This is a genomic window from Xanthomonas nasturtii (assembly GCF_001660815.1).
Classification (GTDB): Bacteria; Pseudomonadota; Gammaproteobacteria; order Xanthomonadales; family Xanthomonadaceae; genus Xanthomonas; species Xanthomonas nasturtii.
This window is the reverse complement of the sequence record NZ_LYMI01000002.1, coordinates 1-115,343: the sequence shown is the minus strand read 5'-3', so window position 1 is coordinate 115,343 and position 115,343 is coordinate 1. Positions and strand designations below refer to the sequence as shown.

97 protein-coding genes, 1 tRNA gene, 1 other RNA gene and 3 pseudogenes are annotated in these 115,343 nt (G+C 64.5%); 33 read left to right on the top strand and 69 right to left on the bottom strand.

The window, feature by feature from the left end; translation table 11 throughout:
• Positions 1 to 276 precede the first annotated feature (276 nt).
• Positions 277 to 1,305, bottom strand: a complete 1,029-nt coding sequence (locus tag A7D16_RS01290) for a hypothetical protein (protein ID WP_153043102.1) — start codon at positions 1,303 to 1,305, stop codon at positions 277 to 279.
• Positions 1,306 to 1,703: 398 nt separating this feature from the next.
• Between A7D16_RS01290 and A7D16_RS21010 the strand changes: the two genes are divergently transcribed.
• A complete protein-coding gene (locus tag A7D16_RS21010; protein WP_082925684.1) occupies positions 1,704 to 2,033 on the top strand; it encodes a helix-turn-helix domain-containing protein in 330 nt (109 codons plus the stop codon).
• A 154-nt stretch (positions 2,034 to 2,187) separates the two neighbouring features.
• Here A7D16_RS21010 and A7D16_RS01285 read toward each other — a convergent pair whose 3' ends face one another.
• From A7D16_RS01285 to A7D16_RS01265, 5 genes are all read right to left on the bottom strand, one after another.
• A complete protein-coding gene (locus A7D16_RS01285) occupies positions 2,188 to 2,643 on the bottom strand; it encodes a JAB domain-containing protein (protein ID WP_239686922.1) in 456 nt (151 codons plus the stop codon).
• Positions 2,640 to 3,596, bottom strand: a complete 957-nt coding sequence (locus A7D16_RS01280; protein ID WP_064629086.1) for a DUF932 domain-containing protein — start codon at positions 3,594 to 3,596, stop codon at positions 2,640 to 2,642. Before A7D16_RS01280 ends, A7D16_RS01285 begins: the two co-directional genes overlap by 4 nt.
• Positions 3,597 to 3,997: 401 nt before the next feature.
• Complete coding sequence (locus A7D16_RS01275) at positions 3,998 to 4,648, bottom strand: hypothetical protein (RefSeq protein WP_064629084.1); 651 nt, start codon at positions 4,646 to 4,648, stop codon at positions 3,998 to 4,000.
• 39 nt (positions 4,649 to 4,687) lie between these two features.
• Positions 4,688 to 8,671: a hypothetical protein gene (locus A7D16_RS01270; RefSeq protein ID WP_064629083.1), complete on the bottom strand. Its 3,984-nt coding sequence runs from the start codon at positions 8,669 to 8,671 to the stop codon at positions 4,688 to 4,690.
• A 36-nt stretch (positions 8,672 to 8,707) separates the two neighbouring features.
• Positions 8,708 to 9,349, bottom strand: coding sequence for a DUF1629 domain-containing protein (locus A7D16_RS01265; protein ID WP_064629081.1), 642 nt, complete (start codon positions 9,347 to 9,349; stop codon positions 8,708 to 8,710).
• A gap of 626 nt (positions 9,350 to 9,975) precedes the next feature.
• Here A7D16_RS01265 and A7D16_RS21005 point away from each other — a divergent pair.
• Together A7D16_RS21005 and A7D16_RS01260 are read left to right on the top strand one after the other, a co-directional pair.
• Positions 9,976 to 10,251 carry a helix-turn-helix transcriptional regulator gene (locus A7D16_RS21005; protein ID WP_161945001.1) on the top strand — a complete coding sequence of 92 codons (276 nt, stop codon included), beginning with the start codon at positions 9,976 to 9,978 and terminating at the stop codon, positions 10,249 to 10,251.
• 273 nt (positions 10,252 to 10,524) lie between these two features.
• On the top strand, positions 10,525 to 11,388 hold the full coding sequence (locus tag A7D16_RS01260) for a YagK/YfjJ domain-containing protein (RefSeq protein WP_064629079.1): 864 nt from the start codon (positions 10,525 to 10,527) through the stop codon (positions 11,386 to 11,388).
• Between the two features lie 175 nt (positions 11,389 to 11,563).
• On the opposite strand, the gene A7D16_RS01255 is transcribed toward A7D16_RS01260, so the two are convergent.
• The 5 genes from A7D16_RS01255 to birA all read right to left on the bottom strand — a co-directional run bounded on the left by A7D16_RS01255 (position 11,564) and on the right by birA (position 15,365).
• Entirely contained in the window at positions 11,564 to 12,340 is a 777-nt protein-coding gene (locus A7D16_RS01255) for a hypothetical protein (RefSeq protein WP_153043101.1), read from the bottom strand.
• An 87-nt stretch (positions 12,341 to 12,427) separates the two neighbouring features.
• Positions 12,428 to 12,503 (bottom strand) — tRNA-Thr (locus A7D16_RS01250).
• A gap of 32 nt (positions 12,504 to 12,535) precedes the next feature.
• Positions 12,536 to 13,390, bottom strand: coding sequence for an SPOR domain-containing protein (locus tag A7D16_RS01245; RefSeq protein ID WP_064629075.1), 855 nt, complete (start codon positions 13,388 to 13,390; stop codon positions 12,536 to 12,538).
• A gap of 233 nt (positions 13,391 to 13,623) precedes the next feature.
• Entirely contained in the window at positions 13,624 to 14,352 is a 729-nt protein-coding gene (locus tag A7D16_RS01240; RefSeq protein WP_064629073.1) for a type III pantothenate kinase, read from the bottom strand.
• A complete protein-coding gene (gene birA, locus A7D16_RS01235; protein WP_064629146.1) occupies positions 14,349 to 15,365 on the bottom strand; it encodes a bifunctional biotin--[acetyl-CoA-carboxylase] ligase/biotin operon repressor BirA in 1,017 nt (338 codons plus the stop codon). Before birA ends, A7D16_RS01240 begins: the two co-directional genes overlap by 4 nt.
• A gap of 299 nt (positions 15,366 to 15,664) precedes the next feature.
• On the opposite strand from birA, the gene A7D16_RS01230 reads away from it, so the two are divergent.
• Both A7D16_RS01230 and A7D16_RS01225 read left to right on the top strand, forming a co-directional pair.
• Positions 15,665 to 15,976: a hypothetical protein gene (locus A7D16_RS01230; protein WP_064629071.1), complete on the top strand. Its 312-nt coding sequence runs from the start codon at positions 15,665 to 15,667 to the stop codon at positions 15,974 to 15,976.
• A gap of 8 nt (positions 15,977 to 15,984) precedes the next feature.
• Positions 15,985 to 16,740, top strand: coding sequence for a M90 family metallopeptidase (locus A7D16_RS01225; RefSeq protein ID WP_064629069.1), 756 nt, complete (start codon positions 15,985 to 15,987; stop codon positions 16,738 to 16,740).
• 143 nt (positions 16,741 to 16,883) lie between these two features.
• Here A7D16_RS01225 and A7D16_RS01220 read toward each other — a convergent pair whose 3' ends face one another.
• The 6 genes from A7D16_RS01220 to dusA all read right to left on the bottom strand — a co-directional run bounded on the left by A7D16_RS01220 (position 16,884) and on the right by dusA (position 23,764).
• Positions 16,884 to 18,068: a DUF1501 domain-containing protein gene (locus tag A7D16_RS01220; protein ID WP_064629066.1), complete on the bottom strand. Its 1,185-nt coding sequence runs from the start codon at positions 18,066 to 18,068 to the stop codon at positions 16,884 to 16,886.
• Positions 18,069 to 18,207: 139 nt separating this feature from the next.
• Positions 18,208 to 19,797 carry a DUF1800 domain-containing protein gene (locus tag A7D16_RS01215; RefSeq protein WP_064629144.1) on the bottom strand — a complete coding sequence of 530 codons (1,590 nt, stop codon included), beginning with the start codon at positions 19,795 to 19,797 and terminating at the stop codon, positions 18,208 to 18,210.
• Between the two features lie 120 nt (positions 19,798 to 19,917).
• Positions 19,918 to 21,288, bottom strand: a complete 1,371-nt coding sequence (locus A7D16_RS01210; RefSeq protein WP_181920419.1) for an ATP-binding protein — start codon at positions 21,286 to 21,288, stop codon at positions 19,918 to 19,920.
• A gap of 75 nt (positions 21,289 to 21,363) precedes the next feature.
• On the bottom strand, positions 21,364 to 22,047 hold the full coding sequence (locus A7D16_RS01205) for a response regulator transcription factor (RefSeq protein ID WP_002808458.1): 684 nt from the start codon (positions 22,045 to 22,047) through the stop codon (positions 21,364 to 21,366).
• A 71-nt stretch (positions 22,048 to 22,118) separates the two neighbouring features.
• Positions 22,119 to 22,421 (bottom strand): hypothetical protein, encoded by a 303-nt coding sequence (locus A7D16_RS01200; RefSeq protein WP_064629062.1) that lies wholly within the window; start codon positions 22,419 to 22,421, stop codon positions 22,119 to 22,121.
• 338 nt (positions 22,422 to 22,759) lie between these two features.
• Entirely contained in the window at positions 22,760 to 23,764 is a 1,005-nt protein-coding gene (dusA, locus tag A7D16_RS01195; protein ID WP_064629142.1) for a tRNA dihydrouridine(20/20a) synthase DusA, read from the bottom strand.
• 92 nt (positions 23,765 to 23,856) lie between these two features.
• Here dusA and A7D16_RS01190 point away from each other — a divergent pair, with 92 nt between their 5' ends.
• A complete protein-coding gene (locus A7D16_RS01190; protein ID WP_239686921.1) occupies positions 23,857 to 24,195 on the top strand; it encodes an NIPSNAP family protein in 339 nt (112 codons plus the stop codon).
• A 26-nt stretch (positions 24,196 to 24,221) separates the two neighbouring features.
• Here the strand turns inward: A7D16_RS01190 and A7D16_RS01185 are convergent, their stop codons facing one another.
• The 7 genes from A7D16_RS01185 to aroE form a co-directional block, all read right to left on the bottom strand.
• Entirely contained in the window at positions 24,222 to 24,446 is a 225-nt protein-coding gene (locus A7D16_RS01185; protein ID WP_064629058.1) for a hypothetical protein, read from the bottom strand.
• 730 nt (positions 24,447 to 25,176) lie between these two features.
• Positions 25,177 to 25,752, bottom strand: coding sequence for an ankyrin repeat domain-containing protein (locus A7D16_RS01180; protein WP_064629055.1), 576 nt, complete (start codon positions 25,750 to 25,752; stop codon positions 25,177 to 25,179).
• Positions 25,753 to 25,811: 59 nt separating this feature from the next.
• Complete coding sequence (gene katB, locus A7D16_RS01175) at positions 25,812 to 27,317, bottom strand: catalase KatB (RefSeq protein WP_193395422.1); 1,506 nt, start codon at positions 27,315 to 27,317, stop codon at positions 25,812 to 25,814.
• Between the two features lie 547 nt (positions 27,318 to 27,864).
• The gene (gene dinG, locus A7D16_RS01165) at positions 27,865 to 30,000 is read right to left on the bottom strand and encodes an ATP-dependent DNA helicase DinG (RefSeq protein ID WP_064629049.1); all 2,136 of its coding nucleotides are present in this window, start codon (positions 29,998 to 30,000) and stop codon (positions 27,865 to 27,867) included.
• A gap of 250 nt (positions 30,001 to 30,250) precedes the next feature.
• A complete protein-coding gene (locus A7D16_RS01160) occupies positions 30,251 to 30,466 on the bottom strand; it encodes a hypothetical protein (protein WP_239686924.1) in 216 nt (71 codons plus the stop codon).
• 14 nt (positions 30,467 to 30,480) lie between these two features.
• Positions 30,481 to 30,855 carry a hypothetical protein gene (locus tag A7D16_RS01155; protein ID WP_064629047.1) on the bottom strand — a complete coding sequence of 125 codons (375 nt, stop codon included), beginning with the start codon at positions 30,853 to 30,855 and terminating at the stop codon, positions 30,481 to 30,483.
• Positions 30,845 to 31,696, bottom strand: a complete 852-nt coding sequence (gene aroE, locus A7D16_RS01150) for a shikimate dehydrogenase (RefSeq protein WP_064629045.1) — start codon at positions 31,694 to 31,696, stop codon at positions 30,845 to 30,847. The genes A7D16_RS01155 and aroE overlap by 11 nt, the downstream gene beginning before the upstream one ends.
• Positions 31,697 to 31,749: 53 nt before the next feature.
• On the opposite strand from aroE, the gene A7D16_RS01145 reads away from it, so the two are divergent.
• Positions 31,750 to 32,631, top strand: a complete 882-nt coding sequence (locus tag A7D16_RS01145) for a TolB-like translocation protein (RefSeq protein WP_064629042.1) — start codon at positions 31,750 to 31,752, stop codon at positions 32,629 to 32,631.
• 556 nt (positions 32,632 to 33,187) lie between these two features.
• On the opposite strand, the gene A7D16_RS01140 is transcribed toward A7D16_RS01145, so the two are convergent.
• From A7D16_RS01140 to A7D16_RS01130, 3 genes are all read right to left on the bottom strand, one after another.
• On the bottom strand, positions 33,188 to 35,722 hold the full coding sequence (locus A7D16_RS01140) for a PepSY domain-containing protein (protein ID WP_064629040.1): 2,535 nt from the start codon (positions 35,720 to 35,722) through the stop codon (positions 33,188 to 33,190).
• Between the two features lie 371 nt (positions 35,723 to 36,093).
• Entirely contained in the window at positions 36,094 to 37,083 is a 990-nt protein-coding gene (gene hemB / locus A7D16_RS01135; protein ID WP_064629038.1) for a porphobilinogen synthase, read from the bottom strand.
• An 87-nt stretch (positions 37,084 to 37,170) separates the two neighbouring features.
• Entirely contained in the window at positions 37,171 to 37,413 is a 243-nt protein-coding gene (locus A7D16_RS01130; RefSeq protein ID WP_005989387.1) for a hypothetical protein, read from the bottom strand.
• 248 nt (positions 37,414 to 37,661) lie between these two features.
• Here A7D16_RS01130 and A7D16_RS01125 point away from each other — a divergent pair, with 248 nt between their 5' ends.
• The gene (locus tag A7D16_RS01125; RefSeq protein WP_064629036.1) at positions 37,662 to 38,111 is read left to right on the top strand and encodes a hypothetical protein; all 450 of its coding nucleotides are present in this window, start codon (positions 37,662 to 37,664) and stop codon (positions 38,109 to 38,111) included.
• Positions 38,112 to 38,410: 299 nt separating this feature from the next.
• The gene (locus A7D16_RS20985; protein WP_239686920.1) at positions 38,411 to 38,776 is read left to right on the top strand and encodes a hypothetical protein; all 366 of its coding nucleotides are present in this window, start codon (positions 38,411 to 38,413) and stop codon (positions 38,774 to 38,776) included.
• 267 nt (positions 38,777 to 39,043) lie between these two features.
• Here A7D16_RS20985 and A7D16_RS01120 read toward each other — a convergent pair whose 3' ends face one another.
• The 3 genes from A7D16_RS01120 to A7D16_RS01110 all read right to left on the bottom strand — a co-directional run bounded on the left by A7D16_RS01120 (position 39,044) and on the right by A7D16_RS01110 (position 44,617).
• Entirely contained in the window at positions 39,044 to 40,834 is a 1,791-nt protein-coding gene (locus A7D16_RS01120) for a DUF885 domain-containing protein (RefSeq protein WP_064629034.1), read from the bottom strand.
• Positions 40,835 to 41,133: 299 nt separating this feature from the next.
• A complete protein-coding gene (locus A7D16_RS01115) occupies positions 41,134 to 43,371 on the bottom strand; it encodes a S9 family peptidase (protein ID WP_064629032.1) in 2,238 nt (745 codons plus the stop codon).
• Positions 43,372 to 43,927: 556 nt separating this feature from the next.
• A complete protein-coding gene (locus A7D16_RS01110; RefSeq protein ID WP_064629029.1) occupies positions 43,928 to 44,617 on the bottom strand; it encodes a glutathione binding-like protein in 690 nt (229 codons plus the stop codon).
• Between the two features lie 462 nt (positions 44,618 to 45,079).
• On the opposite strand from A7D16_RS01110, the gene A7D16_RS01105 reads away from it, so the two are divergent.
• The 5 genes from A7D16_RS01105 to A7D16_RS01085 all read left to right on the top strand — a co-directional run bounded on the left by A7D16_RS01105 (position 45,080) and on the right by A7D16_RS01085 (position 52,722).
• On the top strand, positions 45,080 to 48,094 hold the full coding sequence (locus A7D16_RS01105; RefSeq protein ID WP_064629138.1) for a TonB-dependent receptor: 3,015 nt from the start codon (positions 45,080 to 45,082) through the stop codon (positions 48,092 to 48,094).
• 197 nt (positions 48,095 to 48,291) lie between these two features.
• Entirely contained in the window at positions 48,292 to 48,993 is a 702-nt protein-coding gene (locus A7D16_RS01100) for a SapC family protein (RefSeq protein ID WP_064629027.1), read from the top strand.
• The gene (locus tag A7D16_RS01095; RefSeq protein ID WP_064629026.1) at positions 48,983 to 49,996 is read left to right on the top strand and encodes a cupin-like domain-containing protein; all 1,014 of its coding nucleotides are present in this window, start codon (positions 48,983 to 48,985) and stop codon (positions 49,994 to 49,996) included. Before A7D16_RS01100 ends, A7D16_RS01095 begins: the two co-directional genes overlap by 11 nt.
• 10 nt (positions 49,997 to 50,006) lie before the next feature.
• Entirely contained in the window at positions 50,007 to 51,572 is a 1,566-nt protein-coding gene (locus A7D16_RS01090; protein ID WP_064629024.1) for a tryptophan halogenase family protein, read from the top strand.
• A 139-nt stretch (positions 51,573 to 51,711) separates the two neighbouring features.
• Positions 51,712 to 52,722 (top strand): energy transducer TonB, encoded by a 1,011-nt coding sequence (locus tag A7D16_RS01085; protein WP_064629022.1) that lies wholly within the window; start codon positions 51,712 to 51,714, stop codon positions 52,720 to 52,722.
• Between the two features lie 179 nt (positions 52,723 to 52,901).
• Here A7D16_RS01085 and A7D16_RS01080 read toward each other — a convergent pair whose 3' ends face one another.
• The 7 genes from A7D16_RS01080 to A7D16_RS01045 all read right to left on the bottom strand — a co-directional run bounded on the left by A7D16_RS01080 (position 52,902) and on the right by A7D16_RS01045 (position 59,117).
• A complete protein-coding gene (locus A7D16_RS01080; RefSeq protein WP_204377164.1) occupies positions 52,902 to 54,074 on the bottom strand; it encodes an FAD-dependent monooxygenase in 1,173 nt (390 codons plus the stop codon).
• A gap of 92 nt (positions 54,075 to 54,166) precedes the next feature.
• Positions 54,167 to 55,360: an ABC transporter permease gene (locus tag A7D16_RS01075; RefSeq protein ID WP_064629020.1), complete on the bottom strand. Its 1,194-nt coding sequence runs from the start codon at positions 55,358 to 55,360 to the stop codon at positions 54,167 to 54,169.
• Positions 55,357 to 56,103: an ABC transporter ATP-binding protein gene (locus tag A7D16_RS01070; RefSeq protein ID WP_064629018.1), complete on the bottom strand. Its 747-nt coding sequence runs from the start codon at positions 56,101 to 56,103 to the stop codon at positions 55,357 to 55,359. Before A7D16_RS01070 ends, A7D16_RS01075 begins: the two co-directional genes overlap by 4 nt.
• 31 nt (positions 56,104 to 56,134) lie before the next feature.
• On the bottom strand, positions 56,135 to 57,736 hold the full coding sequence (locus tag A7D16_RS01065) for an alpha/beta fold hydrolase (RefSeq protein ID WP_064629015.1): 1,602 nt from the start codon (positions 57,734 to 57,736) through the stop codon (positions 56,135 to 56,137).
• 272 nt (positions 57,737 to 58,008) lie between these two features.
• The gene (locus A7D16_RS01055; protein ID WP_064629013.1) at positions 58,009 to 58,209 is read right to left on the bottom strand and encodes a helix-turn-helix transcriptional regulator; all 201 of its coding nucleotides are present in this window, start codon (positions 58,207 to 58,209) and stop codon (positions 58,009 to 58,011) included.
• Entirely contained in the window at positions 58,206 to 58,793 is a 588-nt protein-coding gene (locus A7D16_RS01050; protein WP_064629012.1) for a hypothetical protein, read from the bottom strand. Before A7D16_RS01050 ends, A7D16_RS01055 begins: the two co-directional genes overlap by 4 nt.
• Positions 58,794 to 59,042: 249 nt before the next feature.
• Positions 59,043 to 59,117: non-coding RNA, sX9 sRNA (locus A7D16_RS01045), on the bottom strand.
• A 156-nt stretch (positions 59,118 to 59,273) separates the two neighbouring features.
• Here A7D16_RS01045 and A7D16_RS01040 point away from each other — a divergent pair.
• Positions 59,274 to 60,128, top strand: a pseudogene (locus A7D16_RS01040) (GH39 family glycosyl hydrolase); the annotation flags it as partial.
• 257 nt (positions 60,129 to 60,385) lie between these two features.
• On the opposite strand, the gene A7D16_RS01035 reads toward A7D16_RS01040, so the two are convergent.
• Positions 60,386 to 60,658, bottom strand: a complete 273-nt coding sequence (locus A7D16_RS01035) for a metal/formaldehyde-sensitive transcriptional repressor (protein ID WP_064629010.1) — start codon at positions 60,656 to 60,658, stop codon at positions 60,386 to 60,388.
• Positions 60,659 to 60,723: 65 nt separating this feature from the next.
• Between A7D16_RS01035 and dmeF the strand changes: the two genes are divergently transcribed.
• Entirely contained in the window at positions 60,724 to 61,740 is a 1,017-nt protein-coding gene (gene dmeF / locus A7D16_RS01030; protein WP_064629008.1) for a CDF family Co(II)/Ni(II) efflux transporter DmeF, read from the top strand.
• An 84-nt stretch (positions 61,741 to 61,824) separates the two neighbouring features.
• Here the strand turns inward: dmeF and A7D16_RS01025 are convergent, their stop codons facing one another.
• Positions 61,825 to 62,652: a ferredoxin--NADP reductase gene (locus A7D16_RS01025; RefSeq protein WP_082925681.1), complete on the bottom strand. Its 828-nt coding sequence runs from the start codon at positions 62,650 to 62,652 to the stop codon at positions 61,825 to 61,827.
• Between the two features lie 35 nt (positions 62,653 to 62,687).
• Between A7D16_RS01025 and A7D16_RS01020 the strand changes: the two genes are divergently transcribed.
• The 5 genes from A7D16_RS01020 to A7D16_RS01000 all read left to right on the top strand — a co-directional run bounded on the left by A7D16_RS01020 (position 62,688) and on the right by A7D16_RS01000 (position 67,339).
• Positions 62,688 to 63,683: an ABC transporter ATP-binding protein gene (locus tag A7D16_RS01020; protein ID WP_064629004.1), complete on the top strand. Its 996-nt coding sequence runs from the start codon at positions 62,688 to 62,690 to the stop codon at positions 63,681 to 63,683.
• Positions 63,680 to 64,492 (top strand): ABC transporter permease, encoded by an 813-nt coding sequence (locus tag A7D16_RS01015; RefSeq protein WP_193395421.1) that lies wholly within the window; start codon positions 63,680 to 63,682, stop codon positions 64,490 to 64,492. Before A7D16_RS01020 ends, A7D16_RS01015 begins: the two co-directional genes overlap by 4 nt.
• Positions 64,456 to 65,244, top strand: coding sequence for a DUF3800 domain-containing protein (locus tag A7D16_RS01010; RefSeq protein WP_064629000.1), 789 nt, complete (start codon positions 64,456 to 64,458; stop codon positions 65,242 to 65,244). Before A7D16_RS01015 ends, A7D16_RS01010 begins: the two co-directional genes overlap by 37 nt.
• Before the next feature lie 118 nt (positions 65,245 to 65,362).
• Positions 65,363 to 66,301: a 2-dehydropantoate 2-reductase gene (panE, locus tag A7D16_RS01005; RefSeq protein WP_064628998.1), complete on the top strand. Its 939-nt coding sequence runs from the start codon at positions 65,363 to 65,365 to the stop codon at positions 66,299 to 66,301.
• A 522-nt stretch (positions 66,302 to 66,823) separates the two neighbouring features.
• A complete protein-coding gene (locus A7D16_RS01000) occupies positions 66,824 to 67,339 on the top strand; it encodes a hypothetical protein (RefSeq protein ID WP_064628997.1) in 516 nt (171 codons plus the stop codon).
• 21 nt (positions 67,340 to 67,360) lie between these two features.
• Here A7D16_RS01000 and A7D16_RS00995 read toward each other — a convergent pair.
• From A7D16_RS00995 to mgtE, 12 genes and pseudogenes are all read right to left on the bottom strand, one after another.
• A pseudogene (locus tag A7D16_RS00995) lies at positions 67,361 to 67,764 on the bottom strand (acyl-CoA thioesterase).
• 38 nt (positions 67,765 to 67,802) lie between these two features.
• Positions 67,803 to 68,255: a hypothetical protein gene (locus A7D16_RS00990; RefSeq protein WP_064628995.1), complete on the bottom strand. Its 453-nt coding sequence runs from the start codon at positions 68,253 to 68,255 to the stop codon at positions 67,803 to 67,805.
• A gap of 28 nt (positions 68,256 to 68,283) precedes the next feature.
• Complete coding sequence (locus A7D16_RS00985) at positions 68,284 to 68,610, bottom strand: thioredoxin family protein (RefSeq protein ID WP_064628992.1); 327 nt, start codon at positions 68,608 to 68,610, stop codon at positions 68,284 to 68,286.
• Positions 68,582 to 69,064 carry a flavodoxin gene (locus A7D16_RS00980; protein ID WP_064628990.1) on the bottom strand — a complete coding sequence of 161 codons (483 nt, stop codon included), beginning with the start codon at positions 69,062 to 69,064 and terminating at the stop codon, positions 68,582 to 68,584. The genes A7D16_RS00985 and A7D16_RS00980 overlap by 29 nt, the downstream gene beginning before the upstream one ends.
• Positions 69,065 to 69,290: 226 nt before the next feature.
• Entirely contained in the window at positions 69,291 to 69,761 is a 471-nt protein-coding gene (locus A7D16_RS20980; protein WP_082925680.1) for a hypothetical protein, read from the bottom strand.
• Positions 69,761 to 70,459, bottom strand: a complete 699-nt coding sequence (locus A7D16_RS00975; protein ID WP_064628988.1) for a DUF3800 domain-containing protein — start codon at positions 70,457 to 70,459, stop codon at positions 69,761 to 69,763. Before A7D16_RS00975 ends, A7D16_RS20980 begins: the two co-directional genes overlap by 1 nt.
• A 41-nt stretch (positions 70,460 to 70,500) precedes the next feature.
• Positions 70,501 to 71,544 (bottom strand): ribonucleotide-diphosphate reductase subunit beta, encoded by a 1,044-nt coding sequence (locus A7D16_RS00970; RefSeq protein ID WP_064628986.1) that lies wholly within the window; start codon positions 71,542 to 71,544, stop codon positions 70,501 to 70,503.
• 179 nt (positions 71,545 to 71,723) lie between these two features.
• Positions 71,724 to 74,222, bottom strand: coding sequence for a ribonucleoside-diphosphate reductase subunit alpha (locus A7D16_RS00965; RefSeq protein ID WP_064628984.1), 2,499 nt, complete (start codon positions 74,220 to 74,222; stop codon positions 71,724 to 71,726).
• A 1,234-nt stretch (positions 74,223 to 75,456) separates the two neighbouring features.
• Complete coding sequence (locus A7D16_RS00960) at positions 75,457 to 76,497, bottom strand: DUF475 domain-containing protein (protein ID WP_064628982.1); 1,041 nt, start codon at positions 76,495 to 76,497, stop codon at positions 75,457 to 75,459.
• A gap of 105 nt (positions 76,498 to 76,602) precedes the next feature.
• Positions 76,603 to 79,311, bottom strand: coding sequence for a bifunctional acetate--CoA ligase family protein/GNAT family N-acetyltransferase (locus A7D16_RS00955; RefSeq protein WP_064628981.1), 2,709 nt, complete (start codon positions 79,309 to 79,311; stop codon positions 76,603 to 76,605).
• Between the two features lie 287 nt (positions 79,312 to 79,598).
• Positions 79,599 to 80,213 (bottom strand): hypothetical protein, encoded by a 615-nt coding sequence (locus A7D16_RS00950; RefSeq protein WP_064628979.1) that lies wholly within the window; start codon positions 80,211 to 80,213, stop codon positions 79,599 to 79,601.
• Positions 80,214 to 80,284: 71 nt separating this feature from the next.
• Entirely contained in the window at positions 80,285 to 81,652 is a 1,368-nt protein-coding gene (gene mgtE, locus A7D16_RS00945; RefSeq protein WP_064628977.1) for a magnesium transporter, read from the bottom strand.
• A 546-nt stretch (positions 81,653 to 82,198) separates the two neighbouring features.
• Between mgtE and A7D16_RS00940 the strand changes: the two genes are divergently transcribed.
• Positions 82,199 to 84,010 carry a monovalent cation:proton antiporter-2 (CPA2) family protein gene (locus A7D16_RS00940; protein WP_064628975.1) on the top strand — a complete coding sequence of 604 codons (1,812 nt, stop codon included), beginning with the start codon at positions 82,199 to 82,201 and terminating at the stop codon, positions 84,008 to 84,010.
• Between the two features lie 69 nt (positions 84,011 to 84,079).
• Here A7D16_RS00940 and zwf read toward each other — a convergent pair whose 3' ends face one another.
• The 5 genes from zwf to A7D16_RS00915 form a co-directional block, all read right to left on the bottom strand.
• On the bottom strand, positions 84,080 to 85,927 hold the full coding sequence (gene zwf, locus A7D16_RS00935; RefSeq protein ID WP_064628973.1) for a glucose-6-phosphate dehydrogenase: 1,848 nt from the start codon (positions 85,925 to 85,927) through the stop codon (positions 84,080 to 84,082).
• Positions 85,924 to 87,723, bottom strand: a complete 1,800-nt coding sequence (locus A7D16_RS00930) for a glycoside hydrolase family 15 protein (protein ID WP_064628971.1) — start codon at positions 87,721 to 87,723, stop codon at positions 85,924 to 85,926. Before A7D16_RS00930 ends, zwf begins: the two co-directional genes overlap by 4 nt.
• Positions 87,724 to 87,786: 63 nt before the next feature.
• Positions 87,787 to 88,116: a low molecular weight protein tyrosine phosphatase family protein gene (locus A7D16_RS00925; RefSeq protein WP_082925678.1), complete on the bottom strand. Its 330-nt coding sequence runs from the start codon at positions 88,114 to 88,116 to the stop codon at positions 87,787 to 87,789.
• A gap of 26 nt (positions 88,117 to 88,142) precedes the next feature.
• Complete coding sequence (locus A7D16_RS00920; protein WP_064628969.1) at positions 88,143 to 91,463, bottom strand: ankyrin repeat domain-containing protein; 3,321 nt, start codon at positions 91,461 to 91,463, stop codon at positions 88,143 to 88,145.
• Positions 91,456 to 91,716: a YcgL domain-containing protein gene (locus A7D16_RS00915; RefSeq protein ID WP_064628967.1), complete on the bottom strand. Its 261-nt coding sequence runs from the start codon at positions 91,714 to 91,716 to the stop codon at positions 91,456 to 91,458. Before A7D16_RS00915 ends, A7D16_RS00920 begins: the two co-directional genes overlap by 8 nt.
• Positions 91,717 to 91,935: 219 nt before the next feature.
• On the opposite strand from A7D16_RS00915, the gene A7D16_RS00910 reads away from it, so the two are divergent.
• The 4 genes from A7D16_RS00910 to A7D16_RS00895 are packed head-to-tail and all read left to right on the top strand — an operon-like array spanning position 91,936 to position 96,345.
• Positions 91,936 to 93,135 (top strand): beta-ketoacyl-[acyl-carrier-protein] synthase family protein, encoded by a 1,200-nt coding sequence (locus A7D16_RS00910; protein WP_064629132.1) that lies wholly within the window; start codon positions 91,936 to 91,938, stop codon positions 93,133 to 93,135.
• On the top strand, positions 93,135 to 93,908 hold the full coding sequence (locus tag A7D16_RS00905; RefSeq protein ID WP_064628965.1) for a beta-ketoacyl synthase chain length factor: 774 nt from the start codon (positions 93,135 to 93,137) through the stop codon (positions 93,906 to 93,908). Before A7D16_RS00910 ends, A7D16_RS00905 begins: the two co-directional genes overlap by 1 nt.
• A complete protein-coding gene (locus A7D16_RS00900; RefSeq protein ID WP_064628963.1) occupies positions 93,905 to 94,726 on the top strand; it encodes a glycosyltransferase family 2 protein in 822 nt (273 codons plus the stop codon). Before A7D16_RS00905 ends, A7D16_RS00900 begins: the two co-directional genes overlap by 4 nt.
• The gene (locus tag A7D16_RS00895) at positions 94,723 to 96,345 is read left to right on the top strand and encodes an NAD(P)/FAD-dependent oxidoreductase (protein WP_064628961.1); all 1,623 of its coding nucleotides are present in this window, start codon (positions 94,723 to 94,725) and stop codon (positions 96,343 to 96,345) included. The genes A7D16_RS00900 and A7D16_RS00895 overlap by 4 nt, the downstream gene beginning before the upstream one ends.
• A gap of 760 nt (positions 96,346 to 97,105) precedes the next feature.
• Here A7D16_RS00895 and fabG read toward each other — a convergent pair.
• The 10 genes from fabG to xanC all read right to left on the bottom strand — a co-directional run bounded on the left by fabG (position 97,106) and on the right by xanC (position 104,794).
• Positions 97,106 to 97,843, bottom strand: a complete 738-nt coding sequence (gene fabG / locus A7D16_RS00890) for a 3-oxoacyl-ACP reductase FabG (protein WP_064628959.1) — start codon at positions 97,841 to 97,843, stop codon at positions 97,106 to 97,108.
• A gap of 167 nt (positions 97,844 to 98,010) precedes the next feature.
• Entirely contained in the window at positions 98,011 to 98,451 is a 441-nt protein-coding gene (locus A7D16_RS00885; protein WP_064628957.1) for a hotdog family protein, read from the bottom strand.
• A complete protein-coding gene (locus A7D16_RS00880; protein WP_064628955.1) occupies positions 98,438 to 100,804 on the bottom strand; it encodes an MMPL family transporter in 2,367 nt (788 codons plus the stop codon). Before A7D16_RS00880 ends, A7D16_RS00885 begins: the two co-directional genes overlap by 14 nt.
• Complete coding sequence (locus tag A7D16_RS00875; RefSeq protein WP_064628953.1) at positions 100,794 to 101,024, bottom strand: hypothetical protein; 231 nt, start codon at positions 101,022 to 101,024, stop codon at positions 100,794 to 100,796. The genes A7D16_RS00880 and A7D16_RS00875 overlap by 11 nt, the downstream gene beginning before the upstream one ends.
• Positions 101,025 to 101,159: 135 nt before the next feature.
• Positions 101,160 to 101,807 carry a LolA-related protein gene (locus A7D16_RS00870; RefSeq protein ID WP_064629131.1) on the bottom strand — a complete coding sequence of 216 codons (648 nt, stop codon included), beginning with the start codon at positions 101,805 to 101,807 and terminating at the stop codon, positions 101,160 to 101,162.
• The gene (locus A7D16_RS00865; RefSeq protein WP_064628951.1) at positions 101,731 to 102,705 is read right to left on the bottom strand and encodes an LpxL/LpxP family acyltransferase; all 975 of its coding nucleotides are present in this window, start codon (positions 102,703 to 102,705) and stop codon (positions 101,731 to 101,733) included. The genes A7D16_RS00870 and A7D16_RS00865 overlap by 77 nt, the downstream gene beginning before the upstream one ends.
• The gene (locus tag A7D16_RS00860; protein WP_239686919.1) at positions 102,702 to 102,929 is read right to left on the bottom strand and encodes a hypothetical protein; all 228 of its coding nucleotides are present in this window, start codon (positions 102,927 to 102,929) and stop codon (positions 102,702 to 102,704) included. Before A7D16_RS00860 ends, A7D16_RS00865 begins: the two co-directional genes overlap by 4 nt.
• 71 nt (positions 102,930 to 103,000) lie before the next feature.
• On the bottom strand, positions 103,001 to 103,750 hold the full coding sequence (locus tag A7D16_RS00855; protein WP_064628947.1) for a lysophospholipid acyltransferase family protein: 750 nt from the start codon (positions 103,748 to 103,750) through the stop codon (positions 103,001 to 103,003).
• A 53-nt stretch (positions 103,751 to 103,803) separates the two neighbouring features.
• Entirely contained in the window at positions 103,804 to 104,487 is a 684-nt protein-coding gene (locus A7D16_RS00850) for a COG4648 family protein (RefSeq protein ID WP_082925677.1), read from the bottom strand.
• Positions 104,488 to 104,524: 37 nt separating this feature from the next.
• Positions 104,525 to 104,794: a xanthomonadin biosynthesis acyl carrier protein XanC gene (xanC, locus tag A7D16_RS00845; RefSeq protein ID WP_011260626.1), complete on the bottom strand. Its 270-nt coding sequence runs from the start codon at positions 104,792 to 104,794 to the stop codon at positions 104,525 to 104,527.
• A gap of 304 nt (positions 104,795 to 105,098) precedes the next feature.
• On the opposite strand from xanC, the gene A7D16_RS00840 reads away from it, so the two are divergent.
• Together A7D16_RS00840 and A7D16_RS00835 are read left to right on the top strand one after the other, a co-directional pair.
• Positions 105,099 to 106,448 (top strand): NAD(P)/FAD-dependent oxidoreductase, encoded by a 1,350-nt coding sequence (locus A7D16_RS00840; protein ID WP_064628943.1) that lies wholly within the window; start codon positions 105,099 to 105,101, stop codon positions 106,446 to 106,448.
• Positions 106,445 to 107,452, top strand: a complete 1,008-nt coding sequence (locus A7D16_RS00835; RefSeq protein ID WP_064628941.1) for a chorismate transformation enzyme, FkbO/Hyg5 family — start codon at positions 106,445 to 106,447, stop codon at positions 107,450 to 107,452. Before A7D16_RS00840 ends, A7D16_RS00835 begins: the two co-directional genes overlap by 4 nt.
• Position 107,453: 1 nt before the next feature.
• On the opposite strand, the gene A7D16_RS22780 is transcribed toward A7D16_RS00835, so the two are convergent.
• The 3 genes from A7D16_RS22780 to A7D16_RS00830 form a co-directional block, all read right to left on the bottom strand.
• Complete coding sequence (locus A7D16_RS22780; protein ID WP_153043100.1) at positions 107,454 to 107,885, bottom strand: hypothetical protein; 432 nt, start codon at positions 107,883 to 107,885, stop codon at positions 107,454 to 107,456.
• Between the two features lie 118 nt (positions 107,886 to 108,003).
• Positions 108,004 to 108,465 carry a hypothetical protein gene (locus A7D16_RS22775; RefSeq protein WP_153043099.1) on the bottom strand — a complete coding sequence of 154 codons (462 nt, stop codon included), beginning with the start codon at positions 108,463 to 108,465 and terminating at the stop codon, positions 108,004 to 108,006.
• Positions 108,466 to 108,500: 35 nt separating this feature from the next.
• Positions 108,501 to 109,844, bottom strand: coding sequence for an AMP-binding protein (locus A7D16_RS00830; protein WP_193395419.1), 1,344 nt, complete (start codon positions 109,842 to 109,844; stop codon positions 108,501 to 108,503).
• Here A7D16_RS00830 and A7D16_RS22770 point away from each other — a divergent pair.
• The 5 genes and pseudogenes from A7D16_RS22770 to A7D16_RS22265 form a co-directional block, all read left to right on the top strand.
• Positions 109,843 to 110,352, top strand: coding sequence for a hypothetical protein (locus tag A7D16_RS22770; protein WP_153043098.1), 510 nt, complete (start codon positions 109,843 to 109,845; stop codon positions 110,350 to 110,352). The two genes, A7D16_RS00830 and A7D16_RS22770, sit on opposite strands and share 2 nt — an antisense overlap.
• A gap of 81 nt (positions 110,353 to 110,433) precedes the next feature.
• A complete protein-coding gene (locus A7D16_RS00825; protein ID WP_064628937.1) occupies positions 110,434 to 112,794 on the top strand; it encodes a S9 family peptidase in 2,361 nt (786 codons plus the stop codon).
• A 556-nt stretch (positions 112,795 to 113,350) separates the two neighbouring features.
• Positions 113,351 to 114,067, top strand: coding sequence for a hypothetical protein (locus A7D16_RS00820; RefSeq protein WP_064628935.1), 717 nt, complete (start codon positions 113,351 to 113,353; stop codon positions 114,065 to 114,067).
• Entirely contained in the window at positions 114,064 to 114,624 is a 561-nt protein-coding gene (locus tag A7D16_RS00815) for a hypothetical protein (RefSeq protein WP_064628933.1), read from the top strand. The genes A7D16_RS00820 and A7D16_RS00815 overlap by 4 nt, the downstream gene beginning before the upstream one ends.
• Before the next feature lie 582 nt (positions 114,625 to 115,206).
• Positions 115,207 to 115,343 (top strand): annotated as a pseudogene (locus A7D16_RS22265) (IS5/IS1182 family transposase); the annotation flags it as partial.

Below are 115,343 nucleotides of genomic sequence, written 5' to 3'. Positions count from 1 at the left end.
TCGCTGACACCTGCTGTAACTGAACGGGCTAGTCTGGGACCAGCCCGATTAGATTGTACGGGCATTTTGGCGCCTGCTCAAAGTAACGCATCCGCCAGACACCTCTGCACCGTTTCCGGTTGTCGTTGTTGAGTTAGCCCAGCAAGACGCCGGGTCACTTACATGTAGCAAGGGCTTGCGGGATTCAGTGAAAGCCCGACTCTTTGTCTATGTGGTCTAACTCTGTGTCGAGTCGGGCTATCTGCTCGCGTTGGACTTAAAGCTTCTTTTCTTCGGTTATCCCCCCCCTGCGTCTTGCAGCTTCAATTTATCGCGCTTGTCTGCCTCCTGCTGAATCAGACCTTGGTTAAGGATGGCCCAAGCAGCAACCTCAGATTTATTCCAGTTATACAGATCGACAGCATTGTCCATATTTCCATTCGAGTCGGCGCAGCGTTTGAAGTCAATACCAAATGCTGCCCGATCAATGTTGTCCCGCGTGTACGCGGCTTGCTCTACAGAAAGCTTCGCTAGCGCTGCTTCGGTGGCGATATTGACCGTGTTATTAACCGCCTCGGCAATCTCACTACTGGGTTCTGACGTCAGGCGAAGCATGTCCGCGCACGAAGATGCATGACCGGCTCCCACTTCTGATTTAAGTCGCTCACTTAGAGCTAAGGACTCTCTAATCATTTCTTTTTCGGCTTGAAGGCGTGCTTGCTCTCGTTGCTCCTGTTCTTTCTTTTGCAGTTCCCAGCTTACCGACTCGATATGCTTCAAAACCCGCGAGCTCGGGTCAGCTGAGCAGCGTTCGGTCAGGGCATCCTGGAAGATTAGGATGCGTGGATCGTTAGGATCGACCGTGGTGTCAAACTTGCCCTCCCGGGCGATGATGATCGCCATGACAGTTTTAATCGCGATCCGCCCCTCATTGAATGCCATGCAAATCCCATAGCGCGCGGAATCCTTGTTCTCCTGAAAGGACTGGTCAAGCGACTCTCGAAATGCACTCGCCATGGACGTGTCGGCATCATTGACGCATTGCTGGTAAATTTTCTGATGGATATCACCCACCAACGCTGAGTCCCTGAGGACAGAGTTTTGGAAGTAGGCCTCAATCTCTGTGTCGTTTCCATATTCCCTGGCGGCTGCATTTAGAGGCATCTTCCAGATGTTGCCGTAGGTGGCAGCGTCGTTCATTACGCGTGCTTCAATAAGAGCTTCGCATGTTAAATTCTCATCTAGTCTAATTTTTGGTGCTCCTCCGCGATCACAACCAAAAAGCACCACGCATGCCGCCAAAACGGCAATAGTTTTAAATCTCATAAATTCCTTACGGTTTGAAAAGCGGGTGAGAGGTCTGACTTCATCAAGTCAAATTTCTGAGAGGAAATTGGCCGAAATGGCCGTTACGTCTGTAATAGCGGGGTTTGTGATGCTTCAGCCGTCTGAATTCCAAGTTTGGTAGCGCCTTCCCGTCCTCGCCAGTGTTGAGACCCTATAGAACTATCTGAAGCACCTGCTACGAAGAGACTGCCACTCGGTGACGCGGTGGCATTGCCGTCAAGTCACAACGCCTGCTCAGCAGGTGCCATTTGACTAGGTCGTCCGGGGTTCCAGAACTGTCAAAGTATTGTATTTCCGAACACATCTAGTCAAGCACTGCCGCACGACAAAGGTGCGGATTCACCATACTTTTGGTGTCCTCTACGGGGGCATCGGCAATGAACAGTTTTGGTGATCGGCTCCGCAAGTACAGAACTGCAGCCGGCCTGACCCAAGAGCAGCTTGGCTTTAGCGTCGGAGTCACTAAGTCTTCCGTGTCAGCTTGGGAAAACAACCGTGAAACTCCGAGTTTCCGCACTCTGGCTGATCTCAGCCAAGCGTTGAATCAGTCCCTAGACTCACTTGTGCTAGACGGGGAAGCGGCTTTGTCGGATATGGGAAAATCAAGCCTGCATGCGGCGACGAAAGAAGAAGAAGCCCTGCTTATTCGTTTTCGCAAGCTTTCCGGCAAGAAGCGAGAAGCTATTCTTGAAATGCTTAAGCCTTAGCTGATAACACTCAAAACAAGATCGGCAGCCACGTCTTGACTTTGAAGACGTCAACTGAAGCTTGACAGCCCGGCAGAAAATAGCTCCACCAGTTATCGCCAGCTCGGGGTCTAAAGCATGCCCCGGTTAGCCATGGACAGCGCCGCTCGATTGGTCAACACGAAATGGTCGAGCAGCCTACATCCACTAATGCCAGGGCTTCCCCAAGCCGCTTTGTCACAGCCTGATCAGCCGCCGATGGCTCTGGATCGCCACTTGGATGGTTGTGGGCTACCAAAACTGCCGACGCATTCAGCGACAGAGCGCGCTGGACCACGACGCGCGGATGCACCATGGACTGATCGACTGAGCCAGAGAACAGCCTCTCTGCCTGGATTAGCCGGTGCCGGACATCCAGGAAGGCAACCTCAAAGTGCTCCCGTGGCTCGTCTGCCAGCCGAAGCCGGAAGAATTTGCCACAGGCGTCAGTGCTGCTCATCAGTTGGTCCCGCTCAGCCGCACGCCGCTCGATGATCTTGAGCGCGCGGGTGATTGTCCGGTTCTCCCGAACCCTTGCTGCAGCGATGGCGCCAATCCCAGACCCTTCCAGGAGTTGCGGTAGCGCCATCATGGGGTCAGCTCCAGAACCTCTTCCCAAGCACGTCGCTTGATTGCTGCCCCCAACCCGAACCAGGCGGCGTCCCGGCGGTTGTCATCACTATGCGCACGCCGATGATGGTCGACGAACTCGGTGAGACTGTTGAGCACACCCCATGCAGTCCCGCGACTGGAGGACAGGGTTGACCCACGCCCACCACCCTCGTATAGCGCGCGCACCCTTGCCACTGCCTGCTCATTGACAACCGCCGAGCCCGGCGTCGAGCCTCCATACACCAACACACGACGCAGCAGTCCCTCTACAGAATCCGGAGGAACGGGCACATCGCACAATACCTTCATCCGATCCACGAAGCCGTCCCACCCGCCAACGACGATGCCGAGTTGCCGCTTGATAGCGTCGGGCTGGAACTGACTGCGATGTGGCACCTTGATGGCCCCAGCACTCTGATCCACAGCGATCTGCAGCGTGTTATTGCATACCACGCGAACAGACGTGAATTGCGCTGTCGTTGCCAGCGTCCCGTCGCACGCTGTTGCTAGCAGCAGGTATCCATCGACTCTATCGCGCTCTTTCAATGCGGTGCTCTGTCCGGTCCTGGCCAAGGCCCAGAACTTCTTTCCGCCACGCAGGACGCCGGCGGTTTCAAGTTCGAACCCGTGAAGTGCTGTCAGATCGCGGTAGAACTCCAGGATCTCGCCAGGCTGTACAACCTGGAAGCGCTTGGACACCACCGCCAGCGGCGCCTGAGTGTCCGATCGATAGAGCACCTTCTGCTCAGGAAAGGTGCCGGTACCATCTGAGCCGCGGCCTTGCGTGGTGTAACGCACCTCCGATTCTTTTATCTCCCATTCCATACCAGCCTGGCGCCTCCAGACTTCGATGGGTTGGTGCTTGCCCAGCTCGTTACCCAGGCCATGCCAAGGTGTCTGGCCCTTGTATGCAATCGATTCAACAAGATGCACGTGTCTCTCCTAAATGCGGCGGCATAAACGCACAAGGCCCGGACGATGCCGGGCCTTGTGCGGTGCCAATGGATGATGGATCAGTCGTTACGGAAAAACTTCGGCTGGACGGGCTCGAAAGAGCAGCGCGCGGCAGCTGCCAAGATGGAAGCCGCCACGATCAAAACGCAATACAGGAACTCAGACTTATCCCTCATCAGATCACCAGATCAATGGACGGATCGGCACGGACCGTCCCCACGCAAGGCCAGACACGTCCTGGCTCTCAGGTAGGTATTAAGGGTTTGAGATGTATTCGCTTCGAGGAATTGCATCGAGCAGCTTGATGTTCTCGGCGAGAGGCAAGCCCGTGCGCCCTCAACTTGACAGGATGAAGCACTTCATTTTGGCATCTTCAAGCTTTACCGCGTTGCCGGGGCAGTTCGTAAGTTGATAGCACGGTATTGCTTCTGGTCACCGTAACGCGTTCCGTTTCTCTCGAAGGTTGCACAGAGCCGCCCTTCCCCACAAGGAGCTAGGTCCGCTCGGGCGACGCGCTCCCAGTAGTCGACAGAGGCCCGCAGCTGCGCCAGTTCGCTCCGCTTCTCGCCGATGATGCTCATCGAGTAGACCACCGCACCCAGGCCAAGGGTGCCCGCTACAAGCATGGTGATTGATGCCATGCCCATGCGGCGCGTGAGTCTGGTCTCCAGCGAATGTTGCGCTTGCGTATAGCGCTGGGTCGCCTTCTGAAGCGTCTTGTCAGCGTTGACCATCTCGTCGCTGAATTTCTTGACTGCCGGCTCCAAGGTTTGCGCCAGCGCCTGGTGGGTCAGCTGAGTCAACCGCGGGAGTGCGTTTTCCAGTACTCGATTGACTTTGACATCGGCGCTGCTAGCGGCGCTTTGGAGCAGCCGGAGTTGCTCGGCGACCACATCGCGCAGCCGTTGCTCTCGCTGTTGCATGGATGCCACCAGCGTTGTCAGCACTTTGACCGTCTCCTGCAATGATGCGTTCGACGCGTTCAACGTCGCCGTCAGTTCCGCCATTGCGGCGGCGTCTTGCCTGTCCATGAGGTCTCCTAACGCGTCTGGTCACAGAAGCGATTTTGACTAACCGCCGCCCCCACCACCACCGCCTCCACCGTCTCCACCTCCACCGCCGTCCCCTTGGGGACCGCTCTGCATCGGCCCCTTGGCGAACTCCGGCAGCGTCAGCACCATCACCGGCCCACGGCTGGTGTTGACCTCCGCTGAGACATCCATCCCTAGTGCCTGGCGTGTGGCGGCGAGCTCCTGGGCCTCCTGCTGAGCCTGCGCCTCCAGGAAATCGTTGCCCTTCTTCAACAGCGCCTGCGTCGCTGCACTATTGGCGACACGATCTAGAGCCTGCTCAATCGCCAGCTCGTTCTTGCTGTCGAGCGCGTAGAGCACCTCGTCCACATCCGGGTCGCCGGTGATGGATTTTCGCTGAGTCTGCGACGAATCGGTTGGCGCATCCCCTACCCCTGGACCGGCGAAGTGCTGAGCCATAGCTGGAAAGTCATCGGTTTGCTCGGCAGCTTCACTGGGAGAGCGGTGGCCTTGTTCGTGCGCATTGAATGCATCCATGCTTCCGCTCTCCCGGTCCCGCGCGCCGTCGCGAACGAAAGGATAAGGTTCTCCGCGCTCGCGATACTCCTTCCATTCCTGGTGGAAGCGTTCGTCTTCCCGATCCGCCAGCTCAATCTCCCGTTGCAGCTGGCGTAGCGAGCGCATGGTTTCTTCGAGGAACAGAGCACCACCCGGGTCTGCGGCGCTACGATCCTGCGCCGGTGTCGATTGGGTGCGTTGGTTTTCTGCGTCAGAAGACCCGACCGGCACGCGAGTGTCGGCACTGCTTGCCAATGACTGCTCACGCGCTTGCGCGAAGTGTTCTGGGGGCAGCACCGGCGCACCATGATCAGCGAGCAAGGCGTTTGAAGGACGGGGCTGTTCGGTCTCGGCTTCTCGCTCAGGCGTGGCAGACGGTGTGGAAGGCGATGCAATCAACGGTTCTGCTGTCTCAGGAACTGTTGTGGCCATGGGCCGAACCGGCTCTGCCTCCTGCTCACGCGCCACGTCTTGCTGGCGGATCGGCGCTTGCTCCATCTCCGCCGGCTGCGTTTGCACATGGCGATACAGCGCCGGGGACACCGCATCGGTCTGCACGCTTTGCACGGGTTGGTCGCCGGATCCACGGCCCCCAGAGGGAGACACTTGGAGGTGCGCAGTATCGCGACTCTCCAACGCCTGCCTTTCCAGTGCGCTTGCTCCTTCTTGTGCTTGCGGCTGCGCGTCGCCTGGATCAGGTGCCCGCGTCCGTGGGTCAAGCGTAGTGTGAGCCGCGCGTTCGCCTACCTGTTGGTTATGCGTCTCTAGCTGCTGGTAGACGTCTGTCTGCTGCAACTCGGGCCGCGGCGTTTGTTGAACCGGCGCCGCATCCGTAGCGTGCAGCTGAGCGTCCGGTTGCTGCGAGGCTTCTTGGCGTTGGTCTTGTTGCTGCGCTTGCCGAGCCTGACCTTCCTGGGCCTCAACCTGCCTGGTTTCTTGAGCCTGCCGGTCTTGTTGCTCCCGCTGCTGATTGTCAGCTTGGCGTTCCTGCGCCTGCCGTTGCTGGGCATCCCTCTCCCCACGCTCCTGCAGCTCGCGTTGCTGGCTGGTCTGCGCTTGGCGCTCCTGCACCTGGCGCTCTTCTAGCTCACGCTGCTGCTCTGCTTGGCGTTGACCTTCCAACACCGCGTGCGCCTGGACTGCCTGCTCGCTCTGCGCCCGATCTTCGCGCCCAGGCTGTGGTTGCTGAAGGTGCTCGCGCACCTGCGCGGCGTGCTGCTCTTGCGCAACACGGTCTTGCTGTTCGCGTTCTTGCCGCGCCTGCGCCGCGACGGAAGCCTGCATGCGTGCCTGCATATCCAGCACTTGCTGCGGATTGGACGATTCGGAGGTCGAGGTGTCCGCCTCTCCGGTCGCTTCGGGCGCACGAGCAAAGGTTGCCGACTCTTGTCGATTACCTCGCGCCTCACCCAACGCCTGCCGGATGTCCTCGCTGCTGGTCACGGCCACCACGCGAGTCACCCCATCGTTGCCGCGCTGGAGGTGCGCAATGGGGCTGTCGTAGCCGTATTGCCCTGACTCATTGCGCTGCAACTGCTGCATGGTCGGCCCGGTGATGCCGTTGGCATCCATGGTCCGCTGCGAAGCCAGCGTCACGGCCTGCTGAGTATCTGGGTTGACGTTCAAATCAACGCCTGCCGCCCGGTAACGGTGCAGCAACTCGTTGTGCTCAATCTGCGCCGCCGTGGGAGCGGGAAGCGCCTGGATCGCTGCCAGGGCTTCTTGTGACCGTTCCAGCGAGGGCTGGCGCATCTGGTTGGTGAGTTCCAGCTCCACCGCCAGGTTGCCACTGGCGACGCCATCCCTGCCGGCCCACTGTCCTAATTCGGTGCGCTGGTAAAGCCGAGCGTCCGAACCGAGCACCGCGCCGGGCTTGGCCTGGGCGGCTTGAACGGCCGCCGGCACTTCCACTCCGTAGGCCTGAGCACGCTGCGCGGCATGGTTTTCCAAGTAGGCGACGGCGATGGCTTCGCGCCCCGTGGCGATGTTGCTTTCGATGCGACCTAGCGCTTCTTGGTTGAGCTGTTGCGTGCGTTCCGGGGAGGCGGTTTGGTGTTCGTAGCTGCCCCGGTCGTTGGCACCTGACACGGAGGTTTTGACTTCGCGTTCCCATGCTTGGCTTTCGGGATTGCGCCGCCAGTTTTGGTTGTCCAACCCCACTTGGTCGCTTGCTTGAGCCGGAAGGTTGAACGGATCCTGGGGCGGCGGCGCTTTGCCCAGCGCCAGTTCCACCGCTTTCGCATTGGCCAGCGCACCCAGCTCCTGCGACTTTTCGTAGCTGGCGACCACGGGCTGCTCGCCTGACGTGCGGCGGCGATCCTGGGCGAGATCGATAGCCGCTTCGCGCTGCCAGTTGCGCCCGTTGAACTGCCACTCCACGCCGGCCTTGTCGGTCTGGTGGTAGATGGCGCGGTTGTCCAGCAGATCGGCGCCTTTGTCGAACGCCTTGCTCATCAACAGCGCATCGCCCACCACTAGGGCAGCAGGCACGAAACCGCTGCCACCAATCGCAGCGGCAGTGGACGCGCCACCGGCCCAGCCGCCCGCATTGCGGGCAATGGCATGCTGAACTTCCGATTGCGCGGCAGTAGCATTGCCCTGTTCCAGTAGCTCCGCCGAACGGCGAGCTGTTAACACCGCATCCGCGCCGGTCGCCAACAAACCTCCCGAGCGCACCAAAGTGCTCGCCGACGCATTGCCAAGCAGCACTTCCATGGACGCGGCACCGCGCTGGCCTCGGGGCACGCGCAGGTTCTGTGCGGCTTCCTCACCGAGAACCTGCTCGACCTTGAGGATGCCCTGCTCAGACAACGCCACGCGCCCGTCTTGATGGGCATTGGAAAGGGCGAGGGATAGCCCGCTGCGTTGAAGTTCAGTGTTCCCGCCTCGAGTTAGCGGGGTGTTGTTGACCTGTATCTGGTTGAGTGCGACGACGATGCGCGACTCGGAGTTCGTGACAGCACCCCAGCCGTGGTCAACGCCACTGAAGCCTTTCAGGTTCTGTAGCTGCTGGGCGTGGGCTTGACTGTAGGACGAAACGTTATGAAAGAAATCTCGAACTTTCTGCGAGGTCTGTGCAGCCGTTTGGCCGATTGGCGTATTGGTATTCAAGTCGCCATTGATCAAACCAACCTTGACCGTATCACGCAGGTGCTCAACTTTTTGGACCACGCGATCAAGCGCGGCGGCATCGCCAGACAAGGCGGACCGGTAGTCGCGGGTCTTCTCAATCTGGTCAAGGTTCCGAAGCATTCCTCTCTGGTATTCAGCAAGAGGGCCGCCGCTGTGCGGCGTGATGCCCATGGCTTGTGCAAGCCTGGGGTCAGCCGGCAGAAAGAGACGGTTTTCGGAGGCATGGATGTCGAACTTTCCAGCTTCTTGCAATGTCGCGAGCAGCTTGCTGTTCTTCAGCGTCTGCTGCTCGATCTCATGATGGTCTTGAAACAGTGTCCGATAGTTAGACATGGCTCGGATTCCATTTTCCTTGTCTCTTTGCGGGATTTAGCTATCCACCACGTCATCAAACCAAAGCCCATCGGAACCGCTTTGGCCACCGATGCCTGCAGCTTCGACAGCATCCTTGAATACCCGGTCGCAGAAGACCATGCCGTGATAAGGCAAGCGGAAGACATGAGCCGAACCGAGAACATCTTTCTTGAAAGCGAGGCGCACATCACCGGTCAGGTCGTAATACTTCCCCTCAACAAACTCATCGCTGATGATGATGTTGAGCTGAGAAGCGTCTTCGTCGAGAGCATCTACTGTTCGCACCACATCGCAGAGGAAGAACGTCGGACCCGCTGAGCCATCCGCAAGTCGATATTCGGCTTCCACAAAAACGAACGCATTGGGGTCCACAGAATCCATCACCCTGCGGAGCCTTTCGGACACCAGCCAATAGCCGCTAAATCCGCCTTCTAAGTCTTGGGGCAAAGCACCCTCTTTGGGGTGGTGTACCAGGCGCGGAATCTCTTGAAGCGGCGGGAAGCCCCCCTCTTCTGGCCGTAAGATGAGCCGAGGCGGAGTGATCAGAGCTTTGCGGTTCTCAAAAACCACACCGTGCCCGGGGCCGCCTCTGCGCGCATCGGGTTCAAGGATGAAGAACTCGCCTGGCTTGGGTCTGTCTTCGGTTGTCTTTACCATACGTTGCTCCTAGCCATCTTGGCGCTGCGTCCTCATCCGGTGATGAGCTTACCTGCTTTGCCGCCGGCTAGGCATGGACTGCGTCCGCGCTTCTATGGCTAGGGCCATCAACGCTTTGCCTGCTGCCATCCCATCCTGCCTCTAGGGCTTCTCTGGAAGTGCAGAGCATCGGCTCGCCCCGTGGGGGCGTGATGGGAGTGCGTTCGTAGTCATGCTATCTAGGCAGGTGAACAGCCCTCTTTCCGTTGCGGGAATGTTGCCCTTGATGGGGGTTCGCCCGGCGCCGGTTGCTTGATAGCTTGAGGTTTGCGGGGGTCGCCTTGTCCCGCTTGCCGCACCGGTGGTCTCAGGCGTCTGAAACGGCTTTGCTAGGGGCATTGATCCTCCGAAGACTGACGCACTTGCGGGCGATAGAGATGGAGATCTACATGGATCGACGTTTAAAGCCGTCGGCATTTGCCGTCGGCTTTTTTGCTGCGCTTCCTGACGGCTCGCTCTCGACTGCGAGGCAAGGTGACCGAGCAACATCGCCCAAATTAAGGGGGATAGAAGCTTTTGCCTAGCGCGCTTCTGCAAGCGGTCGTATGGTCTGCGTCCCGGCCAGACCGACCACATCGTTTAGAAGCTTGAACATCTCCCGACAAATTTGCTCTTACAAGCTTTTATCAGTGGAGGATGTTGCCACAAAGCTAGCTATGGGCAAATCAACAATCTGGGCAAAAATCAAGCTTGGATCCCCTCGCTACGATCAATATTTTCCCAAACCGATTCGTCAGGGACCGGGTCGAGTAGCGTGGATCGAACACGAAGTGGATGCATGGGTCGACCAACGCATTGCGGAGCGAGATTTCGTCAAACCGGACAGCCAGAATTTGTCGCTAAGTGGACCACTCTCGATTTGAGTGCGGCACGGACCTCATGCGCAGTAGAGCAATAACAAATACCCACATATTCCAACCCCCAATCCACTCTTATTATCGGAACTTATGTTTTCTATATTTTCTATATTTCATTTCATTTCATTACGCGTGAATCGATACTCCTTTGTGCAACCCAACAAGGCTGGACGATGAGCTCAAATATAAATTCATCAAGAGACCGAAACGACCGAAGAGCGGCAATGGCATCCTCGGCCAGCAATCATCAGACATAGGCAAGGCAAGAGAGAAAAATATATGAAATTCAAAGACGAGGAGGCTTTTCTACATCATTGGGAGCAGTGGAACAAGTTCGGAGAGGACGAGAGCACAATCCTACTTCCATCGGATCGATACCCCAGGCAGCTCTTGGAGTGCATAAAGGTCGTTCAAAAGGTAGTTACGGGCAAAAATGTTCTATTTACCGAAGGAAGTCGTGGCACATACCTTGTCTCAGAGCCAACCTGCAAAGTTGGTAGCGACCTACGAAATATTTCGAAGATCTGCATACTTTCAATAGCGAACGAGTTCCGAGGCATAGAGCTAAATCCTTACCTGGGGATCCTAATTAAAGTCGTTGAACGGCACAGCTTCAGCGCTCTTGATCTCTATGCATCCGCAGATGAGGCGAACGCTTTTGTGGCGGAGCTTCGCCAACAAGGCCGCGAGAATGGCACCAAAGCTGCGATTCACAAGTCCGAAAGAACGGCTAATGCGAACTCAAGAAGTGCAAGGCAGTACATAGACAAGCTGTTCTCACTGTGCAGCCGACTGCTCGTTTCAAGAATAGATTTGGGAATGTCCATTAAGTTCCGGAAGTCGCTAGAAGCGGACGTTGATCCCCTTCGCATGAAGGACGACTTGCGGCGGCTGCTTAGGCGGATAAGACGAAGATTTCCAGATCTCGTAGGCTATATCTGGAAGCTTGAGAAAGGACCCTTCAAGTCTTATCACATTCATCTGCTGGTTTTGCTGGATGGCAATGAGGTATGCAAGGACATTCGCATTTCCAAGGTGGTTGGAGAAATTTGGAAAGAAATAACAGATGGAGAGGGTGCTTATTGGAACTGCAACGCGGACAAAAAAAATACGCGGAGAGAGGCAAGCTCGGAGTGGGCATGATTGAGCATCATGATTCCGAAATGAGGGAAAATTTACAATATGCTGCGGGGTATCTTGCCAAGGCTGACAGCTTGATCAAGTTGGCCCAGAATCTAGGCAGGGCTTTTGGGAAGTCGGAAATTCCGAAACCCAAAAGGGGCACCAGAGGTCGGCCTAGAAAGCCACGAGGCGCTCATTAGCGCCTCTTTCTACTTGGGCGCCCAGCGAGCAAAATTCGCTCGTATTCGATGCTATGTGCATGATCCGACAACGACCGGCGTTTTAGGAATTCTGGAACATCCTTCGGGATACCAGATTTGAATCGGGCGAGTGTTGCGCTATCTCTGTCTAGCGCCAAATCAGAAAATGATTCAAGCTTCGACTCAAGCGCTCGATAAATGTCGACCTTGGACCTGAAAGAATTAGAAGGCATTTCTTTCAACAACCTCAACGTGTAGTCGCTGATTGCCTCTAGGTGACTTCCTGCTCCATTCTTCTGAGCACCCTCCTGGGCGGTGATCTGGCTGCTAGCTCGGCCGAGCTCATAATTGCAGTCAATCAGTGCAACCCATGCCGAGACCGGGTTCCCTTGACTGATTGCCAAACGAGCATTCAGCAAGCTCTCCAGGCTTGCCAGTGCACACAGCGCCCTCTCTGGAGTGTTCTGCAACAAGGTTTCGAATCTCTCCAACGAGAGCCGGTAGACTTCCCCCCGTTCGCGGTTGGTGCGCGCAGCAACTTCCATCCGCCTCCAGGCGTCGCGCCAGGGCTCGCCGTAAGGCTCAGGGATCCTCGATGAAAAAAGGATCTTCAATCGCGCCTCTGCCTCGCTCAGACAGGTCTCGAGACTTGGAGGGAAAATAGAGCTTTTACTCCTGGGCAGTGCCTGGACTTCTTCAGGGCTCAACGCATTCTGCGCTTCCGCCAGCAACGGATTCCTTTTTGACGGAAGCGATATGGACTTGCGAGCCACAAACAGTCCAGGTGAGTAGAAAAGTGAGTAAGCTAGAGTAAGTGAGATTTTTAATCTCTTGCATATCAAAAACTTACGCCTCAACTATGGTGCCGGCACCCGGATTCGAACTGGGGACCTACCGCTTACAAGGCGGTTGCTCTACCAACTGAGCTATGCCGGCACTGGTGGGCGCATTGCACGCCGGTGCGCATTCTAGCGCAGGGCGGAGCAATCTAGCGATCGTTGACGCGTCGCACCTGCAGCGCTCTGCAATGTGGCGGCCGCCACCGTGCTGCGCACATCGATCCACCAGCGCGATTGACCGTTGCCACTGGGCACCAACTGCGCGGGAAAGCCTGCGCTGACCAGACTGGCCTGGCGCCGCTCGGCGCGCTCGCGGCTTTGGTACTGCCCCAGCGCAACGGTGTTGTCCTCGCCCTGCGCAATCACGTAATAGTCGCCGATGCCGGCAGCCGTAATGCGCTTGACCAGAGCCTGCGCCGCGGCGCGGTCGCCCACATTGGGCAACATCACCCGGAACGTGCTGACCCCGGCGTCGGTATCCGCGCGCACGCTGGCGCGGCTGGCCTGGCCGCCAACGCGCGCCAGTGCGGCATCGGCGTCGCTACGTGCCGCGTACGGCCCGACGCTGACGCAGCGCTCCGGCGGTGTCGGCACGGACACGGGCTTTGCGACGGCGGTGCTTTCGTCAACAGCTTTGGAAGCGCTGTTCGCTGCCGCTGCAGCGTCGACTGGACGCGGGGCCGTCTCGGCCATTGCCGGCGTTGGCACAGGCTCGGGCACAGACGCCGTCGCTGCCATCGGCGCAGGAGCCGGCGTCTTGGATGCAACCACTGCACTGGCATCAGGCGTTGCAGCTGTCGCCACGACGGGACGCGACACCGCGGCTGTCGCCTTGGTCGGCACCATCGGCAGCAGGTCCAGTCGAGCAACCCCGGGCGGTTGCGGCGGCGCGGCCGGCGGCGCCGGTGGTGGTTGCAACGCCCACCACAGCGCCACCCCGGCATTGAGGATGATCAGGACAACGATGAGCGCGCGTACAGACATGCGACGATTTTAGGGCCTGTCATGTGGCTTGGGGGGAGTGCGAAGCGGTCGCGGCTCGACCAGGCGCGCAACACACTCTCGGTGCGCCACCGGCCGGCGGCAACGCGTGTCCCCAGCTGCTCTGCCCGGGAGCTATGTCGCCGGTGTGCCAAGCACCCTGCTGCCGAGAACTCCGGCAGCCACTCGGCTACCGATGCCCCATGCTTCTCACCCAAGCCGCACACGGCAACGCTTTACAGCGAAGACGAATGCAGCGCCCAGGTCGCCAGTCCATCCAGCACCAGGGCCGCGCGGAAGGTGGCACCGGGCAGCAACGGCAGCAACGGCGGCGCGCCGCCGCCATGCACCAGCAGCCGCACCGGCACGCCCAGGCTGCGTTGCGCGTGCTGCAGGCTGCGCTCGATCAGCGCCACCGCCGCGCCATCGCAGCCGGAGGTCAAGGCATCGTCGGTGTCGTTGGCCAGCTCGACATAGTCGCCGCCGCTGGCTGGCAACTGCGCCGCGCGCGCATGCAGCGCTTCGCGCATGGTGGTGGGCGAGGCGGCGATCCGCCCGCCGTGGTGCTGCCCATCGGCACCGAGCACATCGATGGTCAGCGCAGTGCCCACCCCGGCCACCAGCACCGGTGCGTCGCCACGCGCACCCAGCAATGCCAGAAACCGGTCCACACCGAAGCGGCTCGGGTCGGCATAGGCGATGCGGATGCCGGCGCATTCGGCGGCCGTGCGCACGATGCGCACCTGCGCAAAGCGTTCCTGCAGGCATGCGACCATGCGTTGCGTCAATGCCGGTGCAGCCACGCTGGCCACATGCGCGATACGCCCGGACGGCAGCGCCGCCAGCGCGGCCGCATCCATGGCCTCGGCGCCGTGCGCCCATGCCTGCACCTCGCCGGCCCGGTCGCCGTGCAGCGGCGCGTACTTGAACCGCGAATTTCCCAGGTCGAACAACCACTCGCTCATGCAGGTCTCACGCTCACTTCTCCGGAGTGGAACAGGCGCACCGTGTCGCCCAGTTGCACCCGCAATGCACCGTCGGCGGCCAGGCCGAGCGCGACGCCATGATGTCGGGTGCCGGCCTCTTCGACCTGCACTGCCCGCCCGCTCAATAGATCCAGCGCCGCATAGCGCCCCAGGAAGGGCGCCAGGCCCTGTGCCTCGAACAGGTCCAGCGCCGGCAGCAGTCCAGACAGTACCGCTGCCGTGACCTGGTCGCGCGACACCGGCCGGCCGGCCAGGGTATCCAGATCGACCCACGGCTGGTCAATGCCGGCCGCTGCCGCCGCCGGCATGTGCACGTTCAACCCTAGCCCGATCACCGCACGCGCGTTGCCGGCCATCTCGCCGCCGCCTTCGATCAACAGGCCGCCCAGCTTGCGCTCGCGCGCCAGCAGATCGTTGGGCCACTTCAGCCCGACATCGGCGAACCCGCAGCCGCGCAGGGCCTCGGCCACCGCCACGCCCACGGCCAGGCTGAGCCCGGCCAGCTGGCCCAGCCCACCACTGAATCGGCGCGACGCCGACAGATAAATGTGCGCGCCCAGCGGCGAGGTCCATTGACGGCCGCGCCGGCCACGGCCGCCGGTCTGGCGCTCGGCCAGCAGCACCGCCACGCCCTGTTCGGGCGCCGGCTGCGCCAGCAAGGTGGTGTTGGTGGATTCCAGCGTCCAGGCCACGTCCAACGCCGCCAGGCCAGCGACTGCATCGGGCGCCATGCCGGCACGGATGCGCGCCGCATCCAGCAGGTCCAGCGGGGTGGCCAGGCGATACCCGTCGCCGGCGCGTCCTTCGATGTCGACACCGGCCGCGCGCAGGTTCTGGATGCGCTTCCACACCGCTGCGCGGGTCAAACCGGCATCGCGCGCCAGCGCATCGCCGGACAGCCGGCCGCCGGCAAGTCTGGCCAGCAACGCGCGGTCATCCACGGCTGCAACGCACGATAAGAGGTGAGGTGACGATGGCGCGGGCTTTTGCATGCCCAGACACGGCGAGCGCTGCACACCAGGCTGCTCGCCCGGGCAACGCGCAGAATGCGGCATCGGCGTGCCACACGACATCGGCCTTTGGGGTGGCTGGCAGCAGCGAAACTGCATGCGGCTGACCAATGCGCGCGCCAAGCTCACGCCTGGCAACCCGCGTGTCGCAGCGCCGGCCATCGGCGCCTCTCGTCTCAAAGTGCATCACACGCCCGAAGTACCGAATCCATCCGTGAAAGTATGCGCCAAGCCTTTCCGGGCGCCCAGCGCAGCTTGCGTGAGGGAGTGAAAAGCGCGTTATGATCGGCGACTCACGCCGCTTGCCCTGGATGTGGACGATGCGCCGACTCACGGTTTGCCTGCTCCTGTTGTTGGCTCCGCTTGCCGCCCTGGCATCGGACCAACTGGTCGACGGCGATCATGACAGCTGCGTCAGCACCAATTCGGCTGCACGCGGCAGAACACCCCCCCCCGAGGCGGCACCGGTACGCACGGCTCCGCACAAGGCCGCACCGTCCACCGGTGGCGGTGGCAGCGATGGCGATTCGTTGTTCCCGCGCATGCGCACGATGCCGCGTTGGCACAGTTTCCTGCCGGGCATGTTCCGCTGATCCAGTGGTTGACGCGCTGGCTGCGCCGGCCGCCCCCCGAGATTGCTGATGCGTCGTGGCAGCGGCTGTGCCGCAGTTGCGCATGGGTTGCCGCGCTCGATCCGCCCCGCCAGCAACGGCTGCGCGCGTTGACCGCGCAGTTTCTGCAGCAGAAGACCATTTCGCCTGTCGACGGATTGCAGTTGCAACCGCACGACCAGCTCGTGCTGGCGGCCACCTGCTGCCTGCCGCTGCTGGAGATCGGCGCCGCCGGTTGGCGCGGCTGGTCGCAGCTGATCGTGTACCCGGATGCGTTCCGCGTGCAGCGCACGCATCTGGATGCCGCCGGCGTGATGCATGCGTGGGACGACACCCTGATCGGCGAAGCCTGGGAGCAAGGCCCGCTGATCGTCAGCTGGGCAGACGTACAGGCCGACCTGGACGATCCGCAGGCAGGCTTCAACGTGATCGTGCACGAGATGGCGCACAAGCTCGATGCACTGGATGGCGCGCTCGACGGCACACCGCCAATGCCACGCGATGCGCAACGCGCCTGGGCGCGGGATTTCCAGCGTGCCTACGATCTGTTTTGCCAACGCGTCGATGCCGGCGAAGCCACCGAGATCGACGCGTATGCAGCCGAAGCACCGGAAGAATTCTTTGCGGTGGTCAGCGAATATCACTTCTCCGCACCGCAGCTGCTGGCGCGTGCGATGCCGCAGGTGGCTTTGCACCTGGAACGTTTCTACGGGCCCTCGCCGTTCGCAGCGTCAGTGCAGCCTTGAGCGTGGTGCCCGGTTGACCTGCATGGTTGACGCCTTTTTCGACGGCAACATCTGATCGAACGGCGAACCGCAGCCATCGCTTGCAGCACCTGCACCCGATGCCATGCGCATGTTTTACGCATGATCGATCGCCATTTGAACGCTCACACCAACCCGAGATCGCGCGGCGCGGCGCCGGGAAACACCCGCTCCAACTGCGCTGGCGACAGGCCCCACAAGCGACTGAGCAAGCCGCCAAACAAGCTGCGGTAATTGTTGAGGACCGGGTAATCGCGATTCTGCAGCAGCTGCGCCTGTTCGACCGCCACCTGTTCGCCGACGATGCGGCCGCCGCGCACGCCACCGCCCAATACCCAATAGGTCGTGCCGTGCCCGTGATCGGTGCCCTTGCTGCCGTTTTCGCGGAACGTACGGCCGAACTCGGAAATCACCACCACCACGGTGTCGTTCCAGGCCGGACCCAACGCATCGGCGTAAGCGGCCAGCCCTTCGCCGAGATTGCGCAGATTATTGGCCAGGCCCCCTTCCACACTGCCTTGATTGGCATGCGTGTCCCAACCACCGACATCGACGAATCCAAGGCGGTAGCGCTCGCGCATCAGCGTCGCCATGCGCCGGGTTTCATCGGCAAAGGTGCGTGCACTGGCGGCGCCGCGTCCGGCCTGCTCCATCTCTTCGCGCAACTGCGCGGTGACCTGCTGACGCAGGGCAAGACCGTCGCGCGCAGCTGCCGCCAGCGGCGTGCTGTCGTACATCTGCGACAGGATCTGCGCCTGCCGCGCATCCAGCCCACCCTTGCCGATGCCCCGCAACGACACGTTGGGCAAATCGCCACCGCCTTGAAAGGTCAACGGCAACGAATCGGTAAACGCGATCGCCGGCACCCCGCTCAGCACGCCCGACAGGCGCGCCATGAACCCGGAGCGGTAATCGCGACGCCTGCCCGCCTGACCGGATTCGATATCGTCCTGGGTTTCGAAATGGCTACGCGACAGATCGTCGGTGCCGGCGAACGGCACGAACGCCACCTGCTTGCGTTCCCACAACGGCAGCAGCGCATCGCGCATCACCGGGTTGAGACCCCACTGCGCGTTCAGCGCCACAGCGCTGTTTGGATTGGCGGCATCCGGCCGCGCAATCGCCAGGCTCGGCCGCGACTGGTAATAAAAATCGCTGCCGTGCGGCACCAGCAGGTTGTTGCTGTCGTAGCCACCGCGCAAAAACACCACCAGCATGCGCGCACTGTCGCGTGGCGCAGCGAACAGACGCCCGGCCCACGGCATACTCGCAGCTGCTGCAGAGGCGAGCAGAAATTGACGTCGTTGCATGGCGCACTCCCGCGGCGATGACCGCTTGGCATTCGTTGTATCGGTGGGCGTGGATCGGTGGTGTTGAATCAGCTTCTCTGCATTGGCGAGCGTTGAGCCGGCAGCATTGAAACAGTGGTGTTGAGTCAGTAGCGTTGCGTCAGCGATAGTTGAAGTCAGGCGACGACAGTAGAAATCCATTCCATTCCGCAGGCGAGCGCGCCTGGTCCAGCGCCTGCCGCGTTCCGGCAGACAGCGACGGCGCCAGCCAGCGGTACGAAGGGCGCATGTCGATTTGCGTCACCACCGGAATCGGCGTGTCGTTGTCGCCGTCCAGACGAAACAATTGCTTGGGCCCGCTGCCGATCGAACGCGCCACTTCGAAACGTCGCGCCAGTTGCCCGGAACTGGTCCAGGCCTGCGACTGCAGCGACCACCCATCGGGGGTGATGCGCCCGAACAACGGCTCGCCGAGCTGCTGCACCCAACTGGCCATCGGGGCGGCATTGATCACTGGCTGCTCCTCGTAGGCCAACCGCATCGCCGAGACGACATACCGGTTCGGGTCCTTGAACTTGCGCGGTTGCGCCTGTGCAAACTCCGGCGAGGCCAGCATGGTCTGCATCACCTTGGCGATATCGCCATCGCTGCGCTGGAAGGTGGCGGCCATGCGCGCAACCAGCGCAGTGGGCGGAGTGTCGCTGACGAAGTATTCGGCCAGACGTTGCGACACGAAATGCGCGCACGCCGGTTGCCGCACCAACAGCTGTACCGCGCGTTCGATCTCGTCCAGGCCACCACCGGCGATGCGCTGACCAAGCAGCATCTTGTCGCCGGGTTGATGACGCGCCGGATTGAATTCGAACAAACCTTTGCGTACGACCTGCGCCTGCCCGGGTGCGGCAGCTGGCAACGGCGGTGCGCCGTTTGCCTTGATCGGCACCAAACCTGCGCCGGTGAGGATCAGCGCCAACTGCTGCACATCCTGTTGGCTGTAGCCGCCGTGCACACCCAGCGTGTGCAGTTCCATCAACTCGCGCGCGTAGTTCTCGTTGACCTTGCCCTTGGCATTCTTGGCGTTGTCCAGGTATTCCAGCATCGCCGGGCTTTGCAGCGTGGCCATCACCAGCTCGGCGAACTTGCCGGTGGCATTCGGGCGGATCGCGTTCTCCATGTAATCGGCTGCCATCCATTTCACCCGCGCCTTGTCGGCATACACGCTGAAGTGGTTGAGCCAGAACCACACCAGTTGTTCGCGCAGCTGGTCCGGCGCGTACACCGCGCGCAGCAATTGCGCCTGGCGCGCCTGCACCAGCATCTGCCCACCGCGTGCCTGCCAGTTCTTGCGCAAGGCAGCCTTGTCATCGCCATCGGGCATGCGCTGCAGGCGGATCTTGTCGGCCTCGTACTGGGTCAGCAGATCCACCAGCGGGGTGTGCAACGCATCGAAACGCTGCAACTGTGCGCGCACCGGTGCCGGCAACGCAGCGTCATCGCTGGGCTGCAGCAACAACGCACCGAAGCGCTTGGCCCCCAGCCGTGTCAATTGCGTCGCGCTGTTGGCATCCACGCCGTAGGTGGCGCGTTGCAGCCAGCGCGTCTGCGACGGTGTCAGTGGCGCTTCGGCCGCGGTGCAGGCGAGCGCAGACAGGCTGCCGGCCAACAGCGGCAGCACGCGCCATCCACGCAGTTGCCGCGCGCGCGCCACGCGCGTGCTCACGCACACTGCCTGGTCAACCTGCTCGAACATGCAGCCCTCCATCGCAACGGCTTACCAAGCCAGTATGGTCAAGCCAACGCGCGAGGCGTTAAACGGTTGTCGGAACGGTTGCGGACATTGGCCACGGGTTCATCGGGCCAACGCCGACGGTCACAATCCCGGCGGCAGCGTCACATCGAAGCGGGCACCGCCCAGCTCCTGCGAGCGCACCACCTGCAGTTCGCCACGGTAGGCCTTGATCAGATCCTGCACGATCGACATGCCGATGCCATGCCCTTGCACGCGCTCATCGCCACGCACACCGCGCTGCAGAATCTTGGCCACGTCTTCCGGCGCAATGCCGGGGCCGTCGTCTTCCACCGACAGGATCAAGCCGGCACGGCGGCTGCCGGTGGTGGGTCCCGGTTGTGCGGTCAGCAGCACGCGGCTGCGCGCCCATTTGAAGCCGTTTTCCAGCAGGTTGCCGAGCAGTTCCTGCAAATCTCCCGGCTCGCCATGAAAGCGCGCTTCCGGCGAAATATCGAATTCGCACAACACGCCCTTGACCGAATACACCTTCTCCAGCCCGCGCACGATTTCTTCGGCGGTCGGCTCGATCGGCAACGGCGCGGCGAACAGCTTGTGCCCGCTGGAGGCTGCACGGGCCAATTGGTAGGACACCAAGTCGTTCATGCGGCGTAGCTGCACATCCATTTCTTCGTGCAGGTCGCGCTCGGACTGCCCACTGTCCAGTTGCGTCCGCAGGACGGCGATCGGCGTCTTGAGGCTATGCGCCAGATCGGCCAGCGTATTGCGCTGCCGCTCCAGGTTGTCGCGCTCGCTTTCGATGAAGGCGTTGATGCTGTCGGTCAACGGTTCCAGTTCGCGCGGATGCTGTTCGCTCATGCGCTGGATTTCGCCGCGCTGCACCTTGGTCAGCTCGTTGATCACCCGCCGCAGCGGGCGCAGGCTCCATTGCAGAATGAAGGCTTGCAGCACCAGCAACACCACACCGGCGCTGCCGAGGTAGAACCACACCGCACCACGGAACACGCGCAGCTGCGCGCCCATCGAGCGGGCGTCTTCCATTACGTAGATCGTGTACGGAATCTCGCCGCCGTGTTCGCGTTCGACATAACTCACGCCCAGGCCGTAGCGATACAACTGGCCCAGGCTGCCGTCGATCTGGGTCATCTCCAGCGGGCCGATGAATTCTTCCTGGCGCGGCTCCAGCATGCGGCCATGTGGAATGTTCGGGCCTTCGGCCGACATCGAGGTCCAGCTCTCGTCCGGCCGCACCACTTCCACGTACAACCCGCCACCGGGTACATCGAAGCGCGGGTCGGGCGGTTGTCCACCGATGTACAGCGAGCCGTCGCGGACGAAGTCGATATTGGCGGCGTACGCAGAGGCGTAGTTCTTCAGCCGCTCGCGCAGATTCTTTTCGGCAGTGTCGGCAAATGCCACATCCAGCGCGTAGCCCGCCAGCGCCAGGAAGGCCACCAGACTGAGACTGGCGGCCAGCAGCTGGCGGGCCTGCAACGAGCGCGGCCGCCAGCGTCTATACCACTTGGAGCGCACCGACACCGAGGTCTTCCTGTTTGCCGACGCGCGAACTCAGCCTTCGGTACGCGGAATGGCGAAACGGTAGCCACGACCGCGCACGGTCTCGATCGGCTTCAACTCACCATCGGGGTCGAGCTTCTTGCGCAGGCGACCGATGAACACTTCCAGCACGTTCGAATCGCGGTCGAAGTCCTGCTGATAGATATGCTCGGTAAGGTCGGCCTTGGAGACCAGTTCGCCGGCATGCATCATCAGGTACTCAAGCACCTTGTACTCATAGCTGGTCAGATCGACGTTGGCGCCATTGACGCTGACGGTCTGCGCAGCCAGATCCAGCGCCACCGGGCCGCATTCCAGCGTGGGCTTGCTCCAGCCGGCCGCACGTCGTAGCAGCGCATTGACGCGCGCCAGCAACTCTTCGACATGGAACGGCTTGACCAGGTAATCGTCGGCGCCCTGCTTGAGGCCTTCGACCTTGTCCTGCCAGCTCGAACGCGCTGTCAGGATCAGCACCGGAAACTTCTTGCCTTCGTCGCGCAGGGCCTTGATCAGCTCCATGCCCGACATCTTGGGCAAGCCAAGATCGATGATGCCGACATCGAACGGCACCTCACGGCCCATGTAGAGGCCTTCTTCGCCATCCTGTGCAGCGTCGACCGCAAAACCTTCGCGCTTCAGACGCGCCGCAAGGGTTTCGCGCAGCGGAGCTTCGTCTTCGACCAAAAGGATACGCATGCACTCTCCCTACTTACGTTGTCGGCCATCGGCCGGGGAATTAATGAGACTGAACGCAGAACTATCTACGTTCAGTGGTTATCGTCGCGTGGTGGCACATCGGCCGGTGCCGGGTTGCGCGGCGGCATGGCCTGCGCCTGCTCCGGCTCATACACGGTGTGCACGCGCCCGTCTTTCATGTACTTGACGCGATTGAGATTGCCGCCATCAAACGGCACGCGCTCGGCACCAAGGATTTCTCCGCCGGTTGTCCGCTGTACGTGCCGGATGGTGTCAGACAGTGTGCGCCCCTTGCTACGCGCCGAGGCGGGTAGCCCCTCGCGCCCGCTCTCCACCATCGGATAACCCTGCCCCCACGCCGACGGCGCGGCCATGGCGACCCAGAGGGCAACCAGAGCGACTTGGCGAGCGCGGCAGAGCAGTTGGGTCACAAACGGATCCTAGCGGGTTGTTCAGGAACATTCAAAATTCGTGAAAGCGGCCACGCGTCACAATGTGGCCGGACCCCGAAATCGAGCCAAATTCTTGATTTTTCGGGGTGAATCCGATCTGAACTTTTTAGCTTCGTGTTAACGGCATTCAGTGAAATGAATATCGATCGGGTCCAAAAACACCGCGGGGCGGGCCCTGCTGCAAACGCGCATGCCCCGAACGACCTCGAAACGTCCAATGTCCCGGCAGCCCGTTCAGGAATGCAAGCGGTGGGCCAACCCTATGCGACCACCCGCCAGGAACGCGAATCGGTGCGCTGCAGGGCCTGCTCGACCAGCTCCCAACCGGCGCCCGGACGATGCGCGCCTTCGCTCAGAACCTGTCGGAACGCTCGCCCGCCGGGCTGACCATGGAACAGTCCCAGGACGTGCCGGGTCATGTGCTTCAAGGCCAGGCCCTGCTCCAGCTGGGATTCCACATAGGGCTGCAATGCGCGCAGCAAGGCGTCGCGCGGTTGCTCGGGCTGCTGGGTCAAGGCTGCGTCCAGGCGATGCAGGACATACGGGTCATGGTAAGCGGCACGGCCGAGCATCACGCCGTCGGTGTGCTGCAGGTGCGCCAGTGCGGTGTCCACGGCGGCGATGCCGCCGTTGAGTACCACCGCCAGGCCGGGCCGCTCCTGCTTTAGCCGGTAAGCCCAGTCGTACCGCAGCGGCGGCACTTCGCGGTTTTCCTTCGGCGACAGGCCCTTGAGCCAGGCGTTGCGGGCGTGCACCACCACCATGGCCGCGCCGGCGGCGACCACCTGGTCGACAAAGCTGGCGAACACAGCGTAGTCGTCATCGTCGTCCACGCCGAGGCGACATTTGACCGTGATCGGCAAGCGGGTGGCCGCGCACATGGCGGCAACGCAGTCGGCCACCAAAGCCGGCTCGCGCATGAGGCAGGCACCGAAGCGGCCGGCCTGCACCCGATCGGACGGGCAGCCGCAATTGAGGTTGATCTCGTCGTAGCCCCAGTCCCGGGCGATGGCGGCAGCCTGCGCGAGCAAGGCCGGCTCGCTGCCGCCAAGCTGCAGCGCCAGCGGATGTTCGACCGCAGCGAAGCCGATCAGCCGCGCGCGGTCGCCATGGATCACCGCGTTGGCATGCACCATTTCGGTATACAGGCGTGCGGACGGCGCCAACAGGCGATGAAAGACCCGGCAATGGCGGTCGGTCCAGTCCATCATCGGGGCGACGGACAGGCGCAGGGAGGCGGCGTAGCGATCGGCGGAAGCGGTCATCGACGGTTGGCCGCACTGGGCAGCCATTGGAATGCGAAGCAGGATCAACAGCTTACACGGGCGTCGATGAATCTGCGGCGGTGCGTCATGGCATGCTGAAGCCCCTGCCTTTTGGACCCGGCTGCATGATCACCTGTTCGCTGCGCTACGTCATCGACCCCTATCAACTGGCCGAATTCGAGCATTACGCGCGGTTGTGGATCCCGCTGGTGGCGCGCTTCGGCGGCCAGCATCACGGTTACTTTCTACCGTCGGAAGGGGCGAACAACATTGCGCTGGCGCTGTTTTCGTTTCCCTCGCTCGCCGAGTACGAGCGGTATCGGGAGGCATCGCTGCAGGATGCGCAGTGTCTGGCGGCGTTCGCCTATGCGGAGCAAACGCGTTGCATCGTCAGTTACGAGCGGAGCTTTCTGCGTCCAGTGCGGCAGTAACCACTGCGCCCGGACGCCAGCCAGTCTTACGGGTTGCGGAAACCTACACGCTCTTCGGCGCTCAGCGGCTTGCCGAGGGCGTGGTACGAGGCGACCAGCGTGATCAGGGCGGTGCCCATGACCGTGTAGAAGCTCCACGACTTGGCCAACACGTGCACCTGGCCGAACACCAGCGCGACGACAGCGGTGGCGGTGCACAGCACCATGGCCAGCAGAGACATCAAGAAAGGGATGGAAGGATCGAGCTTCATGGTCGGGGGGTTCCAAGGTGCGATGCGATAGCTGCAGCATCGGCGTTCCCGGCGCTTTCTTGAACTGTTTCCTGCGCTTTTCTGCAGACAATTTTTAGCAAGTCAGCGAGCACTCAGTTTTCTGTCAAAGCCTTGGCGCACAAAGGTTTGCACGTCAGAAAATTCCTGACGCACTGGCGAAAAAATCACCACCTGTGCCAGAGTTCCAACGCGGCTGTGGCGGAAATCCGGCGGGGCTGCGCAGGGAGGTTCGGCGTTGCCAACAGCGGTTCCGGGAGTGCTGCGTTGCAGACACCCATCCCGGTCGATACGGGCGGTGGCGTTGCAGGACGACCCGAGGTGATGGGTGCAGAGGAGCGACCGAACGGGAACTCGGAAGGGGCGTGTACCACCACGCGTGGCGTCCTTCGCCTAGAGCTTAGGCATGTCACGAGAAGCGTTTTAGCGGCCGCCTGCCTGACGCAGGGCGAGCATCGGGCAGGAATGCGTTACGTGCCCACACGGGCACTGCACAGCGGTCAGAAACCAGGCATGGTCTCTTTCGCCCGGAACTGAGGAAGGTCGCAAGAAGAGCGCTTGAGCGACTGTCTGACGCCCGGCGACCTTCGTCCAGAAATGCGCCCCCCCTTGCTTACGCGGGTACTCCGAAGCGAAACGAAGTGGGTCGCCTTGCGTCCGATTGGGGGCAGACCAGGAACGCGCGCACCTGACCGACAAACAAAACGGCGTATCAGCGCGCCGGAGCGGTGGCGAACTCGCCGCGTTGTAGCTTGGTCACGTCGTTGCCCTGCCCGTCCTTGAGGCTGAGGTCCGCGCCCTTGGCAGCCAGGTCCTTGAGCACGTCGGTGCGCTGGAACAGTGCTGCGTACATCGCAGCGGTCTGGCCGGCGTTGTTGCGCTGGTCGGGCGCGCAATCGGCCTGCATCAGGCGCTTGGCGATGCCCAGCTCGCCCTTGAAGATGGCGCCCATCAGCGCGGTGTTGCCACGCTTGTCCTGCGCGCAGGGGTCGGCGCCGGCGCCGAGCAATTGTTCCACTGCCGGGCGTTGGCCGTGGTACGCGGCCAGGATCAGCGCGGTGTAACCCTTCTCGTCGCGGGTGTTGAGGTCGTAATGCGAGCGGATGAACTCGGCCAGCATGTCCTGGCGGCCTTCGCGCGCGGCATCGAAGAAGTACTCGCGCAACTGCTGCTTGACCTGTTCGGGATTGGCGGCCACCGAGGTGGACGCGGCGGCAGGGGCTGACGGCGAGGCAGCGAGGGTCGGCGCACACACCGCGCTCAGCAAAACCAACATCAGAGTGCGCATATCGCTCTCCTGAAAACGGGGACGGCACCGCGGCGTGGCCGCGATGCCGTCGGGGTGGATCAGTCCTGCAGGCTGGAGGCCAGCTGCTTGACGCGGGCCAGGTCGCCCTTGGCAACGCGGGCTACACCGGAACCGTACTCGGGGTCGGCCTTGTACAGGAACGACAGGATGAGGTGCTTGCTCTCGGTGTCGGTGGTGGCCAGCGACTCGCCAAAACTTTGCACAAGATCGGCACGATCCTTCTTGCTGTAGGAGCGATACAACTCACCGGCCTGCTTGAAGTTCTGCTCGCGGGTGATCTTGGCCTGCTGGGTGGTGCCCGACAGCGGCAACTCGCTGTAGCGCGCGGCGGTATCCTGCGGACGCGGCTCCAGACGGCTCGGCTCGTAGTTCACGCCGCTAGTGGTGTGCCCGGTGTTCGCTTCACCATCCTGGTTGCCGTTGTTGACTGCCACGCGCGGGCGGTTGACCGGCAGGCTCAGGCCATTGGTGCCGATGCGATAGAGCTGGGTGTCGGCATAGGAAAAGATACGGCCCTGCAGCAGACGGTCTTCAGACGGCTCGATCCCCGGCACCAGATTGGCCGGCGCCATCGCCACCTGCTCGGTTTCCTGGAAGAAGTTGTCGACGTTCTTGTTCAACACCATCTGGCCGACCTTCTGCTCCTGCACGTCCGGCCAGATCTTGGTGGCATCGAGCGGGTCGAAATCGAACTTGGCCAAGTCTTCCGGCTTGAGCACCTGCACGTACAGGTCCCACTTCGGGTAGTCGCCCTTCTTGATCGCACCGACCAGATCGTTGGTCAGGTGACTGTAGTCCCTGGACTGCACCGCGGCGACCTGCTTGGGATCGAGGTTCTTGATGCCCTGCAGCGTCTTCCAGTGGAACTTGACGTAATGCACTTCGCCCTGCGCGTTGACCAGCTTGTAAGCGTGCACGCCGTTGCCGTCCATGAAGCGGTAGCCGGCCGGCGTGCCTTCATTGGAATACAGCAGGGTCAGGGTGCGGGTGCTTTCGGGCACGTGCGAGAAGAAATCGAAGCGACGCGAATCGTCGTCCAGGTTGGTGCGCGGGTCCGGCTTGAAGGCGTGGACCATGTCGGGGAACTTGATCGCATCGCGGATGAAGAAGGTGGGGAAGTTGTTGCCGACCAGATCCCAGTTGCCTTCGCTGGTGTAGAACTTGGTCGCAAACCCATGCGGGTCGCGCAGCGTTTCCGGCGAGTGATTGCCGTGGACCACGGACGAGAAGCGCACGAACACCGGGGTCTTTTCGCCGGCGCTGAACACCTTGGCCTTGGTCAGGTTGGACAGATCGGCGGTGGCAGTGAACTCGCCTTTGACGCCGGTCCCACGCGCATGCACCACGCGCTCGGGGATGCGCTCGCGATCGAAGCGCTGCAACTTCTGGATCAGCTGCACGTCCTGCAACAGCGTCGGGCCATTGGCACCGGCGGTTTGCGAGTTCTGGTTATCGCCGACCTTGGCGCCATTGTCGCGGGTCAGAACGGATTGGGCGAAGACCGGCGGAGCGATCAACGTCGGGGCTAGCAGGGCTAGCACCATGAGGGATCCAGGGCGCATGGCGTCAGCTCGTTTGAGGGAGTTGAATCATCGCTAGCAGGCAGAAGCGTGGGAAGTCGTTAGTTATGATCGCTGCGATAGGCGAACATGATGATGACTGCGTTGCGTGATTTACATCGCCAAACTCGCGCGCAGCGGGTTACAGATAGGCGCAACTTGAAGCAACTGCATGCGTCATTCGCTTTCGTCTTGCATGACCTGACGATCGATCACTCTCAGCGGATGCTGCGCTGCAAGGATGTGCGCACTGTCATCTCACGAGTCGTCATTGCGCGCCGCGCAATGCGGCTCTTGCCACGCATGCAGCGTGCATTGGCGGAAAGCTGCAGTGCGTAAGGTCATCAATGCTAGCAGTGCGCCGGCGCGGAGCGACTAACAACGCGTGATTGTTGCTGCACACTCCGGCGCTGGCGTGCATCGCGCGACAACCGCATTGGCGTGCCCCACGCGTCTCGGTTGCGTCAGCTCACACCAGCGCGCGCGCAATGCGCGACGCGTCAGTGGTGGCGTGCGTAGTGGCAAACGATAGTCAACGCCCGATCACCCGCTTGAATGGCGGCAAGGCATCGATGATGCGTTTGCCGTAGCGACGGGTAAGCAGGCGCGAGTCGAGGATGATTACGCGGCCATGGTCGTTGGAGCTGCGAATCAAGCGGCCGGCAAACTGCGTGAGCGTGCGTAACGCATGCGGGATGGCGATCAGGTTGAAGGCGTTATGGCCGCGGCTTTCCAGCCATTCGCTCAAGGTGGAGGTTTGCGGATCGGTGGGCACGGCGAACGGCACCTGGGTGATGACCACGGTGGTGCAAGCTTCGCCGGGCAGATCCAACCCTTCGCCGAACGAGTTCAAGCCGAACAGCACCGAGCCTTCGCCGGCAGCGATGCGGCGCAGGTGTTCGGTGATCAGCTGCGACTTGTTGCCTTCGCCCTGCACCAGCACGCGGTTGCGTTGCACCAGCGGCATCAGGTCGGCGACCTTTTCCATCTTCCAGCGCGAGGTGAACAACACGATGCTGCCCTTGGCGTTCCAGTCCAGTTCGCGCACCAGATACTTGGCCACTTCCTTGGGGTGCCCCTCGCGGTCGTCGGGCGTGACCGGAAAATTGGGCACGATCAATTCCGCCTGATTGGGCAGGTCGAACGGCGAAGCCAGCGAGGCCATTTCGGCGTGCTCGGGCACGCCATTGTCGATGGCGAAGGATTGAAAATCGCCGCCACCGGTGAGCGTGGCCGAGGTCATCACCACCGAATCCACCTCGTTCCAGATCATGGTGCGCAGCACCTGCGCAGCCGAGACCGGCGAGCAATGGCAGATCAGGTCGCCATCGCGCGAGAGGGTGATCCAGCGCGCCATCGGCGGCTGGCCTTCCTTGTCTTCGCGGCGCCAGCCGCTCCACAGATTGTGCTGCTGTTCGGCCATTTCCAGCGCCAGGCCCAGGCTGCGCTGCAAACGTTCGCGCGCAGAATCGTCCTGTTTTCCCTTGGCAATCGCGCTGTGCGCGGCATGCACCCAGTTGAACAGCGCGCGGGTTTCTTCGCCGAGCTCTTCGATGGCCGGGCCCCACTGCGGCGGCAGCTTGCCGTTGGCCGCGCGCCACAACGGATCGCGCTCGCCGGGCTCGGGCTTCCACACGCGCTCGACTTCGGCATGGAAGGCCTTGAGCAATTTGGATACCCGCGCCGCCACCTCGATGGCTTCATTGGGCAACAGGTTGCCGAGCTTGTCCTTGTCCACCGCGCGATAGGCGGCGGCGATGAGGATCTGCATGCGGCCGGTGCGCTTGGCCATTTCGTCCAGCGGCAGATTGGCTGCGCCCTGGTCGATGGCCACACCGGCGATATGGTGGCCTTCGTCGAGCACCAGCAGCATGTCCGACGGTGGCGCGATCAACGGCTGGCCGTTTTCGGCATCGCCCAGCGAAAAGGAGGACAGCAGCAAGGCATGGTTGGTGACCACGATCTGCGCTTCGCGCACGTCGGTACGCGCCTTGAGCACCGGGCACTGCGCGGCATAACTGCAACGGCGGCCCGCACAGCCGGAGGCCGGCGTGGTGATGCGCATGCGCAACGACACCGAGACCTGCTCGGGCGCGTCGTCCAGGTCGCCGTTCCAGGTGCGCGCGGCGTAAGCCTTGGCCAGCCGTTTGGCCAGATCGGCATCCACCGGGCTGAGCGGGCGGTCGTAGAGCACCTGTTCGTCTTCGAACATGGCGTTCTGGCTGGTGTCGCCTTCCAGCTCGGCGGCGTTGCGGGTGCACAGATAACGGGTACGGCCCTTGGCCAGCGCCACGGTGGCTTCCAGCCCCGTGGCCTTGAGGAAGGCCGGGATATCGCGCTCTACCAGCTGCGATTGCAACGCCACGGTGCCGGTGCTGATGACCAGCTTTTTCTTGGTGGCCAACGCGATCGGCACGCCGGCGGTGAGATAGCCCAGACTCTTGCCCACGCCGGTAGGCGCCTCGGCGATGCCGATGCCGCCGGAGGTGGCCAGCGCGCGCGAGACCAGGCCGATCATCTGGCTCTGCGCGCGCCGCGTAGCAAAGCCCGCCGTATTGGCCTGCAACTTGGCGTAGGCGTCGCGGATGCCGGCCTTGATCGGGTCGGTCAGAACTCGCTGGGTGGGAACGGGCGCCGACGGCGCGGCCGGTGGGGCAACTTCACTCATCGGGCTATTTTCGCACGGACCGGCGCAGTGCCTGCGACCGGCGTGGCGAACGGCTGAACGCGTTTGCCTGCCTGAGTCGGCGGTGCTGCCAACCTGATGCCGGGTGCGAACGCTGCACGGCCAGCCGCATGTTTCGGATCCGCTCATCGCAGGCAAGCATTGGCGGCACGCTCGGCCCCGGGTAATCGCGGGTTGAATGGCTCACCAAGCAACCGCGCTGCCTGACGAGCAGGCAGCGTCACTTCCAATGTCAGCGGCCTTGTGTCCGCGGCGGCCACGCATGGCGCGCCCACACCCGGCCAATGGCCGCCATTGCCAGGCCCATCAGCAGCATGCCGACGCCCACGCCATTCGGCCCGAAGCGGTCGTACAGCAGGCCGCCGCGATTGACCGCCGCCAGCGCCTGCGGATGCAGCAGCGTCCACCCGCCCTGCCCGGCACTGAGCAGCCCCACCACCAGCGCGATGGCCTAGAGCGGAATCATGGGCGCGGGCCAGCGGTAGGCGGCACCCGTTGCAGGCTGCCTGCCAGCGTCCACACCAGCACGCCGATGCCCACGCCTTGCATGGCCATCAATACGAAGTGGGCGATGCTGACCACCATGCTGATCTGACGCACGTTGCCTTGCTGCAGCAACAGCATCGGAATGGCCTGGAAGGCGACCTCGGCAAACAGGCAGCCCAGCAGCAACCAGAGCGCAGCCAGCCCGGCGCGCCGCAACGCGGTGTGTGGCGCGCGCCACAGCAGCACCAGCCCGAGCAGCAACGCGATCAGCATCGGCACGCGCGACAGCAGACTGGTGACCAGGGTCAGCAGGATATCGGTGGCGGAGACGCTGCCCACCTCAGTCGGCACTGATCAGCACGGCCTCGCGCGCGCGTAGCGCGGCGTAGACCGGGTCGGTGTCCGGGCGCACGCCATGCCATAGCGCGAAGCTCTCGGCGGCCTGCTCCACCAGCATGCCCAGCCCGTCGATGGCGTACCGGCACTGCGCCGCACGCGCCCAGGCCAGGAACGCGATGGCGGTGGCGCCATAGTTGAGGTCAACCGCGGCAGTGAGGCTGTTGACCAGACCCAGCGGCATCGCGAACGCACCGGCGTCGCGGTCGCGGCCGGCAGCGGTGGCATTGACGATCAGTTCGAAGTCGCCCAGATCACGCAGGTCTTCGATGTAACGCGACACCACGCGCCCGGGTTCGCCCAGCGCGTCGCACAACGCATCGGCGCGCTCGGGCGAACGGTTCACCACCACCATTTCGGTGATGCCTGCCTCCAGCAGTGCCGGCGCCACGCCGCGCGCAGCACCGCCGGCGCCCAGCAGCAGCACGCGGCGACCGCGCAGATCCAGGCCATGCCGATCGGTGAGATCGCGGACCAGGCCGATGCCATCGGTGTTGTCGCCCTGCCACTGGCCATCGTTACGCACCAGCGTATTGACCGCTCCGGCCAGGCGCGCACGGTCGCTCAGGCTGCTGGCCAGCGCGCAGGCCGCTTCCTTCAACGGCAGGGTGACGTTGGCGCCCTTGCCGCCGTCACCGGCAAAGCGTTCCAGCGCGGCGGTGAACTCTTCCGGCGGTGCGTCGATGGCGGTGTAGTCCAGCGCAATGCCGGTCTGCTTCCCGAAGTCGGCGTGGATGGCCGGCGACAGCGAATGGACGACGGGGTGACCGAACACGGCATAACGGGATACGGGCATGAAACGCTCTCTGGTTGACTAGACTGTGCGCGATCTGAAGGCAGGAACACCGCATGCAATCTCGATGGACGCTGCTCACGCTGGCGGCAAGTTTACTCTGCGTCCCGTCTGCTTCGGGGCTTGCCGAATTCGGCATCGAGGGCATGGGCGTGGTCTCCACGCCGGCCAACGAGGCGCGCGCCACGCTCAGCCCGGATGGCCAGCGCATCGTCTGGGCCAGCGACCGCGCCGGTGGCGCAGGCGGCTGGGATCTGTGGCGGGCACAGCTGCGCGGCGGGCGCTGGCAGGACGCGCAACCGCTGCCGGTCAATACCGCGCAGGACGAGACCACCCCATTGTTCAGTGCCGACGGCCGCTGGCTGCTGTTCGCCTCCAACCGGCCCGGCGGGGCGGGCGGCAGCGACCTGTACCGCGCGCCAGTGGATGCGCAAGGCGCAGTGGGTGCGGTGCAATCGTTGGGGACGGCGATCAACAGCGACGGCAATGAGCGCGCGCCGACGCTATCGCTGGACGGCACGCGTTTGCTGTTCGCCAGCAACGGGCATGGCGGCGCCGGCGGCATGGATCTATTCGTGGCGCACTGGAATGGGCAGGCCTTTATTGCGCCGGTGGCCTTGGTCGACATCAACAGCGCCGCCGACGAACTGGACCCAGCCTGGCTCGGCGACGGGCGCACACTGGTGTGGGCGCGCGGAACAACCGATGGCCCCAGCCAGCTGCTGGTAGCCGCCTGCAAGGACGGGCATTTCGCCCAGGGCCAGGCGTTGCCGCTGTCGTTCAACGGGCCGCAGGAGCGCACCTTCGGCGCAGTGGTGGATGCGGCAAAGCCTGGCGAATTACTGGTGACCGGCAGCGCCCGCGCGCCGCGTGCCGGGCAACTGGATATCTACCGGATGAAGGCACCGGCGGCGAGTGGCGATGCGAGCTGCCGTTGAGGTGGATGCAGGCTGCTGACCAGCATGTGCAACCTGGTTGCAGGGCCCTTCCCCACTCACCATCGCGGGACACGCTGCAAGTACGTTCCTCTAGCTCTGGCGCCGCATCCATGCGTCTCAAGGTCCCGCGACGGTGGGCGGGCAAGGACCAGTCAAGTTGGTCGTTGCGCAGAGCTTTCCATAAAACAGCCAGCCAACTGTCTGGTGCGTTGATTCGTTCTTCAATAAACCACCAGCCAACTGTCTGGTGCGATGCCCTCACCGATTGCGGGACCGCTGGCGGCATGGATGCCGCCACCGAGCCTCCAGGGACGGATTCACGGCGTGTCCCGCAAGCGGTGAGGGCATCGCGCACTCGACCGACCAGGCGTTTGATTGCATCACCAAGATAACTTCAACGGACCGCGCGCGGATGCCATGCAAAAGGCAAGCGGCCAACGCTCGGCATTGGCGTGCCATTCGTACGCCCCGATCCTGCGCTTGCGCAAGCGCTTAGCGCTCACTCACCTTGCTTGCTAGCCGATATGAGGCGCAGATACAGCAGTCGTCACCGCACTCAATACACATCGCGCCGATAACGGCCCGCCGCGGTCAACGCTTCCAGCCGCGTATCACCCAGGAGTTCTCGCAAGGTTGCGTCGACTTCGCGCGCCATGCTGTCCAGACTGCCGCAGACGTAAATCACTGCGCCGCGGTCGATCCAATGCCGCAGCGTGTCGCCGGCTTCGCGCAACTGATGTTGCACGTAGCGCTTATGCGGTTGATCGCGCGAGAACACCCACTCCAGTTGCTGCAGATGTCCACTCGCCTGCCAGGCCTGCAACTCGTCGGCGAACAGACGGTCGTGCGCGGCATGCCGTTCGCCGAACAACAACCAATGCCCATGCACGCCAGCCAGCTCGGCCTCGCGTAGCAGTGCGCGCAAGCCGGCAATGCCGGTGCCGTTGCCGATCAACACCAGCGGCGTTTTTTCGACGCGATGAAACCCGGGATTGGTACGCAAACGTGCGCGCACCGACGTACCGATGGCCGCATGGCAGATCAGCCAACCCGAGCCCAGGCCGGGGCTGCCATCGGCGCGCGCAGTCAGCCGCACGACCGCCATCGCGGTACCGTCGGCCGGCACGCTGGCCAACGAATAGTCGCGGGTGGGCAACCAGGCGCAGGCATCCAGCCAGGTCTGCGGATCCGGACGATGGGCCGGTGGCAGTGCGGGCGGCTCCGGCAGCACGCGCTCGGCCGCGGCCTGCTGCAGCGGCAGCAACTGCGCATCCACGTGCACCAGTGCATCGGGCGATAACTCCCATGCAGCCAGACAGGCACGCACCTGCGCTGCGGCGTGCGCCGGCTGCACTTCGAGGATATCGCCGGCCTGCCAGCGTGACTCGGCAGGCGGCTGCAGATCGATGCGCCAGATCGGCGCGCCTTCGCTACCCGGGTTCAGATGCATGCGCGAGGACAACGTCCACTCGCTCAGCGTGGGCCGCGCCAGTGGCGCAGCGCTCACCGGCGCACCGGCAATCTGGCCCAGCTGCGCATGCCATTGCGCCAGCGCCTGCGGATCGACGTTGTCCATTTCCACCGCAGGAAACAGCGCGCGCGCGCCCTGCGCATCCAGCCACTGTTCGATACGCCGCGAGAACCCGCAGAACTGGGCGTACTGACGGTCGCCCAGCGCCAGCACCGCGTAGGCCAGTTGCGGTAATTCAACGCGTTGCCGCAGCAGTTCGCGCTCGAAGCCGCGTGCCGCATCCGGTGGCTCGCCGTCGCCGAAGGTGCTGATCACGAACAGCGCATGCCGGGTACGTTGCAGCTCCTGCGCGTCCAGCTGCGCCAGCGAACGCACCTGCACCGGCAAGCCGGCTGCCTGCAGGTGCCCGGCGGCTTGCCACGCCAATCGCGCGGCAAACCCGCTCTGGCTGGCGAAGGCGATCAACCATGGCGCAGCCTGCGAGGCCGGCGCCGCGCCTTGCAGCAGCACGCGTGCGGCACGCAGCTCGCGTTTCTTGCGGCGCCGATCCAGATACAGCATCCAGCCGGTAACGAAAAACACCGACATGCCGAGGCTGGCCAGCATCACCACGATGCGCCCCGGCAGCCCGAAGAAACTGCCCGAATGCAGCGCAAACATGCTGACCATCAGCTGCTGCCCGCGCGGCCTTGCCGCGTAGTCCTGCCTGCGCAGCACGGCGCCGCTGGCGGCATCGATGTCCAGGGCGTTCAAGGCGCGGTCGTGATCCGCGTGATCGGGCAGAAACCGCACATTCAAGGCCTGCCCGGCACGGGCGGGAATCCGCAGATCCAGCGCGGCGTGATGCGTGGCCGGGATGCCATCCAGGGTGCGTTGCACGCGCGCAAAATCCACCGTTGCCGGACGCCGGTCGCGCCGGTCGTCGCGCACCACGGGCTCGCCACCGAGCACGGCCGCCATGCCGTCGCGGTACCAGGTGTAGGACCAGGTCAGGCCGGTCAGTGCGACCAGCAGATACACCAGCAGGCACCAGGTGCCGAACACCGCGTGCAGGCTCCACAGAAAACTGCGCCCCTGCCGCCGCCATTCCACCACCCACCAGGTGCGCGGGCTCCACCACCGTCGCGGCCAACGCAGATACAGCCCCGACGCGCAGAAGAACAGCAGGATCAAGGCGCTCGCGCCGGTGACCGCCTGCCCGCGCTTGCCGGCGGTGAGATTGCGGTGCAGGTCTTCGATGAAGGCAAACGCAGCGCTCAGCCGCGGCGGCGCGACGTTCTCGCCCGTGTAGGGGTCGAAGTACACCCGGCCACCACCCTTGCCGGCCAGGCGTGCGTTGGACGGGCGGGCGCCGGTGGGGTCGATCAATATGCGCGTCACCGCCTGCTTCTGCCCCGCATCGGTCGGCGCCAGATCGAGCCGTTGCAGCAGCACATCCACCGGCAAGGGCCGTTCGCCTGCCGCGTGCCGCTGCGCCAGTTGCGTGATGGCCGGGTTGGCCACGCGCACGATCTCGTTTTCGAAGGACATCAATGCGCCGGTCAATCCCATCACCGACAGCACCAGCCCGGCGGTGATGCCAAGCAGCCAGTGCAGTTGGAACAGAACCGTCTTGAGCACGCGCGAACAACCTGAAGCAGCAGGGCTCGCCATTGTAGATGAGAATCGTTATCGCAGTTTCGTGAGGGATCGGTCGCAATTGCGTTGCCTCAGGCAAACCTGGCCGAGCACGACGCTTCTGTATCAGGACCACGCATCTGCCTTGTCAGCTTGCGCGCCTTGGCGGGTGATCTGTCGGCTTGGCCAGTGACTGATCGAAGAAACGAGGTCACGCCACTGCAGTGCAGGTAGCCTTTGGTCGTTCATTACCTACGTGCGGAAACGAACCCGGCAAAACGATCAAATTCCCCTTCCTGCATCAGACGCAAGTGCGTCCGCATGCCTGGGAGGACGCGATGACAACACCTACAAAGCAACGCCGACAGACGCACTCAACCTTCGCGCAACCAGCGCGCCACCTGCGGCGCGAAATAGGTCAGCACGCCATCGGCGCCGGCACGCTTGAACGCCATCAACGCTTCGAGCACGCAGCTGCGCTCGTCCAGCCAGCCGTTGGCGCTGGCGGCCTTCAACATCGCGTACTCGCCACTGACCTGATACGCGAAGGTCGGCACGCGGAATTCGTCCTTCACCCGGCGCACCACGTCCAGGTACGGCATGCCCGGCTTGACCATCACCATGTCCGCGCCCTCTTCCAGATCCAGCGCGATCTCGCGCAACGCCTCGTCGCCGTTGGCCGGATCCATCTGATAGGTGGTCTTGTCGGCCTTGCCCAGATTGCCCGCGCTGCCCACCGCATCGCGGAACGGGCCATAGAACGCCGAGGCGTACTTGGCCGAATACGCCATGATGCGCACGTTGAGATGGTTCTCGGCATCGAGCGCGCGGCGGATCGCACCGATGCGGCCATCCATCATGTCCGAGGGCGAAATGATGTCCACACCGGCCTGCGCATGCGACAGCGATTGCTTGACCAGCGCCTCGACGGTGATCTCGTTGAGCACATAGCCCTTGTCATCGATGATGCCGTCCTGGCCGTGGGTGGTGTACGGGTCCAGCGCCACGTCGGTCATGACGCCCAGCTCCGGGAAGCGCGACTTGAGCGCCCGCACCGCGCGCTGCGCCAGACCGTCCGGGTTCCAGGCTTCGGCCGCATCCAGGCTCTTGCCGGCCGGGTCGATGACCGGGAACAGATCGATCACCGGGATGCCCAGTTCCAGCGCGTTTTCTGCCTCACGCAGCAACTCGTCCAGCGACAGCCGCTCCACCCCCGGCATCGAGGCAATCGGCGCGCGGCCGGGCAACTCGTGGACGAACACCGGCCAGATCAGGTCATCGGTGGTCAGCGTGTTTTCGCGCATCAGCCGACGCGAAAACACATCGTGGCGCATGCGGCGGGGGCGATAGTGCGGGTGGGCCATGACAAGGCTCCTGGAGACAGCGCATCAGTTTACGCCCGCCATCCCGCGCAGGACGCGCTGTGACGCAGCGTCGCAGCGCTGCAACGGCTAGATCACCCCGCCCCCCAGGCTCAGGCGGATCACCCCGACCACGATCACCAGGCCGTTGAGCAGCAGGCCGGTCTTGGCGCGGCCGCGGTTGCCGGCCGAGGTAAACAACAGCGCGATCGCGGCGATCAGCGCGCCCACCGCTGCGAACGGAATCAGGAACCAGTTGCCCCAGCCCAGCAGCGGGATGAAGGCCAGCACCATCCACAGCAGCGCCACGATGCCCCATAACAGACTGATCAATCCCACGTGCCACCTCGCCTTGAAGAAAGCACGAGCTTACCGGCGCACCCGTCTTCACGCCGTGGGCGAGTGGTCATCATGACCAATGGCGGCTTGGCGGCAGCCTCACATCGGCATGGCTACGGTGCGCCAACGTCCGGCGCACTTCAAACGGCCAGCAACACGACTGCTCGCACCGTCTTGTTAGCCACTCTTCAGTTCGGGCACCGGATTATCGCGAGCACTGTCGTTCAACGGGGGGCACCATCATGAACAAGCACATCGTCATCGGCGCCACGCTGGCATTGCTGCTGGCCGGCTGCGCCAGCAGTTCCAAGGTCATGCTGGGCCAGGCGCGCGCGCCGATCGACCCGGCGCAGGTGCAGGTGTATGCCAACGCCCCGGTCGGCTCGGTGGAGATCGCCCAGCTCGAATCCACCAGCGCCGCCGGCTTCGGCACCCAGGGCCAGACCGATGCCGCCGTGCAACGCCTCAAGCGCGAAGCCGCCAAGCTCGGCGCAAACGGCGTGGTCATCGTCGGCGTAGGCTCGGAACGCTCCGGCGGCGGCTTGTCGGTGGGCGGCGGCAGCTACGGCGGACGCGTCGGTGGTGGCCTGGGCATCGGCATCCCGACCACGCAGAAGCGCGCGGCCGGGATGGCGATCTGGGTGCCTAAGGGTGCAGCAGATGCAACGCGGTCACAGGGGCAGGGGCAGTAATAGACACGTCTCCATCGTCGAAATATCTTGATCGTGGAGAGATACTAATTCAGCTATCCACGATGGAGCTTGTTGTTAGCAGGACTAGCACTAACGCATTGTCAAGTGCAATGTTGTGTCGCGCCCATGCCTGATGAAACCCCAAACCGGATACAGTACTCTTACTGAACAAAGCGGTTTGCATCAGTCACGCGCTAGGTTACAGACAAATCGATGCGCTACGACGCCCGAAAGCGCACATTGCGATTCATCGTTTTCTATCGAACGCCTTACTGACCTCCTCAACATAAGGATTAGTGATGAAGAACTTGATATGGATATTGGCGTTATTTTTTATTGGGCAAGCTGAAGTTCAAGCCAAGGGCACTTACCAACCGCTCGTCTGCCGCGACAACGATCCTTTCGTGTTCTGCACGCAAGGCTGCAAAGATAACGATAAAAATTGGCTGCCTATCGATCCTATCAGCGGGTCGTGGGTAGCGACTCCTGGCTATTGCCTTGTACCGAGCCTGTCGCCCTGCTGCGCGGGCCCAGTCTGTCTTCAGGCATGGACACCGACAGCGATTGCCGCTCTCGCCCAATACCAGTCGATTTGCCCAGATGCTAGTAAGCAAGGTAAGTGGACAGGCCAAAAACGGCCTGAAAACGTTCCGTTCAACCATTAAGCACTACTCAACTGCGTTTACTGCCGAGGGTGTCGACAATGCACGTCGGATCTACCTTTGCTGTACTGAAGATCTGCCAGGCGTTGTATCAGGTCCACTTCTACTAGTTAAGAGAGCAGATCACGATTGTTCAATTTCGAATTGAGCTGCATCGAGTGGATGCAGCTTCCGGAATAACCACGTCGGATCATTGCCCTGGCGCGCTGCGGAAGCCGCGCCCTTAGCCTAGCATTTGAACGGCCGGCAAATCCCAGTCAACCAGCGCTCCTACAATGACTTCCGCTGCGCAGGAACGAACTGGGTTTCCACCGCCTTGGCCAGCTGATCCGGCGGGAGCAGGCCCTGGTCGAGCAGGAAGTTGTTGAAGGCCAGGCGATCAAACTTCTTGCCTAGTGCCAATTCGGTGCGCATGCGTAACTCGAGGATGCGGGTGTAGCCGTAAAAGTAGCTGCCGGCCTGGCCAGGCGCGCGGACGGTGTAGCGGTCCAGTTCCTGGCGGGTCATCGCTGGCGAGAGGCCGACGTCGTCTTCCAGTACCTGGCGTGCGCGTTCGCGGTCGATCAGGCCTAGGTTGAGCATCGGGTCGAGCATGGCGCGGGCGGCGCGCAGCAGGCGGAACTGCAGGGCGATCAGCTGGCCGTCGAGCGGTTCGTACGGCACCATTTCGGCTTCGGCATACAGCGCCCAGCCTTCGACGTTGACCGAGTTGAACGCGAACAGGCTGCGCGCCAGCGAGACGCCGCGTTCGACCATGGCGGTGAACTGCAGTTCGTGGCCGGGGCGGCCTTCATGTGCGCTGAGCGTCCAGGCCGCCGAGCCGAAGTTGAAGTCGTCGTATTGCTCTTTCTTGGCGCCATCGGCGGTCGGGTTGCCCAGCGGCAGCACGAACTGGCCCTGCTGGCCGGTGTTGCCGATCAGCGGTGCGGGGAGGAAATGCGGCGCCGGTTGCGCGGCGCTTTCGGCGGCGCTGCCCAGGCGCATCTGCATCGGGCGGTTGGGCACATCGACGATGCGCTGCTGGCGGATGATCGGGTCGATCTGATCGATCACGCCGCGGTAGTGGGTTTCCAGCTGGTCGTCGGCGATGGTGTTGCCCTTGAGCGCACGGATCACCTGCACGTAATCGCTGCCCTGCACCCCCTTGGCCTTGGCCACCAGCGGGGCCAGCTGGCGCATGGCCGAGCGGGTCTCCATGAACTCCAGTTGCGCGCGCTGGATCAGCTGCTGCGGGGCGATATCGATGCCCACCTGCTTGAGTTGATACGCATACAGCGGTTCCGGCAGGCGGGTGTCCTTGCGCGCCTTGGGCAGCACGGTGGTGCGGGTCCAGGCGGCGTAGTCCTTGAGCTGGCTGGACATGGCCTTGAGCGCCTCGTCGGCGCCGGCGATCTTGTACTTGGCGAACAATTCGCCGATGCCGGCGACATAGGTGTCCACATTGGCCAGCGCCTGCTCCACTTCGCGCTGGGTGGGCTGCAACAGTGCGGTGTTGCCCAGCTGTTCTTCGTAGCGCTGGCGCGCCAGTGTAGTGGTGGGCGTGCTGCCCGGCACCAGGCCGACGTAACGCTTGAGGCGGTCCAGCGCCTTGGCGCGGCGCTCGGGCACGGTCTGGTCGGACAACAAGCCATTGAGGCCACTGAAGACCAACTCCGGGGCGTCGTTCCACGGCAGCAAATAACGCTCGTTGAGCTCGCTGCCTTCGATGTTCTGCTCGGCCGCACCGATCATGATCTGCAGATCCTGGCGCACGTTGGCATCGCGCTCGGTGGCCAGCTTTGCCTGCAATGCAGCGCGCGCCTTGCGCATCGCATCGCGATAGCGTGCGGCATTGTCCGGGCCCAGATCGATGACTTGATCGTCATAGCCCGGCACGCCGAAGAAACTGGCGTATTCGGGCTGGAACGGTGCCTGCGCGTTGAGCAGGATCTGCGCGTAGCCGTTGCTGGTCTGTACCCAGGCCGGGCTGGCGGGCTGGGTCGGCGCTGCCTTGCTGGTCTGTGCCTGCAATGGCAACGAGGAACCGAGCGCCAGCGCAACGGCGAGAACGAGTGGCTTCATGAGGCGGATCCGCAAGTTGAGTAGCGCGACCCTACCCATCTGCAGCAACCGCGGCAATCTGCCTTTGGTCATGGCAGGCAGGGCTACGGTAGCGATGCTGCGGCTGGCAACACATCGACCGGCTCGTCTCGAGTGCCGGCGAACGTCCGTGGTTGATAGGCCCAATGGCCATGCCTGCACGTGGCATGCACCTGCGCTCTGCCTTCGCGCGGAATCGGTGCGCAACGCGCGGACGCTCCGGTTCCTGGACGCCGCGCATGTCGAGCTGACAATCGCTCGCTACGTTTCGTGCGCCGCGCCTAGTCGTGCACCGGCATCAGACAGCGCTGCAAAAACGCTTCGGCAGTCTTGTAACGATGCAGTGCAGTGGCGCCTGAAAAACCATGTTTTGCACCGGGATAGGTCATCAGCTCGAACGCAGTGCCGCGTTGCTGCAACTCGCTCATCAGCGCAGTCGAATTGGTGAACAACACGTTGTCGTCGGCCATGCCGTGGATCAGCAGCAGCCTGGCGCGCAGGCCGTCCAGATGGGTGGCGATGCGTGCGTCGCGATAACCTGCCGTGTTTCCGGCCGGCAGGTCCATGTAGCGCTCGGTGTAATGGGTGTCGTACAAGCCCCAGTCGGTGACCGGCGCGCCGGCCACGCCGCAGGCATACGCGTCGCTGTGCTTGGCCAGCAGCATCAAGGTCATGTAGCCGCCGTTGGACCAACCCTGCACGCCGATCCGCCTGGCATCCACCCACGGCTGGCGCTTGAGCCAGGCCACGCCTTGCAACTGGTCCTCCACCTCGACGGTGCCCTGCTTGCCGTACAACGCGCCACCGAAGTCGCGCCCGCGCCGTGGGGTGCCGCGGTTATCCAGCGAAAACACCACGTACCCGCGCTGGGCCAGGTATTGGTCGAACAGCGCATCGCCGCGGCTGGGCCAGGCATCGAGCACGGTCTGCGCGGCGGGGCCGCCGTAGACATAGACGATGACCGGGTAGCGCTTGGCCGGATCGAAATGGTCTGGCTTGGTCAGGCGGTACTGTAAGGGCGTCTTGCCGTCGGCGGCGCTGAGCGTGCCGAATTCGATCGGGCGCTGCGCGTCGCGGTACTTGGCGTATGGATGCTGCGGGTCGGCCAGGTCGTTTTTCAACAGCGTGGCGATTTTTTCGCCATTTGCGCGGAACAGTTCGATCTGCGGCGGCGTGGTGGTGTTGGACCAGCTGTCGACATACACGCTGGCGTTGTTTGCAAAACTGGCCGCGTGCGTGCCGCGGGTCTTGGAGCGTTTTTCGATCGCGCCGCCGGCCAGGGGTACCGCGTAGATCTGGGTCTGGGTCGGCGACTCTTTGCTGGCGGCGAAATACACCGTGCCGGCTTGCTCATCGACGGCCAGCAGTGCATCCACCACCCAGTCGCCGGAGGTCAGCGGCGTCAGCGTGCGACCGTCGTCGGAGGCAAGGTAGAGGTGCTCGTACCCGCTGCGTTCGGAGTTCCAGAGAAAGCGGCCGTCCTTGAGGAAACGCAGGTCGTTGGTCAGCGGCACCCAGGTGGGCGAGGTTTCGGTGATGAGCGTGCGCTGCGCGCCGCTGGCCAGCGTCGTTTCGATCAGCTCAAGGGTTTTCTGGTCGCGCGACTGGCGCTGGAAGGTCAGCCGCTGCGGATCGCGCCAGTCCACGCGTGCCAGGTAGATATCCGGATTCTTGCCCAGGTCGATCCAGCGCGGAGCCGCCTTGGCGCGCGGCGCGATCACGCCCAATTGCACCGCCACATTCGGCTGGCCGGCCTGCGGATAGCGCTGGCTGATCACCTCGGTGTGGTCGGCATACACTTCCGGGCGCTTTTGCACCGGCACCTGCGCTTCGTCGATACGCGCGAAGGCAATGGCCGAATCGTCCGGCGACCACCAGTAGCCGGTGTGGCGATCCATTTCTTCGTCGGCGACGAATTCGGCCACGCCATTGCCGATGGTCTCGCTGCCGTCGTGGGTGAGCTGCAGCGGCTTGCCGCTGGCCAGGTCGATCACCCACAGATTGCGTTCGCGCACGAAGCTGACGAAGCCGCCCTTGGGCGAGAGCTTGGCGTCGGTGGCGAAGCCTTCGCCGTGGGTGAGCTTGCGCACTGCCGCCGCGCCGGTCTTGCGCAGGTCGTACAGATACAGCTCGCCACCGAGCGGGAACAACAGTGCATGTGCGTCCGGCGCCCATTGGTAATCGACGATGCCGGTGAGCGCGGCGATGCGTTGGCGCTCGCGGCGCGCCTTTTCGACATCGCTCAGCACTTCGGTACCGGGCAGCACGACCTTCGAATCGACCAGCAGGCGGGTCTGGCCGCTGGCGATGTCGTATTCCCACAGATCCAGTTGATTGCGATCGCTGTCCTTGCCGCGCAGGAAGGTCACGCGCGAGCCGTCCGGGGCCACCTTGGGCTTCATCAGCGTGGGGCCGGCGAGCGGCAATGGGCCGGTGATGGCCTCCAGGGTGAGTTTTTCGGCGTGGGCCATGGGCACGGTGCTGAGCATGAGGGCAAGGGCGGCGAACAGGGCGCGCATTGAAGATCCTGTCTGAAGACAGCGCACAGGATGCGGGGGCGTGCGATGTTTGAGAAGTGTGGCGGTCTTGGGTGGGGCGATTGGGAGACCGTAGGCGTGATGCTAGGTTGTATTAGGGATGTCGCGCACAGGCCAGCGAGTGTGCCGACTAAGTTGGCGCGCTGCGGATGGAGGCCACCGCGGGTTTGATGTGGCTCGGGTGATGGTGGCTTCGGATGTGATGCGAGATCCGTACCCTCACCCCAACCCCTCTCCCGCAGGGAGAGGGGCTCTGGCTTGCTTCTCCCGACGGGAGGGAGAAGGGCTCTGGCTTGCTTCTCCCAGCGGGAGAAAAAGTGGCTTAGCTTCCTTCTCCCGCCGGGAGAAGGTGGCGCGTAGCGCCGGATGAGGGTCGGGCGCAGCCCGGCCCTGCGATTGGTACCGCTGTGTAGTGCCGTGTCTGACCGCGCTACTGCGCGCGGCGATATCCAATCCAGGACATCCCCATGCAAGGCAACCCCTGCGGCGCTCATACCCAGCAGCCCTGCGCCTCAGCGCTCTGCCTCAGCAAGACGCCTCAGCGCTTACCGAACAAGTGCTTGCGTTCTTCCTCGCTGAGCGGCTTGCCGGCGTTGGGGTTGACCTGCTCTTTCAGCGCATACGCGCGTTGCGTGGCAGGGCGCGCGGCAATGGCGTCATGCCAGCGCTTCAGATGCGGGAACGCGGTGTAGTCCGGCTTGAGGTCGCCATACACTTCGATCCACGGGTAGCTGGCCATGTCGGCAATGCTGTAGTCGCCGCCGGCCAGGAAGGCATGCTCGGCCAGGCGCTTGTCGAGCACGCCATGCAGACGGCGCACCTCGGTGTTGTAGCGCTCGATCGCGTAAGGAATCTTTTCCGGTGCGTAGACGGTGAAGTGGCCCATCTGGCCACTCATCGGACCCAGCCCGCCCATCTGCCAGAACAGCCATTCCAGCGCGGCGATGCGCCCGCGTGCATCGCGCGGCAGGAAGCGGCTGGTTTTTTCCGCCAGGTACAACAGGATCGCGCCGGATTCGAACACGCTCTGTGCGCCGCCACCGTCGGCGGGTGCATGGTCGACGATGGCCGGCATCTTGTTGTTGGGCGAAATCTGCAGAAACGCCGGGGCGAACTGCTCGCCCTTGCCGATGTCGACCGGCTTGATGGTGTAGTCCAGCCCGGCTTCTTCCAGGAACAAGGTGACTTTGTGGCCGTTGGGGGTGGGCCAGTAGTACAGGTCGATCATGAGTGCTCCGGTAGGTAAGGGTGATGCGCGGCTGTGAGGGCGCCGCAGTTCCATCCGCGTGCACCGGCGTGCGTCAGCGATCGGCAACCGCGCTGTCGCCAGGACAATCTGCACGCCGCCTGTGTGCGCCGATGCCCGCACGGCCGCCCTGGCGGTCGCAGTGAGGCTGCTTCGGGACGGAACACACATCAGGAGTACTACAGGCGTCGGCCAATCTCGAACGACGATCCCGACGCCTGACCTATGCCATCGACGCCCGATGTTACGACCCCCGCTGTCGTCCGCGCGTGCACCGGGCGATGCCCCTGCTGGAACGATGTGTGACGCGATTGGCTCGCGGCCGATGCTGCAGTGCAAATTGACTTCGTTAAGGCCGCACTAACAAATGCTCGATTGTTCCATCGACCTTTGCCTGTCCCGCTCGGGGCCGGCCTTAATCTTTTGTTTGGGGAAGCAATCACCGTGAGAGAGACACGTACCCTGCCGCGCACGCGGCGCCTGACGTCTGCCCTGCTGTTCGCATTGTCGACGCCGCTGGCCGCACAGACCGCGCCGGCGCCGCAATCGGCATCCACTGTCCCGGGCTCCAGCCAGGCCGACCCCGCCACCCTCGATACCGTCCAGGTCAGCGGTATCCGTGGCAGCCTCACCTCGTCGATGAACGTCAAGCGCGATGCGCAAGGCATCGTCGACGGCATCGTGGCCGAGGACATCGGCAAGTTCCCCGATACCAACCTGGCCGAGTCGCTGCAGCGCATCAGCGGTGTGTCGATCGACCGCTCGCTGGGCGAAGGCTCGCGCGTCACCGTGCGCGGCGTCGGCCCGGACTTCAACCTGGTGCTGTTGAACGGCCGGCAGATGCCCGGCGCCAGCATCGAAGAATCCAACGCCTCCAACTCGCGTGCGTTCGACTTCGCCAACCTGGCGTCCGAGTCGATCTCCGGCATCGAGGTGTTCAAGACCAGCCGCGCCAGCACGCCCACCGGCGGCATCGGTGCCACCATCAACATCAAGACCGCCCGGCCGCTGGACAACCCCGGCATGCATGCCAATGTGGGTCTGAAGGGCGTGCACGATCCGTCCAACGAGAATCTGCCCGGACGTTTGCAAGGCGATGCGCTGACCCCGGAAATCTCCGGCATCTTCAGCAACACCTCGGCCGATGGGCGCTTCGGCGTGTCGCTGAGCGGCAGCTACCAGGAACGCGACTTCGGCTACAGCCAGGTCGGCGTGCCCAACGGCTGGCGTTCGTTCCGTGGCGATTCCACCGCCTACGGCACCATCCCGCAGCCAGGTGCGCCTGGCTCGGAAAACATCGTCAACCGTCCTGGCCCGAACGATATCTATTCGGTGCCGCAGAACATCAACTACCGCGTGGTTGGGGTCGAACGCCAGCGCACCAACGGGCAGCTGGTGCTGCAGTACAAGCCGCTGGACAACATCACCACCACGCTGGATTACACGTACTCGGAAAACAAGATCCAGCAGCAGCGCAACGAAATGTCGGTGTGGTTCAATTACGGCCCGTCGGCCAGCGCCTGGACCAACGGCCCGGTGGCCGGTCCGATCACCTACTCGGAATTCGTCAACCCGGCCACCAGCGATCTGGCCACCGCCGGCTCCAACGCGGCCACGCGCAACCAGAACAAGTCGCTGGGCTTCAACGTGGATTGGGCGGTGAACGATCAGTTCAAGCTCAACTTCGACATCCACCGCTCCACTGCCGAATCAGGCGCGGACAGCCCGTACGGCTCGAGCAATTCGCTGGGCGTGTCCGGGTTCTACCGCGGCACCTCGGTGGTGGATTTCAGCAAGGATTTCCCGGTATTGCAGCAGCAGCTGGGCTTCGGGCTGAACGGGCTGGATCCGTCGCGCACGCTGGTCACCGGCTCGGCATTCCGCAACAGCTACATGAAGTCGGAAATCGACCAGGCCCAGGTCAACGGCGACTTTACCTTCGAAAATTATTCGCAGCTGAAATTCGGCATCGGCAGCACCGAGGTCAAGAACCGCTCGGCGTTCTCCAACGTGCAGCGCGACACCTGGGGTGGCAACGGCACCGCGGCCGATTATCCGGACGACTTGTGGATTCCGAGCGCGTTCGCGCAATACTTCGATGCGATCGACGGCAGCGGCAATCCGGCGCAGTTCAATCAGTTGTTCCTGTTCGACTTCGAGCGCGCGCGCCAGGCCGCCGCGCAAGCAGCCGGCGACGAGGCGCTGTACCGCACCTCGCCGGTGTTCAATACCGACCGCCGCGTGACCGAAAAGTCCAAGAACGCCTATCTGCAGTGGAACAACAGCTGGGACGATCTGCGCGTGCCGATCAGCCTGGCTGCCGGCGTGCGTTACGAAGAAACCAAGGTGGACGCGCAGGCGCTGGTGCCGGTGGCAGTCGGCATCGATTGGGTTGCCAACAACGAGTTGCCGATCCGCCTGGCCGACTCGGCGTTTGCCGGCGGCAGCGGCAAGTACGAGTACTGGCTGCCCAGCCTGGACCTGAGTTTCAAGCTCACCGAAGACCTGGTACTGCGTGGCAGCTACGGCGAAACCATCGGCCGTCCGGGCTGGGGCGACATCCAGGGCGGGCAGACGCTCAACCAGATCGCGCGCCTGGAGGGCGGCACCGGCCAGGAAGGCAACCCCGGCCTGAAGCCGCTGCTGTCGCACAATATCGACCTGTCGCTGGAGTGGTACTACAGCGATGCCAGCTACGCCTCGGTGGGCTTCTTCCGCAAGAACATCGACAACTACATCGGCGTGACCACGCGCGACGATACCTCGCTGGGCTTGAATACCCCGATTGGCGGAACGTACTGGAACGAAGCGCTGGGCAACGGCTGCGCCTCGGCCGATCTGACCTGTATCCGCAACTACATCTTCCGCAACCGCGGCGGTGCGCCTGGCGTGGTGCGTGGCGCGGACGATGCCAACGGCAATGCCACCGGCGTGATCAGCGGGCAGCCGGGTGACCCGGTGGCCAACTTCGCCATCACCGCGCCGGCCAACCAGCGCTCGGCCTCGCTGGACGGTTGGGAATTCAATCTGCAGCACATGTTCGGCGCCAGCGGCTTCGGCGTGTCGGCCAACTACACCATGGTCGACTCCGGGCTGACCTACAACAATGCGGTGATCGGCGAGCAGTTCGCGCTGGAAGGTCTGAGCGATTCGGCCAACTTCGTCGGCTTCTACGACAAGGACAAGTGGCAGGTGCGTGCGGCCTACAACTGGCGCGACGAGTTCCTGGCTGCGCGTTTCGACGGCGGCAGCCAGCCCAACCCGGTCTATACCGAAGCCTATGGTCAGCTGGATCTGAGCATCGGCTACCAGTGGACCGAGAAGCTGTCGCTGAGCCTGGAGGCGATCAACCTCACCGACGAGGTGCAGCGCCAGCATGGCCGGCAGAAGAACCAGATCGTCTACGCCACCCAGACCGGCCCGCGCTACATGTTGGGCGTGCGCTACAAGTTCTGGTGATGCACGCCGTGGCGATGCAGGTTTGATGGCATCGCTGCAGTGACTCCATGCGTCCCCCGGCAGCCAGGCTACTAGGCTGCCGGGGGACGTACACGGCTATTGCATCCGGCCCGGCACGTAGGTGCGTGCGGGGCTTGCCGTGCAATGGCGATTCGTTGAAGCATGGGCCACGCGCCCCGCGTGCTGTACCACTCCCCATGACCAATGCCGTGTTGTTGAATAATCTGGATCACCGCGAGCTGCGCGTGATCACCGCGCACGGCGCCGCCTACGGCGACGACGTGATGTCGGCTGCGACCTTTCCGCAGGAATTCCGCCAGCTGCAGGCGCAATACCCCATCGTGTTCCATCGCAGCGGCGAGCGCAGTTTTCAGCCGCTGGCGTTGCTGGGATTACGCCTGGGCGAAAACCTGTTTCTGGATGGCGCGCGCTGGGATGCGCCGTATGTGCCGCTGGCGATCCAGCGCCAACCGTTTCTGATCGGCGAACAACCCGACGGGCCGATGGTGCACGTGGACCTGGACAGCCCGCGCATCAGCAGCAGCGATGGCGAGTTGCTGTTTCGCGAACACGGCGGCACTACCGACTTTCTCGACCACATCAGCCAGGTGCTGCGCACGCTGCACGATGGGCTGGCCGCGAGTGAGGCGTTTGTCGAACGCCTGCTGCGTTACGACCTGCTCGAACCGTTCACGTTCGAAGCCAGCTTGAACAACGGTCTGGAATGCCGCCTGGCCGGGCTCTATGCCGTGCACGAAGAACGCCTGCGTGCGCTCGACGACGACGCGCTGCTTGCACTGCACCGGCATGGCGATCTGGAACCGCTGTACATGGCGGTGGCCTCGATCGCGCAATTCCGTCATCTGCTCGAACGCATGAATCGCCGTCATGCCGGCTGAGCCGCGCGCCATCGAAGAGCGCCACGGTCTGGACGCACGCCAGCTGGATCCGGCCATCCTTCGCTCCACCACGCCGCTGCTGCTGCGCGGGCTGGTGCGCGACTGGCCACTGGCGCAGGCCGGTGCGTCATCTGCGCAGGCAGCGGCAACGTACTTACGCGGTTTCGATCGCGGCGAGGCGGTGGTGGCGCAGGTCGGCCCGCCGGACATCGGCGGGCGCTTCTTCTACAACGCGGATATGAGCGGCTTCAATTTCCGCCCCGAGCGCGTGCCGCTGGCCGTGGTGCTGGACACCTTGTTGCGCGACCTGCACAACGCGCAGCCGCCGGCGATCTATGTCGGCTCCACCACCCTGGACACCTACCTGCCCGGCCTGCGCGCCGCCAATCCCATCGCGCTGCCGCAGGCCGAGCCGCTGGCCAGCATCTGGATCGGCAACCGCACCCGCATCGCCGCGCATCAGGACCTGCCGGACAACCTGGCCTGCGTGGTCGCCGGTCGCCGCCGCTTTACGCTGTTTCCGCCAGAACAACTGGGCAATCTGTATATCGGCCCGCTGGATCTCACCCCAGCCGGGCAGCCGGTCAGCCTGGTGGATATCGCCGCGCCAGATTTGCAGCGCTTTCCGCGTTACGCACAGGCGCTGGAACACGCATGTGTTGCCGAGCTGGAACCAGGCGATGCGTTGTTCATCCCCAGCATGTGGTGGCATCACGTCGAGGCGTTGGAAAGCTTCAACGTGCTGGTGAACTTCTGGTGGCGGCAGAGCCCGGCCTACATGGATTCGCCGATGAACGCGCTGATGCTGGCGCTTCTCACCCTCCGCGACCTGCCAGCCGAACAACGCGCGATCTGGCAGGACGTGTTCGACCATTACGTGTTCGATGCCGACGCGCAGACCGCAGCGCACATCCCCGAGGCGGCGCGCGGCGTGCTGGCGCCGATGGACGAGACCCGCGCGCGCAGCCTGCGCGCGCGGCTGCTGCAACGTTTGAATCGCTGAGGATTTCGACATGCCCGACACCACGCCTTTGGACCCGCAACAGCGCCCGGTGCGCCGCGTCGTCATCGCCGGTGGCGGCACCGCCGGCTGGATGGCGGCCGCTGCGATGTCCAAGCTGCTGGGCCGGCACCTGCAGATCACCCTGGTGGAATCGGACGAGATCGGCACGGTGGGCGTGGGCGAAGCCACCATCCCCAGCCTGGTCACCTTCCACCGGTTGCTGGAGATCGACGAGGCCGCCTTCATGGCCGCCACCCAGGCCACCATCAAGCTCGGCATCGCCTTCGAACACTGGCGCGATGTGGACCGGCACTATATCCACTCCTTCGGCCATGCCGGTACCGATCACTGGAGTGCCGGGTTCCAGCACTTCTGGTTGAAGGGGCAGCAGCGCGGCGTGGCGCGCGACTTCGGCGACTACTGCCTGGAATTACGCGCCGCGCAGGAAGGCCGCTTTGCGCACCTGCCCAACGGCGGCATGAATTACGCCTATCACCTGGATGCGGGGCTGTACGCGCGCTTCCTGCGCCGCTTCAGCGAAGGCTTCGGCGTGCAGCGCATCGAAGGCCGCATCGGCCAGGTGGAAACTGATGCAGAAAGCGGTTTTCTGACCGCGCTGACGCTGCAGGACGGCACGCGGGTGGAAGGCGACCTGTTCCTGGATTGCACCGGCTTTGCCGGCCTGCTGATCGGCAAGACGCTGAGCGTCGGCAGCGACGATTGGTCGCGCTGGTTGTTCGCCGACAGCGCGCTGGCGGTGCAGACCGAATCGGTGGGCCCGCCGGTGACCTACACCCGCTCGCGCGCCGACCAGGCCGGCTGGATGTGGCGCATTCCGCTGCAGCACCGGGTGGGCAACGGCATCGTGTATTCCAGCCGCTACATGGACCAGGACAGCGCCCGCGCGGTGCTGGAACGCAACCTCACCGGGCGCGCGCTCACCGAGCCGCGGCCGCTGCGCTTCACCCCCAACCAGCGCCACCGGGTGTGGGAAAAGAACTGCGTGGCGCTGGGCCTGGCGAGCGGGTTCCTGGAACCGCTGGAATCGACCAACATCCACCTGATCCAGCGCGGCATCATCCGCCTGCTGCAGACCTTTCCGCAGGTCATCAACGCGGTGGACATCGCCGAGTACAACCGCCAGGCGGCCGAGGAGATCACCCATATCCGCGATTTCGTGATCCTGCATTACCACGCCACCGATCGCCGCGACACGCCGTTCTGGCGCGACTGCGCGGCAATGGACATCCCCGAGTCGCTGCGTCACCGGGTGGAGCTGTTCCGCCAGAGCGGGCGCGTGTTCCACCAGACCAACGAGCTGTTCGCGGAGAACTCGTGGGTGCAGGTGATGCTGGGCCAGGGCATCGTGCCGCAGCAGCACCACCCGGTCGCCGACCTGATGGGCGATGCCGAGCTTCGTCATTTCCTGGACAACATCCGCACCCGGGTGGAAACGGCACTGGGGCGGCTGCCCGCGCACGCGGACTTCCTGCGCCATTACTGCCCCGCCCCGCCGCCGCCCGAACCGGCGGCACGCGTGCCGGCCGCCGCAGCCATGGCGACCCCGGCGGGATGAATTTCGCCGGTTCGCCGCGCAACCCTTGGCTTAGACCGCCCCGGCAATGCTAGATTGCGGCATTGCCGTCCATTGCGGGAACAATGGCCGGCGCTCGCCGCAGCAACGTTATCTTTCGCACTCGGGGTAAGGGGGACGCATGTTGGATCTGACACAGGGCCGTATGGCACGCCGGATCGCGCCGGTCATTTTGCTGGTGAGCCTGGCCGCCTGCTCCAAGCAGGAAGACAAGGCCGCCAGCACCACGCCAGCCACCGGCGCAACGCCGGCCGCAACGGCCACCGCACCGACGCCGGCCACGGCGGTCTCGCCGCAGGTGCAGTCGATGGCTGCCGACCAGTTGCGCGCATCGGCCACCAAGGCGCTGCAGGACAACCGCATGTACGCCCCGGCCGGCGATAACGCGGTGGAGTACTACCTGGCCTTGCGTGAGAAGCAGCCGCAGGACGCCACCGTCAACAGCGCGCTGACCGACCTGCTGCCATACACGCTGATCGCCGCCGAACAAGGCATCAGCCGCGAAGAATTCCCGGAAGCGCAGCGGTTGATTGCGTTGATCGAAAAAGTCGACCCCAAGGCGCCGGCATTGCCGCGTCTGAAGGCCGGTCTGGAAACCGGCATGAAGACCGCCGCCAGCCGCTCCGAGCAGGATGCCGAGCAGGCCAAGAAGCTGGTCGAGGACAAGGCCAAGCAGGCCGCCGAGCAGAAGCGCCTGGCCGAGCAGCAGACCCGCGAAGCCGCCGCTGCCCAGCAGATTGCCGCCCAGCAGGAAGCTGCCCGCCAGCAGACCGCCGAAGCCGAGCGCCAAGCCGCTGCACGCCGTCAGGCCGAAACGCCGGCGCCGGCAGCACCGCGTCCGGCACCAGCGGCAGCGACGGCCGCTGCACCGGCCGCACAGTCGCTGCGCCCGATCAGCACCCCGGCGCCGCGTTATCCCCCTGAAGCCCTGCGCGCCGGCACCTCCGGCGAAGTGCTGGTGGAACTCACGGTCGGTACCGACGGCTCAATCACCGCCTCGCGCGTGCTGCGCGCCAACCCGCCGCGCGTGTTCGATCGCGAAGCGCTCAACGCGGTGAAGCGTTGGCGTTTCGAACCGGTTGCCGCACCTGTGACGACACGGCGTACGCTGTCGTTCAATCCAGGCGGTTGATGCCTGGAGCGTTGATAGCATAGAAACAGCAAAAGCCCGCAGCGATGCGGGCTTTTCGTCGTGGCTATGCTGCGCTGCGCTGCGTCGTAGCGCGCGGGGGCGACTGGTGCATGTGCGCGTGTGGCGGGTTGCAAGCCGCAGCTTCGCATACACGCTCAAGCATGCTGGTCGCAGACGCTCTAACCCGCCGCGAACTGCGCATTCCGTTGGTCTATCGCTTCCTGCGTTCTGGGGGCAATCATCTCGAGCCCGAAGTCGATCGCCTGTTTCTGGACCTCGTCGATGAATGGACGCAGGCGCGCGTCGTAGTCGCGGAAAGCATCTTCGTGCCGTCCCTCGTGTTCCATGAAGGCATCGGCAAGGGCTGCGGCCCCGACAATCGCCAACGATCCGCCCATGCCGGCAGCAGGCGTTGCGCAATACGCGGCGTCGCCGACCAATGCAACCCGTCCCTTGCTCCAGCTAGACATCCTTATCTGGCTGAACTTGTCGAAATAGAAATTGGGCGAACGCAACGCCTCTGCGATCATCTCGGGGGCGCGCCAGCCTTCGGTCTCGAAATGCTCCCGAATGATGCGGCGCTGCTGTTCGGCATCACGATAGTCGTAGTCGAATTCCTTCTCGGAATAGAAGCAGAAGCAGACATCGGTCTTCCCGTTGTAGGCGTTGAGCATCATCGTCTTGCTTGGCACGTTGTAAATCTGCGTGGTGTCCTGCGGAATCAGCAAGGTGTCGACGATGGCGATCGCGAAGTAGTTCTGCAGGAACAGGGCAAACTCCTTCTCTGGCCCGAAGATCATCTTTCGAAGCGATGAATGACTGCCGTCGCAACCGAACACCAGCTCGAACCGTCCTCGGTTCCCGCCCGAGAATGTCACCTCGACGTCGTCGCAGGACTGCTCGATCGCCGCGATACTGTCGCCAAAGATGCATTCGACCCGACCCTTGATCTTGCCCGATAGCAGTTCCAGAAGGACATCCCGTTCGATCTCATAGTCTTCTGCCTGCGGCAGCGCATGCTGGCCTTCCATCGTCGCGACGACCTGGTCTTGCGCGTTGCGGAACTCCGTTCGCTTCGGCGGCAGGCTCAAGGCGCGTATCTCATCGAGAAGCCCCATGCGGCGGACGATATCGACCGTTCCTTCGCGCACGTCGACGGGCGAACCGCCCTTCTTCAGCCCCTTGGCGACTTCGATCACCGTGACGGTGTAGCCGATCCGATCCATCCAGTAGGCAGTCGAGAGCCCGGCGAAGCTTGCGCCGACCACGAGGACGCGTGCGCCGCCGCCGATAGTTCCTGCTGTCGTGTCCATCATCGGTCCTGTGGGAATTCGTTGGGGTGTCGAGGTCATGGTGATCCGTAGCTGGCTCGGTCACGTGAGCCTCTATACGCCGGACCACTAGGCCGGGGCAAGTTTTAAAACAAGGCGTAGGGCAACCAACATCATCCTGAAATCGCAAGACGCTCCTGGTGATAACGGCGCAGTGCTGCATACCACAACAACGCCGCAACACCGAAACCCGCCAGCAGATACACCGCCCAGGTCTGCGCGTTGATGGTCTCGTGGCGGATCACCTTCAACAGCATCTGGTTCTGCGCCAGAAACGGCACCGCGAAATGCCATAGCTGCGTTTTCAGCGGATACGCCATCAGCGCGTAACCGGGCAGCATCGGCAGCAGCAACAGCCAGGTCATATGCGCCTGCGCTTCCTTCATGCTCTTGGCGGCGGCGGCCAGATAGGTCAGCAGCGAGGTGCCGACGAACAACATCGGCACCAGGATGAAGAGCATCTGCAGCATCGGCACGAAACCGACATTGAGCTGGCGCCCCAGATTCGAGGTGGATAGCTGCGCACTCAGTTTGAATGCCAACAACGTGAGCACTAGCGACACCATGCCGATCACGCAGGCCGCCGCGATCTTGCCGCTGACGATCGCGCTGCGTGGGGCGGGCGTGGCAAGCAAGGGCTCAAGCGATTGGCGCTCGCGCTCGCCGGCGGTGGCATCCAGAATCAACGAGGCGCCGCCCAAAAATGAGGTGATCACCAGCAGCACCGGCAACAGCATCGCCATCATCTGGCCGCGCTTGGCTTCGGCGGTGGCCAGGTCCTGCGCAGCGATTTCCAATGGCCGGCTCACCTGCGCATCGATACCGCGCGCCAGCAACCGCAAAGCACCGACCTGCTGGCTATAACCGCTGAGCGCGGCCTGCAGGCGCATGCTCGGCACGTCGGCCTCGCGCCGCGTGCTGTCCTTGATGACTTCCACCAGCGCCGGCCGGCCTTCGCGCCAATCCTGCGCATAGCTGTCGCTGATGCGCAGCGCCACGTCGACATCCTGGTTGCGAATCGCCGCGGTCAGATCGGCGGGCGCGTCCACCGCGTTGAGCCCTTGCGCAGCCAGAAACCGCACCAGATTCGGTGCGTTGGCGCGACCGAGCGTGGGGATGTCCAGCGGCTTGTCGATCTGCGTGCGCACCCGGCTTTCGCTCAGGGCGCCCATGCCCAGGATCAGGATCGGGTACAGCAACGGCGACAACAGCAACGCCAATGCCAGGGTGCGGCGGTCGCGTGAGATGTCGCGCAGTTCCTTGCGCAGCACGGTCCACAGCGTGGACAACAACGATGTGGTGCTCATGCGTGCAGCCCCTCGTCCGAGCCGATCGCCTTGACGAAGGCGTCTTCCAGGTTGTCTTCGCCGGTGGCGGCGCGCAGTTCGTCGGCGCTGCCGGATGCCACCACCGTGCCCTTGGCGATGATGACGATGCGATCGCACAGCGCCGCCACCTCCTGCATGATGTGGCTGGAAAAGATCACGCAACGTCCCTCCGCGCGCAGCTGCTGCAGGAAGCCGCGCATGGCGCGGGTGGTCATCACATCCAGGCCGTTGGTGGGCTCGTCCAGAATCACATTGCGCGGGTCGTGCACCAACGCCCGCGCAATGGCGGTCTTGGTGCGCTGGCCCTGGCTGAAGCCTTCGGTCTGACGGTCCAGAATGTCGTCCATGTCCAACGCCTTGGACAGCAAACCCGTGCGCTGCGCGATCTGCGTGCGCGACAGGCCATGCAACTCACCGAAGTAGGCGATGTTTTCGCGTGCGGTCAGCCGCTTGTAGACCCCGCGCGCATCCGGCAACACGCCGAGCGCGCGGCGCACCGTCACCGGGTCGCGGGCGACATCCACGCCGTCGACAGTGACGCTGCCCTGGTCGGGCGACATCAGCGTGTAAAGCATGCGCAAGGTGGTGGTCTTGCCGGCGCCGTTGGGACCGAGCAGCCCGGTGATCTGGCCATCGCCAGCGCTGAAACTGACCCCATCGACGGCTTTCACCAGCCCGGTCTTGGTCTTGAACGACTTGTGCAGGGTATCGACGACGATCATGCGAGCGCCTCCGTGGCGTGGTCGATGCGGCTCATGGTTCCCATCCGTTGAACGAGGTAAAGGCAGGCACGGTGTTGAGGCTGGCCACGCAGCTGGTATCCAGCGCCTTGGCGTCGGCGGTCTGCAGAAACTGGCTCAGCACCTTGGGCATGCAACCCAGCCGGAACACGCCATGCCCCTGCCCGGGCGCAATCACGTGGCGGCCATTGGGCAGGCCTTGCAGCACCCGTTCGGCGTAGCGTGGCGGTGTCACCGGATCGAGCTGCCCGGAGAGCAGCAACACCGGCAGCGTCGAGCGGAACGGCGCGCTCGCAGCCGCCGGTGCCGGCTTTGATGGCCACACCTTGCACGGTGCGAAGAACATCTCGGCCACCTCGTTGCCCAGCAAGGTGGTGTCCTTCTGTGCGGGTGCGTGATAACGCCCGGCATCTTCGCTGCACAACACCGACCATTGCATCAGGCGATTCATCTGATCGGACATGCCCGATGCGCTCATCTGCGCCAACGCCATCAACGAGGCATAACGGCCTGCGGCGGCTTCGTCCAGCACCAGCGGCAACAGCGAGGCGGTTTCCGGCGCATACGAGAATCCGAACGCCAGCCCCACGACGGTGTCGGCAGTGACCTGCTCATGGCGCACGGCGCCTGTGCGCGGGTCGCGATACTCCACGGCCACCGGTGCCTGCCGCAACCGCTCGACCACCTGGCGCAACTGCGTGGCGGTATCCACCGGAAAGCGCTTGGCGCAGGCAGGTTGTTGACGGCATTGCGCCGACTGCAGCGCGATCGCATCTTCGAAGGTGCGTGCGAACTCGCCGCCGATCACCAGATCGTTCGGCGCCACACCATCGATCACCACGGTGCGGGTGTGCTGCGGATAGCGCGCGGCATAGTGCTGCGCCACACGCGTGCCGTACGAGGCACCGATCAGGTTCAACGTTTGCACGCCCAATGCGGCGCGTACCGCGTCCAGATCGCCGATGGCTTCGCTGGTGGTGAAGTAGCGCGGGTCGGCATCGTTGCGCAAACCCTCGGCGCACCTGCGCGCATGGTCGGTCAGTTGCTCGGCGCTGGCCGCGCTGCTGTTTTCCAGGTCCAGCGGCTTGCCGGCCGCATCGCGACATTCCAGCGGATGCGAGCCACCGGTACCGCGCTGATCGACCAGAAAAATGTCGCGCTGCTTGCCCACCTCATGCAGCCCCATGTCCACGATGGCCGCGACCTCGGTTGCCGACTGCCCCGGCCCACCGGCAATGAAGAACACCGGGTCCGGCGTGCTGCCGGCGCCGGCATCGCTTTCCAGCCAGGCGATCTTCAAGGCGATGCTGCGCCCGCTCGGCGCGGCCGGATTTTCCGGCACGCGCAGACTGGCGCACTGCGCTTCGATATTGCCGGCGGCGCCGCCAGAGCTCAACGTGCACGGCGTGAACTGAAGCGCGCCGTAGCGATTGCCCGCGGCGCTGCCGGGCGGCGTTGTCGCAGCGGGCTGCTGCGCGGTGTTGCCCGGGGTTGCGGCGGCAGTTTTTCCGGCAACGTCCCTCTCCGTGGCGGGCGCTGCGGCGCGCTGGCATCCGGCAGCCAGCATCGCGACCAGCACTGCCACCACCACTGTGGATTGCTTGAGCATCGTCATCCTATCTCCTGGTATTCCCTGTCCCCTGACATTGCATGCGGCCATACGTGACCGCTGCAACTAGAGCGTGTTATGTACTTTGAGATGAGTGCGAAGCGTCCTGTGGCGCGTCGAGGCAAGGCGTGCGCTGCGGCCCAGGCTGCCCGCCTGGGCAAGGCGCGCAACGCGGTATCGGCGCGCCACAGGGCGCTTCCCGGAGGGTTGGCGGTCAGCGGCACGGAGCGCGCGCCGCTGACCGCCAACGCATCTCATCTCAAGGTGCATAACACGCTCTAATGCCCGTCTTCGTAAAGAAAAACGTGCTCGATCGATTCCCCGAACAACCGTGCGATCCGAAACGCCAACGGCAAGCTGGGATCGTATTTTCCGGTTTCCAACGCATTGATGGTCTGCCGCGACACGCCCAACCGCTCGGCCAGCTCCCCTTGCGACCAGCCACTGGCCTCGCGCAATTCGCGCACGCGGCTATTCATGCAAAACGACGCGCATGGATGCTTTTGGTGATGCCATAGATGGCGCACAGCAGCGGGAACACCCACAGCATCGCCGCGCTTGCCGGGATGTCGATCAGCTCGGCGGCCTGCAGAAATCCGGCGGTCATGTACGCACCGCTGACCAGGCCGGCGGCAATGGCGATCGCTTCCAGCTCGATACGCCGTTGCATCTCGTCCCAATCGCGCACGTAACGCGCCACCGCGCGAATCACCAGCACCACCAGCAATGCCGGCAGCAAGGCAATCAGCACCCGCGCCCAGTTCGGGGCCACGTGCGCAAGCAGGTAACGCCAAAACAGCATCACCGCCACGTACACCAGCATCGGTACGCCGAATTCACGGTAATAGCGCTGTGCCAAGGCAGGGCGGGTGCTGTCGCGCATGTCGCTGCGCGCCAGCCACATCGGCAGCGACAGCAGCATGCACGAGCCACCGATACCGGCGCTAAGCCCGGCGATGTAATTGTTCAAGGGCAGCACCTGCCACACCCCCAGCAGCCCGATGCCGAGCAAGACCAGGCCCAGCAAGAACACCAGCAGCGCGTTGCGCTTGCAGCGGTTCATTTGCACGGCCTCGGCGCAACGGGTGCATGCACGGCGTACTCACTGCGCATACGTCCGGCGACGGTGTGCACAGCACGTTTTGCTGCGCAGCCATGCCCGCATTCCATTTGCTTACGCCGCTGCCGCATCGCATTCGCCTGTCAAGTGCGCTTGACAGGCAAGATGCGCTTGCCGAGTCCTTCTGTCAAGCATCCTTTACACATTCGAGCGGACACATCTGCGTACGTCTCCGTTGCCTGGTCCAGGAGCGGCTAACAACACGTCGCGAGCGGTCGTCAGTGGCTGCAGACGGCGCACAGGAACCGCAGCGTACGCGTGTTACGTCAGGGTTCGCAGCAACGGCGGGACCCGCCTGGCAAGTGCGCAGCCCGTCTGTCAGCCGTTCCATGTCACTTCGTCTGGTCTGCAGTGCTCTGCCGCACTGCGTTACGCTGCCTGCTCGACCTTCAGCGGAAGCGGCAATGCGTTCGGATTTTTTGCAAGCTGCCGATCGATTTCGTGACCACGCATACCTACGGCGTGGACGGCGGCTTTCTGGATGAAAACGGCAAGCAGGACGTCAAATTGTCTGCATCGCCGGATGCCATTGTTGGCGATGTGCGCCGCGTCCATGCACAGATCCAGGCCTCGCCATTCCCGGATCTGCCGCTGTACCTCACCGAGTGGAGCAGCAGCTACACGCCACGCGATTACGTGCACGACAGCTACATCAACGCATCCTACATCCTGACCAAGCTCAAGCAGGTCAAAGGCCTGGTGCAGGGCATGAGTTACTGGACCTATACCGATCTGTTCGAAGAACCCGGCCCGCCGCCTACGCCGTTCCATGGCGGGTTCGGGCTGATGAACCGCGAAGGCATTCGCAAGCCGGCTTGGTTCGCCTACAAATACTTGAACGCGCTCAAGGGCCGCGAGATTCCGCTCGCCGATGCGCATGCATTGGCCGCAGTGGACGGCAAGCGTCTGGCTGCGCTGGTGTGGGATTGGCAGCAGCCGGTGCAGGCGGTGAGCAATACGTCGTTTAATACCGAGCAGGCGCCAGCCACCGACAGCGCACCGCTGCGCATGCGCGTGACGCATGTGCCGGCTGGCACCTACCAGCTGCAGGTGCGCAAGACCGGCTACCGGCGCAACGACCCGCTGTCGCTGTACATCGACATGGGCATGCCCAAGGAGTTGGCGCCGCGTCAGTTGACGCCGCTGCAACAGGCCACGCGCGATGTGCCCCAACAGGATCGTCGCGTGCGCTTGGGCGCCGATGGCCTGGTCGAGATCAGCCTGCCGATGCGCAGCAACGATGTGGTGCTGCTGACACTGGAGCCGACGGCGCGCTGAGCGTGCATGGCACCGGGCCGCGCACTGCAATCGGCCATGCGCGGTCTGCGTCATCGGCACTCCACCTTGATGCAGGCACTCCAGCGCGCGACGCGCCTGTCCGCATCGCGCGCACCGTCTTTGCTGGCGTGATGCGTGCGATGCGGTTTGTCACCCGCGTTGGCTCACGCGGTTGCATGCGTGAGACGGCCCGCGCATGCCGTACCAGGCGAAGACCACGCACACCTGACTACGCCCGCTCGTTGCGGTGGTCGCGCTTACTTGAGATAGGTCTTGAGGATGGCTGTGATGTCATCCACCGCCAGCTCGCGCTCGCCCAGTGCCTCCGGCGCGGCAACGTGATGCTTCAGATGCGCGCTGAGCAGCTCGACCATCAAGCCCTGCGCCGCGCCGCGGAACGCAGCCACCTGGGTCAGCAACGCGGTGCACTCCACGTCCTGCGCCAAGGCTTTTTCCAGCCCTTCCACCTGCCCGCGGATCCTGCGCACGCGCGCAAGCAGTTTGGATTTGTCCTGATTCAGATGTGCCATCGAACTATACCCCCCAGGGGTATTTGGGATACCCTGTGGGGGTACCTTAGCCAGAGCCACCGCCGATGTCGATCACGCACCCCGCGCCGCATTGCACGCAGTCGCACACCTTTGCCAGCGCCAACCCGCTCGCCGAACGCAGCACCCGCAAGGCGGTGATCCTGACCGTGATCATGATGGTGGTGGAGATCGTGGGCGGTTGGACGCTCAACTCCATGGCCCTGCTCGCCGACGGCTGGCACATGAGTTCGCACGCGCTGGCGCTGGGGCTGGCGTTGTTCGCCTATCGCTTCGCACGGCAGCATGCCGGCGATGTGCGTTTCAGCTTCGGCACCTGGAAGGTCGAGGTACTGGGCGGTTACACCAGCGCGATCCTGCTGCTGGGCGTGGCCGGGCTGATGGCGTTCCAGTCGGTGGAACGGCTGTTGACGCCCAAAGCCATCCAGTATCAGGAAGCCACCGTGATTGCGGTGATCGGCCTGCTGGTGAACCTGATCTGCGCATGGTGGCTGCGCGATTCGCATGGGCATGGCCACGCGCATGGTCATCCGCACGGCCACGCGCACGCGCATGACAGTCATGGCCATGCGCACACGCACGGACATCATGGTCATGGTCATCACCACGATGCGCACAGCGATCTCAATCTGCGTGCCGCATATCTGCACATGGTGGCCGACGCGGCGACCTCGGTGCTTGCGATTGTGGCGCTGGTGGCCGGCATGCACTGGGGCGTGACCTGGCTGGATCCCATCATGGGCATTGTGGGTGCGGTGCTGGTCACCGTCTGGGCCTGGGGCCTGCTGCGCAGCACCGGCAGCGTATTGCTGGATGCGGAAATGGACGCACCGGTGGTGGCAGAAGTGAAGCAGGTCATCGCCGAGCTTCCCCATGCGATCGACATCGCCGATCTGCATGTCTGGCGCGTCGGCAGCGAGCGATATGCCTGCGTCGTCAGCCTGGTCACCGCAGCCGATATCGACGCGCAGCTGGTGCGCAACGCACTGCAGATCCACGAAGAACTGGTGCATGTCACGGTGGAGCTGCAGCGCCCGCCGGCGCTTCGGGCCGCAATGGCCTAGCGCCGCAGCAAGGCGGCGCCGCGCCGCCTGTCGTCACAGCGCACAGGCAGGGGCAGGCCGCGGGCGCGCCGCCTGCATGCCGCCTCAGACCTTGGGCGGCGTGGAGCTGACGTACTTCTCGCGACGGATCTGCGCACTGGGCAGCCCGGCCACCTTCAGCGCCTCCAGGCAGGTGTCCACCATGTCCGGGTTGCCGCACAGGTAGGCGATATCGTGCGCGGCATCGGGTGCGAACGCGGCCAGATGCTGCTGCACATAGCCATGCCGCACATCGGCATGCGGTTGGGCGGGCAACTCGCGTGAGAAACACGGCACGTAGCGGAACTGCGGATGCGCCTCGGCAAACGCGCGGAAATCCTCGCCGTACAGCAGCTCGGCCGGCGTGCGCGCGCCCTGCAGCAGGACCACCTGCACGCCACGGGTGGCGATCGCCTCGGCCAGCAACGGCAGCATCGACCGGTACGGGGTGACCCCGGTGCCGGTGGCGATCAGCACATAGCGCTGGTTGTGGTCGCCCGGCTGCAGGCGGAGGCGGCCGTAGGGCCCGCTGGCCAGCAGCTGGTCGCCGATCTCCAGGCCTTCGAACAGCGCCGTGGCCGAGCCGCCGGGCACGAAGCTCACCGCGATCTCCACCGCCTCGCCCGGCCCCAGCGCGTGGTCGTGGATGGTCGCCAGCGAATAGCTGCGCTTGGTCGGCGTGCCATCGGCGTAATCGAAATGGATCTGGATGAACTGGCCGGGCTGGAAATCCAGCGGCTGCCCGTCGTCACGCACGAACTGGCAGTGGGCCACGGTGGGCGCAATCATGCGCCGGTCGACAAGCTTGAGGGGGAATTGAACGGGCACGAACGTATTTGGGACAGTCTGTGATCGGGGCAAACCCCCACGGGCTTCTATAATAACGGGCTGCAACTCGCTGCGCCGGCACCCTGGCGCGAAGGACCATCTTGAATTCACCCTCTCCCATGGCGCCCGCCCTGCGCGTGTGCGACCTGCGCAAGACCTACGACAACGGCACCCAGGCGCTCAAGGGCGTGTCGCTGGACGTGGTTCCGGGCGATTTCTTCGCCCTGCTCGGCCCCAATGGCGCCGGCAAATCCACCCTGATCGGCATCATCAGCTCGCTGGTGAACCTGTCCGGCGGGCAGGTGGAGGTGTTCGGTACCGACCTGGTCACCCATCGCAGCGAGGCGATGCGCCTGATCGGCCTGGTGCCGCAGGAAATCAACTTCAACCTGTTCGAAAAACCCTTCGACATCCTGGTCAACTACGCCGGTTTCTACGGCATGCCGCGGCGCGAGGCCGAGGCGCTGGCCGAAGTGGAACTGCGCCGCGCGCACCTGTGGGAAAAGGCCCAGGTCATGAGCCGCACGCTCTCCGGCGGCATGAAGCGCCGGCTGATGATCGCCCGCGCCATGATGACCCAGCCGCGCCTGCTGATCCTGGACGAACCCACCGCTGGCGTGGACATCGAGATCCGCCGCGACATGTGGCGCGTACTCAAGGACATCAACGCCGCCGGCACCACCATCATCCTGACCACCCATTACCTGGAAGAAGCCGAGCACCTGTGCCGCAACCTGGCCATCATCAACCACGGCCAGATCGTCACCCAGGGGCCGATGCGCGAGCTGCTGGCCAAGCTCGACGTGGAAGGTTTCCTGTTCGATATCGACGGTGACCTGCCCGCGCAGCTGCCGGCGATCGAAGGCACCACGCTCACCGCCATCGACGGCCATACGCTGGATCTGGACATGCCGCGCGCCATGGACCTCAACCGCGTGTTCGCCGCACTGGGCGATGCCGGCATCCGGGTGCGCTCGATGCGCACCAAGAGCAACCGGCTGGAAGAATTGTTCGTTCGCCTGACCGGGCCCGGCGAGACCCTTGCCGACCCGGCCCCTGCGGCAGCGGCGCCCGCGCGCCCGGCAGGTCACCCATGAGTCCTTCGGAGCCGTCGATGTCCGCCACGCCCGCCACACCCCGCCAACGCAACTGGATTGCGCTGGGCACCATCGTGCGCCGCGAAGTGCAGCGCATCCTGCGCATCTGGGGCCAGACCCTGGTGCCGCCGGCCATCACCATGACGCTGTACTTCCTGATCTTCGGCGGGCTGATCGGCTCGCGCGTCGGCGACATGGGCGGCTACAGCTACATGCAGTTCATCGTGCCGGGCCTGGTGATGATGAGCGTGATCCAGAACAGCTACGGCAACATTTCCTCCAGCTTCTTCGGCGCCAAGTTCGGCCGCCATGTGGAAGAGCTGCTGGTCAGCCCGATGCCCAACTGGGTGATCCTGTGGGGCTATGTCTCCGGCGCGGTGTTGCGCGGGGTGATGGTCGGGGCAATCGTGCTGATCATCGCGATGTTCTTCACCCCGGTGCGTATCCCGCATCCGTTCGTCACGCTGACCACCGTGCTGCTGGGCGCGATCATCTTTTCGCTGGCCGGCTTCGTCAACGCGGTCTATGCCAAGAAGTTCGACGACGTGGCAATCGTGCCCACCTTCATCCTGACCCCGCTGACCTACCTGGGCGGCGTGTTCTATTCGGTCAAACTGCTACCCGGCTGGGCCGAGGCGGCCACCCATGCCAACCCGATCTTCTACATGGTCAACGCCTTCCGCTACGGCCTGCTCGGCAGCTCGGACGTACCGATCTGGGTCGCCTACGCACTGATGCTGGGCTTTGTCGCCGTGCTCAGCGCACTGGCGCTGTGGCTGCTGCGGCGTGGTGTGGGGTTGCGGAGCTGAGAGTGCAGTTCAGCGACTACATCGTGTTTGTGGATGAAAGCGGCGATCACGGGATGGCCACCATTGACCCGGCCTTCCCGCTGTTCGTGCTGTCGTGCTGCTTGATCAGCAAACGCGATTACATGGCTGCAGTGGTACCGGCCATTCAACGAATCAAGTTCGCGACGTTCGGCCACGATGCCGTGGTGCTGCACGAACGCGAGATACGCCGCGATATCGGCGCGTTTTCGGTGTTGCGTGATCGCCAGAAGAAACAGGCGTTTATCGATGCCCTGACAGATGCGTTGGCGTCCGCACCGATGACCATTTTTTCTGCTGTTATCGACAAGCGTCGCCTTCAGGATCGCCAGCGCGGGGAAAATCCTTACGAAATCTCGATGCGTTTCTGCCTTGAGCGGATGTACTACAAGCTCGGCAAACAGGGCCAGGTCGCGCAACGCGGGGCAGCATTGACCACGCACGTTCTGTGCGAGGCACGTGGACATAACGAGGATCAGGATCTGGAATTGGCATTTCGCCGCATCTGTGGCGGCGACAATTTTTCTGGTGTCGAAATGCCATTCGATCCGGTGATCTGCGACAAGAAAAGCAACGCGATCGGACTTCAACTGGCTGATCTGGTCGCGCGTCCAATCGGTATGCGGCAGTTGCGCCCCGACCAACCCAATCGCGCGTGGGATGTCATCGAGCAGAAGCTGGACAAGGATGCGACTGGCCGTTACCTCGGCTACGGATTGAAGTGCTTCCCATAAAACAAAAGGCCCCGGCGATTCTGCCAGAGCCTGATGCCGACCGAGAATCCCCGATCCGGTCGCCAGCTTAACACCCTGCCCCGACACGCTCCAACCATCAAGCTGAACGGAGATTTTGATGCATATCCTCATCCTCGGTGCCGGTGGCACCGGCGGTTATTTCGGCGGGCGCCTGGCGCAGGCCGGTGTCGATGTCACCTTCCTGGTGCGCGATGCACGCGCGGCGCAGCTGCAGGCCGAAGGCCTGCGCATCCGCAGCCCACTCGGCGATGCACAGGTGCCGGTGGCGCATGTCACCACGCAGGACTTGCCGGCGTTGGTGGCGCAGCAACCGTTCGATCTGGTGATCCTCAGCTGCAAGGCCTATGACCTGGACAGCGCGATCGAGGCGATTGCGCCTGCGGTGGGCGCGCACACCACGGTGTTGCCGATCCTCAACGGCCTGCGCCATTACGCAGCACTGGACGAGCGTTTCGGCGCGGCACGGGTGCTGGGCGGGCTGTGCTTCATCAGCGCCACCAAGGGCGAGCACGGCGAGATCCTGCATCTGGGCAAGCCGGCATCGCTGACATTCGGCGAGCGCGATGGCAGCGCGGATTCGGCGCGCGTGCAGGCGTTTGCCGCGGCGTGCACGCAGGCCGGCATCGACCATGTAGCCAGCGCGCAGATTGCGCAGGAGCAGTGGATCAAATACAGCTTCCTCACCGCGCTGGCGGCGGCCACCTGCCTGATGCGCGCGCCGGTCGGGGCGATCGTCGCCACCGACGATGGGCGGGCCTTGATCAACGGCCTGTACAACGAATGCCTGTGGGCGGCCGACGCGGCCGGGCAGTCGATCCCGGAAGCTGCGCGCGCCAAGGCGCTGCAGACCCTGCTGCAGGTGGACTCCCCGCTCAAGGCCTCGATGCTGCGCGACCTGGAAGCAGGCCAGGACGTGGAAGCGGCGCAGATCGTCGGCGACATGCTCAAGCGCGTACGCGAAACCGGCCGCAATGCACCATTGTTGATGGCGGCGCATGTGCATCTGCAGGCGTATCAGGTGTTGCGGCAGAGCTGATGGGGATGGCGGGCGACTGTGCGCATGCGACGCATGCCTCGCCCCCATCCGCCCTTCGGGCACCTTCCCCCGCAAGCGGGAGAAGGGAGTGATCGCTACCGCTGCATGACTGGCAGAACGGCCTGCGTACTCCTACGCCACTTGGCCCCGGCAGATCCGTCTCCCGCGTGCGGGAGAAGGTGGTGCGAAGCGCCAGATGAGGGCGCATTTGCTCGCCGTGGCCTTTGCGCCGCCGCGTCGACCTTCTTGCCACTCCACCGCCTAGCTCCGGTAGATCCCTTCTTCCGCATGCGGAAGAAGGTGGCGCAAAGCGCAGGATGAGGCCGCGCTGCTTGGCGTAGCCTGCGCACCGCCGCAGCAACCCCTGACCACTCCGCCGTTGCTCCCCGCAGACTTCTTCTCCCGCACGCCGGAGAAGGTGGCGCAACGCGCCGGATGAGGCCGCGTGTGCCTGGCGTAGCCTTCGCACCGCCGCGACGCCACGCACACGATGCTCTGCATCCCTCCATCGCCGTCATCATCATGAAACTGCTTAGCCACCTGTTCCGTGCCGGTCATTTCGTGATCCTGGCGTTCTTCGTGCTGTGCGCGGTGGGTCTGGTGGCGATGGCCGGGTTGGAGTTGTGGCATGGCTTTACGCCGGGCGGCGACATGGTGGTACGCGACCGCTTCAACGTGGTGCTGGAGGCCATCGGCCTGCTTACCGTGGCACTGGTGACGCTGGAGCTGGGCCAGACCATCTTCGAAGAAGAGATCCTGCGCGACGTCAAGGTCAGCGGGCCCACGCGCGTGCGCCGCTACCTGTCGCGCTTTTTCGTGGTGATCGTGATCGCGCTGGCCATCGAGACGTTGGTGTCGATCTTCGAGCTGATGCACGACGACCCGGCCAAGCTGCCGTATGCGGCCGCGGTCGGCTCATGCGCAGCGTTGCTGCTGATCGCCTGGGGCGTATTCGTCAAGCTCAATCGCAGCGCCGAAGAGCTGGAGCCCGAAGCGATGGAAGAGACCAAGCGCGAAGACCGCGAGGTCGAGGAATAAGCGCAGCCAGCCGAAGCGCAGTCAGCCGGCGACGGCTGGCAGCGGCGGCACCGCCGTCGGCTTGCCGTCAGCATCCAGCGCGATCATCACGAAGTGCCCGCGCGTGCACAGCTCGCGTGCGCCGCTGAGCAGGTCCTCGGCGATCAGTTCCACTTCCACCTTGATCGAGCTGCGCCCCACCGACACCACGCGCGCGACGGTTTCCACCATCTGGCCCTGCCGGATCGGCAACTTGAAATCCACCTGATCCGAGCGCGCAGTGACTACCGCACGCCGCGCATAACGCGACGCCGCCAGAAACGCGGCCTTGTCCATCCACGCCAACGCCTGTCCCCCGAACAGCGTGCCCATGTGGTTGGTGTGGTTGGGCACACGATCTCGGCCATGCGGGCTTCGATCGGTGGCACGGATGTGGCGCTGGTCATGATGGCGGTACCGAAAGAAGAAAGAAAAGGCGGCCCGATCAGCTGTGCAGCGTCGGCAGGAAGCTCAGGTCCATGGAGTAGCGCGCTGCGCGCTGCGGGTCGACGAACACGCGCAGCGCCTGCCCATCACTCAGGAACGGCTGCGGATCGGTCCACAGATTTTCGCTGCGATACTCGGTTAGCGTGTTGTGCGTGCGGTCGTGGCGTTGGGCAAGAATGCGAAACGGATGCTTGCCGTTGACCTCCAGCGAGGTATTGAGCTCGACCTCAACGAAGCTCGCTTCCACCACCGTGCCATGCCGGCGCAACCACGCGGCGCGGCGCGCATGCCACACGCGATAGCCGAGGATGCCTCCGCCCACGCCACCAAATGCCACACCCAACCGCAATAGGATCCAGCGCGCCTGATTTGGCAATAGCGCCGCACCGGTCAACAGACCCAGCCCCGCCAGCAGGAAGCTCCAGGCGACGATGGTGACGGTCGTGCGCATTGCTGGCTGCGATGGACATCCGGCATGCTCACAGCCCGCTACGAACCGCCGCTTCCACCTGCGCCGGCGACTGGAAGCCAGGCAGACGCGCCACCTCGGCGCCGTCCTTGAACAACGCCAGGGTCGGCGTCTGCCGCAAGCCCAGGCCACGGAAGAACTCCTCGCCAACCACTTCCAGCTTCACCTTGAGGAGTGCGACGCCCGCGGCGTCTTCGCTCGCGGCGAACTTGGTCAGCGACATGTCGAGCATCTTGCAGCCCGGACAATTGTCTTTGTAATAGTCGACCAGCAAGCGCGGATGCGCGGCCAGGGCGGCGGCGTAGTCGTCAGGCGTGGAGGCGTGGAGGGTTTGCATGGGGGAATGTCTCACTACAGGCAAGAATGTGGTCGGTCCAGCGTTGGATCTTGGTGGCGTCGCGTTCGCCGTGGGGCATTTGTTCGATCTCCAGCCGCGGGTAGCGCGTACCGAAGAATGCGGCAATGCGCCGGGCCGCACCGCAGTAGTTCTCCTCGCCCCACTGCGTCTCGCCGGTGCCGAACACCGCCAGGCGTTCCGGCTTGCCGACTGCATTGACGAGCTCTTCGATGAAGCGCTTCATCTCCGGCGGCGTGCGCCCGGCGTTGATGCTCCAGCTACCCAGGATGTAGAGATCGCGCTCCGCGCCGTCCGGGCAAGCCTGCGCCAACGTCTGGATGTCGGCATCGATCCAGGTCACCGCATGGCCCAGTTCCTCGCAGCGCGCGCGGATCGCACGCGCGACATCGCGTGTGTTGCCGCTGAGCGAGGTGTGGGCGAGCAGGATGTGCATTTGCTTAATGATTAATGGGTTCAGGAATATTTCTTATTAAAAACAACGGGTTGCAAATTCCATTAGCTTCTCGGGCTTCTTGGGGGTTTGCCGCTGCGCCAAGCGCACTTGACTCTAACGGTGGCTGAGCTAAGCTCCGCCTCGAGTTCACTGCCCATCGGCTTTGAACCTATCGAGGTCTCGGCCGCTGAACCCGCGTAGCGAATCAGCGGCCTTTTTTCGCCTGCTATTTGGTTTTCGTAAGCGAGCGAACGCATTCTTCGCGAGACCAAGTCGGCGAACTTCGAATCTTTCCTATGCTGCTATCTGCTTGGTAGCACGTGATGAAGTTGGCCTTTAGTAACGAATCTTGCTTGAGCGACAGTGCAATCACGACCACAAAATCTTCATAGACCACCGCCACTCGGCGGGTGGGGTCAACCTGTCCGGCAGTTTTATCCCAGCCTTGAAATAGATTGGCATCCGGATGTGTAAGGGTCGCCTGAATCCAGTCGATTCGCTGCGCCCTTACTTCTGAAAAAGTATCCTTCTGTCCATCTCGCCCTGCACTCTCGTAGAACGCATGGCCAAATTTTCTTGCATCGAAGTAGACTCGGATCTCGTCTGGTGTCTGTATATTGCCGCGGCAGTAGACGCGTTCGTAGTGTTGTCGGTACTCGGCAGAAGTTTCGTACTTGACCAACGGAGGCAACGACATCACCACCCTCCGTTAAGTCGAATCTTGAAGATGTTGAATTTCTCCTCGCCTTTGCTGGTTGAACCAAGTTCGCGACCCAATGCGCTTTCAATACGGCTAACGACGGTGAACTTCGCAGTGTTAGGCGTAAGGGTAGAGTTGATCTTGCTACTAGCCGCTCCCAGCAACAAATCACACATCTGGATCAGAACTACTTCGTTAGACGGTAAGGACTGAACACTCTCAATATTCGAGCTCAAGTTTGCACGAGACAGACACTGGGCGAGGACAGGTAGGCGCTTCGAATCGCGATTACTCTTCGCGTCACAAAAGATTCGATAATCATTAAAATCAAGAATCCAGTGATGAAGAAGCTGGTAGTAGAACTTGTAAAACCCCAGCTCCGCATCATCGTCATGTAACGAAAGATCAATTTGTGTCCGATCAACCGCAATACATCGAAAACGAAGGTTCTCGCCATATGCGAAGAAGATGTCAACCAGCTCTACGTAGAAGTCGCGGCGATTAGGCGCAACCTTGCTCCACTTGATCTCGCCCCAGGCTTCATGTCGTTTTCGAAGGTCGCCAATTCGCGATTTAAGCTCATTACGAACTTCCTGTGGAAGCCAAAGGCTTCCGATCATGAGGTAACGCGCACGCGGACTAGCAGACGTTAGGACGTCTGGATTCGCCTCATCGCAGTACACCTCAAATCTCATATGAGCTCGCAGGTAATTGGAGATATGAGCGGCAGAAATTCTTACAGATCGTCGAAGCCGTTATCCGAATTGGTCTTCTTGTACGAGGCATTGCGCATCTCGAAGAAGTCGGTCTTGGTCTCGGTGAAGTTGTCGGCGTAGGCCTTGATCCACGGCATCACGTTGTCGTTGGCGCCTTCGTACAGCTTCTCGATGCCGAGCATGCCGGCCATCTTGTTGGCGCGGTACTTCACGTAGCGGATCATCTCGTCCACATCGATGCCGTCGATGCCGTCCAGCACTTCGGCGGTCCACACCGTTTCCAGATCGATCGCGTGCTCGAAGGCCTTGTGCACGTAATCGGTGAGCTCATCGCCCTGCAGCGCCTGGTTCTCGCCGATGATGGCGCGAATCAGCTCGCTGATGAACTTGGAGTGGGCCAGCTCGTCGCGGTTGATGAAGCTGATGATCTTGCCGGTGCCGGTCATGCGGTTCTGGCGGACCAGATTGTAGAAATACGCAAAGCCGGAATAGAAGTTGATGCCTTCCAGGATCGAGGACTGGATCAGCGCGCGGATCAGCGTTTCAGCCGTCTTGTCGCGCAGGAAATCGTCGTAGGCGCCCATGATCGGCGCGTTACGCTTGATGATGGTCGGGTGCGTGCGCGCAAGCTCGAACACGCGGTTCTGGTCAGCCAGGCCGGTGATCGAGGCCAGCACGTAGCTGTAGCTCTCGTTATGGATCACTTCCTGCTGGCCGATGATCGCGGCATTGGCATGCGCAGCCGGGTCGGTGATGTATTCGGCGACGTTGTAGATGAAGCGCGTCTGCGGCGAATCCAGCGTGGCCAGCAAACCGATGATCGAATCGTAGGCATTCTTTTCGCGCGCCGACAGCTCGTTGTACTGGCGCGCGTCGCCCTTCATGTCCACCTCGTCAGGGATCCAGAAGTTGGTCGACAGCTCCTTGTAGGCCCGATAGAAGGACGGGTACGGGATGTCGTTCCAGTTGAGGATGCCGGAGGTTTCGCCATTGATGATGGCGGTGGAGCGGTTCGGGTGACGCGGCTCCAAGATCTTGATGCGCTCAAGCGGTGTTGCGGACATGTGGGTCTCTACTCGTGTTCCGGGCAGTCGCCCGCGTGACGCGGGGACGGCGGCAGCAATCGTTCTGGAGGAAAGCCCCCTGAGTCAGGGGGCGCGCCAAAGGTGCGGGGTGTGGGAGCTGATGAAGCAGGGTCCACAGTTCGCAACGCGAACTGTGGAAGCGAAAGCGCGAATGCGCTTTAGCTACTGCACCACTCGCACTCGCTGATATCGATATCGTTGGAGCGCACGTAGTACGTGGTCTTCAAACCTTCGCGCCAGGCGGTCATGTGCAGATCCAGCAGCGTGCTCGCACGGATGGTGCTGGGCACGTAGAAGTTGAAGCTGATCGACTGGTCGATGTGGCGCTGGCGACGCGCGTTCTGGCGCACGCTGGCGAACTGGTCGACATGGTAGGCGCCCTTTTCGTAGTACGGCCAGGTTTCCAGCGACAGGCCGGGAGCGGCGACCGGACGACGGAAGTCCTTCTTTTCCTCGTAATAGAACGCGCTGTAGATCGGATCGATCGAGGCGGTGGAGCCGGCGATCTGCGCGGTGCTCATGTTCGGCGCAACTGCCAGCATCCAGGCATTGCGCACGCCGTTGACCGCCACCTGCGCCGATAGCTCCAGCCACTGCGGGCTATTGTAGTCGCGCGCACGGAAGTACTCGCCGGTGTGCCAGTCGCTGCCGCGAAACACGCTGTAGGTGCCCTTTTCCTTGGCCAGCTGCATGCTCGCCTGGACGGTCAGGTAGTTGATGCGCTCGTACAGCTCGTCGCTGTAGTCCTCGGCTTCCTTGGCATTCCAGTGGATGCTCTTTTGCGCCAGCAAATGGTGCCAGCCGAAGGTGCCAAGGCCAATCGCGCGGTACTTCTGATTGGTGATGGTGGCCTGCGGTACGGGGAGCTGATTGAGATCGATCACGTTGTCGAGCATGCGCACCTGGATCGGGATCAAGCGCTCCAGCACGTCGGCGCCCAGCAGATCGGCCTGGTCGTCCTGCGCGATGATCGCGCGGCCCAGGTTGATCGAGGACAGGTTGCACACGACGAAGTCGCCCGCCTTCTTGGTGGTGACGATCTGATTGCCGCTGATGATCTCCTGCATCATCCGCGTGGGGCTCATGTTCTGCAGGATCTCGGTGCACAGGTTGGACGAATAGACCATGCCCTCGTGCTTGTTCGGGTTCTTGCGATTGACTTCATCGCGATAGAACATGAACGGGTTGCCGGTTTCCAGCTGGCTGACCATGATGCGCTTGAAGATTTCGATCGCCTTGACCGTCTTGCGCGTGATGCGCTCGTCGGCCACCACTTCTTCGTACTTGCGACGGAAGCTGCTGTTGGCATCGCCCTTCTTCTCATCAAAGAAGTCCTGCAGGTACCAGCCCTTGATGCGCTTCACTTCATGCGGGTCGAACAGGTACCAGTCGCCGCGACGCTCGACCGCTTCCATGAACAGGTCGGGGATGCACACCGAGGTGAACACGTCGTGCGCGCGCAGACGCTGGTCGCCGTTGTTCAGGCGCAGATCCAGGAACGATTCGATATCGCGGTGGAAGATGTCCAGGTAGACGGCAATGGCGCCCTTGCGCTGGCCCAGCTGGTCCACCGACACGGCGGTGTTGTTGAGCTGCTTGATCCACGGCACCACGCCGCCGGACGAATTGGACACGCCGCGGATCGCCGAACCCGACGAACGCACATAGCCCAGGTACGCGCCCACGCCGCCGCCGTGCTTGGACACGCGCGCCACGTCGGTGTTGGAGTCGTAGATGCCCTGCAGGCTGTCGTCGACGGTGTCGATGAAGCAGCTCGACAGCTGGCCGCCGACCTTGCCGGCATTGGCCAGCGTCGGCGTTGCCACCGTCATGTACAGGTTGGACAGCGCCCAGTAGGCCTCGCCCACCAGCTGCATGCGTCGCTCGCGGCTGCCCTTGCCGGTGCCGATCTCGTCCTGCATCAGGTACAGCGCGATCGTCAGCCAACGCTCCTGCGGCAGCTCGAACACGCCGCGCGAGTTGTCGGTGGCCAGGTAACGGGTGGCCAGCAGATACAGGCCGTTATAGGCGAACAGCTTGTCGCGCTCGGGCTCGATCATCTTGCCGGCTTCGATCAGCTCGTCCTTGGAATAGCGGCGCAGGATGTCGTTGGAATAGACATTGCGGTCGGCCAGGCTTTCCTGCAGGCCCACGAACGAACCGTACTTCTGGCTGGCGTCGTAGAACCGGTTGCGGCTGGCGCGCTTGTACAGGCGGCGCAGGTACAGACGCGCAGCGAAGTGCTCCCACTCCGGGGTGGTCAGATCGACGCGGGCTTCGGCCTCGCGGATCAGGTGGTCGACCAGGTCGTCGGCGTTGACGCTGTCCTTGCGTTCGACAAAGCCGAACACCGAGCGCTTGTAGTCGGCCACGTCCAGCAGCGGGAATTCGGCGTGGATCTGGTCGATGGCGCGCTCCAGGCGCTCCGGCTCGAACGGAATCTTGCGATTGCCCGCTTCCTTGGTGATCCAGGTGGAGACGTTTTGTTCTTCGATGGTCTGTGCGTGCATTGCAATGGCTTGGCGGGGGGGCGGCACAACATCCGACGGGTCGGTCAATTCCGGCGCGCCGCAACCGGGCGCGCTGACACTGGCGGGAGCGCTGGTGGGTGTTGCGGTACCGGCGGCGATCGCGGCAAGGGTGTCGTTGGTGGTCATGCGTCCTCCATGCGTAGGCACACGAACCCGTTCGGGACGGGCTGCGACCGGATCCGGACTCCCTGGACAGCGATGACGGTGCGGGGCGAGCGGCACGCAAGACGGAAGTCTGCGGCGCATCGCCATCACCAGCCATCTCCTTACCAGAGATTCCACGGCCGCCACCGCGCGGTGTGCTGTCGCGAGGTGGTCGGTGGCGAAACAACCGCGGCGCAACAAGACCACGCCGCCGCGTCCAGGCCGAGGCCCGGATGGCTTGTAGTCTCTAAGTGCGACCGCTGCAAGGAGGCCCTCGACCGCGGCCCCGCCGCGATACGTGCTCCCACTGGTCCGGCCGCCTTGTGCGACCAACCACCGACTGCCCCAAGATAGTGGGGTCCCGGTGAGGGGTCAACACATAATGTGGGAAAAACCCGCAAACCCTTGTGGCGCAAAGCGCTGTCTGACGAACGGTCGATTCGGCCTCGCGGACTGCCCAATCCGGGTGCGCAGTCAAGGCCTGAGCGAGCGTTTTTGCTGACTGGTTGGGTCCGGTCGGGGTGGCTGTGACAGGCAGCGATACTGAAGCCGGTCACAGTTGGTCTTGCCGGTTGCTCGTTGAACCATGCACGCCGACCATCTCAACCAGTCTTCGCCTGCCCACTGTCGCGGGACCTTGAGCGGCATGGATGCCGTGCCAGAGCTACAGGGACGTACTTGCAGCGTGTCCCGCGATGGTGGGCCGGCAAGGGCCCAGCAGAAGGCGCAGCCTCGGTCGCGGGCGCGATGCCCTCACCGCTCGCGGGACACGCCGTTAACCCGTCCGTGGGGGCTCGGTGGCGGCATCCATGCCGCCAACGGTCCCACAATCGGTAAGGACACCGCACCAGACAGGTGGTCGGTGGTCGCGTGAACGCTGTTTGTAGCGCGTTGCGCATCCGGTGTTGAGCCGGCGCGTCATGATCGAACAATGCGCATCAATCACGGCTCCTACCGTGCGCACCGACCATCTCGACTGGTCCTTGCCCGCTCACCGTCGTAGGACCTTGAGCGGCATGGATGCCGCGCCAGAGCCTCCATGGACGGATTCACGGCGTGTCCTGCGATGGTGGGCGGGCAAGGGCCCTGCAGCAACGGCACAGACGATCCGCTCTCTGCCCGATCTGTCCGTCATGAGCAATCAGATAGCGACGCCTGCATCGTGCCTATCGTGATCGCTTGGCGATCTTCAAGTCTGATCGAGGGCGTAGCGGCCTCAGATCTCGGTCGGGCCGACGTGGTGGCGCTTGCGGTAGCGGATCGACGACCACACCGAGGCGGCGATGAAGGCCACCCCGATCAGGCCGGTCAGCACTTCCGGCACGTGGTAGACGGTGCCCACCAGCATGATGATCGCCAGTACGCCGATGGCGTAATGGGCACCGTGCTCCAGGAACACGAACTCGTCCAGGGTGCCCTTGTGCACCAGGTAGACCGTCATCGAGCGCACGAACATCGCGCCGATCGCCAGGCCCAGCATGATGATCACCACGTCGCGGGTGATGGCGAACGCACCGATCACACCGTCGAACGAGAACGAGGCGTCCAGCACTTCCAGATACAAGAACGCGGCGATGCCCGAACGCTTGGCCGGGCCCATGCCGTCTTCGCTCTCTTCGGACTCGAACAGCGCATCCACGCTGCCGACCAGCAGATACAGCAGGATGCCGCCCAGCCCGGCGAACAGCACGCTCTGGAAGATGACCTCGGGCAGGAACAGCTTGGTGCACAGCAGGACCGTCACCGCCACGATCACCGACATCGCATCGGCCTTGCCCAGCTTGCCGACCAGCCGCTCCACCGGGCCCAGCCAATGCAGCTTGCGCTCCTGGTCGAACAGGAAGTTCAGGAACACCAGCAGCAGGAACATGCCGCCGAAGGCGGCGATGGACGGGTAGTTGTCGGTCAGCACCTGGCTGTAGCGCTCCGGCTCCTTCAGCGCCATCTGCATCACCGGCACCAGGCCCATGCCGGTGGCGACCGAGACGATCACGATCGGGAACACCAGGCGCATGCCGAACACCGCGATCAGGATGCCCACGGTGAGGAACAGCTTTTGCCAGAACGCGTTCATGTGCTTGAGCACACCGGCATTGACCACCGCGTTGTCGAACGACAATGACACTTCCAGCACGCTCAGCACCAGGCATAGCCACAGCGCCTGCCACAGGCCCATGGAGGTGGTGTGGCCCCACCAGGCAGCAACGCCCAGGCAGACGGCTGTAACCAAGAACGACATTCTGAAATCGCGAAACATTGACACTCCCAGGCGGGCCGAGACGACAGCCGGAGCAACGGGCCAGGGCAAGGCCCGGCAGATCCGGCGTGTGGTGGAGGATGGGGACCGCGGCGTGACGCAACGTCAGGCCGGGCGCGGCTCGCCCATTATAGGGAGTGTCACCGCCATCAGGGTCGCATCGTCCGGATCCGGGCGCACGCCGAAGCCCAGGCTCTGGCACATCGCCAGCATGGTGCGGTTCTCGCGCAGCACCTGGCCTTCGATCTGTTTGAGACCCAGCCAGCGCGCGTACTCGATCATGATGCGCATCAACTGCCAGCCGATGCCGTGGCCCTTGAGGTCGGAGCGGATCAGGATGCCGTACTCGCCGCCTTCGTAATCGGCATCGGCATGCAGACGCACCGCGCCGAGCATGTCGCCGGTCTTGGGGTCGATGGCCACCAGCGCGATCGAACGCGCGTAATCGAGCTGGGTCAGGCGGGCGATGAATTCGTGGCTGAAATGCTTGACCGACTGGAAGAAGCGCAGCCGCAGGTCTTCGTCGGTAACGCGCGCGAAGAAGGCACGGAACAGCGCATCGTCTTCCGGGCGCACCGGGCGCACCAGCGCGTGGGTGCCATCGCCCAGGCCGATCTGGCGCTCCCATTCCTTCGGGTACGGAAAGATCGCAAAGCGCGGATGGCCGCGGCCCTTGTGCAGCTTGCGCGCCGGCGCCACCGCCACGCGCGCGTCCAGCGCAATCACGCCATCGCGGTCGGCCAGCAGCGGGTTGATGTCCAGCTCGGTGATTTCCGGGATGTCGGCCGCCAGCTGCGCCAGCTTGACCAGCACCAGCGCCACCGCGCGCTCGTCGGCGGCCGGCACGTCGCGATACGCCTTGAGGATGCGCGAGACGCGGGTGCGGCCGATCAGCTCGTGGGCCAGGCGCAGGTCCAGCGGCGGCAAGGCCAGCTCACGGTCGTTGATCACTTCCACAGCAGTGCCGCCGCGGCCGAACACGATCGCAGGGCCGAACACCGGGTCGTCGGCAATGCCGGCGATCAGCTCGCGCGCCTTGGGCCGCAGCACGGTGGGCTGCACGATCACCCCTTCGATCAGCGCATTGGGGTGCGCGGCGCGGGCACGCGCCAGGATGCCGGTGGCCGCCTCGCGCACCGCTGCCACGCTGGACAGGTTGAACCGCACGCCATCCACGTCGGACTTGTGCGCGATCTCGCTGGACAGCACTTTCAATGTCACCGTGCGGCCGACTGCCAGTAACGGGTCGGCCAGCAATGCGGCTTCGTTGGCGGTGGCGGCCACCTGCAGCGGCACGATCGGGATGCCGTAGGCGGCCAGCAGCCGGTTGGTGGCCACCGGGTCCAGCCAGCGCCGCCCGGCCGCCAGTGCCTCATCGACCACGGTGCGCGCGATGCCGGCATCCACCACGAAGTCTTCCGGCAGGCTGGGCGGGGTTTCCATCAGCGCCGCCTGCGCCTCGCGATAGCGCACCAGGTGGGTGAAGCCGCGCACCGCATCCGATTCGGTGGCATAGGTGGGCACGCGCGCGGCGTTGAGCGCGGCGATGGCCGCATCGTCCTGGCCCAGCCACACCGCAAACACCGGCTTGTCGCGCTGATAGCGATTGCGTTGGTCCAGCGCCCGGGTCAGCGCCTTGGCCGCATCGGCAGAGGAAGTAAACGCAGTGGGCACGTTGACCACCAGCAGCGCGTCGTTTTCCGCATCGTCCAGCAGCGCTTCGATCGCCGCGGCGTAGCGCGCGCCATCGGCATCCACAATGATGTCCACCGGATTGCTGCGCGACCAGCCTTCGGGGAGCGACTGATCCAGCCGCTCCAGCGTCTTGGGCGACAACTCGGCCAGGGTGCCGCCGCGCAGCACCAGCTGGTCCACCGCCAGCTGCCCCACCCCGCCGCCATTGCTCAGGATCGCCAGCCGCCGGCCGGGGAAGCTGCCGAGCCGGCCCAGGGTTTCGGCGGCGGCGAACAACTCGTCCAGCGCGCCCACCCGCAACAGGCCGGCACGTGCGAACGCGGCGCCATACACCGCATCCGAACCGGCCAGCGCCTGCGCGTGGGTGTCGGCATTGGGGTTGATGCGGAACTGGCGCCCCGATTTGACCACCACGACGGGTTTGGCACGCGCCGCCGCACGCGCGGCCGACATGAACTTGCGCGCATCGCCGATGCGTTCGACGTACAGCAAGATGGCGCGGGTACGGTAGTCGGTGGCGAAATAATCGAGCAGGTCGCCGAAATCCACATCCAGCGTATCGCCCAGCGACACCACCGCCGAAAAGCCGACCGAACGTGCCACGCCCCACTCCACCAGCGCGGCGGCAATGGCGCTGGATTCGGAAATCAACGCCAGGTCGCCGGCCTGCGGGCAATGCGCGGCGATGCTGGCATTGAGCCGCGCGTGCGGCGCGATCACACCTAAACAGTGCGGGCCGAGGATGCGCATGCCTTTTGCCCGCGCAGCCGCCTCCATGCGTGCAGCGGGCGAGCCGGGCCCGTGCCCCAGGCCGGCGGTGAGGATGATCGCCGCGGCCACCCCGCGCCGCGCCGCGATGGAGACGATGCGCGGCACGATGCGCGCCGGCGCGGTGATCACCACCAGATCCGGCACCCACGGCAGATCGGTCAGCCGCGCCACCGTGCGCACGCCATCGATTTCGGTATAGCGCGGGCTCACCCAACCGATCTGGCCAGGGAAGCCGGCCGCGCGCAGATTGCGCACCACCGCGCGCCCGGCCGAGCGCTCACGCGGGCTGCCACCCACCACTGCCACGGTGCTGGGGCGAAAGACCTGCTGCAGGTGGTAGGTACTCATCGTGCGGGGGACGCGGAAGCCATCGCGCTACGGTACACGCACTGGCGTGCGAGGGCATGGGGCAAGGGGGGCGAACGCGGAGTGGCGGTGGCCGATGGGTGCATGCAGGCCCTGCAATCAGGGACGCGGCGCAGCCGTCTTGCGGCATGGCCATCATCGACAATCGTTCGAGCGGTTTGCTGATAACCGTTCGCGCTGGCGATGTGTTGGTTGGGCAGTGCAGCACTGCCTGCGCCGGCGTGATGTCTTCCGCAGCGCGTTGCTGCGGCAAGCCCGTTGATGCCTGACTACTTCGACAATGTCGAGGTCGACGTGCTGCAACGCTCGGCGCCATAGGCCACCGAATAAGATTCGTCGTAGCACTTGAGCAGGCCATCGACGACATCCAGATTGGGCGGCCAGCGCGCCTTTATCTCGGGCCGGCCCGATGTCGCCGGCAGGATCATGTAGCCATCCTGCAAGGGCGGCATGTCCTTGTCCTTCGGATACGGGACCGATGCAAGTCGCGCCCGTGCGGCTTCCACGCCGGCGCGGTCGCGTTTGAGGAACGCGATCATTGCGTCGACGTACGGATTCCACCCCGCAGCATCCTGATCGGCAGGCTTGTAGGATTGTTCGAACAAGGCGATCGCCTGCGCCGATTGCCCGGCCTCTGCACGCATCTGGCCTTCGTGCCAGGTCACCACGCCACCGGTAATCGCATGCGCCTGGCGGTAGTCGCGCAGCAGGTCGGCCGCGGCCAGCGCGCAACCGGGACGGTCGGCAATGGTGCGCCAGCCGCCCTTCAGATCCTGATCGAAGGCGTTTTCATCCAACGCCAGCATCGCCGCACGGTCGTAGCTGCACCCTGCAGGCTGGGCCGGTTCGGCCCAGCCTGGCAGCGGCATGACGATCGATAACATTCCAGCCCACACGACGGACCACAGCACTCTGCCTCGCATCGCCAGCGCCTTGTCTGGGAGGAAACCAGACTCTACAACAACGTCCCGCTCAGTATCGCCGCAGCGATACTGAAATAAATGACCAATCCGGTGACATCCACCAATGTGGCCACGAATGGCGCCGAGGCGCTGGCCGGATCAAAGCCGAAGCGTTGCAGCACGAATGGCAGCATCGAGCCGGAGAGCGAACCGAATGTGACGATGCCGATCAACGCCGCGCCGATGGTCAGCGCCACCATCTGCCAGTGCGGGCCATAGTCGTACAGGCCGGCGGTCTGCCAGATGGTGATGCGCACGATCGCAAGCACGCCCAGGATCGCGCCCAGGGTGAGGCCGGTGGGCAGCTCGCGCAGCGCCACCTTCCACCAGTCGCGCAGGCGGATTTCGCGCAGCGCCAGCGAGCGGATCAGCAAGGATGTGGCCTGCGAGCCGGAGTTGCCGCCAGAGCTCATGATCAACGGAATGAACAGGGTCAACACCACCGCCTTGGACAGCTCGTCCTCGAAGTGCTGCATCGCGCTGGCGGTGAGCATTTCGCCCAGAAACAACACGCTCAACCAGCCGGCGCGCTTCTTGATCATCTGGCCGAAGCCAATCTGCATATAGGGCTTGTCCAGCGCTTCCATGCCGCCGAACTTGTGCACGTCTTCGGTGGATTCGGCGATCAACGCATCCAGCACATCGTCCACGGTGACGATGCCGAGCACATGGCCGCGCGCATCCACCACCGGAATGGCGAGCAGGTCGTGGCGGCGGATCAGCCGCGCCACTTCTTCCTGGTCCAGCGCCGGGTCCACGGTGACCGGCGGATTGACTTGCGCCACCTCCAGGATCGGCGCATCCGCAGCCCCGGTGATCAGCCGGCGCATGGTGACCACCTGGGTCAGCACGCGGCTGTGCGGGTCGAGCAGATAGATGGCGTAGACGGTCTCGCGGCTGCGCTCCACCTCGCGGATGTGCTGCAGGGTGCGGCCCGCCGTCCAGTCGGCCGGTACCGCCACGAACTCGGTGGTCATCAGCGCGCCGGCGGTGTTGGGCGGGTAGCGCATCAACGCCTGGATCGACAGCCGCGCTTCGGCGCTGAGCAACCACAGCAGCGGCTGACGCTGCTCGGCATCCAGGCCATGGAAGATGTCGGTGGCACGGTCGTCGGCCATCTGCCCGAGCAAGGAGGCGGCCTGCTCGGCCGGCAGCAATGCCACCAGCGCGCTGGCATCGCGCAGCTCGGGTTGTTCGAGCAGCTTCACTGCACGCGGAGACGGCAACGCGGCCAGCACGTGCGCTGCGTCGTCGCGGTCGAGGGTGTTGAGATATTCCACCGCATCGGCCGCGTTGCGCTCGGCCAGGGGTGCGGTCAGTGCATCGACGCCTTGGGCAAGGCGCAGGGTTTGCTCGTACATGGTGGTTCGCCTGGTGACGACCGTCGTCGATGACAGCCGGCGAACCTGAGCCTCAGGCGCGCGCCAGCTGGGTCATCGACCCGGGTCTAGGGTGACTGTCGCTGGACATGGGTAGGGCTCCGAAGGCGCATACCGGCCGGTGATCCGGGCGGCGGCGCGGCGCAGTCTGCGCGCCTGAGCTGGCTTGGTCAATGCCCTGCTTAGGCGATGCTCAGCGGGCGTCCAGGCGGACGCCACAACGCAGGGCCTGTCATGTCGACAAGCGACTGCATTGCACCCGACTACCGGCCGTGCGCGACCGACCAGGACGGTGGATCATTGCCTGCAACGGCGGCTGCGTGCACGCGTGCAATGCGGAACGACATGGCGCCATACGGCTCAGTCATGCGGACGACGTGGCGAATTGCTGCCCGCGATGCGGTGCTGCCGGCTTGCATCACCGAACCAGAGCACACCGCCAATCCACACAGTTGCACGCAGCGCACGCCGATCCAGGCCAGTAGCCGACCGCGCGCGGCATAATGCGCACATCAACGGAGAGTGCACATGCATAGCGGTGGTCTGGAACTGGCGTTGGTGCTGATGCTGGCCGCCATCGTGGCAGTGCCGGTGTTCAAGCGCTTCGGCCTGGGCGCGGTGCTGGCCTATCTGGTTGCCGGCGTGGTGCTGGGCCCGGACGGCGTGGGCGTGGTCCAGGACGCCGAACGTATCAGCGGCGCGGCCGAGATCGGCGTGGTGATGCTGCTGTTCGTGATCGGCCTGGAACTGTCGCCGGCGCGTTTGAAAGTGATGCGGCATTCGGTATTCGGCGCTGGCGCCACCCAGGTGCTGGTGACCGCAGTGATCCTGGGCGGCCTGCTGATGGCGGCCCAGCTGGGCTGGAAGAGCGCGCTGATCGTGGGCGTGGCGCTGGCTTTGTCGTCCACCGCAGTCGGCTTGCAGCTACTGTCCGAACGCAAGGCGCTGGGCAGCGATTACGGGCGCTTGGCGTTCGCCATTTTGCTGTTTCAGGATCTGATCGCCATTCCATTGCTGGCGGCCATTCCGTTGCTCGGCGGCAGCAAGAACGCCACGCTGGAATGGCAGGACGTGGCCAAGGCGGTCGCGGCATTGACGCTGGTGATTCTCTGCGGGCGCTTTGTGCTGCGCCATCTGTTCAACATGGTGGCGCGCACGCGCATGCCGGAAGTGTTCACCGCCAGCGCCTTGCTGGTCGTGCTGGGCACGGCGTGGATCATGCAGGAGGCCGGATTGAGCGCCAGCCTGGGCGCGTTTTTGGCCGGCGTGCTGCTGGCCGATTCGCAATTCCGCCACGAACTGGAATCTCAGATCGAACCATTCGAAGGGCTGCTGCTGGGCCTGTTCTTCATTTCGGTGGGCATGGGCATCGACCTCAACCGCGTGGTGGCCGAGCCGGGCTTGATCGCCGCAGGCGTGGCGATCTTGCTGCCGGTGAAGTTCTCGCTGCTGGTCGGCATCGGCAGCGTGGCCAAGCTGCCGCTACGCAGTAGCCTGATGCTGGGCAGCGTGCTATGGCTGGGCGGCGAATTCGCCTTCGTGGTATTCAACGAAGCCGACCGCGTGGGCTTGCTGGACCCGGCCAATCACGATCGGCTGGTGGCCATCGTGGGCGTATCGATGGCGCTGACGCCGTTGTTGCTGCTGGGCATGCAACGCATCCTCAACGGGCCGCTGCGCCTGCGCGCGCCCAAAACCGATCGGCCATTTGACACCATCGATGCGCAGACCCCCAAGGTGCTGGTCGCCGGCATGGGCCGCTTCGGCCAGGTGGTTGCGCGCTTGCTCACCGCGCGGCATGTGCCGTTCGTGGCGCTGGAACATAACCCCGACACGGTGGAAGACCTGCGCCGCTTCGGCAGCCAACTGTATTACGGCGACCCCACCCGCCCAGAACTGCTGCGCGCCGCCGGCGCTGATCGCATCAAGGTGTTCGTGATCGCGGTGGACGACCCGGAAACCAATATCAAGACGGTGCGGCTGATCCGCCGCCTGTACCCACAGGCCACGGTGCTGGCGCGCGCGCGCAATCGTCAGCACGCCTGGAAGCTGATGGACCTGGGCGCTGAACCGTTCCGCGAAGTGTTCGCCTCCAGCCTGGAACTGGGCGAACGCGTGCTGACCTCGCTCGGCCTGGGCGAAGCACTGGCGCAGGACCACGTCAAACGCTTCCGCCAGCACGACGAAGACCTGCTGCGCCGCCAGCACCTGGTCTACGACGACGAAGCCAAGGTGATCCAGACCTCGCGCGATGCCCGCGCCGATCTGATGAATCTGTTCGAAGCCGACGTCAAGGCGGATGTGGACAGCGAGCCCGCGCCCACTACACAGGATCGCTAGCCTTTTCGTAGAAGCGCGCTTCTACACGGGTTTCATGCGACCGCAGCGGCTGCGTGTTGATCGCAGCACTCAGCTACGCGGTTTGCGCGCTACGGTTTTACTGGCCGACTTCTTCGCTGCGCTTTTGCCCGCCGCAGTTTTGCCGACAGCCTTTGCAGCGGCCTTTTCGACCTTCCTGGTTGCGCGTTTGGTCACTGCTTTCTTTGCGGCACTACCCGAGGACGCGGCCGCGTCTTGCGACGGTTTGGCTGCAGCGACCGATGCGCGCTTGGCTGGCGCCTTGCGCACAGGTTTTGCCGTCTTCGTGGTGTTCTTCGCCGTTTTCCTGGTGGCTTTCTTGATCGGCGTCGTCGCGCTGCTGCGTGCCTCCGGCGGCCGGCGCGGTGGCGGCTTGCGGCCCGGGGTGAGCGCGCGCCAGGCGTGCCCGCCATTCATGGCCAGCAGTGCGTCCGCGGCCGATGGGCCGGCGCTGCCGGCGGCATAGTTGGGGAAGTCGCTTGGCGGTTGTTTCCACGCATCCAGGATCGGTTGCACGATGCGCCACGCGCCTTCCACCATGGCCGCGTCCTGGAACAGGCCGGCCTCGCCCTTCATGCAGTCCTGCAGCAGGCGTTCGTAGCCCACCGTGTATTCCTTGGGAAACCAGTCGCGGTAGCGGAAGTCCATGCGTACCGGGGCCAGCGCCACCTGGGCGCCCGGGCGCTTGACGTCGAACTGCAGCGAAATGCCTTCATCCGGCTGGATGTGCAGCACCAGCCAGTCGGGGCCGTAGCCGCCCACTTCGGTACTGCGGAACGGGGCCAGCGGCGCCGGCTTGAAACGGATCGCGATCTCGGTGGTGCGCTCGCGCAGGCGCTTGCCGGTGCGCAGATAGAACGGCACGCCGGCCCAGCGCCAGGTGTCCACCTGCAGCTTCATCGCCACATAGGTTTCGGTTTCCGAATCTTCCGGAACGGTGTCTTCTTCGCGATAGCCCGGCACCGCGGCGCGGCTGACCGCGCCGGAAGCGTATTGCCCGCGCACCACATCTTCGGGTTTGATCGGGCGCACCGCCTCGATCACCTCGGCGCGACGACGATGCATCGCTTCGGTAGTGAACGCGGCCGGCGGCTCCATCGCAATCATCGCCAGCAACTGGAACAGATGGTTCGGCACCATGTCGCGCAGGCAGCCGGTGGGATCGTAAAAACGCCCGCGGCCTTCCACGCCGATGGTTTCGGCGGCGGTAATCTGCACATGGTCGATACGGTCGCGGTTCCACACCGGCTCGAACAAGCCGTTGGCAAAACGGAACGCAAGAATGTTCTGCACGGTTTCCTTGCCCAGGAAATGATCGATGCGGAACACCTGATCTTCGTGCAGCACCTTGGCGACGGTGGCATTGAGATGCTTGGCACTGGGCAGATCGTGGCCGAAGGGTTTTTCCACGATGACGCGACGCCAGCCCTCGCCTTGGCGCTGCTTGACCAGACCGGCTTCACCCAGGTTGAGCAGCACCGGCTCGAAGAAACGCGCAGCGGTGGCCAGATAGAACAGCACATTGCCCTGGGTGCCATAGCGCTTGTGCAGTTTTTCCAGCACGCCATCCAGCGCTTGATAAGCATCCAGGTCGGTGAAATCACCGCGCAGATAATGCATGCGCTCGCGCAACCAGTCCCAGGTGTCGGTATCGAATTCGTCGGTCTGGAATTCGGCATCGCGGCTGCTGAGCAGCTGCGTCATCGATTGGCCCATGGTGCTGCGCCAGGCGCGCTCGCTGATGTCGCCATGGTCCATGCCGACGATGGCGAATTGCTCGCCCAACGCACCGGCGCGGCGCAGGTTGTACAGCGCCGGCATTACCAGGCGCTTGGTCAGATCGCCGCGCGCGCCGAACACCACGATGATGCACGGCGGGGTGGTTTCTTGCTCACTCATGGATGCGTTTCCTTTTCGCCCATGCATCCATGCAGGCGCAATGCCGCATTGACCAGGGCCACGTGGGAATACCCTTGCGGGAAGTTGCCGAGCATGCGCTTGCTGCGCGGGTCGTATTCTTCGGCGAGCAGCCCCACGTCGTTGCACAGCCCGAGCAGACGTTCGAGCAGCGCACGCGCCTGGTCGGTGCGGCCGATCAGTGCATAGTTTTCCACCAGCCAGAAACTGCAGGCCAGGAAGGTGCCTTCGCCGGCCGGCAGGCCGTCGGCGCTGTCGTCGGCACGATAGCGTTCGACCAAGCCGTCGATGGTGAGGTCGCGCGCGATCGCATCGGCGGTGGCGGCGATGCGCGGATCATCCGCCGGCAAGAAACCGACGATGGGGATCAGCAGCAGCGAGGCATCCAGTCGATCGGAGCCGTAGCTCTGCACGAAGTGGCCGTCCGGGTGCACGCCTTTTTCCAGCACTTCGGCACGAATCTCTTCGGCAAGCCGGCCCCAGTGAGCGCGTTTTTCAGTATTCGCATTGGTGATGCCGTCGCGTGCGCCGCAGTCGAAGGCCAGCCACGCCATCACCTTGGAATGCACGAAGTGGCGGCGCTCGTCGCGGATTTCCCAGATGCCTTCGTCCGGTTCGCGCCACAGCGTTTCCAGCGTGTCCAGAATCTTTTCCAGCAGCGACGCAGACGAGCCATCGTCGTCCGATGGCGGGCCCACGCCTTTTTCGCGTGCGTAATGAAAGGCGCCGATCAACTCGCCATACACGTCGAGCTGAAACTGATCCACTGCACCGTTGCCGATGCGCACCGGGCCGGAATGTTCATAGCCGGGCAGCCAGTGCGCTTCCCATTCCTGCAAGCGGCGTTCGCCGGCAATGCCGTACAGCGCCTGCAATTGATCGGGCGAGCCGGCGATGGTGCGTTGGACCCAAGCGCGGAATGCCACCGCTTCGTCGCGGTACCCGGCCTGCAGCAAGGCGATCAGCGTGAACACAGAATCGCGCAGCCAGCAGTAGCGGTAATCCCAGTTGCGCGTGCCGCCCAGATGCTCGGGCAGCGAGGCGGTGGGCGCGGCGACAATGCCGCCGGTGGGCAGATAACTCAGCCCTTTCAACACCACCAGCGAGCGGCGTACCTGCTCGGTCCACGGACCCACGTCGGTGCACCGGCGCGCCCAGCCATGCCAGAACGCGGCGGTGCGCTGCAATGCCTGTTCGGGGTCGATCAGCGGGGGCGTGGCCAGATGCGAGGCGCCGTGACTGAGCAAAAACCAGGTACTTTCCCCTTCGCGCAAGGTGAAGTCGGTTTCGGTGCCCATGTCTTCGCCGTGCAGGGTTTGCGGCGAACGCAGTGCGAGTTGATCGGGGCCGGCAATGGCGCGGATGCCATCGACGATGCGCGTCACCCACGGCACCGTGCGGCCGTAGTTGAAGCGGAAGGTCAGGCGCATGTGCATCGGCACGCTGCCTTGCACGCAGCGCACGATGCGCACCAGATGCTGATGGATCTCGGTGTCTTCGCTGGCCACCATGAAGTCGACCAACTCCACCGTGCCGCTGTCGGTGCTCATGCGCGTGCGCAGCACCAGACTGTCGTCTTCGTAGGCGCGCTCGGTGCGGAAGTCGGCAGCCGGCGACAACGCCCATTGCCCGTGTTGCTCGTCGCCCAGCAGCGATGCGAAGACCGCATCGGAATCGAAACGTGGCAGACACAGCCAGTCGATGGTGCCGCGGTGGTCGACCAGGGCCGCGCTGTGGCAATTGCCCAGCATGGCGTGGTCCTCGATACGCACGCTCATCGTGTGGGCGCTTCCTTCCGGCGAAAGAACGCGCAGTCTTGCATGCGCGGTGTCGGGATCAGGTTACGACTGCGCTTGCAAGCGCAGCAACGGTGGCACCGTGTGTTCCAGGCGGCGTACCAGTGCCGGGTCCATGTACGCATAGTCGTCGGGAATCTGCAGGCAGATCACCCGGCAATGGCGCAAATGTGCGGCGAAGCGTTTGCGCAGCAGTTGCAGATGGCGAGCTTCCATCACCAGCACCACTTCGGCTTCCTGCAGCAACTCCGGGGTGACCTGGACGTCGGCATCGGCGGCCAGCCCGGCCGATTGCGCCTGCACGCCGGGCCAGTCGGCGAACACGCGCTCGGCGGTGGGGCTGCGCAGGCGGTTGCGGCTGCACACGAACAACACCCGCAGCGGTTGCCCGCCGCGCGAGCTCAGCGGCCTTCGCGCAGGAAGCGCGCCATCGAGGAGACGCCTGGCAGCGCGGGTTCGAACTGGCCGGCTACATCGATGAAGCCGCGCATGATGGCGATCTCGCGCGGGGTGCGGTTGAGCGCGTCGCGCCGGTCGGCATCGGCGCCGGCGCGCAGCAGGCGCTGCACCAGCAATGGCAGCCCGTGCAATGCGGCCAGATGCAGCGGGCCGAAGCCGCGTTGGTCGGCCACATCCAGCGAGACATCTTCGTCGAGCAGGCGTTCGACCCCGGCCAGCACGACCTGCTCGTCGCAGGCGGTGCCCGGTTCGGCGCGCGCGCCCAGCAACAGCAGCAACGGGCTGACCCGGCCACCGGCCAGGGATTCCGGGTCGGCACCGGCCAGCAGCAAGGTGTCCAGCAAGGCCAGCAGGCGGCTCTTGTCGCGCGCGGTGAAACCGTACAACGCGGCGCAATGCAGCGGCGCCAGCCCCTGATTGTCGGTGGCATGCACGTCGGCCGCGGCGGTGAGCAGGCGCGCCACGATGTCCGGCAGCCCCAGCGCACAGGCCAGCATCAGCACGGTGACCCCGCCCGGCAGGCGGTGTTCGATCTGCGCGCCGGCCTGCAGCAAGGCAGCGACGATCTCGGTCTGGCGCATGCTCACCGCCGCCGACAACGGCGTGGCGCCGCTGTTGGCCGCGCGTTGCGGATCGGCGCCGCGGCCGAGCAGATGCGCCACCACGCCAAGATGGCCGCCACCGGCGGCACGCAGCAGTGCGGTGCAGCCCTGGGCGTCGACGGCGTCCACCGGCAGGCCGAGGTCGATCAGGCGCCGCACCGCATCGGTGTCGCCGGTCATCGCTGCCGCCGGCACATCCGCTTCGCGCAGCGTGCGGCCTGGCAGCGACCAGATCCGCCAGTCCAGCCAGTCGGAAAGATCGCGGCGGCCGATCGACAGCGCCACGCCGAGCGGGGTCTGCCCGTCGGCAGCGCGCGCTTCCGGCGAGGCGCCCTGCTTGACCAGCAGTTTCAGCGACGCGTCGCGGCCCAGCGCGGTGGCCAGATGCAATGCGGTCATGCCGTGGCTGTCGCGCGCCTCGCGGTCCACGCCGTGTTCCAGCAACCACTGCTGCAGACGCAGCCAACCCAGCCGCACCGCCAGCGACAACGGCGGATCGCCGGCGGCCGACGGCGCGAACGGGTCGGCGCCGCGTTCGAGCAACTCCAGCGCGAACTGTTCCAGCCCGCGCGATGCCGCATCGTGCTGCACGCAGGCGCTGAGCAGCCGGGTCAGACCACCGGCGCCTGCCGGGGAGACGCCATGCCGCAGCAGCGCCTGCATGGCCGGCACCGCCTCCACGCCGCGCGAGAGCAGCGCGAACATCGGCACATCGCCGCAGGCGTCGCGCACTTCGGCATCGGCGCCGTGGCGCAGCAGCCAGTCGACCGCCTCGGCGTTCAAGGCCAGATGCGCGTCGTGCAACAGGCCGCCAAGTTCTTCCGCGGCACACAGCCGCGCCAGCGCAACCAGGCCGTCGCGCTGTCCGAACTGCAGGCCTTCGCGCAGCAGCACCAGCGGCGGGCGATCGGGCAGCACGGCAACGCCAGGCGTGTCGCCATGCCCGTCGCTGACCGCGGCCGGCAACGGGTAGGCCGGATCGAGCAATTGCACGATCGCCCAACGCCCGGCTTCGGCGGCTACATCCACCGCGCGACGGCCGTGCGCGTCGACGCTGTCGGCCGGCACCTGCAGATCCAGCAACCGGCGGATCAATGCCGGCGACACGTTGTCGGCGGCGCAGGCCAGCATCACGGCATTGCGGCCGTCGCCGTCGATGGCCAGCACATCGGCCTTGCGCGCGACCAGGCGTTCGAGCACCGCGCTACGCGCCTGCCGCGCGGCGTCCAGCCACGGCGTACGGCCTAGCAGATCGCGTGCTTCCAGATTGGCCCCGGCCGACAGCAGCGCCTCGACGATGTCGCCGTGGCCGGCCAGCGCGGCTTCGTGCAGGGCGCTGCGGCGCTGCTTGTCGCGCGCATCCACGCGTGCCTTGTGCTTGAGCAGCAGCTGCACGCCAGCCGGGTCGTCTTCCTCGGTGCCGGCAGCAGCCAGAAGCACCGGTGCGCCACCGTCGGGTTCGGAATGCGCGCCGCGCTCCAGCAGAAACTTGGCCAGCCGCCAGTTGCCGACCTGGCAGGCCATCGCCAGCGGCGAGTGGCCTTCGTTGTTGAGCGCATCGAGCTCGGCGGCGGCATCGCGCAGCAGCGCGGCCACGCCCGGGTCGGAACTGCGCACCGCATGATGCAGCGGGGTATTGCCGTCGTTGTCGCTGGAGCGCGGGTCCGCACCGTTGGCCAGCAGCGTCATCACCGCATCCGGGCGGCCGTGCCAGCTGTCGCGGGTGGCGGCCAGCAACGGGGTCATGCCGCGGTGCGGTTGGTTGACGTCGACGCGGCGCACGATCAGCTCGCGCAGCAGGCGCAGGTCCGGCAGCACCGCGGCCAGCGCGGGCAGGCTGCGTTGGTCGCGCCATTCCGGCAGCGGCAGCGCCTGCGGGTCGGCACCGGCCTCCAGCAATTGCAGCGCGCGGTCCACCCGGCCACTGCGCGCGGCTTCGAACAGTTCGGGGACCAGCTGATGCTGGGCCACCGGCTCCAGCGGGCGCGGTTCGGCCGCAGCTTCGGAGAAGAAATCGGCCGCCTGGCGCGCCGGCGGCGCATCGCTGCGCATCGGCGCGGCGGTGCGTTGCAGCAGCAGATGGGCGGCCGGCAGCAGCACGCCGGCGGCAACCGCCAGGCCCCAGCGCAGGCCACCGGACAACCAGCCCGGCCACGCCAACACCACGGCCAGGGTGCACATCGCCAGCACCAGCGCGGCCGCCAGCAGGCCGCGCCAGGCCTGCAATTCCTGCGTGGCCAATGCGTGCCAGCGTGGCGCCAGCGCGCCGCCGTCGCGTTCCACCTCGCCCCACAGCGGCCAGGTGCGCCACAGCCCGAGCAAGGCGGCGCTGACCGCCACGCTCAATGCCAGCGCGGCGGCCAGGCTGCCGCTGTCGCGCAGGGCGGTCAGCGGCCAGCTGATCAGCGCGGCCAGTGCCAGCAGGCCGACGCCCCAGATCGCCAGCAACGGCGGCAGCGCCTGCGCGATGGCGCGCGGCTGGCTTGGCACTGTGCGCGTCCCGCGTGCCCACGACACCGCCAGCGCAAATGCCGGCTGCGCCAGCCACAGGCTCAGCGCGGCAACCACGCCACCAAGACCACCGAGCAGGCACAGCACCACGCCGGCCGCCCCGGCCAGCGCTGCTGCGCGCATCCGTGCGCCACGCGCAGGCTCAGTCATAGTCGCACTCGCCCGCGAGCACGAGCGTCTTGGGCAATTGCAGATAGAAGCCGTGCTTGGCCAGCGCTTCGCGCACCGTGGCCACATCGGCCTGCGCCAACCTGCGCTCGGGCGTCAACGCCACCTCCAGCACGAACGAAAACGGCGCCAGCTGCGCCTGCACGGCGGCAGGAAGACCGGAGAAGTCGTCACGCGTGGCGAGATAGACGAAGGTGTCCTGCTTGCGTTGGCTTTTATAGACGTAGGCGTGCATGCGCGCGTGGTCGCGCTCGATCGAGAAGTGGGTCGCATCGATTGTGTCGCAATTGCGGCGACGGCGAAAGCGCGGCCTGCGCGAAAAATCCCAGCCGCGTCAGCGACATGACCGCCACGTTCAGTTGCGCCATCCACGGGGCGGGCGCACGCCATCGATATACTGGCTGCACTTTTTGCCAGCCAGACCATCGTGAGCCAAGCGCAGCATTCGTCCCAGATGGCCCCGGTCGCCGTCACCGCGTTCACTTCCACCACCGCGCTCGGCGCCGGGCTTGCCGCCCAGGCCGCCGCGCTGACGGATCGCCGCAGCGGCCTGCGTCGCAACGATTTCGGCCCGCAACCGCTGCTGCCCTGCTGGGTCGGCCGCGTCGACGGCGTGGAAGCAGTGGCGCTGCCCGCCGCGCTGCAAGACTGGGATTGCCGCAACAACCGCCTGGCCTGGCTGGCCCTGCAGCAGGACGGCATGGCGCAGGCCGTGCAGGCGGCAGCGCAGCGCTATGGCGCCGAGCGCGTGGCGGTGATCATCGGGACATCCACCTCCAGCATCGGCGCCAGCGAAGAGGCGTATACGCGGCTGGTCGACGACGCCGACGGTGCGCGCTTCCCCGAGGATCTGAATCGCCCGATCGTGCACACCCCGCATTCGCTGGGCGACTTCGTGCAGCACGCCACCGGCTTGCGTGGCCCGTGCGTGACCGTGGCCACGGCGTGTTCGTCCAGCGCCAAGGTGTTTGCGCAGGCGGCGCGGCTGATGGATGCCGGGGTGATCGACGCGGCACTGGTCGGCGGCGTGGACACCTTGTGCGGCAGCGTGCTGTTCGGCTTCAACGCGCTGCAGGTGGTGGCGCCGGAGATGTGCCAGCCCTTCGATGCACGCCGGGTCGGCCTGAGCCTGGGCGAGGCGGGCGGCTTTGCGCTGCTCGAACGCCCTGCCGCCGCACCCGACGCACCGCTGTGGCTGTACGGCTATGGTGAATCCAGCGACGCGCACCATATGTCGGCGCCGCATCCGCAGGGGCTGGGCGCGCAGCTGGCGATGCGCGGGGCGCTCGACCGTGCCGGCCTGGAGCCGGCTGCGGTGGGCTACCTGAATCTGCACGGCACCGCCACGCCGGCCAACGACAGCGTGGAAGCGGCCGCGGTGGCCGCGATCTTCCCCGCCACCTTGCACGCCAGCTCGACCAAGGCCTGGACCGGCCACACCCTGGGCGCGGCCGGCATCGTCGAATCGGTGATCGCACTGCTCGCACTGCGCGACGACGTGCTGCCCGGCACGCTCAACAGCGCCGTGCCCGACCCGGCCTGCGGCCCGCAGATCCGCTTCGACAACGCCCATGCCCGGATCGACTACGCCATGAACAACTCCTTCGGTTTCGGCGGCAATAACTGTTCGCTGCTGTTCGGGCGGGCCCGCTGATGCTGACCGCCACCATCGAAGGCATCGGCTTCTGGACCCAGGGGTTGCCCAGTTGGGAAGCCGCCAGCGCCTTTGCGCGCGGCGGCGCGCTGCTGGAAACCCCCACCCGCCCGGCACCGCAATTGCTGGCCGCCAACGAACGCCGCCGCGCGCCGGACACGGTGGCGGTGTCGCTGGAATCCGCGCTGGCCGCCTGTCGCGCCGCTGGCCGCGACCCGGCGAGCCTGCCCTCGATCTTTACCTCCACCTACGGCGACCTGGCCATCTCCGACTACATGTGCACCACCCTGGCCAGCGACCCCTCGGCGATCTCGCCGACCAAGTTCCATAACTCCGTACACAACGCCGCAGCCGGCTACTGGACCATCGGCGCCGGCGCGATGACCCCGGCCACCGCGATCAGCGCCAGCCTGGGCAGCTTCGCGCAGGGCCTGCTGGAAGCGCTGGTCCAGCGCGCTGCAGGCATGGACGCGGTGCTGCTGGCCGGCTACGACGCGCGCTCGGTCGGGCCGCTGGGGCGGGTTGCCCCCAGCCAGGGCCTGCTCGGCGGCGCGCTGGTGCTGGGCGCGCCCGGCCAGGCCGGCAAGCCGCAGCTGCACGCGCATCTGGACGACGGCACGCCCTCGCCCGGCGCTGGCGCGCTGGCACGCCATGTGGCCAGCAATGCGATGGCGCCGATGCTGCCGCTGTTCGACCTGCTGGCCGGCAGTGGCGAGCGCGTGGCGCTGTATGCCGGCCCGGACCGGGTGCTGCACGTGGAGATCCGGCGATGAGCCGGCAACCGCTCAGCCGCGACGACACCGCCATCCTGGTGCCGGCATTGAACGAGGCGCTGCGCATCCGCGAAGTGGTGACCGACGCGCTGACCTATTGCTCCAACGTGATCGTGATCGACGACGGCTCCGACGACGGCACCGCCGAGTGCATCGCCGGCATGCCGGTCACGCTGATCCGCCACCCGCAGCGCATGGGCAAGGGGGCGGCCTTGCGCAGCGGGTTTGCCGAAGCGCAGCGGCTTGGCATGCGCGCGGTGATGACCATGGACGGCGATGGCCAGCACAAGGCGGCCGATTTCCCGCGCCTGCTGGCCGCCGCCAACCGTTACCCCGGCTGCGTGATCGTGGGTGCGCGCATGCGCAAGCGCGCCACCCAGCCCACCATCCGCCGCATCGGCAACGACTTCGGCGACTGGGGCATCGCCTGGGCCTGCGGCTTCCAGCTGGTGGACAGCCAGAGCGGCCAGCGGCTGTATCCGGCATCGGTGTTCACCCTGCCCGACGTGCCCGGCGAAGGCTTCGTGTTCGAAGCGCAACTGCTGATCTCGGCCGCACGCCAGGCTGGCGCGCGCGTGGTCGCGGTGCCGATCGAAACCCGCTACGCCGGCACCTCGCCAGGCACCTTCCGCAAGAGCCATTTCCGGCTGGTGCGCGATCTGTGGGAAATCACGTCGCATGTCGTCGTCCAGGCCTGGAACTACGGGCATATCTGGCGCGAGTACCGCCGCGTGCGCGCCAACCCGGTGATCATTGACGATGCCGACGGCGAATTTGCTACTGTCCCTGCGGTCACCAAGAGCAACCAGTCCCCATGAATGCACAGCGCACCGATGTCGTGATCACCGGGGGTGGCCTGGCCGGCCTGAGCCTGGCGCTGCAGTTGAAGCAACGCGATCCTGAGCTTGCCATCACCGTGCTGGAACGGCGCGCGCATCCGGTCCGCGAGGCCGCATTCAAGGTCGGCGAATCCACGGTGGAAATCGGCGCGCATTATTTTGCCGACGTGCTGGGCCTGCGCGAGCACCTGGAGACCGAGCAGATCCGCAAGTTCGGGTTCCGCTTTTTCTTCTCCGACAAACGCGACGACATCGACCGCTGCACCGAGCTGGGCGTGAGCAAGATCCTGCCCACGCCGTCCTGGCAGATCGACCGCGGCCGCTTCGAAAATTTCCTCGGCGAGCGCGCGCGCGCGCAAGGCATCACCTTCGTCGACAGTTGCAGCGTCAAGGACATTGCGTTGTCCGAAGACGACACCGACCATGCGGTGCGCTTCGAACGCGATGGCACGCCCGGCACGCTGAGCGCGCGCTGGGTAGTGGATGCCAGCGGCCGCGCCGGCCTGCTCAAGCGCAAGCTCGGCCTGGCGCAGGACAACGACCACAACGCCAATGCGGTGTGGTGGCGCGTGGAAGGCCTGATTGATCCCAATGGCTGGTCGCAGGACAGCAGTTGGCTGCAGCGCTGCACCCCGCCGGACCGCTGGCGTTCGACCAACCACATGTGCGGGCCGGGTTATTGGTTCTGGCTGATTCCGCTGTCTTCGGGTGCGCATTCGCTGGGCATCGTCTGCGATGCGCAGATGCACCCACTGGAAGGCATGAACACCCACGAGAAGGCGATGGCCTGGCTGCGCACGCATCAGCCGCAGGTCGCCGCCACGCTCGACCAGGCCGACTACCGGCTGCAGGACTTTCTGTTCCTGCGCAACTTCTCTTATGGCTGCAAGCAGGTGTTCTCGCCGCAGCGCTGGGCACTGACCGGCGAAGCGGGCGTGTTCCTGGACCCGTTCTATTCGCCCGGCAGCGACTTCATCGCCATCTCCAATACCTACATTTGCGAATTGATCGGCCGCGACCGCGCCGGCAAATCGCTCAGCCCGTATGTGGAGTTGTACCAGCAGCTGTATTTTTCGTTCTACGAAAACACCCTGACCCTGTATCAGGACCAGTACGCGCTGTTCGGCGACGAGCAGGTCATGCCGGTCAAGGTGATCTGGGATTACACCTATTACTGGTCGTTGCTGGCGCCGCTGTTCTGCAGCGGGCGCATCGCCGACCTCAGTCTGCTGTCGCGCATGAAGAACGATCTTCTGTCTGCGCGCGACATGAATTTGGCCATGCAGCAGGTGCTGCACGACTGGGGCGCGCGCAATACTGCCCAGGGCGTCGCCACCGGTCACGGGCGGCTGCTGGATCAATACCTGATCGGCTGGTTCAACGAACTCAACGGCGCCTTGAACGACGCGCTCGACGACGACGCGTTTGTCGCACGCATCCACGGCAACGTGGCGCAGATGGCGGTGCTGGCACGCGAGATCCTGCAACAGGCACGCCAACGCCATCCCGACCTGCCCGACCACGGCCTGGACGCACTGACCGCAAATGCCACTGGCGATCCGATCCTTACCGCCACCTGGTACGCCGACGCGGCGTGAGTTTGTCGAACGCGCCAGCCCTGGCGCGTTTTCCAGAAACGCGTGTTCTTGACCGGCACGTGCTGCACGTGGGCGCGCTCTGGTCATGAAGAGAAGCGAAGGCCGGCGGCCAAGCCGGTATGGTTTGCTCGCCGCCCTGCATACCGACACTCTCGACTGGTCCTTGCTCGCCCACCGCGGCGCGGCCTGACGCGGCATCGATGCCCCCGGAAGAGCGACAGGGACATACGTGCAGCGTGTCCCGCGATGATGGGCGAGCAAGGATCTGCAGCGCACGCGCAGCGTCGAGCGTGCGGTGCCCTCACCGCTCGCGGGACACGCCGTTAACCCGTCCATGGGGGCTCGTTGGCGGCATCCATGCCGCCAACGGTCCCGCAATCGGTAAGGACACCGCACCAGATAGTTCGCTGGTAGTTGTGTTGAAGAGCGAAGACACCGCGTCGCGCGGCTTGATCATCGCTGTTGAAACTGTGCGCACCGATTTGCTGATCGCTTGTTGAAAACTCTGCGCACCGACCTTCTCGACTGGTCCTTGCCTGCTCACCGTCGCGGGACCTTGAGCGGCATGGATGCCGCGCCAGAGCTTACACGGACGTACTTGCAGCGTGTCCCGCGAGGGTGAGCGGGCAAGGGCCCTGCAGCAAACTCAAAGACGTCGAGGGCGCGGTGCCCTCACCTGCCAGCCTGGTCGCGTGCTGATAGAAGCCACAAGGCAGGCCACGCCCACCTGGCGACTGCGCAGTAGTTTTGGTGGCCGCTCTCAGCCCATCCCACCATTGATGCCGATGACCTGCCCATTGATGTAGCTAGCCGCCTCCGAGCACAGGAACGCGACCAGTGCGGCCACTTCATCGGGCTTGCCGACGCGGCCGGCCGGTACCAACTGCTTGATCACCTCCGGCGCGAAACTGTCGCCGACCATCTCGCTTTCGATCACGCCGGGCGCAACCACATTCACTGCGATGCCGCGGCTGGCCATTTCGCGCGACAGCGACTTGCTGGCGCCATGCAACGCGGCCTTGGCGGCGGCGTAGTTGGTCTGCCCGCGATTGCCGAGTACCGCGGCCACCGACGACACGCTGACGATGCGGCCCCAACGCGTGCGCGCCATCGGCAGCAGCAACGGCTGGGTGACGTGGAAGAACCCGTGCAGCGACACATCGATGACGCGGTGCCACTGCTCCACAGTCATGCCCGCCATCGGCGCGTCGTCGTGGATGCCTGCGTTGTTGACCACGATCTGGATCGGACCGCCATCCAGCAAGGTCTCCAGCGCCGCCAAACTGGCCTGCGCATCGGCCACATCGAAGGCGACCGCCTGTGCGCTGCCGCCATCGGCCACGATGGCAGCCACCACGGCTTCTGCGCGCGCAAGGTTGCGATTGGCATGCACGATGACATGCCGGCCCTGCGCGGCCAGTTGGCGGCAGATCGCACCGCCAAGATCACCGCTGCCACCGGTCACTAGTGCACGACGCTGCGGAATGGATGTGCTCATGACAGTTCCGATAAAGCCGCGTAAAAGACGGCGGAAAGAGCCTCATCCTAACGACTGGCAGCAGGCACAGGAATAGGTCGCCCGCATCGATCGCCCACATCCGGTAGGAGCGCACGCGCGCGCGATGAGACGTTAGCGGTGATGCTTCATCGCGCGCAAGCGCGCTCCTACAGGGCCTGCGCAGCGCCCAACATCACCGTCGCCCGTCCTTCGGCAAGCAATTGCTCGCCGTGGGTCAATCGAAAACTGTATTGCTGGCTGTCCTCGCCCTGCATCAGCACTTGCGCTTCGCAGTCGATCGCATCCGGCAGCGTGTCCAGATACGTCACGTGCAGCTCAACGCCACGCAGCGCCACCAGCATGCCCGGGCGTACCGGCTTGCCGGATGCACGGCCCAGCAGGCCACCATGCACGGCCATGGCCTGCGCGCCGTATTCGCACAGATGCAGCGCACGCAAGCGGCCGTTGGAACGCAATGGATGGGTGTCGCTGCGATGCGCGTGACTGCGCACCACGATGCGCTGCGCATCCCACTCCACGACCTCTTCCCACAGGCACATGCTGCCTTGGTGCGGAATCAATGTGGCAATCGCGTCACGCCCCTGCATGCGGCTCTCCGTGTGCACTGCGTTCCAGCGCCGGTTCGCGCGACACCAGCAAGGCCAGAATGAAATTGAACAACACGCCCAGCGCCACCGTACTGCCGATTGCGCGCAACACCGGAATGCTGGAGGCGGCCAACAACGCGAACACCAGCAACGTCATCAGGCTGCACACGATCAGCGCATGCAGCGTGCGCAACTGATCGGCGTGATCGTCGCCGGCATGGTCGAAGAACAATGCGTAATCCAGGCCCAGGCCGGCAGCCAGGATCAGCGCGATCAGATGGAACAGATTGAGCTCCACCCCTGCGCCGCGCAGGATCGCCAGGATCAGCACCGTGGTCAGCGCCATCGGCAGCAACACGCGCACGATGCGGCGCGGGCTGCGCAGCGCGATCGCCACGGTCACTGCCAGCAACACTGCGGCCAGCACCAGCGCGCCGAGCACGCGTCCACGGTAGGCAGCCACCAGCGATTCGGAAGCGTCCTTCAGATCCAGCAGTTGCGCGCCGCTGCCCTGCACGGCGGCGGCCACCACGGCCGGGTCGCGCAGACCGGTCAACGAGACCAATGCCGTGCTGCGATCGCCGCGGCCCAGCAGCAACCCGCCCACCGACGTGGCCAGCGGCGAGCCGGCCAGATCCTTCGGCAATAGCGGTGCCACGCGCTTGGCCGCGTCCAGATCCTGCAGGAACGGCGCAAACGCATCGCTGCGGAACGGCGTGGTGGCGACGGCGCGCTCGGTCAATGCGCGCGCCTGCGCGGCGTCGGGCAATGCGGCCTGCCGCACACGCTGGGTCTTGGCGCTGGGCAGATAGCGTGCCGCCATGTCGTAACCGATCAGCGCACCATCGCGCACCAGCGCATCCAGGCGCGGGCGCAACTGCTCGCTGGCCTGCAACGCGGCCTCATCGTTCGCGGCCGGCAGCGCCAGCACGTAACGCACATCGGGGGCGCCCAGTTCCTGACGCAACTGGGTGTCCTGGGCCAATGCCTTGGGGGGCACCGGGGTCAGCTTCGACAGATCGTTTTGCCAGAACTGCCCCGGCGCAAACGCGATCACCGCAATGCCGATCAGCGCGATCACTGCCAGGCTCACACGCGGGCGCGGCAGCCGCGCGATGCCACGCCACAGCATGGCCAGCACGCGCGAGTCGGCGTAGTCGCGCGGCGCCGGGTCGATCAACGACGGCAGCAACCAGCGCGTGGTGATCGCAGCGGTGGCAAGGCCAGCGATGGTGAACACCGCCAACTGCCGCAAGCCATCCACCCCGGAGAACAGGAAGGTCACATAGGCAATGCAGGTGGACACCACGCCGGTGGCCAGCGTCGGCCACAGATGCCGCGCGTTCGCGCGCGGATCCAGGCCGGGGCGCTGATGACTGAACAAATGGATCGGATAGTCCTGCACCACGCCGATCAGCGTGAACCCGAACGCCACGGTGATGCCGTGCACGCCGTCGAACAGCAACGCCACCGCGCCCAGGCCGGCGAGGCCGGCACTGGCCAACGGCAACACGCCGAGTACCGGAATCTTCCAGCTGCGATATGCGACCAGCAGCAACAAGACCAAACCCACTGTATCCAGCGTGCCGATCCACTGCGCCTCGCCTTGCGTGCGCGCGGTAATTTCCACCGCGAACGCACCCGGCCCCGTCAGCGTCAGCCGCGTGGCAGTGCCCTTGCTGATCTTGGCAAACGCCGCCTGCACCGCGTCGTAAGCCAACTGCTGCCCGGTCGGATCGAACCCGGCCGCGCGCGTCTGCACGATCAGCAGTGCAGAAGTGCCGGCACGATCGAACCAGACCTCGTTGCGCGTCTGCGGTGCAGCGGCGGGCTGAAGGGTTTCGGCCAGGTGCAGGATTTCCAGGGTGGGGTCGCGTGGCAGCAACGGCTCCACCATCGCGGCTGCCGGCGAGCCCAGATCCTGCACGCGCGCCTGCAACGCCGCTTCCAGCGTTGAGGCATCCAGCGCAGTGGTGTCGAAGCTGTCGCTGAGCAGATAGCGATACGGCAGCAAACGCTGCGGAATCGCCTCCAACCCGGCATTGCCGCCGTTGCCGACCAGCTCGAACAGCTCCGGCTGTGCGGACAGCGCCTGCTGCAGTTGCTGCGACTGCTCGGCAAGCACCGCCGGATCGCTGTTGGACAACGCCATCAGCAGCAGCCGCGAACCGGGGCCTTCGCCGAGTTCTTCGATCAGCAATTTCTGCGCCGGCGTGCGCGGGGCGGGCATGAATTTACGCAGATCGCCGGTGACCTTGAGCGTCTCGCTCAGCCACAACCCGGCCGCTGCCAGCAATGCCAGCCACAGCAGCGCCAGGCCGATGCGGCGGTTTGCGTTCAACTCAAACGCCATGGTGTGGATGTCCTGCTGCAGCGGCCGAACGTCCACCGGCCGCGCGCGCGGCATCGGGCTGCAACGGCGCTTTGTTTTTTCTGCGGGCGGGCATGAATTTACGCAGATCGCCGGTGACCTTGAGCGTCTCGCTCAGCCACAACCCGGCCGCTGCCAGCAATGCCAGCCACAGCAGCGCCAGGCCGATGCGGCGGTTTGCGTTCAACTTAAAAAACGCCATGCGGAAGCCTCACTGCGCCAGCGCAACGCCCGACGGCTGCATTCGCGGCATGCATCGTCATCGGCAGCACGCGCCTGCAGGATGCGGAGGTTGTGACCTTTCTGCAGACGAGCGGCGCAACCCTCCCGCGCGCGGTCACGCGCCCGAACCGTGGCACAGCGTGGTCAGCGCGCCGGCATCGGTGACGCTGGCCGCTTCGCGCGCCGCACCAGCCAGCAGCGTGCGCTGCACGTCGCCCTTGGCCGGCACGCTTTCGATACACCGCAGCTCATCGTTGCGCCCGTACAGACGCAGTTCGCGCACCTGCTTGGCCACGGCGGCGTCCTTGGGCTGCAGCGTCAACTGCCAGGCCTGCGGCTGGCCCTGCCCGCTGACACGGTACTGCTGCTCCAGCAGCGCGCGGTCGCCGGCCAGCAGCGCGCCGAAGCCGGATTTCAAACCGGCCAGCTCGGGCACGCGGCTCAACGAAAAACGTCGCGGCGTTTTGCCTTCGCGTTCCAGCACGCCTTCGTCGCCTTGCAACGTGGTGGTCTCGCGATACGGCGCGCTGACCTCGCGCACCAGCGTCTGCGCATCCGGGCGCCGGTAGTGACCCTGCACGCGCAACGGTGTCTTCAGCAGGGCCGAGCCACGCAGTTCGACGAACTCGGTACTGACCGGTGCGGGGCGTGCCAGGCGCTGCAGCACCTGGCCGACGTCCAGCGTCTCAGGCGGTGCGGCGCATAGCGGTGCGGCGCTGAACAGCAGTATCAGCATCCACGGCAGGGTGCGGCACATCGGCATGGTGGGTGTTCCAGAAATCGTAGAAGTTGAACCAGTTGTACGGCGCGTAGCGGGTGTAATGTTCCAGCCTGGCGGCGTAATCGCGCATGAGTACCGCCAGCACCGGCGCGCGCTGACGACGCGGCACGTCCAGGCCTTCGCTGAAGGTCTCGAAGGCCAGCTCGTAATGATTGCCGCCGCGATACAGGCCGAATGCCAGCACCACCGGCACCTTGAGCGCAGCGGCGATCAGCCATGGCGAGGTCGGGAACATCGCGTTGCGGCCGAGGAACATCGCCGGCAACGCCGGGTCGCCTTCGCGCGGGCGATCGATCAGCAGCGCCACCAGCGCACCGGCATCGGTGGCTTCCTTGATCGCCATGACGATCGACGTCGCATCCATGCCGGCGTCGATGATGTTGGCGGCCAGCTGCGGGTTGAGCGCACCCAGCAGCTCGGTCATGGCGCGGTTGTGCGCCTTGTCCAGCACCACCTTGACCTGCACGTCGGGGCGCTCGGTGGCCAGCACGCGCAGCGCATCGAAGCTGCCCAGGTGCGAACCGAAGATCAGCACGCCGCGGCCGCGATCCATCTGCGTGTGCAGCTGATCCAGCCCGGTGATGTCGACGCGGAAGCGCTGCATCTGCCCGCACAGCATGTAGACGCGATCCAGGATGGTGGAGGCGAAGGTGTGGATATGCCGCGCCACGTCGCGCAGCGTTGCCTTCCGCCCCAGCACCCGCGCCAGATAGGCACGCGAAGCGGCGCGCTCGGGCGCACGCACCAGCAGGAAGTACAGCGTGATCGGATACAGCAGCGCGCGCCCCACCGCACGCCCGGCGTGCCGTGCGATGCCGCGGATCAGCCACAACGCAAAGCGCCCGCCACCTTCCGGACGCTGCTTCCAGTGCTTGCTCATGCCGCTGCCTCCGCCACCAGTTCGCCGCTGACCAGCAGTGCCTCCTCACGCTGCACGCGGAAGCGCCAGCGCGGGCCATCGCCTTCCAGCACGACCGAGGCGGTCTGGCCGGGCAGCAAGGGCTGCACGAACTTCACCTGCGGCAGCCGTGCCGCAGCGCGCGGGCCATGCAGCGCTTCCACTGCCTGCAGCACATGGTCGAGCACGACCACGCCAGGCACCACGGGGCGACCCGGGAAGTGCCCGGGCAGGCAGGGATGATCATGCGGCACAACGAAATCCATAAGCGCAGAACTCAGATTCTGGGTTGAAGCATTGCAGCCACGGCCTTGTGTGCCTGCTCGGTCAGTTGTTGGCGATCCGGCGCATCCGGCCCGGTCACCGCGATCGGCGCACCGATCCGTACGCGAATGATGCCCGGGCGCACCCTGAACACACCATCGACCGGCAACACCTTGCCGCAGCCGTCCAGCGCCACCGGAACCACCTGCACGCCAGCATCGATAGCGGCCTGCAGTAGCCCGGCCTTGAATGGCAATAATGCGCCGGTGCGGCTGCGCGTGCCTTCCGGAAACAGACACAACTGTTTGCCCTCGCGCAGCAGCGCGGCGGCCTGACGGCGCACCAGCGCCCCGGCCCGGCGGCTGTCGCGGTCCAGAAACAGCATGCCGGTGGCGCGCGCATACCAGTTCACGAACGGCACCTTGAGCATTTCTTCCTTGAGCAAGAAGCGCAGCGGCACCGGCAGCGCGTAGAACAGCGCGCAGATGTCGATGATCGACTGGTGGTTGCTCACGAACAGATAGTTCTTGGACCAATCGACCCGCTCGCGCCCTTCCACGATCACCGTGGCGCCCGCGCCGCGGAACAGCACCGGCGCCCACATCCAGGCGCCCATGCGCAGCAACCGGTCGGCATCGCGCGTGATCGCCAGCAGCACCAGGGCATAGACGATGCCGCCGGCGGTAAAGGCCAGCGTGAACGCCAATTGCAACAGGTTGAACACAGCCCACGCCAGGCGCGACGGCATCCTTGCCAACGGCATCTTTGTCTTGTCCCCGAAAATATGCACGTACGTCGCTGCCCCTGGCCACGCTCTCAGCGCAGCAGATCGCGCCAGAAGTCCGGCCCGAGCCGCGCCATCTGGCGCAAGAAGTCTGGCAGATTACGATAGGGGCGCTGTGGAAACCAGCGGCCGCGCACTAGATATTCCCCAATGAAGAAGCCGCCCACCACACCGTAGGCGAGCAGGTTGGCGAATAACGAGGCGCGCGCGTCGCTGATCGGCAGCGGCGAGGCGTAACCCAGCTGCGCCAGCACGCCGCTGGGTTCGGCGCACAGGCCCAGCACCAGGTTGACCAGGGTCAGGCCGCACAGCAGCAGCGCCCAGGCCAGCGTAAGGCGGCGCGTGTAGCGGTATTGCTCCGGCGTGATCGGCATGCCGGCCTGGCGATACAGCCCTTCGACAATGCGCGTGATCAATGGCGTGCGCCCGTGCCGCAGGCTGCGCCCGAAGAACCAGGCGATCCAGCCGGTGAACACTACCGGCGGTGCGGCCAGCACCAGCATCGCGTACGGCGACTGCCACAGCGCTCCCAGTCCGGCAAACGTCAGCAGTGCCAGCGCCCAGGCCCAGGCCCGGCGCGCCACCATCGGTTCGATCAACACCATCAGCACCAGCAAGCCGCCGGCAATGACGGCCAACTCCGGGCGATGACTGGCATTGGCCCAATGCGCCAGCGGCGAATACGCCACCGCCAGCAGTACGCCCAGCCCCAGCACCCATGCGGGCGCGTCGGCGGGTTCTGCAGTTGGCAGATCAGACGGTCTTGTTGGCTTCGACATGCGCCGACAGTGCGCGCAGCGACGCGAAGATGCGACGGTTCTCGTCGTTGTCCGAGCGCAGCTGGAAGCCGTAGCGCTTGCTGATCGCCAGCGCCAGTTCCAGCGCATCGATCGAATCCAGCCCCAGCCCGGTGTTGAACAGCGGCGCCTCCGGATCGATGTCGGCGGGTTGGACGTCTTCCAGGTTCAGGCTTTCGACCAGGAGTTCGGCCAGTTCACGTTCGGCAGCGGTTTGCGAAGACATCCAGGGTTTCCACAGGTCAGGGTCGGGCAACAAGAGTGAGAACGAGCAACCGGCATCGCGCGCGCATCGGCATAAGATGGGCGTTGCGCCGAACCGCAGTGTACGTTGCCGTCGCTGGCGTTCCGGGCGCCTGCAGCGCCGGTCTGGCCGGTAGCTGCGCGCGTTGTCGGTCGTTGTTCAAATGGATCAATGGCCCGCACAGCTGTCCGGGCTGCCGGTCAGGCTATCATGACTGCATGACGCTCGCCCGCTGCAGGTTCGTTCCAGGATGATTTCCACCGCTGTTCGCCCCACCCCGGCCGCCATGCCGGCAGCCGGGCCGGCTCCCGGACCGGAGTGTCCGGATGTGCTCATCATCGGCGGCGGGCCGGCCGGCTGCGCGGCCGCCATCGTGCTTGCCGAGCTCGGCTGGGCCGTCACCCTGCTCGAAAAGGAGCAGCACCCGCGCTTTCATATCGGCGAATCGCTGCTGCCGATGAACATGCCGATCCTCGAGCGCCTGGGTGTGCTCGAAGAGGTGCGCGCCATCGGCGTGCTCAAGCGCGGCGCGGATTTCCCGAACGACAGCGGCGGCTACAACACCTTTCGTTTTTCGCACGCGCTCGATGCCAAGGCCGATTTCGCCTTCCAGGTGCCGCGTGCGCAATTCGACCAGGTGTTGTTCAAGCGTGCGCGTGCGGTGGGCGTGGATGCGCGCGAACAGGTCAGCGTGGAACAGGTGGCCTTCGATGGCGAACAACCGGTGTTGCAGGCACGCACGGCGGATGGCGGCATGCAGCAGTTCCGCCCGCGCTATCTGCTCGATGCCAGCGGCCGCGACACCTTTCTGGGCACCCGGCTCAAGCTCAAGCGCGCCAACCCCAAGCATCAATCCGCCGCGTTGTTCAGCCACTTCCGTGGCGTGACGCGGCGCCCCGGCGAGGATGCCGGCAACATCAGCATCTACCGGCATGCACACGGCTGGATGTGGCTGATCCCGCTGCCCGACGACATCATGAGCGTGGGTGCGGTCTGCTACCCGGAGTACATGAAGACCCGCAAGGGCGACAGCGAGGGCTTCTTGATGCGCACGCTGGCGCTCAATCCGGAGCTCAACGCACGCATGCTTGGCGCAGAGCGCGTGGCACCGGTGCATGCCACCGGCAATTACGCCTACGAGTGCACGCGCATGGCCGGGCCGCGCTGGTTGATGCTGGGCGATGCCTACACCTTCGTCGACCCGATGTTTTCCTCCGGCGTGTTTCTGGCCATGCATGGCGCCGAGCGCGGCGCGGCGATGGTGGATGCCGCGCTGCGCACGCCGCAAGCGGAGGCGAAACTGCAGCGCGCGTTGCAACGCGAACTGACCCGCGGCGTGGATGAATTCAAGTGGTTCATCTATCGCTTCACCTCGCCCACCATGCGCGCCCTGTTCGCGCAGCCGCAGAACACCTGGCAGGTGGAACAGGCGGTGGTGGCGATGTTGGCCGGCGATGTGTTCGACAGCCCCAAGGTGCGCATCCGCCTGCGCGCCTTTCGTGCGCTGTACGCGCTCACCACCTTGTCGATGATGCCGCGCGCCTGGCACTCCTGGCGCCACCGCCGGCGCCAGGCCAAGCTCGGCTTCGACGGCGACACCTTGCAACGCGACACGCAACAACGAGACGCTCAATGACCGCTTCCCAGGCCCAGACCACGCACGTCATGCGCCATCCCCGCCTGCAGGTCGACTATGTCGACCAGACCGACCCGGCCGTGCTGCTGGCCGACCCGCAGGTGCTGGCCGTGTTCGGCTTTGGCGATGCGGCGCCGCGCCTGCACGACCCACGCTATTTGCGCGTGCCGTTGCAGCCGTATCAGGCCAGCGTACTGGAAGTGTGGCGCACCGATGCGCCGGTGCGCAGCGGCCGTGAGGGCAACATCGCCTGGTCCAGCGACGGGCACCTGCAGTTCGGCGTGATCGAAATCGACGAGCAGGATGTCGACATCGAAGACGCTGCCGCCAAGGCGTATGCGCAGATCACCGCCTTCGTCAGCGGCAGCCAGACGCCGCGGCTGCTGCGGATCTGGAATTACCTGGACGCCATCACCCTGGGCAGCGGCGACCGCGAACGTTACCGCCAGTTCTGCGTGGGCCGTGCACGCGGGCTGGGCGCGTTCGATACCGCACAGCTGCCTGCCGCTACTGCGGTGGGCCGTTGCGATGCCGAGCGCATCATCCAGATCTACTGGCTGGCCGCTGCCGATGCCGGCACGCCGCTGGAAAACCCGCGCCAGGTCAGCGCTTACCACTACCCGCGCCAATACGGCCCGCAGTCGCCGAGTTTTGCGCGCGCCATGTTGCCGCCGGCCGGCAGCGATATGCCGTTGCTGCTGTCAGGCACGGCCGCGGTGGTGGGCCACGCATCGATGCACACCGGCCAGTTGCTGGCGCAGCTGGAAGAAACCTTCGCCAACTTCGATGCGCTGCTTGGCGCCGCGCGTCAGCATGCGCCCGCGTTGCCCGCGCAGTTCGGCGCCGGCACCCGCCTGAAAGTCTATGTGCGCGAACACGAGGACCTGCCCAAGGTCGCGCAGGCACTGGACGCCCGCTTCGGCGACGCAATTCCGCGGCTGTTGCTGCACGCGGTGATCTGCCGCGATGAGCTGGCGGTGGAAATCGATGGGGTGCATGGGTAAGTCATTGAGCGCATTGGGCAGGGTCTATAGCAGTGACGGTGCCGTTTTCGTTCACTGTCACCTTGGCTAAGCCGGCGGGTGGGTTTGCAGCCCAGGTCATCGCCCATTGTTGGCCAAGCACATCGGCTCTCGCTAGATCTGCTGGCGTTGCTTGCCGCTGCAGCCAGGCCAAGTTGGCCTCGATCATCTCACGCGACCGTGGCGTCGCCGTTGCGGGTAGCAACTGAATGCCGCGCCGATAAAGCGCCAGTGAACTTGCCAAATCCGTTTTGACCACTTGAGCGAGGAAGAGATTCTCTCCAGTATCACGACGTGGCGAATAGGCCGCTGCAAGTACAAGCGATGTTTGTAAGTCTTCTTGCGCAGATGCCTCAAGCGCCAGGGATTCTGCTTCTTTCCGATAGCGCTGCAATTCCGGCAGCACCTCCAACATCTCTCGCCGCCGGAATGCGTTGCCCACAACGTAATGCGCTAAGGCGCCGGAATTTCCGGAAAGCGCGCTCTGCCGCTACAACGCGACCCGCTCTGCTGCAGTGACTTGTCGAACGCCATCACAACGTTCTGCTGCCTGCACTATTCCAGGGGGCCATGCTGTCCAGCATTCTCTTCCACGCCGCTCGGCCTTCCCGGTCAGCAACTTCGACATCATTTTTCTCTTCGGCGCGTTGTAAGCGCCATACCTGGTCGTCATAGCCGGCCAGCCGCTCCTGGATTCCGTCACACCGTTCGAGCTCGGCTGCTAGCCTGCACGCGGCGGCCGAATCACCTGCTTTTGCTCGCCGACTGAGCTCGTCAAACACTTGACGAAGGGGCGTATCAACAGGCGGTAATGGAGCAGACGTGACAACCGCACCAGGCTCCGCTGCCTGCCTGGCGATGGACGTGACTGGTACTGGTGCCACAGCACTACCGCGCTCGGCAGGCGGCGGACGCGTCCATATCAGATACATCGCCAGGACCACCAATAAAACCGTAGCAGTCATCAGCAACGTGTTTGCAAATCCCTTGCGCATGTGACGCCAGCTCCTTGATGTCCGCTAAGTATCGCTCAGCCGTTGAGCAATCCCAGCACCACATCGCGCGGCAGTTTGCCGGTTTCGTTGCGCGGCAGCGCGGGGAGTTTGCGCAGGCGGCGCGGCAGGAACACCGGGTCCACGCTGACGCGCAGGGCGGCCAGCACCTGGGCTTCGTCCAGGGTGGGGGCCACCACCAGCGCGGCGATGCGGCCGACCGCCTGACCGGCGTCCGGCGCCAGCTGCACGATGGTGCCGTCGAGCACGCCGGGGATGGCGAGCAGGCGCCGGGTGAGGTCGGCCAACGATGCCCGTTTGCCGGCAATTTCCAGCAAATCGGCCTGACGGCCGCGCACCTGGAAACGGCCGTCGTCGGCCACGTCCATCATGTCGGCCAGCAGCACGGGCGTGGCCAGATGCGGCGCATGCACCAGCGTGCCGGCGGCCTGGGTTTCCAGGCGCACGCCGGGCAATGGCGTCCACGCCGCTTCCAGCGCAGTGCGACGCACGGCGAACACGCAGGTTTCGGTGGAGCCGAACATCTCGCGTACTTCACCGCCAAAACGCGCTTCGGCCGCAGCGGCGATCTCCTGCGCCAGCGGCGCGGTGGCCGACACGATGCCGACCAGCGGCGGCAGCGCCACGCCGGATTCGACCAACGCGCGCAGGTGCACCGGCGTGGTCACCAACACACGCGGTGCGGGAATATCGGCCAGCGCACGCGCCACATCGTCCGGGAAGAACGGTCGCCCGGCATGCACCGCCAGCGTGGTCACCATCGGCAGCAGCACCGACAGCTCCATGCCGTACATGTGCTGCGGCGGCACCGTGGCAACCACGTGCGGCACTGCATCGGTGTGCGCCCACAGGCTTTGCAGCGCAACCAGATCCTGGCGCGTACTGGTCAGGAAACTGCCCCAGGTCTTGGGATTGGGTTGCGGGCTGCCGGTGCTGCCGGAGGTGAACCCGATCGCCACCAGCGCATCGTCGGCCAGCTGCGGAATCGGGCCGTCGGCCTGCGGCAACTCGGCCGGCAGCTGCCAATACCGCGGTGGCGCCAGCTCCAGTGCCAGATCCCCTAAGCAATACGCATCGGCGTGACGCGCCTGCACTTCGCCCACCACCGCCTGTGCGCGCGAAGACGGCAGCAGCGACACCTGCCCGCGCAACGCGCATGCGTAGAACGCCACCATGAAACGGTAGCGGTCCTCGCACAGATTCACCGCATGGCTGCCCTCGGGCAGTTGCTGCGCCAGGCCGTGCACGTGCGCAATGAAGGTGGCCAGATCGACCGACTGCCCAGCGCGCCAGGCCAGTGGCCGGTCGGGCGCACCAACGGCCATCGGGTGGAAAATAGCGGGAGCAGGCAGGCTGGACATGGAAACCGACAGTCGCAAAAGCGCGCTAGCTTGGCCGCCACCTGCGCTGCTGGCAAGTCGGGAGGTTCCTTCTGCGGCATGCAGGGTCGATCGATACGGGGCGTGGGTTGCCGCAGGCGAGCGCTATTGGCAGTTCGGCAGGCGCCGCTGCGGGCGGGCAATCACCAGCGCGCTTGTTGACGATCTTTCCCGTGCGGTTGCACGGTGCCGGTTTTCTTCCAATGCGGACGGCGAGCGTGCTGAATCGCTGCAAGCGTTGCGTTTCAGGCTTTACGGCAAGCCGTTCCTCGCTTGCACCTGTGTGCTTGCAGCAGCACGCGTGTGCGTTTGGCATCGCCGGCACAGTGACGTTGGGATCTTCATTCTTTCGCTGTCGCACCTCGCCTGCCTGATGCCGCGCACGTCTGTGTCACCAGCGGCCGCGCCGTGCGCAGCGTACGAATGCCTGCGCCCGCTCAGCTCGAACGAGTGGTTCTGCCTTGCGCTGCACGTCGCCAGGCACGCATGACCTGTGGCCCAAGCCCGCGGTGGAGGCGAACTGCTAGGCTTGCGCGCTCTCCTTTGCGTCCAGCCGTGCCCGATGCCCAGATTGTTGCCGTTGACCCTTCTGCTGCTGGCCGCCACTGCGCATGCGCAGTCTGCCGCCCCGCTCACCATCGAACAGGCGATGGCCGACCCGGACTGGATCGGGCCCTCGGTGGACCAGGCCTGGTGGCAATGGGACGGCAAACAGGTGCAATACCTGCTCAAGCGCGATGGCAGCCCGGTGCGCGACACCTATCGCCAGAACACCGGCGGCGGCACCGCCGCACGTGTGGCCGACACCGCCCGCGCCGGCCTGGATGCGGCAAACCCCAGTTACGACGCAACCCGTCAGCGCATGCTGTTCGCGCGTAACGGCGACATTTTCCTGCGCGATCTGCGCTCCGGTGCGCTGACCCAGCTGACCCGCAGCAACGAGACCGAATCGCGTCCGCAGTTCGCCAGCGACGGCGGTGCGATCTGGCGCGCGGGCAACAACTGGTACCACTGGCGCGCCGATGGCGGCACCGCGCAGGTGGCGGTGGTCAAGGCCGAGCGCGACCCCAACGCCGCCCCCAAGGCCGATGTGCTGCGCGAGCAGCAACTGGCCACGCTGGCCACCTTGCGCCGCGACCGCGAGCAACGCGACGCACTGCGCATGCAGGAAGACGCCTGGCGCCGCGCCGATGCCACGCGTGCGGCAGCACCGGTGTATCTGGGCGATGAGGTGGAGATCGTCGACAGTGCGTTGTCGCCGAACGGTCGACATCTGCTGGTGGTGACCCAGGCCAGGAATGCCGAAGAAGGCCAGGCCGGCAAGATGCCCAGATACGTGACCGAATCCGGTTACGAAGAATTCCAGGAAACGCGCACCCGCGTTGGCCGCAACGCACCGGTGGCGCACGCACTGTGGCTGGTGGATGTCAGTGCGGGCACGGCCAAGTCGCTGTCGTTCGATCCACTCCCCGGCATCGCTACCGACCCGCTGGCCGCATTGCGCAAGGCGGCAAAGGGCGATGCACTCAAGGGCAACCGCGCGGTGCGCGTGGAAAGCGATGGCGACGGCAGCGGCCCTGCGGTGCACTGGAGCGACGATGGCCGCAACGTGGCGGTGGAAATCCGTGCGGTGGACAACAAGGACCGCTGGATCGCCAGCGTGGACCTGGACAACGCCATGCTGCAACCGCGTCACCGCCTGAGCGATAGCGCCTGGATCAACTGGGACTTCAACGATTTCGGTTGGCTGCCGGACAACCGCACGCTGTGGCTGCTGTCGGAAGAATCCGGCTATTCGCAGCTGTACACCGTGGAAGGCAACGGCAACCCGCGCCAGCGCACGCGCGGCAAGTGGGAAGTGTCGAGGCCGGTGCCCAACGCCGATGGCAGCGGCATGTTCTTCCTGTGCAACCAGAAATGGCCGGGCGATTACGAAGTCTGCAAGCTCGACCTGCGCAACGATCAGCTCACCGAAGTCACTGCGTTGAACGGCGTGGAAGACTTCAGCCTGTCGCCGAACGGGCAGCAGTTGCTGGTGAGTTACTCGGGTAGCTATCTGCCGACGCAACTTGCCGTGGTGCCGGCCACCGGTGGCCAGGCCACCGTGCTCACCGACACCCGCACACCTGCATTCAAGGCGCAGCCGTGGATTGCGCCACAGTACGTGCAGGTACCGTCCAAACACGGCGCCGGCACGGTCTGGGGCAAGTATTACGGGCCTAAGACGCCCGAGCCGGGCAAGCAGTATCCGATCGTGATGTTCGTGCACGGCGCCGGGTATCTGCAGAATGTGTCCGAGCGCTACACGCCGTATTTCCGCGAGCAGATGTTCCACAACCTGCTGGTGCAGCAGGGCTACATCGTGCTGGATCTGGACTACCGCGCCTCCGAAGGCTACGGCCGCGATTGGCGCACCGCGATCTACCGCAACATGGGCCACCCGGAGCTGGAAGATTATCTGGACGGCCTGGACTGGCTGGTCGCCACCAAACAGGGCGATCGCGCACGCGCCGGCATCTATGGCGGTTCGTACGGCGGTTTCATGACCTACATGGCGCTGTTCCGCAGTCCCGGCACCTTCAAGGCCGGTGCGGCGCTGCGCCCGGTCGCTGACTGGATGCAGTACAACCACGAATACACCTCCAACATCCTCAACACGCCCGAGCTCGACCCGGAGGCCTACAAGACCTCCTCGCCGATCAACTACGCCGATGGCTTGCGCGACCATCTGCTGATCGCGCACGGCATGATCGACGACAACGTGTTCTTCAAGGACTCGGTGGACATGACCCAGAAGCTGATGGAACTGCACAAGGACAATTGGCAGGTGGCGCCATATCCGCTGGAACGCCACGGCTTCACGCGTGCCGATTCGTGGCTGGACGAGTACAAGCGCATCTTCAAGCTGTTCAACGAGCAGGTGAAGCCGTAAACGGCTGACAACTGCGCGTGCTGTCTTGAAATGGATATTGACCGCGCGCGTAGAACTCCGTTTGCGCGTATTGGAGGCAGAAGGTGACTCCGTCTTCTGCCTTGACCGCCACATGCGGCGCGGGCGCTCATGCTGCCCTCACGGCAGCTGGCAGCAGCAGCCCCGACGTCGAGACATGGGTATGGCGGGTTTGCATAAAGTCGGCAGATGCCACGCTGATGCCTTTCTACGCATCTAGGCGTGCCGCTCCAAAGCGCTCACAGTGCCCCGGACGCGTAGCAGCGACGACCAGCCCTGGCCACGTGCGCAAACTTTTCCCGATCCCACCATCGACCGCCGCGGTTGCGCACGCCCGGCCGCAATGCGCACACAACCCCACGTACCCGTCCGGTTGCTTCGCACTCACCTGTCGCTACACAAGTGGCTCTAAGCTTGGCGCAGGATCGGTAACGCGCTGGCGCATCGCGTGCGCCGCTTGACTGGTCCGCCGCGTGACCGGTGCGCCGCCGGCAGGGCGGCGCTTCCACTCACCATTGGCGCAGGGAAGGTAGACACGATGGGCCTGTGGGACCGTTTGTTTGGACGCAAGACCGCTGCGGCAAAAACGCCGCGCACAGAACCTGCTGCAGAGCCTGTCGCTGCCGAACACGCATCGGAGGCGGCGGCCGAGATCGACCCCGCATTGCAGCCGGCATTGACTGCGTTTCAGCGCGGCGACCACGTTGGTGCCTACAACGCTGCGCAGGCGCAGCTGCACCTGGGTGCGGACGCGCAGCGTCTGTGCGCCCTGTCGTTGAGCGCGCTGGACCGCTACCGCGAGGCCTACCCGCACTGGCTGGCGCTGTACGCGCTGGAGCCCACCGCACACAACGCGCTGCAGCTGGCAACCACCTCGGTGATGTGCAACGAGATCGCCCAGGGCGAGCAGTGGCTGCTGACCTTCGACGATCTCAACGCGCAGGAGCGATCGACCTCGCCTGCCACCGCACGCACCAGCTTCCTCACCGCACTGACCCGCGCCGGCCACGGTGCGCACGCATTGCCGCACCTGGAATGGTTACGCGAAGCCTATGCCGGCATGTCGATCACCGACAGCCATTTTCTGTACGTCCGCGGGCTGCCGTTTCTCGAAGCGTTTCTCGAGCGCAGCACGCCGCTATTGCGCGAGTGCCTGCCAGCCGACGCCGTACCCGGCTGGTACGCGCAACTGCAGCCTGCGCTGGATCCCCCCGGCCAGGCAATGGTGGCGGCGCACATCGCATCGCTGCAATGAGAACGGTGCAGCCAGCGTCGGCACGGCAGCGCGGCGGCTTCGTCACCCCGTTGGCGTGGGTGTCGTTGTTGTTGGGCGTGGTCAGCGCGCTGGCCAATCTGGTGCAGATCGCGCTGATCGCGCTGACCCCGGATGCAGGCTCGTTAGGACTGCCCGAAGGCATCACGCTGCCACACTCCTGGCAATGGCTGATCGACCATGCACTGTCGTTATCCGTCGCCGGCGTGGTGCTGTCGGTCGCCTTCGCGTGGTTGAGCTGGGCGCTGCTGCAGCGGCGCGAATGGGCAAGGGTCGGTTTCGTGATCGTGCTGCTGGTGACCGGCCTGCTCAATTTCGGCGGGCTGGCATTGATCGGACCGTTGTTCGACGGCGTGCAGACGCTATTACCCGCCGATGTGCTGCACAGCCCGGAATGGCCACAGATGCAGGCACGTTTGCAGGCAACCCGGCAGATGGCGTTGGTCCTCACCGGCCTGGGCGCAGTGGCAATCGGCTGCGTACACGCAGCAGTGGCATGGCGGCTGTGCACGCCTGCGGTGCGCGCGGGATTTGCCTAGGGATAGTGGCTTAGGCGTAGGCAGGGCCCTGCAGCAAACGCGCAGCATCGAGGGCGCGTTGCCTTCACCAGACAGTTGCTTGGCTGTTTTATTGAAAACTCTGCACACCGACCATCTTGACTGGTCCTTGTCCGCTCACCGTCGCGGGACCTTGAGCGGCATGGATGCCGCGCCAGAGCTTCCAGGGACGGATTCACGGCGTGTCCTGCGATGGTGGGCGGGCAAGGGCCCTGCAGCAAACGCAAAGTCGTTGATTGCGCGGTGAGGACATCGCACCAGACAGTTGGTTGGTGCCTTCATTGAAGAACGAATCAGCGCAGCAGACCGTTTGCTGATGGTTTCGTTGAAGAGCGAAGACACACCGTCGCCTGTTTCTGATCGCTTGTCGAAACCTGTGCACACCGACCATCTCGACTGGTCCTTGCCCGCTCACTATCGCGGGACCTTGAGCGGCATGGATGCCGCGCCAGAGCCTCCAGGGACGGATTCACGGAGTGTCCTGCGATAGTGGGCGGGCAAGGGCCCTGCAGCCAAACCTAAGAACCTGTTCACGATCTTCGCAGATCAGTGCAGACTATGCGGATGCGCCAAAAGACCTATCCGAGTGACATGAGCCGGGAGCAGTTCGCACACGTGCTGCCGATCCTGGAACAAGCGCGCAAGCGCACCAAGCCACGCCGTGTGGATTTATATGAGGTGTGGTGCGCAGTGTTGTACGT

Bases quoted from the DNA above. Each gene is read 5' to 3' on its own strand.
- A7D16_RS01260 (WP_064629079.1), top strand. From the start codon at position 10,525: ATGAAATTCAAAGACGAGGAGGCTTTTCTACATCATTGGGAGCAGTGG.
- A7D16_RS00820 (WP_064628935.1), top strand. From the start codon at position 113,351: ATGGGCCTGTGGGACCGTTTGTTTGGACGCAAGACCGCTGCGGCAAAA.
- xanC (WP_011260626.1), bottom strand. From the start codon at position 104,794: ATGTCTTCGCAAACCGCTGCCGAACGTGAACTGGCCGAACTCCTGGTC.
- A7D16_RS00930 (WP_064628971.1), bottom strand. From the start codon at position 87,723: ATGAGCGTGCGTATCGAGGACCACGCCATGCTGGGCAATTGCCACAGC.
- A7D16_RS01180 (WP_064629055.1), bottom strand. From the start codon at position 25,752: ATGCGCACTCTGATGTTGGTTTTGCTGAGCGCGGTGTGTGCGCCGACC.
- dinG (WP_064629049.1), bottom strand. From the start codon at position 30,000: ATGAGTGAAGTTGCCCCACCGGCCGCGCCGTCGGCGCCCGTTCCCACC.
- A7D16_RS00955 (WP_064628981.1), bottom strand. From the start codon at position 79,311: ATGAGTACCTACCACCTGCAGCAGGTCTTTCGCCCCAGCACCGTGGCA.
- A7D16_RS01265 (WP_064629081.1), bottom strand. From the start codon at position 9,349: ATGGTAAAGACAACCGAAGACAGACCCAAGCCAGGCGAGTTCTTCATC.
- A7D16_RS01285 (WP_239686922.1), bottom strand. From the start codon at position 2,643: ATGATGGCGCTACCGCAACTCCTGGAAGGGTCTGGGATTGGCGCCATC.
- A7D16_RS00965 (WP_064628984.1), bottom strand. From the start codon at position 74,222: ATGACCACCAACGACACCCTTGCCGCGATCGCCGCCGGTACCGCAACA.
- A7D16_RS01205 (WP_002808458.1), bottom strand. From the start codon at position 22,047: ATGCGTATCCTTTTGGTCGAAGACGAAGCTCCGCTGCGCGAAACCCTT.
- zwf (WP_064628973.1), bottom strand. From the start codon at position 85,927: ATGAGTGAGCAAGAAACCACCCCGCCGTGCATCATCGTGGTGTTCGGC.
- panE (WP_064628998.1), top strand. From the start codon at position 65,363: ATGCATATCCTCATCCTCGGTGCCGGTGGCACCGGCGGTTATTTCGGC.
- A7D16_RS21010 (WP_082925684.1), top strand. From the start codon at position 1,704: ATGAACAGTTTTGGTGATCGGCTCCGCAAGTACAGAACTGCAGCCGGC.
- A7D16_RS01220 (WP_064629066.1), bottom strand. From the start codon at position 18,068: ATGCAACGACGTCAATTTCTGCTCGCCTCTGCAGCAGCTGCGAGTATG.
- A7D16_RS00835 (WP_064628941.1), top strand. From the start codon at position 106,445: ATGACCGCTTCCCAGGCCCAGACCACGCACGTCATGCGCCATCCCCGC.
- A7D16_RS01190 (WP_239686921.1), top strand. From the start codon at position 23,857: ATGCTGAAGCCCCTGCCTTTTGGACCCGGCTGCATGATCACCTGTTCG.
- A7D16_RS01110 (WP_064629029.1), bottom strand. From the start codon at position 44,617: ATGATCGACCTGTACTACTGGCCCACCCCCAACGGCCACAAAGTCACC.
- A7D16_RS00990 (WP_064628995.1), bottom strand. From the start codon at position 68,255: ATGCGCACGACCGTCACCATCGTCGCCTGGAGCTTCCTGCTGGCGGGG.
- hemB (WP_064629038.1), bottom strand. From the start codon at position 37,083: ATGGCCCACCCGCACTATCGCCCCCGCCGCATGCGCCACGATGTGTTT.
- A7D16_RS00875 (WP_064628953.1), bottom strand. From the start codon at position 101,024: ATGGCGTTTTTTAAGTTGAACGCAAACCGCCGCATCGGCCTGGCGCTG.
- A7D16_RS00880 (WP_064628955.1), bottom strand. From the start codon at position 100,804: ATGGCGTTTGAGTTGAACGCAAACCGCCGCATCGGCCTGGCGCTGCTG.
- A7D16_RS01245 (WP_064629075.1), bottom strand. From the start codon at position 13,390: ATGTCTGTACGCGCGCTCATCGTTGTCCTGATCATCCTCAATGCCGGG.
- A7D16_RS01085 (WP_064629022.1), top strand. From the start codon at position 51,712: ATGTTGGATCTGACACAGGGCCGTATGGCACGCCGGATCGCGCCGGTC.
- A7D16_RS22770 (WP_153043098.1), top strand. From the start codon at position 109,843: ATGGAAACCGACAGTCGCAAAAGCGCGCTAGCTTGGCCGCCACCTGCG.
- A7D16_RS01200 (WP_064629062.1), bottom strand. From the start codon at position 22,421: ATGGCCGCGCCGTCGGCGTGGGGGCAGGGTTATCCGATGGTGGAGAGC.
- A7D16_RS00920 (WP_064628969.1), bottom strand. From the start codon at position 91,463: ATGACTGAGCCTGCGCGTGGCGCACGGATGCGCGCAGCAGCGCTGGCC.
- A7D16_RS22780 (WP_153043100.1), bottom strand. From the start codon at position 107,885: ATGTTGGAGGTGCTGCCGGAATTGCAGCGCTATCGGAAAGAAGCAGAA.
- A7D16_RS01230 (WP_064629071.1), top strand. From the start codon at position 15,665: ATGATCGGCGACTCACGCCGCTTGCCCTGGATGTGGACGATGCGCCGA.
- A7D16_RS01015 (WP_193395421.1), top strand. From the start codon at position 63,680: ATGAGTCCTTCGGAGCCGTCGATGTCCGCCACGCCCGCCACACCCCGC.
- A7D16_RS01125 (WP_064629036.1), top strand. From the start codon at position 37,662: ATGAACAAGCACATCGTCATCGGCGCCACGCTGGCATTGCTGCTGGCC.
- A7D16_RS01290 (WP_153043102.1), bottom strand. From the start codon at position 1,305: ATGAGATTTAAAACTATTGCCGTTTTGGCGGCATGCGTGGTGCTTTTT.
- A7D16_RS01185 (WP_064629058.1), bottom strand. From the start codon at position 24,446: ATGAAGCTCGATCCTTCCATCCCTTTCTTGATGTCTCTGCTGGCCATG.
- A7D16_RS01035 (WP_064629010.1), bottom strand. From the start codon at position 60,658: ATGGCACATCTGAATCAGGACAAATCCAAACTGCTTGCGCGCGTGCGC.
- A7D16_RS00900 (WP_064628963.1), top strand. From the start codon at position 93,905: ATGAGCCGGCAACCGCTCAGCCGCGACGACACCGCCATCCTGGTGCCG.
- A7D16_RS00815 (WP_064628933.1), top strand. From the start codon at position 114,064: ATGAGAACGGTGCAGCCAGCGTCGGCACGGCAGCGCGGCGGCTTCGTC.
- A7D16_RS00855 (WP_064628947.1), bottom strand. From the start codon at position 103,750: ATGCCGTTGGCAAGGATGCCGTCGCGCCTGGCGTGGGCTGTGTTCAAC.
- A7D16_RS01000 (WP_064628997.1), top strand. From the start codon at position 66,824: ATGAAACTGCTTAGCCACCTGTTCCGTGCCGGTCATTTCGTGATCCTG.
- A7D16_RS01065 (WP_064629015.1), bottom strand. From the start codon at position 57,736: ATGACGATGCTCAAGCAATCCACAGTGGTGGTGGCAGTGCTGGTCGCG.
- A7D16_RS00905 (WP_064628965.1), top strand. From the start codon at position 93,135: ATGCTGACCGCCACCATCGAAGGCATCGGCTTCTGGACCCAGGGGTTG.
- A7D16_RS01055 (WP_064629013.1), bottom strand. From the start codon at position 58,209: ATGAATAGCCGCGTGCGCGAATTGCGCGAGGCCAGTGGCTGGTCGCAA.
- A7D16_RS00830 (WP_193395419.1), bottom strand. From the start codon at position 109,844: ATGTCCAGCCTGCCTGCTCCCGCTATTTTCCACCCGATGGCCGTTGGT.
- A7D16_RS00840 (WP_064628943.1), top strand. From the start codon at position 105,099: ATGCCGGCAGCCGGGCCGGCTCCCGGACCGGAGTGTCCGGATGTGCTC.
- A7D16_RS01215 (WP_064629144.1), bottom strand. From the start codon at position 19,797: ATGTTCGAGCAGGTTGACCAGGCAGTGTGCGTGAGCACGCGCGTGGCG.
- aroE (WP_064629045.1), bottom strand. From the start codon at position 31,696: ATGCCCGTATCCCGTTATGCCGTGTTCGGTCACCCCGTCGTCCATTCG.
- A7D16_RS01120 (WP_064629034.1), bottom strand. From the start codon at position 40,834: ATGAAGCCACTCGTTCTCGCCGTTGCGCTGGCGCTCGGTTCCTCGTTG.
- A7D16_RS00970 (WP_064628986.1), bottom strand. From the start codon at position 71,544: ATGTCCGCAACACCGCTTGAGCGCATCAAGATCTTGGAGCCGCGTCAC.
- A7D16_RS00865 (WP_064628951.1), bottom strand. From the start codon at position 102,705: ATGAGCAAGCACTGGAAGCAGCGTCCGGAAGGTGGCGGGCGCTTTGCG.
- A7D16_RS22775 (WP_153043099.1), bottom strand. From the start codon at position 108,465: ATGCGCAAGGGATTTGCAAACACGTTGCTGATGACTGCTACGGTTTTA.
- A7D16_RS01095 (WP_064629026.1), top strand. From the start codon at position 48,983: ATGCCGGCTGAGCCGCGCGCCATCGAAGAGCGCCACGGTCTGGACGCA.
- A7D16_RS01080 (WP_204377164.1), bottom strand. From the start codon at position 54,074: ATGACCTCGACACCCCAACGAATTCCCACAGGACCGATGATGGACACG.
- mgtE (WP_064628977.1), bottom strand. From the start codon at position 81,652: ATGTACGAGCAAACCCTGCGCCTTGCCCAAGGCGTCGATGCACTGACC.
- A7D16_RS01075 (WP_064629020.1), bottom strand. From the start codon at position 55,360: ATGAGCACCACATCGTTGTTGTCCACGCTGTGGACCGTGCTGCGCAAG.
- fabG (WP_064628959.1), bottom strand. From the start codon at position 97,843: ATGAGCACATCCATTCCGCAGCGTCGTGCACTAGTGACCGGTGGCAGC.
- A7D16_RS01070 (WP_064629018.1), bottom strand. From the start codon at position 56,103: ATGATCGTCGTCGATACCCTGCACAAGTCGTTCAAGACCAAGACCGGG.
- A7D16_RS20980 (WP_082925680.1), bottom strand. From the start codon at position 69,761: ATGTCGTTGCCTCCGTTGGTCAAGTACGAAACTTCTGCCGAGTACCGA.
- A7D16_RS01100 (WP_064629027.1), top strand. From the start codon at position 48,292: ATGACCAATGCCGTGTTGTTGAATAATCTGGATCACCGCGAGCTGCGC.
- A7D16_RS00910 (WP_064629132.1), top strand. From the start codon at position 91,936: ATGGCCCCGGTCGCCGTCACCGCGTTCACTTCCACCACCGCGCTCGGC.
- katB (WP_193395422.1), bottom strand. From the start codon at position 27,317: ATGGTGCTAGCCCTGCTAGCCCCGACGTTGATCGCTCCGCCGGTCTTC.
- A7D16_RS00975 (WP_064628988.1), bottom strand. From the start codon at position 70,459: ATGAGATTTGAGGTGTACTGCGATGAGGCGAATCCAGACGTCCTAACG.
- A7D16_RS00895 (WP_064628961.1), top strand. From the start codon at position 94,723: ATGAATGCACAGCGCACCGATGTCGTGATCACCGGGGGTGGCCTGGCC.
- dusA (WP_064629142.1), bottom strand. From the start codon at position 23,764: ATGACCGCTTCCGCCGATCGCTACGCCGCCTCCCTGCGCCTGTCCGTC.
- dmeF (WP_064629008.1), top strand. From the start codon at position 60,724: ATGTCGATCACGCACCCCGCGCCGCATTGCACGCAGTCGCACACCTTT.
- A7D16_RS01115 (WP_064629032.1), bottom strand. From the start codon at position 43,371: ATGCGCGCCCTGTTCGCCGCCCTTGCCCTCATGCTCAGCACCGTGCCC.
- A7D16_RS01240 (WP_064629073.1), bottom strand. From the start codon at position 14,352: ATGAGCGAGTGGTTGTTCGACCTGGGAAATTCGCGGTTCAAGTACGCG.
- A7D16_RS01050 (WP_064629012.1), bottom strand. From the start codon at position 58,793: ATGAACCGCTGCAAGCGCAACGCGCTGCTGGTGTTCTTGCTGGGCCTG.
- A7D16_RS00960 (WP_064628982.1), bottom strand. From the start codon at position 76,497: ATGTTTCGCGATTTCAGAATGTCGTTCTTGGTTACAGCCGTCTGCCTG.
- A7D16_RS01270 (WP_064629083.1), bottom strand. From the start codon at position 8,671: ATGTCTAACTATCGGACACTGTTTCAAGACCATCATGAGATCGAGCAG.
- birA (WP_064629146.1), bottom strand. From the start codon at position 15,365: ATGCAAAAGCCCGCGCCATCGTCACCTCACCTCTTATCGTGCGTTGCA.
- A7D16_RS01145 (WP_064629042.1), top strand. From the start codon at position 31,750: ATGCAATCTCGATGGACGCTGCTCACGCTGGCGGCAAGTTTACTCTGC.
- A7D16_RS00915 (WP_064628967.1), bottom strand. From the start codon at position 91,716: ATGCACGCCTACGTCTATAAAAGCCAACGCAAGCAGGACACCTTCGTC.
- A7D16_RS00870 (WP_064629131.1), bottom strand. From the start codon at position 101,807: ATGCCGATGTGCCGCACCCTGCCGTGGATGCTGATACTGCTGTTCAGC.
- A7D16_RS01275 (WP_064629084.1), bottom strand. From the start codon at position 4,648: ATGGACAGGCAAGACGCCGCCGCAATGGCGGAACTGACGGCGACGTTG.
- A7D16_RS00950 (WP_064628979.1), bottom strand. From the start codon at position 80,213: ATGTTATCGATCGTCATGCCGCTGCCAGGCTGGGCCGAACCGGCCCAG.
- A7D16_RS01090 (WP_064629024.1), top strand. From the start codon at position 50,007: ATGCCCGACACCACGCCTTTGGACCCGCAACAGCGCCCGGTGCGCCGC.
- A7D16_RS20985 (WP_239686920.1), top strand. From the start codon at position 38,411: ATGAAGAACTTGATATGGATATTGGCGTTATTTTTTATTGGGCAAGCT.
- A7D16_RS00940 (WP_064628975.1), top strand. From the start codon at position 82,199: ATGCATAGCGGTGGTCTGGAACTGGCGTTGGTGCTGATGCTGGCCGCC.
- A7D16_RS00885 (WP_064628957.1), bottom strand. From the start codon at position 98,451: ATGCAGGGGCGTGACGCGATTGCCACATTGATTCCGCACCAAGGCAGC.
- A7D16_RS00985 (WP_064628992.1), bottom strand. From the start codon at position 68,610: ATGCAAACCCTCCACGCCTCCACGCCTGACGACTACGCCGCCGCCCTG.
- A7D16_RS00980 (WP_064628990.1), bottom strand. From the start codon at position 69,064: ATGCACATCCTGCTCGCCCACACCTCGCTCAGCGGCAACACACGCGAT.